Here is a 115,343-nt window from a genome sequence, read left to right as displayed (position 1 = left end):
CGCACCTTTGGCGATGCGCTGTTTCTTTCGCTGGCCGAAACCACCATTGAATACGCCTGCCACGAGCCGGAACGCGCCGTGCGTTTTGTCGAACTCGGCTTTGAAGCCATGTGGCAGGCGCTTGCCGAGGACAATAGCTGATGGACCCCCGCTCGCTGCATGACCACGCGCATCGTATCGCGCTGGAGCTTCCCTTTACCGAGCACTGCTGGCCGTTTGGCCCGGAGTACGATGTGTTTAAAATCGGCGGGCGGATTTTTATGCTGACCGCGACGGTTCGCGGCCGCGCGCTGGTCAACCTGAAGTGCGATCCGCAGAAATCGCTGCTTCATCAGGCGATTTACCGCAGCATTGAGCCCGGCTATCACATGAACAAAAAGCACTGGATCACCGTGGTTCCCGGCGAAGATATTAGCGTAGATCTGCTGGCGGAACTGATCGATGATTCGTGGAACCTGATCGTCGATAAACTCAGCAAAAAAGAGCAGCAGCGGCTGCGCCCGCGGTGATTTTCAGCGCTGCGCGATAAGTGTTATCGCATTTTTGCCCCTTATCTTTTTTCCGTCATCGCTGTACTCTTCCTTCACGAAACGCACCCGCAAGGGGTTGTAAACAGTGAGGAAGAGTATGGATATCGTATCGGTTGCCTTAAAGCGCTACTCCACCAAGGCCTTTGACGCCACTAAAAAGCTAACTGACGAGCAGGCGGAAAACCTGAAAACGCTGCTGCAGTACAGCCCGTCAAGCACCAACTCCCAGCCGTGGCACTTTATCGTTGCCAGCAGCGATGAAGGCAAAGCGCGCGTCGCCAAAGCGGCGAGTGGCACCTACGTGTTTAACGAACGTAAAATTCTTGATGCCTCCCACGTGGTGGTTTTCTGCGCCAAAACCGCAATGGACGACGCCTGGCTTGAGCGCGTGGTCGATCAGGAAGAGGCCGATGGCCGCTTTGCGAACGCCGAAGCCAAAGCCGCGAACCACAAAGGTCGTACCTTCTTTGCCGATATGCACCGCAAAGAGCTGCACGACGACGATCAGTGGATGGCGAAGCAGGTTTATCTCAACGTCGGCAATTTCCTGCTGGGCGTCGCGGCCATGGGTCTGGACGCCGTGCCGATTGAAGGCGTCGACTTCGCGATTCTCGATGCCGAATTCGACCTGAAAGCCCAGGGTTACACCAGCCTGGTGGTGGTGCCGGTCGGCCATCATAGCGTCGAAGACTTCAACGCGACGCTGCCGAAATCACGCCTGCCGCAGGCGACGACCATTACCGAGATTTAATTCTCTGGTTTTTTTTACGTCAGGATAATCCCCGGATTGCAGCCGTCGCCTTATCCGGGCTACAAAATTACACACTGTGGGAACCCGTAGCCCGGGTAAGGCGCGTCAAGCGCCGCCCCGGGGATAGCCCGCAGTATTTTGTAGCCAGCATCCCCCCACCTTAGCTACCGCTCTCGCGTGCCAGATGCGCTTCGCATAGCGGCCAATGACCGCCAGGCGTTGAGCGTACGCTGAATAATGCGCTGCTCTTTTCAGGCTATGTTCATAAGCATTCCCTGTCGTTAATGTTTATCCAGCCACGCCAGCGCCTGCTCGCCTGTTTCATCCATCGGCAAATAGACCAGCAGGCGCGAGCCGTTGCGCGGGGCCGAGTACCAGTACATCTGCTGCAGGCTGAAGCGTCCGAGCTGCGGATGATTAAAGTTTTTCACCTGATTTTCCACCCCGCGCACCTCATAGCGCTGATGCCAAAGCGCCTCGAACTCCGCCGACGCGGCGAAAAAGCGCGCCAGCTTATTTTCCCACAGCGGATCGCCGCGGTGCTCCGCCATCGCCGCGCGGAAATAGGAGACAAACGTCGCCAGCACGTCACGATTCTCGATACGGCTGCGCCAGGTTTCATTGGTCAGGTACAGATAAATGCAGTTGCGATCTTCCTCCGGGATGGTGGCGAAATCGATGCCCATCAGGCGGCAGAAGCTGTCGTTCCAGGCCACAATATCAAAGCCGGGATTCTGAATACTGGCGGGCTGCGGCATCAGGCTATCGAGCATCCGCCGGGTGCCGGGGCTGATACCTTCGCATACCGTCACCTGAGTGGCCTCAGGCGGGGTCAGCCCGGCCAGCACAAACAGATGCCGGGTCTCAAGCGGGCTGCACTGCAGCGCATTCGCCACCCCTACCAGCACCGCCGCTGACGGATTGACCTCCCGCCCCTGCTCCAGCCAGGTGTACCAGGTGACGCCGACGTCCGCCAGCATCGCCACCTCTTCCCGCCGCAGGCCCGGCGTGCGCCGCCGGCCAACGCGGGGCAACCCCAGGCGCTGCGGGTCGAGGCTCTCGCGGCGGGCGCGCAGAAACGCCCCCAGCTGTTTGCGGCCATCATCGGGTGCGGCGATGGTCAATTCACGTTGCGGCATGGTCGTCATAAAACCTCCAGCATGGTAGTACCAATACCAGTATAGACAGGAACTGGTACCCGTTTAATTTATCGGTGATGCTACGGCTATCCGCTGAATGACGCAATGGAGAGATCCGATGAATTCGTCTGCTGTTTCACCCGGCCGCGCCGGTTTATTCCTTCTGTTGACCGGCCAGATGCTGCCGCTGATCGATACCTCGATCGCCAACGTCGCGCTGGACTCCATTACCCAATCGCTTAACGCCAGCGCCACTCAGCTTGAGCTGATCGTCGCGCTGTACGGCGTCGCCTTTGCCGTCTGCCTGGCGATGGGCAGCAAGCTTGGCGATAACTATGGCCGCCGTCGTCTGTTTATGTGGGGCGTGGCGATGTTTGGCGTCGCCTCCCTGCTGTGCGGAATGGCGAACTCCATCAATACGCTGCTGGCGGCGCGCGCGGTGCAAGGGGCCGGTGCGGCGCTGATCGTGCCGCAAATCCTCGCTACCTTGCATGTCACCCTGAAAGGCACCGCCCACGCCCGGGCCATCAGCCTGTACGGCGGCATTGGCGGTATCGCCTTTATTGTCGGTCAGATGGGCGGCGGCTGGCTGGTGTCGGCGGATATCGCCGGTTTAGGCTGGCGCAACGCCTTCTTTATTAACGTGCCGATCTGCCTGCTGGTGCTGGCCTTCAGTCCGCGATACGTCCCGGAGACCCGGCGCGAAGCGCATTCGCGCATCGACTGGCAGGGCACCTTTAGCCTTGCGCTGATCCTCTGCTGCCTGCTGTTCCCGATGGCGTTGGGGCCGGAACTGCACTGGCCGTGGACGCTGCAGCTGATGCTGGCTGCGGTGCTGCCTCTGCTGGTCTGGATGCGGGCCAGCGCGCTGAGCAAACAGCAGCGCGGCGAGCAGCCGCTCTTACCGCCTCGCCTGCTGAAGCTCACCAGCATTCGCTTTGGCATGGCCATCGCCCTGCTCTTTTTCAGCGCCTGGTCCGCGTTCATGTTCTGCATGGCGCTGACCATGCAGGCCGGTCTGGGGATGGCGCCGTGGCAGTCCGGCAACAGCTTTATCGCCCTCGGTGTGGCCTACTTCGTCTCCGCGCTGTACGCGCCGAAACTGATAGCCCGCTACAGCATGGGACGCATTTTGCTGATCGGTCTGGCGGTGCAGATTGTCGGCCTGCTGCTGTTGAGCGCGACCTTTTATCGTCTCGGTGTCCACACCACCACCCTGGCGCTGGTCCCGTCTACGGCGCTTATCGGCTATGGGCAGGCCCTGATCGTCAATAGTTTTTACCGTATTGGGATGCGCGATATCAGCGCCTGCGACGCCGGGGCCGGGAGCGCGATTCTCAGCACTCTGCAACAGGCGACGCTGGGTCTGGGTCCGGCGATTCTCGGGTCGCTATTCTTAGCCCTCGCCCAGCGCAGCGGCGGTGACTATCCACGGGCGCTGATCGATTTCCTCGCGGTGGAAGTGGTGATGATGCTGGTACTGGGCGCCATCGCGCTGTGGCTACGCCATCACCTTAACGTCCGTCCGGCGGTAGCGACCTCATAATCACATTCGCGTAACCTGCTATTTGCATAATAGACATCCAGCGGTCATCATAACCGCTGGATGTAAAGGAGACGTTATGCAGGAATTAATATCGCAAATCGCCGCATTAGGCATCAAAATTACCCCCACCACCTCACTCATTATTATTTTCGGCATTATTTTTCTGACGGCGATTGTCGTTCACCTTATTCTGCACAAAGTGGTGCTGCGCACCTTCGAAAAGCGGGCGCAGGCCAGTAGTCACCTGTGGCTGCAAATTATTACGCAGAACAAACTGTTTCATCGTCTGGCCTTCACCCTGCAGGGGATTATCGTCAACGTGCAGGCGGTGTTGTGGCTGCAAAAAGGCAGCGAGGCTGCGGAAATCCTCACCACCTGCGCCCAGCTGTGGGTGATGATCTACGCGATGCTGTCCTTCTTCTCGCTGCTGGACGTGGTGTTCAATTTATCGCAGAAATTCGCCACCGCTTCTCAGCTGCCGCTTAAAGGCATATTTCAGGGGATTAAGCTGGTCTGCGCGATTATTGTCGGCATTCTGGTGATCTCCTTACTGATTGGCCAGTCGCCGGCGATTCTGATTAGCGGGCTCGGCGCGATGGCCGCGGTACTGATGCTGGTATTCAAAGACCCGATTCTCGGCCTGGTCGCTGGGATCCAGCTCTCCGCCAACGATATGCTCAAACTCGGCGACTGGCTGGAGATGCCGAAATATGGCGCCGACGGCGCGGTTATCGACATTGGGCTGACCACGGTGAAGGTGCGCAACTGGGATAATACCATCACCACGATTCCCACCTGGTCGCTGGTTTCCGACTCGTTTAAAAACTGGAGCGGCATGTCGGCATCCGGCGGTCGCCGGATTAAGCGCAGCCTGAATATCGATACCACCAGCATTCATTTTCTCGATGAACAGGAGCAGCAGCGCTTAATTCAGGCCAGACTGCTGAAGCCGTATATGGATTCTCGTCATCAGGAAATCAGCCTGTGGAACCAGCAGAACGCCGCCGATCAATCGATATTGAATCAGCGCAAGATGACCAATATCGGCACCTTCCGCGCCTATTTGCAGGAATATTTGCGGAATCATCCACGCATCCGCAAAGATATGACGCTAATGGTGCGCCAGCTGGCCCCGGACGCCAGCGGCCTGCCGATTGAGATTTACTGCTTCACCAACACCGTGGTGTGGGCGGAATATGAAAGCATCCAGGCGGATATATTCGATCACGTCTATGCCGTGGTTGACGAATTCGGCCTGCGGATCCATCAGTCCCCCACCGGCAACGATATTCGTTCGCTGGCGGGCGCGTTTACTCAGTAATATCCTCAGGTACTGGCGCGGGAAATGACGCGCCAGTCCATCATCACCCGCTCAACGGCGGCGTCAGGATTATCGATTCTCTTCATTAATAGCGTCACCGCCGTGCGGCCAATCTCGCGCGAAGGCTGTTCCACGGTGGTCAGCTGCGGCGATACCACTTCGGCCAGTTCGGTGCCATCAAAACCGACCACCGCGATATCTTCCGGCACCCGCAGCCCGGCCTGAGCGATAGCCCGCAACGCGCCCGCCGCCAGCGAATCGGAGACGGCAAACACCGCGTCCGGCTGCTCTTCCTGCGCCAGCAGCGTCTCCATCGCCTGTTTACCGGCGGCGGCGCTCAGATCGCTGGCGTAGGTGACCTGTTGATACGCCAGTTCGCGAACGTGCAGTACGCTTTTATAGCCGCGCTCGCGCAGGCGCGAGTAGCGATAGCTGAGATCGTGGTTGATTAAAGCAATGCGTTTACGCCCGGCGTCAACCAGCCGGGAAACGGCGCCCTGCGCCGCGTCGACGTCGTTGATGCCGACGCAGGAGATGCTGCCGTTATCGGCGTATTCCGCGCACTGAACCCAGGGCGCGTCGCCGATCATGGTGGTGAGTTCCGGCAGGCTGGAGAGCGCGTTCATCGTAATGATGCCGTCGACCATTTTGCCGGAGAGCAGCTGCAGACCCGAGGTTGAACGGGCTAAATCCGAACCTGAATTACACAGCAGGATCCGGTAGCCGTTCTTTTCCGCCTCTTCTTCAATGCCCTTGACCACCTCGGCGCAAAAGGGGTTGGCGATATTCGAAACCATCACCAGAATCATATTGCTGCGGGCCGTTCGCAGCTGGCGGGCCAGCAGATTAGGCTGGTAGTTACTCTCTTTGATCGCCTGCAGCACACGTTCGCGATTCTTCGCTTTAACGGTATCGCTGTTATTCAGTACCCGCGATACCGTCGCCACCGAGACGCCCGCCAGGCGAGCGATTTTCTGAATTGACATAGAGGCTGCACTTCCCGCATAGACGTTATATTTCGCAGGCTATCATAAATGAGCCCCGTCCGCGCCGTCAGCAGGTTTTGCAAGAATCGACGGGATTGATTAGCACGCTAAGGTCGCTATCATGATAGCGTCGGCGTTGTTTCGCGAGAGGCGAAACGTACGCTGGCCGTTGAACGTCATCGGCATATAACTGGGGTATCTCTTGAACACAATAAAAAATATTAACATCGCAGCGGCAATGATCACCGACGGTCAAGGACGCTGTCTCTTAGTACGCAAACGAGGGACGGAGTACTTTATGCAACCCGGTGGAAAGCCTGAAATCGGGGAGGTCCCGGAAGCAGCGTTGATCCGCGAGCTCGAAGAGGAGCTCAACTTCCTCGTCTCACCTGAAGAACTGGTCCCGGTAGGCCGCTTCACCGATACCGCGGCAAACGAGCCGGGCCATACGGTCTCAGCGGATATCTTTCAAATAGCAACCAACAGAGCGAGCTTTACACCAACGGCAGAAATAGAAGAAGTTATCTGGTATACGCCGGGCCAGGATCGGCATATTAAGCTTGCTCCTCTTACCGAGAATCACCTGCTTCCTCTGCTGAAAGGGGCGTAAGCGCCCGGGGCGCATCGAAAGTATGGCCTCATTTGCCTGCAAGTCAAAATCCAGGGTGCCGTCGTTCCGGTGGCGTAGCGGCGGCTTGCAGGCAGAGCCAGTTCAGGCTGAAGCGCCCCACTTCCACGAGATCAGTTGCCCGCATCTCCTGTTAAGATTTAGCACATCCTTCTGATTCGCTCCTCTTCAAATGCCGACGCGTTTAGTTCTTAAAACGCCCTCTTTTGTACACCAGATCATATTTGGCCAGACAATCCTATCCCCCATAATCCAAAACATCGCAACTTTCCCTTACGAAAAACATGCCATTACAGAATAAACACCACGAAATAAAACAAAATAAAAACACAAAATTAACAAACAACGATGCGATAGCATTTTTTTTGACCTTTTGTGCTGTTTTTTTTTAACCAATTCTCCCCCATTCAGCGAGAAAATTCCTGGTCATCATGGATAATTCTTAAAGAGCGATCGACATAAAATTCTGCACCTTAAGATTTTTCTTATTCATAATAGTAAGTTAGTCTAGATTCAGGCAATTTTTGACATTAAGAATTTACACATTTCTCATCTATATAACTCTTCAGAAATTAAAGTTGTCACATTTATTAACTAGCCATAATATAGCCACATCATTGAACGATAGGATGATGCAATATAGGGAAATAAATCGACATATGGCTCCTCAGAAATATGAGAAGGTATACTGCATTAGCTGTCAGTATCAATGCGAAATCTATCCACGACCTACGATTAAATCGATTAACTGCATTGAAACTCACTATTGCGTATGGCCCGATAAAAACATCTACTTAAAAAATGGTGTGCATTGTTTTTTAATTAGCAAGCACTACAACTTCTCTAATTCTGGATTTATTTTTGTTGATTTTTCTCGCTACAACATCAGATTATTCACCAATGAAAAATGGATTGAATATCTGATTAAAACAGGGTTGCGGATAGTTTTGATTGCCGACAGATTAGCACAGCCGCTGGCGCTGTACTGGAAACACCGCTGTCAGCAGATAATTTCGATTATCAACACCAGCGATACCCGAGACGAGATTGAAAAGAAAATACAGCTTTCGTTTCTCGGTCAAAGAGATGGACGAGGTTACCGTCAAAAACTCAGCGACCAGGAAGTGTTGGTTCTCGATCTTTTACTTGCCGAGAAGTCGGTTAAAGAGATAGCAAAAGAATTGCAAATGGCAGAAAAGAGAATTTACGCAATCAAGCTCAGCTTGCAGAATAAGATGGGAGGCAGAGGGAAGTTAAACATTATTCTATCTGGATAAAGTCATTATCAGTATTTGTAGCAATAACTCCATAAATGGAACTAACTTAATTATTCTCAGGAAATTTAAAATGAAAAAAATCGTATTAGCGGGTGTTGTGGCTGCGGCTCTTATCTCTTCCAACGCAATGGCTAACGTGACTACTTCCGCCACTGCAAGCTGGGATGCTAGCGCAACGAAAGACACCACCAGCGCGCTGGTTGTCACTCCGCTGAAATCCCTGAACTTCCAGTACGCTGAAGGGATTAAAGCGTTTAACTCCCAGAAAGGCGCTTTTGATATCACTATCCAGGGCCAGTCTGGCGCGACTGACTTCACGCTGACCTCTCAGATCGTCAGCAACACCCTGAGCCGTACCACTGACGCCTCTACTCTGGCCGTTGGTGTGAGCTGGAACGGCAACGCGCTGAACAAAACCACCCCGGTAACGATGATTGATACCGCCAACAACATCTCCGCGGGTCTGGATGCGCTGGCTGTCGCGACCGCCTTCGCAGGCGCCGATCGCGTCAGCACTCAGGGTAACTTCGATTTCACTATCGACTCCGCGACTTCTGACGGCAGCACCGCCGCTGAGTTCAAAGATTTAACCGACGGTTACTGGAGCGGCGACGTTCGCGTTCAGTTCAACGCGGAATGGACTATCTAATCAGGTGTAGCCAACACCTGTCCGGTATGACAAGGAGGCTTCGGCCTCCTTATAAGGATGCGCCATGAAACTGAATCCATTATTACTCTCTCTCTTTTTATTCACCGTGACGCCCTCCTCCCATGCCATTAATGTCGGGGACGTCACCTCTATAATGAGGCCGGATGCCTCGACTCTGGCAAAAGAAATCATTAATACCACCGATACGGCGCGTTACGTTAGCGTCAGCGTGGAGCGTATCTCATCGCCTATGGCCGGCGGCAAGGTTATCCCGATGGCGAGCAGATCGGAATTATTATCAACACCAGCCAGTCTGATATTACCCGGAAATGCTAAAGAGAACTTTCGTTTTTTTTACAAAGGACCTCAGGATAACCAGGAACGTTATTATCGCATATCCTGGACCGATGAGCCGGTGACCGAGTTTGAAGCCAGTAAAAAGAAAAAACAGGGCGAGGCAACGACCTCTGCCATTATTGGTACGATTCTGGTGGTCGCGCCGCGTGAAGAAAGATTTGACTATCGTCGCGATAATGACACGGTAACCAATACCGGTAACGCTTCATTCCGCGTTATCTCCTACGGGCCCTGTCGCGATAAAGCGAAGGATGAGGGGCAAGGCTGCCGTGAACGCTATTATGTCATGCCTGGTGTTAGCGTAAGAATAAAGCATACCGATCTCACCAACAAAAAAACGCGAATTGGAATATGGCACGGTGAGCAATATATAAATGTAAACTGAGTAACATTATGGATAATCTTGGTTATGTCAAAGGGACGTTGTTCGCTGGATTATTAATTACGGTAAACCAGGGATGGGCAGCTAATGCTACAGCGCCAGTTAAAGTCAGTAACTATGTTATTCCTTCGGTATTTGCTAACGCGTTATACCAGGGCATGTCGGTCCCTGTTTTTATTCGTTATGAAGGCGATAATAGTACCCAACGCAGCCAGCAAAAAATCGCTGATGCCATCCTTACCATCAAGGATAATGAGTTTCGCCTGAACCAGATCGCGCTCAGCGATCTGCCGGAACGAACCGAATTATCACCTCAGATAAAATCATTGCTCAACGAGATGCAGGACAAAAGCATCGGCGACGGTCAGCGCGTTTATATCAACAAAGACGCCTCTCTCTCACTCGATACGCGTTCCTTTTATCTTGAGCTGACGGTTAACCGGGCAGCCATGCAGGCCGCTATTTTGCCGCGTACCAATATGCTTGGGGAATCCACTGCCCAGAATCTCTCGAGCGTGCTGAATTACTCGATGGGGAGCTATTACAACAAATATGAGAATACCGATAGCGCCAGCAGCTATCTGACGCTGGACAATACCTGGTCGCTGCGCGAGCACCATCTGAATTTTAACGGTTCCCTGTACGGGATTGGTACCGGCAACCAGCAGGGTAAACTGTATCGCTCGATGTACGAGCGTGACTATCAGGGACGCCGCTTCGCAATGGGGATGGTGGATACCTGGAATCTGCAATCGATCGCCAGCATGAGCGCCCTGAACTCCAGCCGTATTTACGGCATTAGCTATGGCAATAAAAGCAGTTCCCAAACGCAGGACAATACGCTAGCTCTGGTGCCCGTCACGGTGTTCCTGCCGGCCGCCGGCGAAGTGCATGTTTATCGTGACGGCAAACTGCTCAGCATTCAAAACTTCTCGATGGGCAGCTACGAGCTCGATACGTCGCGCCTGCCGTTTGGCATCTACAACGTTGATATACAGGTGGTCGTAAACGGACGCGTGGTCAGCAGCCGGACGGCGAACATCAATAAAACGTTCGCCCGGAAATCGAGCGTGACCGGCGATCTCTCATGGCAAACTTTCGGCGGCAGCCTCGAATACAACAAGATGGACTATCGCCATAAATACAACATCAATTATGGCACACGGAATACGTGGATAGCCGGGATCGCCGCGGCAACCAGCCAACCCTGGCTTTCCGGCGTGAATCTGAAAACCACGCTCTACGGTTTTGACAATAACGGCGTCAATGAAACGGAAGCGAACGTGATTTTCAACAACGCGTTCAGCTTTAACCAGCAGGGGCTGCTCGCTACCGACGGCAGCTGGCAGAGTACCTCCACCTTCAATATGAGTTTACCGGACGGATACGGCAACCTGTGGGGGTCGCGCCAGTACAGTTCCATTGGTAACGCGCTACCGATGCAGCAAAACGACTACGTGACCGTCGGCGCCAACGCTAACCTGCGTAAAATCGCGCCGTTCCTCGGTACGCTGAGCGTCAGCCGCACCAATAACAAATATACCGGGAGCACCTATACCAACGTCGATTACGATCAATCCCTGTTAGCTAATCGCTACGCAACCGTTACGTTACGCGTCGGTATTCAGAACTATCAGTACAACAACCATGAAAATCTGCGCGATAAGTACGTCAATATTGACGTCTCTATCCCCTTCTCCACCTGGCTAAGCACCGGTGTGTCCAGCCAAAACGGAAACATGCTGGCGAACGCCACGCTGCGCAAAAGCTTTGACAACAGCGCCATTACCCAGGTGGGAGCATCGGTTTCGAAGCAGATTAAACAAAATAAAAATGACGATAGCCGTTATCGTTCAGACGATTACGCCGCCAATGGTTACGTCAGCTATAACACCAAATATAACGCTGGCACCGTCTCCGTTAGCCGCTCATCGCAGCACAGTTCAAACTACAGCCTGAGCTCGCAGGGAAGCGTGGCCTGGACGGAAAAAAATGTCTATGTCGGCAAAGGCACACAAACCGCAGGCCTGGTAGTGAATACCAATTTCAGCGGTAAGGGCAGGATGATGGCGCAGATAAACGGCCAGAACTACCCGCTGACCGGCAAAAGCAACTTCATCAGTCTTCCGCCTTACGCGGAATATAAGGTGGAACTGATGAACGACAAAAATTCGGAAGACAGCGTCGACATCGTTAACGGCCGACGTAACAAAGTCGTGCTCTATCCCGGCAACGTCAGCGTGATTAACCCGGAAGTCAAACAGCTGGTCACCGTCTTTGGCCGGGTGAAAGATCGCCGCGGCGGTTACTACGCCAACGCCGATATACACAACCACATTGGTAAAACGCGCACCGACGAACTCGGCGAGTTCGCCATGGACGTCGATAAGCGCTATCCGGTGATTACCCTGGTCGATAAATTCGGCGGCATTTGCGAAGTGGATTTGGATCTGACAGAGGCGAAAGGCGCCGTATGGGTCGGTGAGATCCCTTGTGAGATCCAACAACAAACGGCATCAGTGACGGGAGATGTTAAGAATGTCTATTAAACCCCAGGCCATCATGCTGCTGGCCGGCTGGCTGCTGGCCGCGCCGGCTATGGCACTTACCGCTACCAACGACGGGAGCGGCAGCAACACCTATATGTTTATCGACAACGATGTCGATGATGAATATTTCATCACCACCAGCGCCCTGTCCCCACGCTTCACCGGGGCCAATATCTGGACAAAATATAAAACGAACCAGCGTAGTCTGGGATATATGGGCAACTCGGGCTGGAGTTACAGTAACCGCTATTTTGATCTGTGGATCGACAACTCCCCCATTAACCAACCGTTTCTCGGGCTTCGCTGCATGTCCACGGGAGCAAACTGCCCGGCTTCCGGCATTATCCCTGCCGATGTTCTCGACAAAGACGGTTACTATCACGCGATGTCCGGCAACAGCGTAGCGAACGGTTACTACGGTGCCGGAGTGCTTAGCCAGTCGGCCTATGAGTATTTTCGCGATCGGCCGGTGGGAACCATCGATAGTTTGCAGCTTAATCTTTGCTACATGGACTCCAAAGCCGATTATGACTTTGCTTCCGGCGTTCGCTGTAAAGATCTCCCCAGCGGAGGAAAGTGGGTTTACTACACGATGAATCTCGAAAAGGTCTCGCATCTGGCCTTGAACAGTACCGGAGCGATGGCGGAAGTATGGATTGCCAGCGATGGTACGCCAAGCGTCAACCTCGGCTCTGAATTGTGCCAGATGGGCGTGGTCGGAAGCGCTTCAGGGATCATTTGTAAAATGGTTTCTTACAGCTTTCAGGAGACTAAAACCCTCACCACCTCACTTGATTTCCGGATGGTTATCGACACGGCGATGTTGGGATTCTCTCCTTCTTCGTCTGACGTAAAATACAGCGGTGATGGCGCAAGCTGGACCAATTTTGGTACGGTCAGCACCTATAACAAGGTCTTCAAACCATCAGGCGAGTACGTCTACGTATTCCTGTCCAACGCCTTTTTCCAAAAAGTCCTCAAAGCAGGCGCGGATTTAACCAACAAGGATGCGCTGTTTACCTTCTATTTTGATAACTCCGTTACCCCGCAATCGGGTTATTATCAGTTTACGCCATCAACATTAATTAACATTGTCCCACGGGAATACGGCATCAGCATTATCGCCAGCGACGGGAGCGCTCATCCAAAAGCATCCGGCAAGATCGGTAGCGAAGAGCCCATCACCTTTGAGTATAAAGTCACTACCTCCGCGTCGCGTCAGGCCGACAGTATCACCGCCCAGGTGATTGGCGACGCCATCAACATGTATGGTCTTCCGTACTGCCTGTTTACCTCAGCGGACGAGATGCTAAAAGTACCTGTCCCGGCCTACCTCGAATGGACGTCCGCCGCCGGTAAAGCGGTAAGAGTGCGCAACAGCTGCGGTGAGAATCCTGTCGATATGACCAACGCCGCCTGGGTACAGACGGCCTGGAACGCCAACGTCAACGATGGTTTCTTTTTTACCACCACGCTGAAACTGCTGTTTCCGATGGATGACCCGCATTCACAGTTCACCACCGATGGCCATGACTGGATGGGTACAGTCAGCGCCACCGGGGATGTAAAAGTGACCGCCACGTGGGTCGGCGTGGATCGGGGGCTGTGATGAATAAAATCCTACTCATCGGATTATGTGGGCTGTGTATTCAGCCCGCTTCCGCGGTGTACTTTGACTCAATTATCTATGATATGGATGGCAGTAAAGATTTTATCTCCCGGCCAATCGTCAATGATACTAAAAGCAACAATTTATATACTATATCGGCTTATAAAATCTCCCGGCCGGGCAACGGCGATGAGCGACCAGTGACCGGTCAGGATAAAGATCTGGTCTGGTCGCCGCTGCAGTTCACCGTACAGGCCAATAGTCAGGAATATTTTAAACTCTATTACCGGGGGCCAAAAGATGACGTTGAGCGCTATTATCGGGTGATCTTTAAGGAGACGCCCGTTATGGTTCTCCCCTGGCGTCTGGATCAGAAAAAAATGGATGTTGTCCCTTCGGTATCGATGAGCACGATTCTCATCGTTCGCCCGCGTAAGACCCGATTTGAGTATGAAATTAACGAAGCTACAGGCACTATTAAAAATACCGGCAACACCTATTTTAGAGTCATTCTGCAGAAAGGCTGCAATGGTGACGATGAAAGTTCAACGCAATTTTATATGCTGCCAGGAGAGAGCTGGACAGGTCCCGAAGCGAAAAATAGTAACAGGAAATATATTGTCGCATTAGGACGTTATCATAAATTAGGCAACGGCTGTTTCATGGATTCGCCGGGTTAACCGCTGCTAATCCAGCGCGGGTATGTTATGCCTGAAGCGCAGCTCGTGCAGGCGATTGAGCCCGCCGAACTTCTTGCATAAAGAGTATTGAAAGCGGTAGACGCTGCGGGTATCGCACGCCATGATGCGAGCAATATCCTGGCTGGAATGCCCGTCCGCCCGCAGGCGTAGCGTCTTCATTTCATGCTCCGTCAGCGACGGTGTGCGCCGGCAGCGAAGATTTCGCCCCAGCATGATGCGTTTTATTTTCTTGATTAAGCTACTTAAGCTATCGTTGACTTCCACCACCGACCATAGTAATCCGGAGCGCAGCATCCAAAAATTAGCCATGGGCAGCATGCTTTTATCCGCGAGTAAAATAATCTTCAGCCCGGTCTCCTGCAGTTTTTCGGCCCATCCCTCATGCAGAAAATACAAAATATTGTCGAGGGAGAAGTCCACCACCACCATTCCTTCAGGCAAAAAACAGGTGAGTTCACGAAAAACTAAATCATTGACCGCTCGCTTAAAAAAATAATTTTTATCCGGCCATACTGAAAATTTTCTCTCTCCACAAAGAGAACGTTCAATTTTATCTTCCGCTTCAATAGGGCAGTTTAAACCACACGCCATACATTTAATCTCACGGTTACCTGCCGGCATTACATTTACCTCTTGAGTGGCTAAAAATATTTTCAAAAAGATACAGACGTAATACCAAACATACTATAAACAAAAAAAATTGCTGCTATTACATTTACTATAAATATAGAAAACAAAAGACTAATCTATAATTCAAGCCCTTAGAGAAAATAACGTTAACACATTTCATTAAATATTTTAATAAAATACCCACTGAATTTAACCATGTCATATTATATATAGCAAGATATATCCCCCATATTATAAGTAAGCGTAATATTTATTGTTACTTGATTTATAATCACACGCTGCATAATTTTCTGGTTCCTTTCATCTAGTCCCCTTTTACCGCAGCCGGAAATGCCTCCGCCAGCCAGTCGATAAATACGCGCAGCCGATATTGCCGCTGATAAGGTCCGAGGGGCTGTCAGCAACCACCAGACTACGTTGATGGTGGACTGGCGCAGATCTAAAAATGCTGCCTGAAGACCCTTGGATTCATGGGTCTTCAGGTGCTACCGTACAGACATACTTAACCGTTTTGTTCTGTAGCCGAATGATCGGTGTACCTGTTCTAATAATTATGGATGATGATATCAATGAAACTAAAAATGGCTTTTATCGCGCTTGGCTGTTCGCTTGCCGCCCTTTCCGGCTGTACCTCCTCAAAATCTTCCCCGGAACGCCACGCTTACTATTTTGTCTCACACCGCAGCGATTTCGTCGGTGGTAACTTCGTGAGTAACCGTCAGGAAAACTACCGCTTAAATCTGCCGAACTTTACCGACATCTATGCCCGTGGGCAGCAGGACAGAAAGTCGGGGATGAGCGAAAGCGACGCCCGCCGTACTGCCGACGCCATCAGGCAGCAGGTGGCGCAGGGCACAAAAACCCAGCACGCATTTACCGGCAACGTCAGCGATAAATGGGACAACGAGATGGAAAATAAAGACGCCGTGCTGTTTGGTAATGAACTGTCCGGGACCTATCTCGACGGCTATTTTGGCGTGAAATAATACAGCGGGTGCGCAAAATGCGCACCGCGCCTTCTGCTTATCTTTCCACCTGCACCCAGCGCTGCTGCTGATGGCTTTTCACTATCGCATCAACGATGTACATCACATCCGCCCCCTCATAGAAAGAGGCGAAACGCTGCGACGACGCCGGCGGCATCTCGCCGGCGCGCACCGCCTGATAAAAGCTGAGCATCATATTTTTAAACGCATCGGGCCAGCCTTCGTTATGCCCACCGGGGAAGTGGGCGCTGGCGGCGGCCTCGCCGAGCATCAGGCTCGGATCGTCGCTCAGCAGCTGGTTTGGCCGCTGGCGATGCCCCACCCACAGCCGCTGCGGCATCTCCTGCTCCCATGCCAGCGAACAGTTACTGCCGTTGATCTCCACCGTCAGGCCATTTTTTCTCCCGGCGCTGACCTGCGAAACGGTAAAACAGCCCTTACTGCCGTCATCAAAACGGAACAGTACCGATCCCAAATCTTCGGTATCGACGGGCCGCGCCTCATACGCGCTATCATCGCGATGCTGGCTAAAGGTCGCATCCCCGGCAACGGGCGCTTTACGCGCTGGCCAGACGATAGAGAGATCCGCCATCACCTCGACAATACGACGGCCTGTCATAAACTGCACCGTATCGCACCAGTGGGAGCCAATGTCGGCCACCGCCCGCGAGGCGCCGCCCTGCGCCGAATCGACCCGCCAGTTATAGTCGGTCTCCAGCAGCATCCAGTCCTGCAAATAGCTGCCGTGCGCTGCAAACAGCCTTCCGACGTCGCCGTTGCGCATCATCGCCGCCGCCTGCTGCACCATGGCAAACTGGCGATAAACAAAGCTGACGCCATGAACCACCCCGGCGCTTTCCGCCAGCGCCACCAGCTCACGGGCCTCCTCCGCGGTCATGCAGAGCGGTTTTTCCGAAAAGACGTGCAGCCCGGCGGAGAGGATCTGTCGGTTAATCCGCGCATGCAGATGGTTCGGCGTACAGTTATGCACCACCTGCAATCCGGGATGCGCCAGCAGCGCCTCGACGCTACCGTAGGCGTGCGCCACGTTGAGCTGGCGCGCCTTCTGCTGCGCCACTTCCAGCGAACCATCGCACAGCGCCACCACCTCGATATCGCCCACCCGGCGCAGCGCTTCCAGATGCGCCGGCCCGATAAACCCGGAGCCAATAATGCCGACCTGAATCATTCTCCTCCCTCCTTGCCTGCGGCGAAATCATCAAACGCCCGTCCGGAGACCGGAATGATATGGCGGCGGATAAACTCGCTGCCTTCGCGCGCGCCGACTTCCGCGTCCTTCAGGCAACACTCCCACTCCAGCACCGCCCAGCCGTCAAAATCATACTCGGTGAGCTTGCTGAAAATCGTTTTGAAATCGATCTGCCCGTCGCCCAGCGAACGAAAACGTCCCGCCCGCTGCGGCCAGTTCTGATAGCCGCCATAGACCCCGCTGCGCCCGCTGCGGCGGAATTCAGCGTCTTTGACGTGAAACGCTTTGATCCGCGCGTGGTAGATATCGATAAAGGCCAGGTAATCCATCTGCTGAAGATGAAGGTGGCTGGGATCATAAAGTATGTTGCAGCGCGGATGGTTATCGAGTCGCTGCAGAAAACGCTCAAAGGTCACGCCATCATGCAGATCTTCGCCGGGATGGATTTCGTAACAGAGATCGACGCCCTGTTCGTCGAAAACATCCAACAGCGGCCGCCAGCGCCGGGCCAGCTCATCAAAAGCCTCATCGAGAAGCGGCTGATTATGCGGCGGCCACGGATAAAAATAGGGCCACGCCAGCGCCCCGGAAAAGGTGGCGTGCGCCTTCAGCCCCAGACGCGCAGACGCCACCGCCGCCTGGCGCACTTTCTCGACCGCCCACTGCTGGCGCGCCTGCGGGTTATCGCGCAGCGCGACGGGCGCAAACGCGTCAAAGGCCCTATCATAAGCCGGATGAACGGCCACCAGTTGCCCTTCAAGATGTGTAGAGAGCTCGCCGATCGCCAGGCCATGCTCCGCTAGCTTGCCGCTCACCTCATCGCAGTAGGTCTGGCTGGCGGCGGCACGTTCAACGTCGAAAATCGCCGGATGGTTGCAGGGGATCTGCAATGCCTGATAGCCCAAACTGGCAGCCCACTGCGCCAGGCCCTCCAGGGTATTAAACGGCGCCTGCGTACCGATAAACTGCGCCAGAAAAATGCCCGGCCCCTTGATTGTTTTCATACCACCTCCCAAACATTAACGCGGCTCTTTCTCGTTGTACTGGAAAGAGAAAAGGAAAATCAGGGCGATGACCGCTGCGGCCACCGCCGGGATCCACCAGAAGGCGACCCACGCCTGCGGTACGCTCTGGCCTGCCACCAGATGGTTATACAGCGCGCCGGAAATCTGCGACCCCAGCAGCATGCCGATACCGTAGGTGAACATCACGATCATGCTCTGCGCCTGGCCCTTCACCTTTTCACCGGCCACGCGGTCGGTGTAGATAAAGCCGACAACAAAGAAAAAGTCATAGCAGACGCCATGCAACAGGATGCCGAGATAGAGCAGGAAGCGCCCCTCTTCGCTGACCCCCAGCGCAAAGAAGGCATAGCGCACGAACCACGCCGCCATACCGATCAGCAGCATGTATTTCACCCCGAGGCGGCGGAACAGCAGCGGGATCACCAGCATAAAGAAGATTTCTGACATCTGGCCGAAAGACATCGCGGTGCTGACGTCCGCGATACCGGCATCCGCCAGATAAGACGCGGTGTAGGCGTAGTAGGTCCCCAGCGGAATCGAAATCAGCGTCGCGCAGAGGGAGAAAATCAGGAAGTGGCGCGTTTTCAGCAGCGCGAAGGCGTCGGCGCACAGCAGGTCGCGAAACTGTACCGGGGTGCCTTTCGCCGGGGCCGGCGTATGCGGCAACGTCAGGCTATAAATGGCCAGCGCCACCGAACAGAGCGCCGCAACAGAGAAAATCCCTGTGGTATCGGAAATCCCCGTCACGCCGATAAAGATACCGGCGATGATCCAGCCGATGGTGCCGAAGACGCGCACCACCGGGAAGGTTTTATCGACGTTCGCCAGACTGTGGAAAGCGATGTTATTGGTCAACGCCAGCGTCGGCATATAGCACAGAGTGTAGCCGAACAGCAGGCCAATCAGCAGCGCGCCGTTTTGCGCCACCAGCGCCTGCGGAACAAACCACAGAATCACCGCCCCGGCCAGGTGCATTACCGCCATCACCTTCTGCGAAGCGAAAAAGCGGTCGACCAGCATGCCCAGTACGAATGGCGAAAGAATGGACGCAATCGGCCCGGCGGAGAAAGCATCGCCGATCAGCAGCGACATCTCATAGCGGGTCATCACCAGCCCCAGCGTGACCGACCAGCTTCCCCAAATAAAGAACTGCATAAACATCATTAACGACAGCCGCGGCACCAGAAAACGGTGCGTTGCGCGGGGAGTTTCACGACCTTCGGTTGTTGTGATCATTTCGACCGCCCTCAAAAAAGTAATCGATTACAAATACCCTCAAATGAAAAGTAATCGATTACAAAAAGAAGATCGCGGGCAAAATAAGCTAAGCGCGAAGAAGATCACAATAAAAGGAATGATACCCCGCCGGACGGCGGGGCGATCGCGCGCTACGCCTTCCGGCGCAGGGTTTTAAAGGCCGCAAACAGGAACAGGATCCACACCGGCAGCAGAATCGCCGACAGACGCATCCCGTCGATGGTGCACATCAGCACCAGGATCAGCGCCAGAAAGGCGATACAGACGTAGTTACTGCCGGGCGACAGCAGAGCTTTAAACTTCGGCTCGCGCCCCTTGCGCCGCTGGGCGGCGCGGAATTTCAGGTGCGCCAGGCAGATCATGATCCAGTTCAGCAGCAGCGTCGCTACCACCAGCGCCATCAGCAGGCCGAGGGCTTTCTGCGGCAACAGATAGTTAAGCACCACCACCAGGGAGGTAATAATCCCGGAAAGCAGCAGGGAGTTAACCGGCACGCCGCGCTTGCTGACGCGGGCGAGAAACTTCGGCGCATTGCCCTGCACCGACAGACCAAACAGCATCCGGCTATTCGAGTAAACGCCGCTGTTATAAACCGACAGCGATGCGACCAGAATCACGAAGTTCAGCGCGGAAGCCACCACATTGCTGTCAAGATTATGGAAGATCATCACGAATGGGCTGCTGTCGGATTTGATTTCCACCCACGGATAGAGCGCCAGCAGAACCACCAGCGAACCGATATAAAACAGCAGAATACGGTATACCACCTGGTTAACCGCTTTCGGGATGTTCTTTTCCGGGTTGTGGGCCTCCGCGGCGGTAATGCCAATAAGCTCCAGTCCGCCGAAGGAGAACATAATGACCGCCAGCGACATAATCAGGCCGTGCCAGCCGGTGGCGAAGAAACCGCCGTGTTTCCACAGGTTATCGATTCCCGCTTTGCTGCCGCCGTGGCCGCCGAACAGCATCCACAGACCAAAGCCAATCATGCCGATAATCGCCAGCACCTTTATCAGCGCGAACCAGAACTCCGCCTCGCCGTACAGGCGCACGTTCACCAGGTTTACGGCGTTGATAATGAGGAAGAACGCGGCGGCCCAGATCCACGTCGGCACGTCCGGCAGCCAGTACTGCATATAGATCCCGGCGGCGGTCAGCTCCGCCATCCCCACCAGCACGAACATCACCCAGTAGTTCCAGCCGGAAAGAAAACCGGCGAACGGGCCCCAGTATTTATAGGCAAAGTGGGCAAAGGAGCCTGAAACCGGTTCTTCGACGACCATTTCACCCAGCTGGCGCATGATCAGAAAGGCGACGATCCCGGCGACGGCATAGCCGATCAGTACGGCCGGTCCCGCCATTTGAATCGCTGGCCCGATGCCGAGAAACAGGCCGGTACCGATGGCGCCGCCAAGGGCGATAAGTTGAATATGTCGGTTCTGTAAACCGCGATGAAGCGTCGGGCCGCTTTCCTCTACGGCATCCGACGACGTTGACGCGTCTTTCACGTCGATCCCCTGTGTGTTTATATGAAGGGGCACCTTTTAACACTAAGCCGGGCCGGTCGCAACCCGCAGGAAACGAGCCGCCCTGCCCGCTCCTGCGGTTTTGCCTTAAAATTCGTAGCCGACCGAAACCTTGAACGTGCGCGGTTCGCCGCGGAACAGATAGGTTCCGCTGTCGTCCGCGCCGGACCAGTAGTTCTCATCCGTCACGTTATCGACGCCCGCGCGTACCGTCATCTGATTCTGGTTCTCGTTAAGCGCCAGACGATAGCGCACGCCGAGATCCAGGGTCGTGAAGCTATCAATCTTCTTGCTGTTCGCCTGGTCGGCATACTGCGAACCCGAGTGATTGAGGCGTGCGGTGGCGGTGAGGCCGTCGATAGGTTTGATGTCATACTCTGCGCCAAGCACCGCATAGAAGCCCGGTACGCCGATGGCTGTTTTACCATCATTGACGCCATCCTTGGTTTTTGACAGTTCGGCTTTCAGCCAGGTCGCGCTGGCGTTAAGGCGCAGGCCGTACAGCGGTTCGCCGAATACGTTAAATTCCACGCCGCGATTGCGCTGCTCGCCGTTAAGGCCATAGCGCTTATGGCTATCCAGGAAGGCAGACGGCATTTTAATTTCAAACAGCGCCAGCGAGCCGCCAATGCGGCCAAAATCCGCCTTCATCCCGACTTCGTTTTGTTTCGAGTGAATAATTCCGACGCTTTCCCCATAGTTAGCGGCGGAGGTTGGCGCATTGCTGCCCGGCTGCAGGGCTTCGGTATGGTTAGCGTATAAAGAGAGAACCTGCCAGGGCTTATAGACCACGCCATAGGCCGGCATCCAGCGGCTGTTGTCCCAGGCATCGCTTTGCAGGCCGGTGACTTTATCGTAGTTACGCACCACCACTTTCTGATGACGGGCGCCGACGGTGAATAGCAGCGTATCGTCCAGCACGCCGAGGGTGTCGCTCAGCAGCCAGCCCTGGGAACGGGTACGGCCGCTGGTGAGCGGATCGTCATAGTCGCCGCCGAAGGAAGCGTTCGCCGGGGGCGCAACCGGACGGGTATCGTAGATATTCACCGGCGGATTATCCGCCGCCTTCGACATCCGCCACGCGGTTTTGTCGTTCTGGGTTTTCGCCGAATAGCCGACGTTGACCTTGTGCGACACAAAACCGGTAGCGAATTCGCCGCGTATCCCGGCCATGCCGCTGGCGGTATCCATATAGCGGTTGGTGTCCAGGCGCCCCGCCGTGGCGTTGCCCGCCCGGTCAATCAGCTTCGAGGCGCTATAGAGACCGATTTCATGGGCATGCTGCGCCCCCAGAGCGGCGTAGGCGGTCCATTTATCGACAATGTCGTATTCCATTCTCAGCATACCGAACTCATTTTCGATATCGCTATAAGCCCATTTTTGCGTGTAGTTGTGGGTGTTATCCGGCAGGTGCGGAATAAAATCGACGCCCGAAATGTTGATGCCCATCGGGCTACCGTGGAAGGTTTTTTTCTGATAGCCAAAGTCAAACGAGCTGCGCATCCGTTCGCCGCGATAATCGAGCCCTATGGAGGCCAGCGTGGTTCTGCGCTTATCACTCTCCACCGCCGCCTCGCCTTCGCGGTGCACCAGATTCATCCGCGCGCCGAACTGGTTGTCGTCGCCAAAGCGGCGGCCCAAATCCAGCGTACCGCCGACCTGAGAATCCGAGGTATAGTCGACGCCCACGCGAGCGGTCGGGGTATCTTCCGCGCGCTTAGGCTCCAGGTTGATCATCCCGCCGACGCCGGAGCTGGCCGCACCGTTAAGCAGCGCGTTGGCACCTTTAAAAATTTCGACCCGCTCAAGCATGGCGGTATCCACCACCTGACGCGGCACCACGCCCGCCAGCCCGCTCAGGGTCATATCGTCGCCGTCAAATTTAAGGCCGCGAATGCGGTAGGTCTCGGCGTAGTTACCGTAGCCCTGCACTGGCTGAACCCCGGCATCGTTGCTGACCACATCGGCGATGGTTTTCGCCTGCTGATCCTCGATAAGCTTCGAGGTATAGCCGATGATGCTAAACGGAACGTCCATCGCGTTTTGTTCGCCGAGCATCCCAAGACGGCCGCCGTTGGCTATCTGACCATCGAGATAGGCGGGCACCACCAAATCGCCGCCGGCTTTAAAATCGCTGGCGGATGCGGCCTGAACGACCATCGTTTCTTCGCTTTTCTGGCGTTCGGCGACGTTTTCCGCCGCCGTTGCCGAATGGGAGATAGCGCCAATGGTTAACGCCAGCAGCGTTTTCCGCAGTGGGAAAGCCGGTGCGGCGCGGCCGCTTAAGTTGGCAGAGACGGCCAGCGCCGGGAGAGTGCGTTTCATAAGATCAGTCCTGAACAAAATCAACGATCCGATAGTGACTCCGCCGCCGAAATTCGCGTTTCCGGTCTTGCGCCTGTGAGCCCCATCCAGTGCCTTCGCCGTTTACCTGTGAGCCCGCGACGTACGCAGGTTATCTCCTGATAAAATCGCAAACAAGAAGAAGAATGAGAACTATACTCATTATCTTATCGTAATCAAGCCTGGCTTTTGCCGTCTGGAAAAACGTTTCATTTTCGGTGAAAGGGATTCGCCGCAGTGGTTTGGGCTGAAGGTGAGGAAGCGTGCGCAACAAAACGCGGCGAGACAAAAGACCGGAACCCGACAGGCTCCGGCCTCAATCACTACGCGCTGGCGGTATCCAGATGCGCCAGTTGGTCGGCGCTCAGGGTCAGCGCGGCGGCGCGAGCAAAGCTCTCCACCTGAGCGAGGCTGGTGGCGCTGGCGATGGGCGCCGTCACGCCGTCGCGGCTCATCAGCCAGGCCAGCGCGACTTCGGCAGGTTTAGCGCCGCTTTGCTCCGCCACTTCAACCAGGGTATCGACAATACGCAGCCCGCGCGGATTGAGATATTTGCCAATGCCACCCCCGCGCTGGCTTTGCGCGAGATCGGACTGCTGGCGGTATTTGCCGGTCAGGAAGCCGGACGCCAGGCTGTAGTAGGTCACCACGCCGATATCGCGGCTGATGCACAGGTCGCAGAGCGCGCCCTCAAAAGCCGAGCGATGATAAAGATTGTATTCCGGCTGCAGCACCTGCCAGGCCGGCAGACCGCTTTTGCGCGACACTTCCAGCGCGCTCGAAAGCTGCTGCGCATCGAGGTTCGAGGCGCCCATGGCGCGGATTTTCCCCGCCTGCTGTAGGGCGTGGAAGGCGTCGAGGGTTTCGGCGACCGGCGTTTCCGGGTCCGGCCAGTGGGCGAAATAGAGGTCAATATAATCGGTATTCAGGCGTCGCAGGGAGTCGTCCACCGCCTGCTGGACCCACGCTTTTTTCAACCCTTTATGACCGGGAAGGCCTAAATCGGAACCCACTTTGGTGAAGAGCTTTACCTTATCGCGCATGCCTGGCCGCGCCTGTAGCCAGCGGCCGATAATGGTTTCAGACTCGCCGCCCTGGTTGCCGTCCGCCCAGCGGGAGTAAACATCCGCCGTGTCGATAGCATCGAAGCCGTGGTCTATAAACGCATCAAGAATGGCAAAACTGGTTTTTTCATCGATGGTCCAGCCAAAAACGTTACCGCCAAACACCAGCGGGGCGATGGAAAATCCGGTTTTGCCCAAGGGACGTGTCATCATGCCGTTCACTCCTTATTTACCCGTCATACTTCACGTTGCCTGTGCGTTGACTTCGCGTGTTCACCCCGGTCACATACTCGAGTAAGGTCCCGGGGATTAATGAGAGGCTCCTGCCTCTCACCGAAGGCCAGCCTTCGGCTGGTCAAATTCGTTCCTGACGAATTTGTCACTCTCTTGTCGCCTTCATGCAACGCAAATTATATAGGGTAATGCTTATATTCTGTGTCCTTTCAAGAAATGCCAAGGGTCAGAAATGATAGTAAGAAAAGGAAGCTTGAAGCGGGCTATCCGTGCCCGCTGAATGCATAACAACATTATGTCCCGGAATAGACGTCAAAGCTAAAATATTTCCCGGCGAGCTTTTTATAGGTGCCGTCGGCGAGAATGCGGGCTATCGCGCCGTTAATCTCCTGGCGCAGGGCATCGTCCTCTTTGCGCAGGCCAATCGCCGCGCCGGCGCCGAACAGCTTGTCGTCCTTCAGGTGACCGCCAACGAAGGCAAAATTTTTACCCTGCGGCTGCTGCAGGAAGCTGTAGTCGGCCATCATCCCGGACAACACCGCGCCGTCAATACGCCCGGACTCCAGATCCTGAACCACGCGATCCGCCCCCTGATAAGCGACGATATTGATCCCCGCCGTGCGCCAGTGCTGGTTAACGTAAGTCTCCTGCGCCGAGCCCTGCTCTACGCCGATGGTTTTCCCCTTCAGCTGTTCGACGGTATTTCCGGCCAGGGTGTTTTTACGCGCCACGAGGAACACCGGGCCGTTGTACAGCTTGTCGCTAAAGCCGATCTGCTCTTTACGCTTCTCGGTCATATACATACCGGAGAGGATCGCGTCGAACTTACGCGCCTTCAGCGCCGGGATAATGCCGTCGAAGTTGCTTTCCACCCACACGCACTTCGCCTGCAGCTGGGCGCAAATCGCGTTGCCGAGGTCAATATCAAAACCCGCCAGCTTACCCTGCGGATCTTTCCATTCAAACGGCGCGAAGGTGGGATCGACGCCAAAGCGAATTTCCTTATTTTCTGCGGCCAGAGCTGAAGTTGAGGCCATCAGCGCGACCCACAGCAGAAGAGATTTTTTCATTATTTACGGACTCCAGAGATCAACGGCAGTGTGTTTCAACTAACCGGGCGAACAGCGTCGCGCCGGTGGAAATAATGTCATCATTAAAGTCATAGCCGGGGTTGTGCACCATACAGCCGCCCTTCCCGCCTTTCTCACCATTGCCCAGCAGGAAGTAGCAGCCGGGGCGTTTCTGGAGCATAAAGGCGAAATCTTCGCTGGCGTTCATCGGCGAAATGGATTCCAGTACGCCCTCCTCGCCAAAGACCTCCAGCGCCAGCGCTTTGGCGAACTCGGTCTCCTCGCCGCTGTTGGTCAGCACCGGATAAGAGTCAAAAACCTCAACCTCGCTGCTGGCGCCGTAGCTTTTGGCGGTAAAATCAGCGAGCTCTTTGATGCGCTTAATCAGCAGGTCGCGGATTTCCGGCTTCATCGCCCGCACGCTCAGCTCCATCACCACGTTCTCGGGGATGACGTTGGAGGCGATACCCGCCTGGAAAGTGCCGACGCTGACCACCGCGGTTTCGCCCGGCGGTACGTTACGGGCAACGATACTTTGCAGATTCATCACCAGCGCCGCGCCGGTCACAATGGGGTCGACGGTGCGCTCGGGGTGCGCGCCGTGGCCGCCGTAGCCGGTAATAGTGATTTTTACCGTATCCGCCGAGGCCATAAAATTACCGGCGTAAAAGCCGAGTTTCCCCACCGGCAGGCCCGGCATATTGTGCAGGCCGAAGATGCGCTCGCAGGGGAAGCGCTCAAACAGGCCGTCTTTAATCATTAAATCCGCGCCGCCGATCGCCTCTTCCGCAGGCTGGAATATCAGGTGTACCGTGCCGTTGAACTGGCAAGCCGGCGAGGCGATATATTTCGCCGCCGCCAGCAGAATAGTGGTATGGCCATCGTGGCCGCAGGCGTGCATTTTTCCGGCCACGGTGCTGGCCCAGGGGAGATCGGTCGCTTCGAAAATCGGCAGCGCGTCCATGTCGGCGCGTAGGCCGATAGTACGCGGCGAATCGCCCTTGCTTAACGTTCCTACCACCCCGGTTTTCGCCAGCCCGCGGGTCACCGTATAGCCCCACTCGGTCAGTTTTCCGGCCACCAGCTCGCTGGTATTAAACTCTTCCAGGCTTAATTCCGGATTGGCGTGTAAATAATGACGGATCGCAATCATTTCATCTTCGGTGGCTTTAATTTCAGGAATTACACAGTCGGTCATGCCGGTCTCCGGGAATAGAATCAGATGCAAAGCTTTAATAACTTAACGTGCTAAGGGTTTATTGCAAGCAGGATTTCTTATTCCACGCGGGGTTTTCATCTGATTTATTCATAGCGATTTAAAGGCGAAGCGGACGTCTTTTACTAACGCCTGAACCAGGGTACTTCTTACATTCTCTGCTTTTTATTAACCATGAAGCACAATACACATTTATAAAGCCTAAATAAGCAGATAAAACAGCAAAGAAGAGGCGCATGGATGATATTTTCAACTTTGCAGTTTTTGCGCGGATTTGAAGCGAAAACAAGGGCGAGTGGGCATCGCCCGATAGCGCCAGGCTAGCCGGACTACCATCCCTCAGACGCGGGGGAATCGGTAGCCCGGGGCACCGCCTCCGGGGGAAGCGGTGGCGAGGTTAAGTAAAAAAGTTAGTGGCTCAGCGCGCCGTTGATCAGGATCGACGTAATAATCCCGGTCGCGGCGGCAATCAGCACATAGTTACCGTCAATATAGGACCAGTGCTGCCCGCGTGGCGGTGCCGGTAATCCGCGATCTTTCCAGTCGTTTATCCGGTAATCATTGCCGCGAAAACGTTCCGGGGCCGGCTGACCTTTGCGGAAATCATGGCCGTTCCACGCGAAGTGGTCCCGCTCGTGGCGCGCCTGATGAGGGTTACCCTGCGGCCCCTTGTCACCATGCGCCGGGCCACGGTTATCGCCTTTACCCTGATGGTTGTTGGCCTGCGGCCCCTGTTGACGGTTACCGTCCGGGCCGCCCCGGCCGGCGTCTTGCTGCCAGACCTGCTGCTGACCGTGGTTGTTGCCGCCAGGACCATCCGCCCAGGAGACGGAAGTCAAAGCACAAGATAAAATAATCGCCAGTGAAAGAATTTTTTTCATAATACACCTCCTGATATATTTCCTTTGTACCAGGAAAATGTGGAGGAATAGTGAGTAATAATATAACCAGGACAATTCCTGGCATATCCGCTTAGTCTTTCAAGGCGCATTTTTATTGGTTGCGCTCATTTAACCCAGCCACAGGATTTACTCTGCTCCCGGGTATACTGCAAGCCGGATCGATTTTGATTGGGGATAGCATTATCACCTGTTAAAAATATTATCCCGAGGCTGAACAATACGCGTTAAATAACAAAAAAGGCCGCTTTCGCGGCCTTTTTTAGCAAAGAGTCAGTGATTACTCAGTGACTTTAGTTTTTAGCTCTTCAGCACCCTGCTTGGTTTTATCCCAGCCTTCTTTGCTGACCTCTTTGGTCTTATTCCAGCCTTTTTCGGTGCCTTCTTTAGTCGCGTTCCAGCCCTTCTCAGTCCCTTCTTTGGTCTTGTTCCAGGTTTTCTGCGCGCCTTCGCTGACTTCGCTGCCTACGCTGTCGCTTTTGCCTTCAGCCGCGTGTTTGGCTTTAAGCTGCTGCTCTTCGCCCTGGTGCTGGGCCTCGTGCAGTTTTTCTTTCGCGGTGTTCGCCCCTTCATGGGCCGCCGCGACGGTATCGTCGGTTGCGTGTGTCGTTGTTGCAGCAAAAACAGGAGCTGCTACCAGAATCGCCGATAATGCAATCATTGCTTTTTTCATAATATCCTCTCTCGCTAACGAACTTAATGTTATGAGTCGCATTTAGCATGGCACAAGATTTTGCCGTCTGGCTTTAGGGATTGTTCTTAAAACTGATTTCAGACTTTTCTATCGACTTTTGGTCTGCCGCGTCCCACTTCTGGATGCTCGAATAAATTCCAACAAATTTGTTACATTTTAAGTCATTTGCCGTTGATATACTTGCCGTTTATGTTTACACGAGAATAATTCTCAGAATCATTATATTTATAAATTAGTAAACGGAACGCATATTATGGCAATAAAATCAGTAGGTTCGCTCATCCTTACTGCCCTGATTTCCACTCCTCTCTTAAGCTTTGCCGCGCAATATCCGCTCACCGTCACCGATCTCGACGGCCGCGCGATTACGCTCCAGCATGAGCCACAGCGCATTATCCTGCAGGATGGTCGCGATATTATGGCCATGGCTCTGCTCGACCGCGACAACCCTTTCAGGCGCGTCGTGGCATGGAATAACCTGGCCAGAAAACAGGACATCAATACCTGGAAAATGCTGCAGGAGAAGTGGCCGCAATCCGCTCAGATCCTCGATATGGGCTTTAGCGATAAGGGCAACGTTGACCTTGAGAGCGTCATCTCCCGCCAGCCTGACCTGATGATCGCCCAGCTTCGCGCGAAGCCCGCGCTGGAGGAGAGCGGTGTCATCAGCAAGCTCAGCGCGCTGAATATTCCCGTGCTGTTCGTCGATTATGAAATCAACCCCGGCAAAGACACCGCCCCGAGTATCGATCTGCTGGGGAAAGTCCTTAACCGTGAAGAAAACGCCAAAGCCTATACCGACTATTACCGTCAGCAACTGGACGCCATCCGCCAGAAAACCGCGAACATCACCCCGAAGGCTAACGTTTTTGTCGAGGCGCTGGCGGGTAATAGCGATGCCTGCTGCTTCACGCACGGCCACAACGGCTGGGGCGGTCTGGTCGAAGCCGTCGGCGCGAACAATATCGGTTCGCAGCTGCTGCCGGGCGCTTCCGGATTTGTGTCGCTGGAAAAAGTGATTAGCATGAAGCCGGATGCCTATATTATGACCGGTTCAAAACGCGGGAATAGCCAGGTGCTGCCGCTCGGTTTACAGGCCGATCCCCAGGAGGTCAATCGCCAGGCGGAGCGGCTGCTGTCGCGCACCGGCGTGAGCAACATCCCCACGATCGAAGCAAAACGCGCTTACGGCATTTACCACCACTTCTATAACCATCCGTGGAATATCGTCGGTATGGCGTATCTGGCGAAGGATATCTATCCCCAGACCTTCAGCGGCCTCAACCCTGACGACAGCTGGCACTACATTGTTCGTCATTTCACCACCCTGCCCGATCTGCCGTTTGTTTTTTCCTGGCAACAAGGTGAGTAATGAGCCATGAGTCTCTCTTCTGAATCCGATATCGTCGCGTTTGGCGTCGATAGCCGTGACGTCATGGCAAACTATCGTCACATTGTGCGCCGCCGTGCCATCATGCTGCTGCTGCTGACGCTGTTGATTATTGCCTCGCTGCTGCTCGACTTCGTCATGGGGCCATCGGGTCTGTCGCTGCAGGCGCTTTGGCAAACTCTTACCGACCCGGGCAGCGCCAGCGCCGGAACGCGAGCGATCGTCTGGGATATCCGCATGCCCTATGCGCTGATGGCCGTCGTCGTCGGCCTGGCTCTCGGCCTCGCCGGAGCTGAAATGCAGACCATCCTTAACAATCCGCTGGCGAGCCCGTTTACGCTCGGCGTCTCATCGGCGGCGGCCTTCGGCGCGGCGCTGGCTATCGTGCTGGGGATGGGTATTCCCGGCATTCCCGGCCAGTGGTTTATCTCGGCCAACGCTTTTATCTTCGCCCTGCTGGCGGCGCTGCTGCTGGACGGCATTACGCGCTGGACACAGGTCGCCACCTCTGGCGTCATTCTGTTCGGCATCGCGCTGGTGTTTACCTTCAATGCGCTGGTATCGATGCTGCAGTTTGTCGCCAACGAAGATACCCTCCAGGGGCTGGTGTTCTGGACGATGGGCAGCATTGACCGCGCTTCATGGCAAAAGGTGGGGATCCTGTTTGCGATACTGGCGGTCGTCATGCCGCTATCCATGCGCAGCGCGTGGAAGCTGACCGCGCTGCGCCTCGGCGAAGACCGGGCCGTCAGTTTCGGCATCAACGTGCGCCGCCTGCGCCTGACCACCCTGCTGCGCATCAGCGTTCTGTCGGCGATTTCGGTGGCGTTCGTTGGCCCAATCGGTTTTATCGGCCTGGTAGCGCCGCATATCGCCAGACTGGTTTTCGGCGAAGATCACCGCTTTTACCTGCCGGCCAGCGCGTTAATCGGCGCCCTCGTCCTGTCGCTGGCTTCGGTTGCGGCAAAAAACCTGATCCCCGGCGCTGTAATTCCGGTTGGCATCGTGACCTCGCTGGTGGGGGTGCCTTTTTTCCTGAGCATCATTTTGCGTCATCGGGGGCACGTATGAGCCAGGTTGTATCCGGACTGGCGCTGACCCATTTCAGCGCCGGTTATCCCAGACGCCAGGTGATCCGCGACCTGACGGTACCGAGGCTGCAGCGCGGTAAAATCACCGCGCTGCTCGGCCCCAACGGCAGCGGAAAATCCACCCTGATGCGGGCGATGGCCGGGCTGGGGCCGTCCGCGGGCGAGCTGTCGCTGGACGGTGAGAATCTGCTTGCCCTCCCCTTTGCCCGGCGAGCGGAAAAAGTGGTCTACCTGCCGCAGACGCTGCCCGCCGGCGTGCACTTGCGGGTGCTGGAGTCGATTATTGTCGCTCAACGCGCCGCCGGAGGAGCGCACAGCCCGGAGAATCAGGCGCAGGTAATGTCGCTACTGCGCCAGCTAGGCATTGAACATCTGGCGCTGAGCTACCTCGACCGGCTATCCGGCGGGCAGAAGCAGCTCGTCGGCCTGGCGCAATCGCTTATTCGCCAACCGGCCCTCCTGCTGCTGGATGAGCCCCTTAGCGCGCTGGATTTAAACTATCAATTCCACGTGATGGATCTGGTGCGTGAGGAGACGCGGAGGCGCAACATCATCACGCTGGTGGTGGTTCACGACATCAATATCGCCCTGCGCCATGCGGATCACGTGCTGATGTTAAAAGAGGGGCAACTGCAGGGGGACGGCGCGCCGGCAGAGGTGATTACCCCGCAGGCTCTGGCGGCGGTTTACGGCGTGCGCGGGCGCATCGAGCCCTGTTCTCAGGGTGTGATGCAGGTGATTATCGACGGTCTGGCGGCGGGAGCTTGAGCAGGCTCGGCGTTGAACATCAGCCCTGAGAGCCCTTCTCTGCCTGGGCTTTGCCGGAGGCAGCGCGCTGCGCCTCTCCGGCATACCGCGTTTCGCCGCCATATCACCCGTCGCCACCGGCAGCCCCTCCCGCCTGGCCGAATCATCAATCTTTTGCCAACCAGCTCACGTTTTTATGCCCTGGTTCGCACTTTTCCGCCCGTAACGTTCCCCTGATCCTGTCGCTATGCTTTAATGTGCTAAAACGGTTTAACTAAGTTTAGCTATGGAGATTTTTCAGCATGATTGCAAAAGTTTGGGTTCTGGGAGATGCGGTAGTTGACCTGCTGCCGGAGAGCGAAGGCCGCCTGCGGCGCTGCCCCGGCGGCGCGCCGGCCAACGTGGCGGTAGGTATCGCCCGTCTTGGCGGCATCAGCGGGTTTATCGGGCGCGTTGGTGACGACCCGTTTGGCCGCTTTATGCGCCACACGCTGCAGCAGGAGCTGGTCGACGTCAGCCACATGCGCCTCGACGGCGAGCACCGAACCTCCACCGTCGTGGTCGACCTTGACGATCAGGGCGAACGCACCTTTACCTTTATGGTGCGCCCAAGCGCGGATCTGTTCCTGGCGAAAGAAGACCTGCCGCAGTTTACCGCCAACCAGTGGCTGCACGTCTGCTCTATCGCGCTTAGCGCCGAGCCCAGCCGCAGCACCACCTTCGCGGCTATGGAGAAAATCAAGCTAGCTGGCGGCCGGGTTAGCTTTGACCCCAATATCCGCCCGGACCTCTGGCAGGATCAGGAGCTGCTGCACGCCTGCCTCGATCGCGCCCTGCGCATGGCCAACGTGGTGAAGCTGTCGGAAGAGGAACTGGTATTCATCAGCGGAAGTGATGATTTAGCGCAAGGCATCGCCAGCATCACCGCGCGCTACCAGCCTGAATTGCTGCTGGTCACCCAGGGCAAAGCGGGCGTGCTTGCCGCTTTCCAGCAGCAGTTTACCCATTTCAGCGCCAAGCCCGTGGTCAGCGTGGACACCACCGGCGCGGGCGACGCTTTTGTCGCCGGACTGCTCGCAAGCCTTGCCGCCAAAGGGATGCCGACGGATATCGAAGGGCTGGAACCCACCCTGACGCTGGCGCAAACCTGCGGCGCTCTGGCGACAACGGCGAAAGGCGCGATGACCGCTCTGCCATACCAGCGCGACCTTAATCGCCAGTTTTGATTGTTCAGGCCGTCGTGCGCGGCCCACTTTGTTGCATCCATCACAATTATTAAACCGGTTTAGCAAAATCCATTTCAAAATGTTAAGGCTCATGCTTAACATAGCGCCTAAACCGGTTTAGCAAAAAACAACATTTTCAAATTTTACTTTCGGGATGCAACCAGCATGTATAAAAAAAGCACACTTGCGGTCCTTATCGCTTTGCTAACCGGCGCCGCCTCAGCCCACGCGCAAACGGACCTCAGCAGTATAGAAGCCCGCCTGGTCGCGCTGGAAAAACGCCTGCAGGAGGCGGAAAACAGAGCGCAAACCGCGGAAAACCGCGCCGAGTCAGCGGAGAAAAAAGTCCAGCAGCTGACCACCCAGCAGCAAAAAAATCAGGACACGACGCAGGAAGTGGTTCAACGTACCGCCAAACTTGAGAAAAAAGCCGATGAGAAAAGCGGCTTTGAGTTTCACGGCTACGCCCGCTCCGGCGTGATAATGAATGATTCCGCCGCCAGCACCAAATCCGGCGCCTACATGACGCCAGCGGGGGAAACCGGCGGGGCTATCGGCCGTCTGGGAAACCAGGCCGATACCTATGTTGAAATGAATCTTGAACATAAGCAGACCCTGGATAATGGCGCGACGACCCGCTTCAAAGTGATGGTCGCCGACGGACAAACCAATTATAACGACTGGACGGCGAGCACCAGTGATTTGAACGTTCGCCAGGCTTTCGTCGAACTGGGCAACCTGCCTGCCTTCGAAGGGCCGTTTAAAGGATCCACCCTGTGGGCCGGGAAACGCTTCGATCGCGACAACTTTGATATTCACTGGATTGACTCTGACGTTGTGTTCCTCGCCGGTACCGGGGGCGGTATTTACGACGTCAGGTGGAACGATAGCATTCGCAGTAACTTCTCTCTCTACGGACGCAACTTCGGCGATATTGCTGATTCGAGCAACAGCGTGCAGAACTATATCGTCAGCATGAACAACTTTATCGGTCCGGTGCAGGTGATGGTCAGCGGGATGCGGGCAAAAGACAACGATGAACGTCAGGATACCAACGGTAATCCGGTCAAAGGCGATGCGGCAAATACCGGGACCCATGCGCTGCTCGGGTTGCATAACGACAGTTTTTACGGCCTGCGTGAAGGCACCAGCAAAACCGCCCTGCTCTACGGTCACGGCCTGGGCGCGGAAGTTAAAGGCATCGGCTCTGACGGCGCGTTACGCTCGGGGGCCAACACCTGGCGCTTCGCCAGCTACGGCACCACGCCGCTCAGCAAAAACTGGTTTATCGCCCCGGCTATCCTGGCGCAAAGCAGTAAAGATCGTTATGCCGAGGGCGACAGCTATCAGTGGGCAACGCTCAACATGCGTCTAATCCAGGAGATCAACCAGAACTTCGCTCTCGCTTACGAAGGCAGCTACCAGTATATGGATCTTAAACCTGAAGGTTATAACGATCGCCATGCGGTGAACGGTAGCTTCTACAAGCTCACCTTCGCCCCGACCTTTAAGGTCGGCAGTATCGGTGATTTCTTCAGCCGTCCTGAAATCCGCCTTTATACCTCGTGGATGGACTGGAGCAAAAAACTGAATAATTACGCCAGCGACGACGCGCTGGGCAGCAGTGGTTTTAAATCGGGCGGCGAATGGTCGTTCGGTATGCAGATGGAAACCTGGTTCTGACGGGTAACGTCTGACGACAGGAACATCCGGGGCGGCTACGCGCGCGTTGTCGCCCCGGACAGGATAACGACGCAGAAACTGCGCCCCCGTGAACACGGGACGACAACACGAAAATTTTACGCATTCAGAGGGTACTATGGATTTTGAACAGATTTCCCGCTCGCTGCTTCCGCTTCTGGGAGGCAAGGAAAATATCGCCAGCGCCGCGCACTGCGCCACGCGTCTGCGGCTGGTGCTGGTCGATGATTCGCTGGCCGACCAGCAGGCCATCGGCAAAATTGAAGGGGTTAAGGGCTGTTTCCGTAACGCCGGGCAGATGCAGATTATTTTCGGCACCGGGGTGGTGAACAAAGTCTACGCCGCCTTTATTCAGGCGGCAGGAATTAGCGAATCGAGCAAGTCGGAAGCCGCCGACATCGCGGCGAAAAAGCTTAACCCTTTCCAGCGTATCGCGCGCCTGCTGTCGAACATCTTCGTGCCGATTATCCCGGCAATCGTCGCCTCCGGCCTGCTGATGGGCCTGCTGGGAATGGTCAAAACCTACGGCTGGGTTGACCCGAGCAACGCCCTCTACATCATGCTGGATATGTGCAGCTCGGCGGCGTTTATCATTCTGCCGATCCTGATTGGCTTTACCGCGGCCCGCGAATTCGGCGGTAACCCCTACCTCGGCGCGACGCTCGGCGGCATTCTGACCCACCCGGCGCTAACTAACGCCTGGGGCGTGGCCGCCGGTTTCCATACCATGAACTTCTTCGGCCTCGAGATCGCCATGATCGGCTATCAGGGGACGGTGTTCCCGGTGCTGCTGGCGGTATGGTTTATGAGTATCGTTGAGAAGCAGCTGCGTCGCGCGATCCCCGATGCGCTGGACCTGATCCTGACGCCATTCCTGACGGTGATTATTTCCGGTTTTATCGCCCTACTGATTATCGGCCCGGCCGGTCGCGCGCTCGGCGACGGCATCTCGTTTGTCCTGAGTACCCTGATTAGCCATGCCGGCTGGCTGGCCGGACTGCTGTTTGGCGGTCTCTATTCGGTTATCGTCATTACCGGTATTCACCACAGCTTCCACGCCATCGAAGCCGGCCTGCTGGGCAACCCGTCCATCGGGGTCAACTTCCTGCTGCCGATCTGGTCCATGGCCAACGTCGCCCAGGGCGGCGCCTGCCTGGCGGTATGGTTTAAAACCAAAGACGTCAAAATCAAAGCCATTGCGCTGCCCTCGGCGTTTTCCGCTATGCTGGGCATCACCGAGGCGGCGATTTTTGGTATCAACTTACGTTTCATGAAGCCGTTTATCGCGGCGCTGATCGGCGGCGCGGCGGGCGGCGCGTGGGTCGTGTCCGTGCACGTCTATATGAGCGCAGTCGGCCTGACGGCGATTCCCGGCATGGCCATCGTGCAGGCCAGCTCGCTGCTGAACTACATTATCGGCATGGTCATCGCCTTTGGCGTCGCTTTCGTCGTCTCTCTGCTGCTGAAATACAAAACGGACGCTGAATAATGTCACTTCCATCACGTCTGCCTGCGATTTTGCAGGCCGTTATGCAGGGCCAGCCGCGCGCGCTGGCCGATAGCCACTATCCCCGCTGGCACCATGCGCCAGTCACAGGGCTGATGAACGACCCCAACGGGTTTGTCGAGTTTGCCGGGCGCTATCACCTGTTCTACCAGTGGAACCCGCTCGCCTGCGATCATAAGTTCAAATGCTGGGCGCACTGGAGTTCAGCGGATCTGCTGCACTGGCGGCATGAGCCTATTGCGCTGATGCCGGATGAAGAGTACGACCGCAACGGCTGCTACTCCGGCAGCGCGGTGGATAACAACGGTACGCTCACCCTGTGCTACACCGGCAACGTGAAGTTCAATGATGGCGGCCGAACCGCGTGGCAGTGCCTGGCGACGGAAAACGCCGACGGTACCTTCACTAAGCTCGGTCCGGTCCTGCCGCTGCCGGAGGGCTATACCGGCCACGTCCGCGACCCGAAAGTCTGGCGGCATCAAGACCGCTGGTACATGGTGCTGGGGGCGCAGGATCGGCAAAAGCGCGGTAAGGTGCTGCTGCTCAGCTCCCCGGACCTTCATCAGTGGCGCAGCGAGGGCGAAATCGCCGGCGACGGCATTAACGGCCTGAGCGACGCGGGCTATATGTGGGAGTGTCCGGATCTGTTTCCGCTCGGCGACCAGCATATTCTGATCTGCTGCCCGCAGGGGATAGCTCGTGAAGAAGAGCGTTTCCTCAATACCTATCCGGCGGTATGGATGAGCGGCGATGTCGACTACGAACGCGCTGCGTTCAAACACGGCGAGCTGCACGAGCTGGACGCCGGATTTGAGTTTTATGCCCCGCAAACTACGCACACCCGCGATGGCCGCCGCCTGCTGGTCGGCTGGATGGGCGTCCCGGACGGCGAAGAGATGCTTCAGCCGACGCTCGCTCATGGCTGGATCCATCAGATGACCTGCCTTCGCGAGCTGGAGTTTATCGACGGTCAGCTCTACCAGCGTCCGCTGCGCGAGCTGACCGCCCTGCGCGGGGAAGCGCACGGCTGGTCGGGGAACGCCCTACCGCTGGCGCCGATGGAAATCAATCTGCAAACCGCCGTCGACGACGCGCTAAGCCTTGATTTCGGCGGCGCGTTAACCCTTGAGCGCAACGCCAGCGGTATCCGTCTGGCGCGACGCAGCCTCGCCAGCGACGAGATGCACTATCGCTACTGGCGCGGCGAGGTCCGCACGCTGCGGATTTTCATCGATCGGTCGAGCGTGGAAATTTTCATTAACGACGGCGAAGGCGTAATGAGCAGCCGCTGCTTCCCGGATTATCCGTCGCAGCTGATTTTCTCCGGCAGCGCGCCGGATGCATTCTGCTACTGGCCGCTGCGAACATGCATGATAGAATAAGCGTTTTGCTTTCAGGCTCATGGCGTCGTAATGAAAACCAAACGCGTAACCATTAAAGATATCGCCGAACTGGCGGGCGTTTCCAAAGCGACCGCTAGCTTGGTGCTCAACGGGCGTGGCAAAGAGCTGCGCGTAGCGCAGGAGACGCGCGAGCGCGTGCTGGCGATTGCCCGCGAGCAGCACTATCAGCCGAGCATTCACGCCCGCTCGCTGCGCGATAACCGCAGCCACACCATCGGCCTGGTGGTGCCGGAGATCACCAACTACGGCTTTGCGGTCTTTTCCCATGAGCTGGAGATGCTGTGCCGCGAAGCGGGCGTCCAGCTGCTGATCTCCTGTACCGACGAAAACCCCGGTCAGGAGAGCATGGTGGTCAATAACATGATTGCCCGCCAGGTCGACGGGCTGATCGTCGCCTCCTGTATGCACAGCGATGCCGACTACCTGAAGCTCAGCGAACAGCTGCCGGTGGTGCTGTTTGACCGCTGCCCTAATGAAAGCGCCCTGCCGCTGGTGATGACCGATTCAATTACCCCGACGGCGGAGCTGATTTCCCGCATCGCGCCTCAGCATCGCGATGAGTTCTGGTTTTTAGGCGGGCAGCCGCGTCTGTCGCCCTCCCGAGATCGTCTGGCCGGGTTTACGCAGGGTCTGGACCAGGCGGGTATTGAATTGCGCCCGGAGTGGGTGATCAACGGCAACTACCATCCCAGCTCCGGCTATGAGATGTTCGCCGCCCTCTGTGCGCGTCTGGGTCGGCCGCCAAAGGCGCTGTTTACCGCCGCCTGCGGGCTACTGGAAGGGGTGCTGCGCTATATGAGCCAGCACCATCTGCTGGATTCAGACATCCACCTGGCAAGTTTTGACGATCACTATCTCTACGATTCGCTATCGCTGCGTATTGATACCGTCCAGCAGGACAACCGCCAGCTGGCCTGGCACTGCTACGATTTAATCAGCCAGCTGATTGACGGCAATACGCCCGAGCCGCTACAGCGCTACCTGCCGGCGACGCTGCAGTTTCGGCATCGGTGATTCACGCATCCAGGCCCGCGATCCGCACCAGATGAACGGTGAGCCACAGCAGCTCGTTGCCGCCGAGGGTGATATCGAGCTGGGCTTTGACGTAATCGCGGATCAGCAGCGCGCAGCGGTACGCCTCCGGATACGCCTTAATCACCTGCACCAGCAAAAAACTGTCCCGCGCGCCGTCCAGCTCTCCCTCTTGTAAACGCTGGAGGAAAAACTGCATATGGACCAGAAAACGCGAGTAGTTAATCGAGTCGGTATCTATCTGCTGTTTAAAGTGATACTGCACGAGATTAAAAATATCCTTCAGCATCTTCACCGACTGCATGGTCTGCGCCACGTCGTCGCCCTCGCTCTGGCCGTTTACCAGATGAAAGGCGATATTCCCGGCTTCCTCCTCCGGCAGTTCAATCCCGTACTGCTGGCGAATAATCGTTACCGCCTCGCTGGCGACGCGGAACTGCTGCGGATAAAAACGCCTGACTTCCGGCAGCAGGCGATTTTGAATGGCGATCCCTTTGCGGCTGCGCTCGATGGCAAAGGTCAAGTGGTCGGCGAGGGTAAAGAAAATCTGCTCGCGAACCTTGCTGGCAAGCTGCATATTGGCGCGGGAAATAATCATTGCCGCCATTTCGATCACCTCGTCCGGAATGGCGGAGAGCGCTTCAAGATAGCCGCTGCGGGCGCCGAGCGCCTGGGTCACGAACAGCTTCTCAATCTTCTCCGGGGCGATCTCATCCCCGGGTCTGCTGTTGAAGCCAATGCCTTTCCCCATGACGATAACCTCCCTGCTATCGTCATCCATAGAGAGCACCAGGCTATTGTTGAGCACCTTCTGAACAATCATCTCTGCGACTCGTCGTGGTTGCCGTTTTGCGCGATGACATCCTTATACCACCAGAAGCTGCGTTTGCGGATCCTTTGCAGGCTCTTCAGGTCATCCTCGCCGCGATCGACATAAATAAAACCGTAGCGCTTGGCGTATCCCTGATGGGTGCTGACCACGTCAATCGCCGCCCACGGGCAGTAGCCCATCAGCTCGACGCCGTCGGCTATCGCCAGACGCATTTGCTCGATATGCGCCTGTAAGAAGGCGATGCGATAGTCGTCATTTACCGTCCCGTCATGCTCCAGCTTATCCGGCGCGCCCATGCCGTTTTCGCTAATCAGAATCGGCAGGCCGTAGCGTTCGCACACTTTACGCAGCGTCAGGCGCAGCCCCACCGGATCAACCACCCAGCCGTAGGGGGTTTTGCCAACCCACGGGTTTTCCGCCGGACGATAAACCCCCTCTTCGCCCAGCATAATTTGCTGGTCCCCGGCGCGGGGCGCAACGTCGCCGCCATCTCCCCGGCTGGCGGCAATGGTGGCGGTGGAGTAATAGTTAATGGCGATAAAATCCGGCCGTCCCTGCTGCAAAATCAACGCATCTTCTGGCTGCATTTCCGGCGCAAGACCGCGGTCCAGTAAATACGCCCACGCTAAGGCGTTGTAGCGGCCATGTACCGCCACATCCAAAAAGCTCCAACAGCGCAGCGTCTCCCAGTTATGCGCGGCGATGGCGTCCTCCGGTTTACAGCTTTCGGCGTACATCGACGTAGTGTTTATCGCCGGGCCGATGCGCAGCCCGGGGAATTCGCGGTGGCACAGGGCGAAGATCTGCGCCTGGGCCAGCATCATATGGTGATTCTGCTGGTACAGGGCTTTCTTGTCCGGCAGTTCGCGATCGGCGGGCACGCCAATCGCGCCGGGATGCAGGATCATGGTGTTCTGTTCGTTAATGGTCAGCCAGAGCGCAACTTTATCGGCAAACTCGCTGAACAGCAGCCGGGCATAGCGCACGAACGCCTCCCCGGTTTTGCGGTTCAGCCAGCCGCCTTTTCGCTCCAGCGCCCATGGCAGGTCGAAGTGGTACAGAGTGACGATGGGGGTGATGCCATGGCGCGTTAGGGCGTCGATCAGGCGGTGATAAAAGGCCAGCCCGGCCGGATTCGCCGCGCCGTCGCCGTCAGGTATCACCCGCGACCAGGCCACCGAAAAGCGGTAAGCCTTCAGCCCCATCTGCGCCATCAGCGCGACGTCTTCCTCCACCCGATGATAGTGGTCGCTGGCGATACGGAAGTCCGCCGTTCCCGGCGGATGGCTGAGCATATCGACCACCGAGGGGCCTTTACCCTCTTCATTCCACGCGCCCTCGACCTGATAGGCCGAGGTGGACGCGCCCCACAGAAAACCGTCCGGGAACTGCGCTTTCTTTTGATAAATCATGCCTGCGCCTCCTTAGCGGATTGCACCATCAATTGCTCGCCGTAATCGACCTGTGCGGCGGCGGTCAAGCGCAGCGAGTGCTGCTCGTCACCGTTGACCACAATCACCGGCGTAATCAGGTCATACCCGGCCTGCTCGATGGCGGGAATATCAAAGCGGATCAGCGCCTGTCCGGCTTCCACCTTATCGCCCACCTTCAGCGTAGAGCTAAAGTGCTGGCCGTTAAGATTAACGGTGTCGATACCGATATGGATCAGCAGCTCAAGACCGCTGTCGCTCTGCAGGCCAACGGCGTGGCAGGAGGGCAGGAACATCATCACCGTGCCGCTAAACGGCGCGCGCAGTACCCCTTCCTCGGGACGAATCGCCAACCCCTCGCCCAGCAGACCGCCGGAAAAGACGTCATCGTTCACTTCGCTGAGCGCCGCCACCTTGCCGCGCAGCGGGCTGAATACTTCCGTCTCCCCTTCGCTTTTCGGGCTCACCGCAGGCTGCGGCGCCTCGCTGACCTCTTCTTGATCCTCAGGCGTATCTTTAAAGGCGATAAACCAGGTCAGGGTAAAGGTCACCACGATGGAGATCGCGCAGGTCACCAGCGCATGGACGATGTTCATTGGGTTTTCGCCGATAAACGCCGGCAGCGCCGCGAGGCCTGGCGAGACAAACGCGTAGCGCACCAGCCCGCTCACTCCGGCGTAGACCCCGGCGCAGCCGCCGCCGATCATCGCGGCAATCAGCACGCGGCGGAACTTGAGCAGCACCCCGTACAGCGCCGGTTCGGTGATCCCCAGCAGCGCGGTAAAGCCCGATGAAGAGGCCAGCTGGCGCAGGTTGCTATTTTTGGTTTTCAGCGCCACGCACAGCGTCGCCGCCCCCATCGCCACGTTGGACGCCAGCATCCCCGGTCCGTTAATCATCTCGTAACCGCTTTTACTCAGCTGGCCGGTGGCGATCGGCGTCATCGCCCAGGCGGTACCAGTAATGATCAGGAAGGGCTGCAGGGTGCCCATCAGCATCGGGATCAACCAGCTGGCGTGGCGGTCGATAGCGCCCGCTCCGGCGGCGACCAGATCGTTAAGCAAAATGCCCGCCGGGCCGACCACCACCAGCGCCAGCGGCGCGGTAATCAGCAGGATCAGCATCGGCTTAACGAAAAACTTGATAATCGATGGCGACACTTTTTCGGCAAAGCGCTCCACCCACGACATCAGCCACACGGTCAGAATAATCGGCAGCACCGAACCGGCGTAATCGGACAGCAGGACGTTGATGCCAACAAAATCGACCGCTTTACCGGCCGCCAGCATCTGGCCGATGCCCGGATGCAGCAGCACGCCCGCGAGGGTCATCGCCAGAATGGGGTTGCATTCAAACTTCAGCGACGCCCCGTAGGCCAGCAGCACCGGCAGGAAGAAGAAGGCCGCATCAGCAATAATATTCAGCAGCTGATACGTCGAGCTGGTTTCGCTAATCACCCCCGTGAGCTTGAGAATAGCCAACAGCGCTTTAATCATCCCCGCGCCGGTAATCGCCGGGATCACCGGGGTAAAGGTGGTCGAAATAACGCTGATAATCCGTGCGACGATGCCGGCCGGCTTCGCATTTTTATCGCCGCCTGCCGGGCCTTTTTTCTCCGGCATCGCCTTATTGAGCCGCCGATAAACCTGCTGCACCTCGTTGCCGATCACAATCTGGAACTGGCCGCCCTTCTCCACCACGCTGATTACGCCGGGGAGGGTGCCAATCTGCGCATCGTTTACCTTTGCGCGGTCGTTGAACTCCATGCGCAGCCGGGTCGCGCAATGGGTGAGCATGCGGATATTTTCCGCACCGCCCACCGCGTGGAGGATTTTGTCTGCTGTTTCGTTATAGTTCATAGTGTTCCCTGGTGTTGGGGCAAAAAAAAAGACCAAAACAGAGACGCTCCCCTTGGCGGGAGAGCATTTCTATTTTGGTCTTGCCTGCTTTCGCAGTAGCACGCCATCATAAAAATGGGTTATTTCGGCGGATTATCTAAGCGCCCCTGCGTAATGACAATGGCGACCGAACAAAAATGTGAGCTGGCTTAAGTAAATTCTTAACTAAATATCAACCGAGGGCCTGCTGGCGTAGCCAACTCTGCAATAGTTTACCGTTGGGGGTCATCTCGCTATCCTGACGTACGCAGAGATAATAATCCCGGCCATCATCAATTGCCGCATCGAAGATTTTCACCAGCTCGCCGCTCTTCAGATAGGGAGCGATCAGCGGCTCGCGCATGAGCGCACAGCCCAGCCCGGCCTGTACGCCCGCCAGGGTTAGCAGGCCGTCCTCAAACAGCGGCCCGGTCGAGCGCGGCGGGCGCTTCACTCCCTGCTGCACAAACCACTGATTCCAGGTCGTGCGCTCCTCGTCGTGCAGCAGCGGCATCTGCAACAGCTGTTCCGGGGTATCAATATGCCCATGGAGGCGGAGAAAAGCCTGACTGCATACCGGCACCATTCTGCCGGAGATCAGCTTTTCACTTTGATAGCCCACCCAGTGACCGTTGCCAAAGCGGATCGACATATCGGAAGCGTCGCTAAGATAGTTGCGGTGGTTAGCGTAAACCACGTTGATTTCGGTATGCGGGTTCGCGTGCACGAACGACGGCAGGCGGGGAATAAACCAGCCCATGCCAAACAGCGGGATCAGGCTGATCGTCACCTGCTGGGTTTGCACCTGCTCGACGAGATGCTCGGTGGCCTGACGCAGTACGTTAAACGCCGCGCGGATCGAGCGGTAATACTCCCGCCCCTGCTGGCTGAGAGTCAGCCGTCGCCCCTGCCGTTCGGTGAGCGGGATCTGCAAATAGCCCTCCAGCACCTTGAGCTGATGGCTAACCGCCGAGGGCGATATCGCCAGCTCCTGCGCCGCCAGGGTCACGCTGCCGAGGCGTGCGATCGCCTCGAAGGCGCGCACTGCCCGCAGCGGCGGATCGTTGGCCAACGTACTCTCCGACCAGCTAACCGGCCCCGCTGATTGTTCTGTTTTTTTCATATGTTGATTTTCTTAGCGCATTTCGCTATCCGATGAACTATTAAATTATATTTGAAATCATAAAGATATCTAACAACATATTTATAATAAGAAAGAATATATGCGTATTTTACAATTTAATTCATTTGTTGGATGGTAGCGATTATTTGAGCATCTTGTCGGAACAATCAGTTGGACACACTCATACAACAAATCATCAACGGGGTCATGCTCGGTAGCATCTACGCCCTGATCGCGCTCGGCTATACCATGGTGTACGGCATCTTGCGCATTATTAACTTTGCCCACGGCGACATTCTGATGGTCGGCGCGTTGACCACCCTTTCCGGGATGCACGCCCTGAACGCGCATTTCCCCACTCTGCCGCCGCTGGCGCAGCTCGGGCTGGCGCTGCTGCTGGCCATGACGGTCTGCGCCCTGCTGGCGATGGCGGTCGAACGCTTTGCCTACCGCCGCCTGCGCAACGCCCCGCGCCTGGCGCCGCTGATCTCCGGGATCGGCGTCTCGGTGCTGCTGCAAACCGTAGCGATGATCGTCTGGTCGCGCAATCCGCTGATGTTCCCGCAGATCCTGCCGATGGACCCGATCGCCGTGACCCACGGCAGCGCAGCGCATCCTCCGGCTCTCGTTACCGTCACCGGTATCGTCACCGTCGCGCTGGCCCTCACGGTGATGCTTGGCCTGTGGCTGCTGGTGGAATACACCCGCTTAGGCCGCGGTATGCGCGCGGTAGCGGAAAATCCACGCATCGCTACGCTAATGGGCGTTAACCCTAACGCGATTATCGCCCTCACTTTCGCCATCGGCGGCATATTCGCCGCGCTGGCTGGCGTGATGATGGCCAGCAACTACGGCAGCGCTGGTTTCTCCATGGGCTTTCTACCCGGCATTAAATCCTTTACCGCCGCGGTGCTCGGCGGCATCGGCAATATTCGCGGCGCGATGATCGGCGGCCTGCTGCTGGGCCTTATCGAATCCCTTGGGGCAGGCTATCTCGGCGACCTGACCCACGGCGTCTTCGGCAGCAACTACCAGGATATTTTCGCCTTTATGGTGCTGATCCTGGTGCTGGTCTTCCGCCCGGCCGGTTTGCTCGGCGAACGCGTCGCGCACCGGGCTTAGGAGAAAAATCATGACAACGGCACAACTCGATACGCCTGCCGTCTCCCGCCGCTTCTGGTCCGGGATGACCCTGTTCGTCTGCGCGCTGCTGGTGGCGCCGATGGTCGCCAGCCAGCTCGGCGGTAATTACTGGGTGCGAGTCATCGACTTCGCCCTGCTCTACGTTATGCTGGCGCTGGGGCTAAATATTGTGGTCGGCTATACCGGCCTGCTGGATATGGGCTTTATCGCCTTTTATGCCGTGGGCGCGTATCTGGCGGCACTGCTGGCCTCACCGCATCTGCTGGACGTCTTCCCGATGTTGAATAGTTGGTTTCCGGACGGCCTGCACACCTCCTGGCTGGTGATTATTCCGCTGGCCGCGCTGGTGGCGGCAGGCTGCGGTATCGTGCTGGGCGCGCCGACGCTGAAGCTGCGCGGCGACTATCTGGCCATCGTCACCCTCGGGTTCGGCGAGATTATCCGCATCCTGATGCGCAACCTCGACCGTCCGGTCAACATCACCAACGGCGCAAAAGGCATTTCCGGGGTCGATTCGCTGAATCTGTTCGGCCTCAAGTTTAGCGGCGTTTATCACTGGTTTGGCTTTAAAGTCCCGGCGCTGTGGCTGTGGTACTACCTGCTGATGCTGGTGATTGTGGCAATTATTTTCGTCTGCCTGCGGCTGCAGCATTCGCGCATCGGCCGGGCCTGGCACGCGATCCGCGAGGATGAAGACGTCGCCCGCGCGATGGGCATTAACCTGCGTAACTACAAATTGCTGGCTTTCGCTATCGGCGCCTCATTCGGCGGCGTAGCGGGCGCGCTGTTCGGCGCATTTCAGGGCTTTGTTTCGCCGGAATCCTTTACCCTGCAGGAGTCGATTGCGGTCCTGGCGATGGTAGTGCTGGGCGGCATGGGGCATATCCCCGGCGTGATCCTCGGCGCGGTGCTGCTGACCGCACTGCCGGAGCTGCTGCGCAGCCAGGCGGCGCCGGTACAGCAGGCGCTGTTTGGCGAAGTGCTGATTGACCCGGAAGTATTGCGCCAGCTGTTCTACGGCATGGCGCTGGTGCTGGTCATGCTGCTGCGCCCTCAGGGCATCTGGCCCGCGCGACATCAAGGAGCGAAAGCATGAGCCTGTTAAGCGTACGCCATATGACGAAGCGTTTCGGTGGTCTGACGGCGGTCGACAACGTATCGCTGAGCATTAATCAGGGTGAAATCTACGGCCTGATCGGCCCCAACGGCGCAGGGAAAACCACCTGCTTTAACCTGATTACCGGGCTTTACCCGGCGGACAGCGGCGAGTTCGCTATCGGCGGGGAAGCCTATTTTCCGAACAATATTGAGAAAGTGACCGCCGCGGGCATCGCCCGCACCTTCCAGAACGTGCGGCTGTTTAACAACATGTCGGTACTGGAGAACGTTATGGTGGGCCGCCACGTCCGCACCCGCAACGGCCTGTGGGCCGCGCTCTCCCGTCATAAACGGGCCCGGGCCGAGGAGACGCAAACCCGCGAGCTGGCCTGGCACCTGCTGGACTATACCGGCATCGCGCAGTTCGCCCACTATCGCGCCTGCGACCTCGCCTACGGCCACCAGCGGCGGCTGGAGATTGCCCGCGCGCTGGCCACCGAACCGCGCCTGCTGGCGCTGGATGAACCGGCAGCCGGGATGAACGCCGCCGAGAAGATAGCCCTTGGCGAACTGCTGCTGCGCATTCGCGACGACGGCAAAACGCTGTTGATGATTGAGCATGACGTCAAGCTGGTAATGGGGATCTGCGATCGCCTGATGGTGCTGGATTATGGCAAAACGTTAACCAGCGGCACGCCGGATAGCGTACGCCGCGATCCGGCGGTGATCGCCGCCTGGCTGGGAGGCAGTGCCCATGTCTGATTTATTAACCGTCAACCAGCTTAGCGTTCATTACGGCGGCATCCAGGCGGTGCGCGACGTCTCTTTCAGCGTGAAAGAGGGTGAGCAGGCCACGCTTATCGGCGCCAACGGGGCGGGCAAAAGCTCAACCGTCCGCGCCATTACCGGGCTGGAACCCTTTAGCGGCGACATTCTGTTTAACGGCAAGCCGATACGCAAACGTCGGGCCGAATCCCTGCTGCGTGAAGGGCTGGTGATGGTGCCGGAAGGTCGTGGAATCTTCGCACGCATGACGGTGCTGGAAAACCTGCAAATGGGCGCGTGGCTGCGTCGCGACGGGGCGGCGGTCAAACAGGAGATGCGCGCCATTTTCGAAAACTTTCCGCGTCTTGGCGAACGTCAGCATCAGCTGGCGGGGCTGCTCTCCGGCGGCGAACAGCAGCTGCTGGCGCTTAACCGCGCCCTGCTCAGCCAGCCGCGTCTGCTGATCCTCGACGAACCGTCGATGGGCCTGGCGCCGCTGATGGTCGAGAACATTTTTCGCGTCATCGCCACCCTGCGCCAGCGCGGCGTCGCGCTGCTGCTGATTGAGCAGAACGCACGCCTGGCTCTTGAGGCTACCGACAGCGCCTGGGTGATGGACAGCGGCAACATCGTCGAGCGCGGTCCGTCGCAGACGCTGCTGGCCGATGACCGTATTGCACAGATTTATTTGGGCGAAATGCCCGTTTAACAAACAACCAGCATCAGGGAAAAACAATGAAAACAGTAAAAATCAGTGCGCTCAGCGCCGCTATTCTGCTCAGTGGTTTTGCCTCATCCGCCGCGTGGTCCGCGGCCAGCGAAACCGTCATTATCGGCCTGGCAGGCCCGCTCACCGGCCCTTCCGCGCGTATCGGCAAGGATCTGGAAAACGGCGCGCAGCTGGCGATTGACGATATCAACAAGCAGCATCCGACCATCGGCGGCAAGGCGGTAACCTTCAAGCTTCAGTCGGAAGACGATCAGTCCGACCCACGCACCGCCGTTGCCGTCGCCCAGCGTCTGGTGGACAGCGGCGTCGCGGGCGTCGTCGGTCACTGGAACACCGGCACCAGCATTCCCGCTGCGCGAGTTTATCATGATGCGGGCATCGCCCAGGTCGCGCCGGTCGCCACCGGGCACGCCTACACCAAACAGGGCTTCGACACCAGCTTCCGCGTGATGGGCCACGACGATGACGGCGGACAGTTTGCCGGACAGTACGCGGTACAAACCCTGAAGGCCAAACGCATCGCGGTTATCGATGACCGTACCGCCTTCGGCCAGGGGCTGGCGGATGAATTTATTAAGTCGCTGGAAGCGCAGGGAATCAACATCGTCGACCGCCAGTACGTCGATGACAAAACCGTCGACTTCAGCGCCGTGCTGACCGCGATCCGCAGCAAAAACGCCGACCTGATTTTCTTTGGCGGCGTCGATAGTCAGGCCGCCCCGCTGGCGCGCCGCATCAAACAACTGGGCATGAACGCCACCCTGATGGGCGCAGGCGGCTTCGTTAGCCAGACCTTCCTCCAGCTGGCGCAAAAAGAGGGCGACGGCGTGGTGGCGCTGGAGCCGGGACTGCCGGTTGAGCAGATGCCGGGCGGTAAAGCCTTCGAGCAGGCTTATCAGTCGCGCTATCACACCCATATCGAGCTGCATGCGCCGTTCGCCTATGACGCCACCCGCGTGCTGGTCGCGGCGATGGAAAAAGCCGACTCCGTCGATCCCGCCGACTATCTGCCCGCCCTGCGCGGCATTAATTACGCTGGCGTGACCGGACAAATCGCCTTTGATAAAGAGGGCAACCTGAAATCACCAACCTTTACCGTTTATAAAGTCGTCGACGGCAAATGGCAGCCGCAAACCGTACTCGGCGGCGCAACAACGAAGTAACGCAGTGAGGCAATGTGATGAGTGATAATAACGAGCTGGGCATTCTCGCCCGCCGCAAAATTGAAGCAGAAATAATCAAGCCGATTTACGCCATCCTGGTGCGCGAGATAGGTAAGGCTCGCGCCCAGGCGGTCATCGGCGAAGCCATTGAAAACGCCGCCATTGAGGCGGGAAAAGCGTTTGCCCGCCAGGAGCCTGACGGCGCGGATATTCGCAGCTTTGTCGCGCTGCAGTATCTGTGGGAGAAAGATAACGCCCTGGAGGTCACGGTGCTGGACGCCGACGACCAGCAGTATAACTACAACGTGAACCGCTGCCGCTACGCCGAGATGTACCACGAAATGGGCCTCGGCGAGATTGGCCACCTGCTCTCCTGCGCCCGCGACGATAAATTTATCGTCGGCTATGCGCCGGACGTGGAGCTGACCCGCACCACCACCATCATGCAGGGCGGTAAGTGCTGCGACTTCCGCTATCGCGTGCAAAAGGACAAGTCATGATAACCGTCAACGGCGCACGTCTGTGGTCGACGCTCAACGAGATGGCGCTGCTCGGCGCCACCCCCGCGGGCGGCGTGACCCGGCTGGCGCTCAGCGAAGAGGATCGTCAGGCGCGCGACCTGCTGCGCCAGTGGGCGCGGGAAGCCGGCTTTCCCTGCGAAGTCGACAGCATGGGCAATATGTTTATTCGCCGCGCCGGTAAAAATTCGCAGTTAGCCCCGGTGCTGACCGGTTCCCACGTCGACTCCCAGCCGCTCGGCGGCCGCTATGACGGCATTTACGGCGTCCTCGCCGGTCTGGAGGCGCTGCGCACGCTGAACGATCTCGGCATTGAGACCGAACGCGATATCGTGCTGGTGAACTGGACCAACGAAGAGGGCGCGCGCTTTGCCCCGGCGATGCTGGCATCGGGCGTATGGGCCGGGCAGTTTAGCGAAGATTTCGCCCTCGCCCGTGTAGACCGCGACGGCATCAGCGTTGGCGCGGCGCTGGAAGCTATCGGCTATCGCGGGGAATGTCCGGCCGCCGCCTTCCCGCTCCACGCCTGCTACGAAGTACATATCGAACAGGGGCCGATTCTGGAAGAAGAAGGCGTTAATATCGGCCTCGTTCACGCGGCCATGGGCCAGCGCTGGTTCAATATCACCCTCGAGGGCTTTTCCGCCCACGCCGGCACCACCCCGATGGGCAGCCGCCGCGACGCGCTGACCGCCTTCGCCGAGCTGGCGCTGGCGGTGGAGCAAATCGGTATCGCCCACCATCCCGACGGTCGGGCGACGATTGGCATGGCGCAAGTGATCCCGGGATCGCGTAACGTGGTGCCGGGCCGCGTGATGTGCAGCGTCGAGTTTCGTCATCCGCAAACCCCGGCGCTGGAAGCGATGGAGCAAGCTCTGCATGGCGCTGCTGACGCGCTGGCGGCGCGCGGCGTGACGGCAAACGTCGAGCGTATTTTTGATTACGCGCCCATTGCCTTTGATGCCGGATGCCTGGCGCGCAGCCAGCGGGCGGCGGAAGCGTTGGGCTACAGCGCCCGAACCATCGTTTCCGGCGCCGGGCATGATACCTGCTATATCAGCAAGGTCGCGCCCGCCAGCATGATTTTCATTCCCTGCGAGAAGGGGATTAGCCATAACGAAGCGGAGAACATTCTGCCGGAATGGGCGGAGAAAGGGGCGAACGTGCTGCTCAACAGTTTACGTCTTGCCGCGGATGAGCCCGCTTGCGGCGCGTCGTAAACGCGACATGGCCCACGGCAGTAAAGGCCGTGGGCTATTGCCGATCAATGCTTTTTGCGGTTGCGGCGCATATCGATAGTCACTGCCGCGACGATAATGATGCCTTTGATAATATCCTGCACGTAGGCGTCGACGCCGACAAAGGTAAACCCGCTTTTTATCAGGCCGAGGATCATCGCGCCGATTAAGGTCCCGGTGATGCGCCCTACCCCGCCCATCAGGCTGCTGCCGCCGATAACCGCCGCGGCGATAGCATCCAGCTCGTAGGACATGCCCATGCTCGACTGCCCGCTGCTGACGCGCGCCGCCAGCACCACGCCCGCGAGGCCGGAGAGCGCCCCGGCGATGGCATAGACGATCACCAGGTATTTATTCACGTTGATACCGGAGACCTTGGCCGACGTCATGTTACCGCCGATAGCGTAAACGTATTTACCGTAGCGGGTATGCTTCAGGGCGATATGGAACACCGCGGCGACGACGAAGAAAATAATCACCGGCATCGCCCCCTGGCCGATGGCGGTAAAGCTGTCGGATAAGAAGCTGATGGGGTTGCCCTGAGTGTAATACTGCGCCAGACCGCGCGCCGACACCATCATCCCAAGCGTCGCGATAAACGGCGGGATGCCGGTGCGGGTCACCAGAAAGCCGTTGGTTAAGCCGCACAGCAGGCCGACGCCGATACCGGCGCCAATCGGGATAATCGCCGGCATATTAACCAGCGACGGGAACATCGGCGACAGGCTATCGGAGGTTTGCGCAAGGCTTGCCGCCACCACGGCGGCGAGAGCGATCACCGAGCCGGAGGAGAGGTCAATGCCGGTGGTAATAATGACCTGGGTGACCCCGACGGCGATAATACCGATAATCGCTACCTGTAAAACAATTAATATCAAACGATTGGTGTTTAATAAAAAGGACTGGTCGCGGACGTACCAGCCGGCAATTTCAAAAGTCAGGGCAATCACCAGCATGACGATAAATATCCCGGTATCTTTCGGCAGCCGGTGGCGTAATTGCCCAAAGAAAGAGGGTTTCTCAGTGATCGGGGTCGCCGTTATTTTCATATTGCTCATTCTCTGTGCCTCAATGGGATGCCAACGACAAAATGGTTTCCTGGTCGGCGTCCTCTTTATCGAGGATGCCGGTAATACGCCCTTCATGCATGACCATCACCCGATCGCTCATCCCGAGAATCTCAGGCAATTCTGAAGAGACCATAATCACCGCCACGCCGCGGTTGGCCAGCTCGCTGATCAGATGGTAAATTTCCGCTTTCGCCCCGACGTCGATTCCGCGCGTCGGCTCATCGAGAATCAGTATTTTCGGCTGGGCCAGCAGCCAGCGGGCAATCAGTACCTTCTGCTGATTACCGCCGCTGAGGTTATTAATAATCTGATCCATGGTGGGGGTTTTAATATTCAGGCGGCGGATCTGCTCCATGCAGTCTTCGGCCATTTTGAGGTGCTGAACAAAGCCGGTTTTACCGATATATTCCGGCATTTTAACGATGCTCATATTCTCCAGCACCGACAGCACGAGAAACAGCCCGGACTTTTTCCGGTCTTCCGTCAGCAGCGCCATCCCTTTCTCAATCGCCGTTGAAGGTGAATCAATATTGACCGGCATCCCATCAATCAGCACTTCGCCGCTATCCGCTTTCTCCATGCCGAACAGGCTCTCCATCACTTCGCTGCGCCCGGCCCCCACCAGCCCCGCCACGCCGAGGATCTCGCCGCGGCGTACGCTAAAGTTGATATCGTGAAAGGCCCCCTTGCGCGACAGGTTGCGGACGGTCAGCACCTCTTCGCCAATGGCGTTATTGAACTTGGGAAAGAGCTGGGTGAGCTCCCGGCCGACCATCTGGGTAATCAGCGACTGGCGGGTAAACTCAGTCGTCTGTTTACTCCCGACCCAGGTGCCGTCGCGAAATACGCTGATCTCATCGGTAATCGCAAAAATCTCATCCATTTTATGGCTGATATAAATAATGGCTTTTCCCTGCTGGCGTAAATCGCGAATAATGGTAAACAGATGCGCCACTTCGCTCTCGGTTAACGCCGAGGTCGGCTCATCCATAATCACAATATCCGCGTTCCACGAAACCGCTTTGGCAATTTCCACCATCTGCTGGGAGGCGATACTTAACTCTCCCACCAGCCGGTCGGCGGATAGCCGGATATTCAGTTTATCCAGCAGATCCTGCGTCTGCCGGGCAAGCTGGCGATGATCGACAAAACCGTATTTCATCGGCTCGCGGCCGAGCCAGATATTTTCCGCCACCGTCATATGCGGCACCAGGTTCAGCTCCTGGTGGATCATCGAGATCCCGGAGCGCAGCGCGTCCATGGTATCCTGAAACTGGACCGGCTCCCCTTTAACGCGGATCGCGCCCTTATCGGGACGGTAGATCCCGATAAGGCATTTCATCAGCGTGGATTTTCCGGCGCCGTTTTCGCCCATCAGCGCGTGCACCGTCCCCGGGCGCACGCGTAATGAGACGTTGTCGAGCGCCTTCACGCCGGGGAAAAATTTGCTGATCCCTTCGGCTTCAAGTGCAAAAGCGTTCATACTTCACCTCCGTACCCTGAGCGACTATTTCTGGTTGCGATTGACGAACTCAGCCATGTTATCTTTGGTGATCAGCTGGTAAGGGACATCGATGATCTTTTCCACTTTCTCGCCGTTGGCCAGCTTAATGGCGGCATCCACCGCGCCTTCGCCCTGCCCTTTGGCATCCTGGAAAATCGTGGCGATCATTTTGCCGTTTTTGAGCATTTGCAGGGCATCGGGCGTCCCGTCCACGCCGGCAATCAGGATATGGTTCGGGTTTTTACCCAGCGCCTGCAGCGCGCCGATCGCCATTTCATCGTTGTTGGAGGCGATGGCCTGAATATCTTCGCCGCTGGTCATCCAGTTGCTGACCACGTCAACGGCGTCGTTACGGGTAAATTTAGCGGTCTGCTTCTGCACGATTTTGATATCCGGGTACTTCGCCACCACCTCTTCGACGCCTTTGGTGCGGTCACGGGTCGATTCATTCGCCAGGTCGCCGAGCAGAATGGCGACGTTACCTTTGCCGTTCATCGCTTTGGCTAACGCTTCCATCTGTAAACGCCCCGCCAGCACCGAGTCGGAGCCGACGTAGGCCATTTTGTCGGTCAGCTGCGCCTGCGGGCGGCGGTTAACAAAGATCAGCGGAATGCCCGCTTTGGTCGCCTGGTCCATAATCGGTTTGACCGCGTTGGTATCCACCGGGTTGACGATAATCGCGTCGACGCCCTGACCAATAAAGTTCTGTACCTGCTGTAGCTGCTGGGAGACGTCGCCTTTGGCATCTTCCACCTGCGCCTTAACGCCGTCTTTTTGCATCTCTTTTTGCATTGCGGTGCGCAGAATCGTCAGGAAGTTGTCATCGAATAGCGCCATCGAAACACCGACCGAAATATCTTTCGCCATCACGACCGCTGGCAGCATGCAGGCTATCAAAGAGGCAACAACCGTTTTCTTGATGTTCATAGTTGATCCTTTATTTTCAGGTGCATCGGTTAGGTAAGGTAAAATGAAAAAATAGTTTCATTAATCGTGCGCTAAGCGCCTGCTTTTTCAGCTTTTCGAAAAAACGACCCACGCGCTGGCGCATTTTTCAGGGGTGATCGAAATCACAAAATTCAGTTGTTTTAAAATGGTTTTTTGAAACATCAGTCCATTTGCCGCGTAAGAAAAATTCCAGACCATTTATTTCATTAACAAAGCATATGAAACTTTTATAAGTAAATAACTGAAATGAAAATTTTAAAACCACGTGTTAACAGAACTTTGACACACATCTAACATTGACGCATAAACGCGCAAAAAATGAGAGGCAGGCGACGGTTTGCCACGCGGCGCGGCGATAGCGATAGCGGTTTGAAACGGGGTATCAGATACGGTGTAAAAGGAGATATTGTCACGCGGACCGCGAACGTTCAGTCGACGTTTTCAGCGCTGTAAAGGATAAATTCGACCTTGCCGTCGCTAAAGAGATGCGGCTGGTAGCCGGTTTCCAGGTGACGCAGGGCCAGCTCCACCGCCAGGCGGGCGTGCTGATGGGCGTGTTGATCGATCGTCAACGCCATTCCGCCCTGCGCCAGGTGTTCACGGGTGGTGCGGTAACGTTCATGGGTGATCCAACAGCACTCGCCGTAGCGGCGGTGGCGAGACAGCGCCTGCGCCACCTGCGTGTTGCCCAGACCGGTATTGTAGATGCCCACCACGTCGCGGTTGCGGCGCAGGGCCTCTTCCAGCAGGCGGTCGATCCGCTGCCGGTTGTCCTCCCCCGCCAGCACATCGCCGAGCTGCAGATGCGGAAAGCGCTGGGTTATCACCTCGCGGAATCCCTGAATACGCAAACGATGGGCGCTGAAGTCCTGGCGTCCGCTGAGCATCAGCACTTCTCCAGGCCGATGCGCCATTAATCCCATCATCCTGCCCGCGGTGCGGCCAGCCTGCTGCTGATCGATGCCGACGTGGCAGAGCCTCTGTGCGCCGGGCAGATCGGTAACCAGCGTAATCACCGGCACGTTCGCCTCGCGGCACTGGCGCAAAGCCTCGTAGACCAGCGGATGTTCGTTGCCAAAGACAATCAGCGCATGGCGTTTTTTGCTGCTGCGGATAATGCTTTTCGCCAGCTTTTCCGGCGCGGACTCCGCCACCAGCGTACGGTGCAGCGTCAGTCGGCGATAGCCAAGACTATCCGCCACGTCGGCGAAATCCTGCGTCAGGCGGGTGAAAAAGCGCGAATCGTTACCGCTGAGAAACACTTCTATTTGCCACGGTAGACGACGCTCTTCCGGCAGAATGCGCTTCAGCCCGGCTTCCCGAGCGGCCTGCAGCACCCTGCGCGTGGTTTCCGGCGACACGCCGCCGCGTTCGTTAAGCACCCGGTCAACGGTTGCCACCCCCACGCCAATCCGTTTAGCCAGCGCCTCCAGCGACATGCTTTTCATCGTTTTCCCCATGATGGAAATCCATCAAAACGCCTGTGTCGGTCAGTGTAGCAAACGGATTACTTTGGCAACGCTGAATCCCTCTTTCTGGAGAAAAAAATGACCTGCATTCGTTTTGCCTTGTTGGGCAGCGGTTTTATCGGCCAGGTTCACGCCGCCAGCCTCGCTCGCCATGAGCGAACCGTTCTGTCCATGGTGGCTGACGCCGACCCCGAGCGGGCGAAAGCGCTGGCTTCCCGCTACGGCGCGCGGGCGGTAACCGTCGCCGAGGCCATCAGTAGTGACGCCATTGACGCGGTACTGATCGCCAGCTCGACGCCTTCACACGCGGCGCTGCTGGAGGCCGCCGCCCGCGCCGGGAAAGCGATCTACTGCGAAAAGCCTATCGATCTTTCGCTGGCCCGCGCCCGCGAGGTCGTCGAGAAAGTACTGCCGCTCGGGGTACCGGTGACCGTTGGCTTTAACCGCCGCTTCGACGCCAGCCACCAGCAGCTGCGCCGGGAGATCGAGGCCGGGGTGATTGGCAAAATTGAACTGGTGCAGATGGTGTGTCGGGCATCGGTTATGCCGCCGCTGGAATATCTGCGCAGCTCCGGCGGCCAGATGCGCGACCAGGCGATTCACTTCTTTGACCTGCTGCGCTTTCTTACCGGCGATGAAGTGACAACCGTCGCCGCCATGGGAGATGCGCTGGCGCTGGCGGAAATTGCTGAATTCGACGATGTCGATACTTCCATTCTGATGCTGCGGATGCGCGGCGGCGCGCTGGCGCAGCTGGACAACACCCGGCGCACCGGCCACGGCTACGATGAGCGCATTAGCCTGCTTGGCCCGGATGGCGTGCTGGAGTCCGGCAGTCAGACAACGCGCGGCGTCACGCTGTGGCAGGGAGAGCGCCGCATTCAGCCCGGCCTCTACCCGGACTGGTTCAGCCGCGTCGAGGGGTCGTACTACGCGCATCTGGATGCTTTTGTCCGCTCGCTAGGCGGAGAAGAGGTGGCGGACCTGCCGGGGCTGCTGGACGGCCTGCGGGCGCAGGCCATCGCCGAAGCCGCTGTGCTCTCGCTGCAGCAGGGACAATTTGTCAGCGTCGAACCGCTGGCGTAAAAAAGCCCCGTATGCGGTCGGCATACGGGGCCGCTTCACTTAGCGCTCTTCGTTAAATACCACGCCAATCTGCCGCCGCACTTCATCCATCACGCTCAGGTTTTCCAGTACCCTGGCCAGCGGGCGGATCGGCGAGTCCGTCAGCCCCTGACCGACGCACCAGGCAAAATGCTCGGCCTGATAAAACAGCTGGTCGTAGCGGTTGCGCGGCTCCTCCCAGCGCAGCACCTGCCCGCCCTGACTGGCGGCGAGAGTAAAATTCCCCGGCGCGTAGAACTGCCCGTCGAGGGTAAGGGTCGCATCGCGCCCGGCCACCACCGCGCCGCCCGGCGTGTTGCTGAACAGGGTGGTGTTCAATAATCCCTGGAGGCCCTTTTCCCAGTTAAACAGCATCGAAATCTGCCCGTTGACGCCTCTTTGGGCGGGACGCCCGCGGGCGATAATGTCCTGCGGCACGCCGCCAACCATCACGCAGAATGAGGTCAGATAGCTGCCGAGATCCATCATCGGCCCGCCGGCGAGATCGGCATTAAAAATGCGATGATCCGGAGTAAAGAACTCGCCGTGATCGGCGAGCAGCGTGTGCAGATCGCCCAGTACGCCGTCCTCCAGCAGCTGGCGAATCACGTCATACTTCGGCGCGTAGTCGCACCACATCGCCTCCATCGCCAGCGTCCCCTGCTTCATGGCCTCCGCTTTCAGCGCCGCGCCTTCCCGCCGGTTCAGCGCAAACGGCTTTTCAATCAGCACATGTTTGCCCGCCCGCAGCGCCCGCAACCCGTCGGGAAAGTGGTGGTTATGCGGGGTGGCAATGTATACCGCGTCAATATCCGGGCGCGCCAGCATCTCATCCACCTGAGCGTAAGCCTGCGGGATCCCCCAGCGGGCGGCAAAGCTGTCGGCCTTTTGCTGCGTGCGCGAGGAGACGGCAACCACCCGCTGGTGGCTGAGCTCTTTTAACGATTTCACAAAGCGCTCGGCAATCCAGCCGGGGCCAATAATGGCCCAACGCAGCGAGGGGATCGCCGAGGCGGCGGGATGGCGCGGTTTTGGTAACTGTGACGGGAACATAGCGGCTCCTGATTTTATTTTGCCGGGGAGAGACACTATAAGCAGGCGCAGAGGAGGACGAATAACGAATTTATGATGGAATTCCATCATCGACATAGTGCTTGTCAAACGCGCGGGAGTCGCGGATAGTCCGGGCAGTTCATCACTATCAAGGAGTCAGAGATGTTGAAAAGTTCGTGGCGTAAAAGCGCCCTGATGGCCGCCGTCGTTCCGCTACTGCTGGCGAGCGGTTCATTATGGGCCAGTGCCGATACTCTCCAGCAGAAGCTGGCTGATTTAGAAAAACGTTCCGGCGGTCGGCTGGGCGTGGCGCTGATTAACACGGCAGATGATTCGCAGACCCTCTATCGCGGCGACGAACGTTTTGCCATGTGCAGCACCGGTAAAGTGATGGCCGCCGCCGCGGTGTTAAAACAGAGCGAAAGCCATCCCGATGTGGTGAATAAAAGGCTGGAGATTAAAAAATCGGATTTAGTGGTCTGGAGCCCGATTACCGAAAAACATCTGCAAAGCGGAATGACCCTGGCGGAACTCAGCGCTGCGGCGCTGCAGTATAGCGACAATACCGCGATGAATAAGATTATCGGTTACCTTGGCGGGCCGGAAAAAGTCACCGCATTCGCCCAGAGCATCGGTGACGTTACTTTTCGTCTCGATCGGATGGAGCCGGCGCTGAACAGCGCGATTCCCGGTGATAAGCGCGATACCACCACCCCATTGGCGATGGCCGAAAGTCTGCGTAAGCTGACGCTGGGCAATGCGCTGGGCGAACAGCAGCGCGCCCAGTTAGTGACATGGCTGAAAGGCAATACCACCGGCGGGCAAAGCATTCGTGCAGGCCTGCCCGCAAGCTGGGCGGTCGGGGATAAAACCGGCGGCGGAGATTACGGCACCACCAACGATATCGCGGTGATCTGGCCGGAAAATCATGCTCCGCTGGTGCTAGTGACCTATTTTACCCAACCGCAGCAGGATGCGAAAAGCCGCAAAGAGGTGCTAGCCGCGGCGGCGAAAATCGTGACCGAAGGGCTGTAGCCCGGGAACAGGTTCGTGCTGCAACACTCTGCGCTTTGTTTTCCCGGTAGCGCTGCGCTGTTCGGGCTACGGGTTCATCGCCATCTGCGGACCGGTAGCCCGGACAGATGCGCAGCATCGCCTCCGGAACATTCAGCCACTCTGCGCTCTGCTCCCGGGGGCGGCGCTCAACGCGCCTTGCCCGGGCTACGGGTTCACCACCGTCTGCGATCCGGTAGCCCGGACAGATGCGCAGCATCGCCTCCGGGACAGCCTGAATAGACAGCCGCCAAATATTAGTCGGTAATTTTAAACGTCAGCGCATAGGCGCTGGTTTTCCCTTCATCACGCGCGCCGCCCATCTGATATACCCGCACCGTATATTTCCCGCTGACACCCAGACGCTGCTCAAAAATATCGCCGCTCATCGAACCGTTAAAAATCGCGTGATTATCCGGGGTAATCACATTAAAAAAGGGATGCGGCCACTGGCTGTTCATACCGATATGCATCATCTGGCCGGCTTTCGCCTCCAGCGTATAGTCATTAACATCGTCGCCGGTCACGGTGCTTTTTATTATCGTGCCGTTGCTGCCTTTATCAAAATGAATGGTATTGCTGTTTATATTATCACTTGCCATTGATAATACTGACGTTAATAAGTAACTTGCACAGATCACGCCGCCAACAATTAATTTTATTTTTTTCATTTAATTAACACCTTATGTTTTTTATGCGCGCTGTTATAGCACATAAGGTGCCCGGAGTAAGCTTATTCGCCATATCGCTCGCCGGGATAAACGGGTCGAAATTAAGGCCCCCGGCTTAAATAAATAAGGGGGCCTGGTTTCTGCATGATTTATTTCTGCGGACGCATTGCCGGGAACAGGATCACATCGCGGATGGTGTGGCTGTTAGTAAACAGCATCACCATACGGTCGATACCGATACCCAGGCCGGCAGTCGGCGGCAGGCCGTACTCGAGCGCGGTGACGTAGTCTTCGTCGTAGAACATCGCTTCATCATCCCCCGCCGCTTTGGCGTTGACCTGATCCTGAAAACGCTGGGCCTGGTCTTCCGCGTCGTTCAGCTCGCTAAAACCGTTACCGATTTCCCGTCCGCCGATGAAGAATTCGAAGCGGTCGGTAATTTCCGGGTTCACGTCGTTACGGCGCGCCAGCGGCGAAACTTCCGCCGGATACTCGGTGATAAAAGTCGGCTGGATCAGATGCGCTTCCGCCACTTCGTCGAATATTTCGGTGACGATACGCCCCAGGCCCCAGCTTTTCTCAACGTGAATGCCGATGGATTCCGCCAGCGCTTTTGCCGCATCGAAGTTATCCAGATCCGCCATCTCGGTTTCCGGACGGTATTTCTTGATCGCTTCGCGCATGGTCAGTTTTTCAAACGGCTTACCGAAATCGAACACCTGATCGCCGTACGGCACTTCGGTTTTACCCAGTACGTTCTGCGCCAGCGTGCGGAACAGGGATTCGGTCAGTTCGATCAGATCTTTGTAATCCGCATACGCCATATAGAGTTCCATCATGGTGAACTCTGGGTTATGGCGCACGGAGATACCTTCGTTACGGAAGTTGCGGTTGATTTCGAACACCCGTTCGAAGCCGCCGACCACCAGCCGTTTCAGGTACAACTCCGGCGCGATGCGCAGATACATATCCAGATCGAGCGCGTTGTGATGGGTGATAAACGGACGCGCGGAGGCGCCGCCGGGGATCACCTGCATCATTGGCGTTTCGACTTCCATAAAGCCGCGCGCAACCATGAACTGACGCATGGTCGCCAGGATCTGCGAACGCACCTTGAAGGTGTGGCGCGACTCTTCGTTGGAGATCAGATCCAGATAGCGCTGACGATAGCGCGCTTCCTGATCCTGCAGGCCGTGAAACTTGTCCGGCAGCGGGCGCAACGCTTTGGTCAACAGACGCAGCTCGGTGCAGTGAATGGAGAGTTCACCGGTCTGGGTTTTGAACAGCTTACCGCGGGCGGCGATGATGTCGCCGAGATCCCATTTCTTAAACTGTTCGTTGTAGACGCCTTCCGCCAGATCGTCGCGCGCGACGTACAGCTGAATGCGGCCGCCGACGTCCTGTAAGGTGACAAAGGAGGCTTTGCCCATAATCCGGCGGGTCATCATACGGCCCGCGACGGAGACCTCGACGTTCAGAGAGATGAGCTCGTCGTTTTCCTTACCATCAAATTCCGCATGGAGCTGGTCGGAAGTATGGTCACGGCGAAAGTCGTTCGGGAACGCCACGCCCTGCTCGCGCAGCGCGGCCAGTTTTTCACGACGGGTTTTCAATTCATTATTAAGGTCAATTGCCTCATCGGCACCTTGTGCTTGTTGTTCAGACATGTTGGTTCCTCATAACCCTGCTTGCAAACTTGCTTCGATAATTGAACCAGGTCACTCTCTAGCGCGGCCTGTTCCGGCGTCGACGCCAAAGAACAATCTTAACGAACCTGGTTTCACTTCCGGCTGAATTCACTCAACCATCGTTTCACTAACGATTTTTTGTCTTCGGCTTCCGCGCCCGCCAAAATATCCTCCTCCTGTTCCGTAAAGGGTGCAAGGAGCGGCTTGTCGCTCCGCTGTTGGGCTGCCGATCCCCGGCTCGCGGCGTAAACGCCTTAGCCGGGCTACCAGGCAGCACGATTTTGTCGCCCCGGTAAGCGCAGCGCGACCGGGGAGATATCCCGGTAACCCGCACCTGTCGCCAGACGGGGCTAGACGCCGCCGCCGGGAAGCTCACCGGCGGCAGCGCGACGCCTACCGACGCTGAACGCGGCGGCGAAGGCGACGACGACAATCACCGCCACGCAGCCCAGCGTCCATTCGCCCATCTGGGCAAAGAAGTGCTGATACGCGGCAATCGCCGTATCGCTGATTTGCGACTCGGTGGTCTGCTGCGCCACCACGCCCGCCAGCCAGTTGGCTACCGCACCGGTGGCCAGCATATAAATCCCGGTCAGTACCCCGGTGACGCCGGGCATATTGAGGCGGGTAATCTGCGCCATCGCCACCGGGTCGATAAACAGCTCGGCGAAACCCATTAGCGCCAGGCCAGCCACCATCATGCCCATCGATGCCTGCCCCTGTGCCGCGCCATGGCGCGCGTTAAGCGCCAGCAGCATAAAGCCGCAGCCCATCAGCACCAGGCCAAAGGCGAACTTCAGCCACACGCGCAGCGCCGAGCGGGTCGCGCCTTCCGGCCGCATCAGCCACGCCAGCACGACGCCCGCCGCCATCACCGCCACGGCGTTAACCGACTGGAACAGCGCAGTCGGCACCTCAATATTCACCAGGCGACGATTAACAAAGTGGTCAATGAACAGACTGATTGAACTCCCGCCCTGCTGCGCCAGAACCCAGAACAGAGTCCCGGTCAGCATCAGCAGAACGATTTGCCACAGCGCGCGGCGATGCTCCGGCGATTTGACCATAATGCGCGCCACCATCTGGGCAGCGAAAACGCAGACGATCGCCAGCAGGTAGCCGGACCAGTTATTCTCCAGCAGCAGCGTGAAAAACACCGGCGCAACGCAGAGCATCACCACCAGCCAGCCCCAGGTCGGCAGCACAAATTTCACCGCCTGCAGCGCCTGTTTATCGACGCCGCGCGCGTGGCGGAAGTAGCGACTGCCGCTGAGGAAAATCATCAGGCCGACAAACATACCGATTCCCGCCAGCGCAAAGCCGATATGCCAGCCGTACCACTGCGCCGCCAGCCCGCAGGCGATAGGCGCGGCGATGGAGCCGACGTTCCCGGCGGCGTACAGCAGCGAAAAACCGCCGTCGCGGCGAGGGTCGTCAACGGCGTAGAGTTCGCCCAGCAGGCAGCTGATGTTGGATTTGAACAGGCCGTAGCCGCAGATAATGATCGCCAGCGCGAGGTACAGGCTCCAGGTGGAATCGGATTCGACGCCCAGCACTACGTGGCCAAGCGTCATTAATAGCGCGCCGGCAATCACCGCCGTGCGGTTGCCGAGCAGGCGGTCGGCAAGCCAGCCGCCGAGAATAGGAGTGACGTACACCAGGGAGGCGTAGGCGCTGAACAGGCTGATGGCGTGGCTGTCATCAAAGCCGAGTTGATGGGTGAGATAGAGGATGAGTAAGGCACGCATGCCGTAAAAGCTGAAATATTCCCAGATTTGGATCGCAACGATGTAATAAATCGCGCGCGGCTGTGAGGGTGTTTTCATGTGTTCTCCTTGCAGCGTGAAAAAGGGAAGTGGCAAGCCACTTCCCTGTTGTGCATCGATTATTTGTTGTTTTCTTCTCTCAGCACTTTAACGGTGTAACGACCATCCGCCTGACGATAGGCGCCGTGGATATCGGTTTCGAAGCCCGGATAGTGGGCGCCGATTTCGCACAACATCTGCAGGAATTCCAGCACCGGACGGCTCTCTTCGGTGATCATTTCACCCGGCATCACCAGCGGCACTCCCGGAGGATACGGCAGGATCATGTTGGCGTTGACGCGGCCCACCATCTCTTCGAGATACACCTCTTCGGTCTGACCGTGCAGCTCTTTCTGGAACGCGGCGTACGGCGTGATCATCATGGTTGGCAGCACTTCAAACGCGCGGAACATCAGGTCCGGCAGGTTGTGGTGCTCAATCAGTTTGTGAATATTCTGCGCCAGTTCCTGAACGCGCATGTTTTCGTAGAATTCAGGATCTTCACGGTACAGCGACGGCAGCATGTTTTTCACCCGCAGGTTCAGGTCGAACGCGCGTTTGAAATCGGTCAGCGCGCGCAGCAGGCTCAGCGCTTTGGTTTTGTCGATACCGATGCTGAACAAGAACAGCAGGTTGTACGGACCGGTTTTTTCGACCACGATGCCGTGCTCATCGAGATATTTCGCCACGATGCTTGCCGGAATACCGAAATCATCCATGGTGCCGTCTTTCTTCATCCCCGGGGTCAGCAGCGTGACTTTAATCGGGTCGAGATACATGTGTTCGTTATCGATGTTTTTGAAGCCGTGCCACGCGCTGTCGGAGCGCAGCGGCCAGCATTCCGCGCCATCGATATGTTCCGGCTGCCAGACGTCGAAGAACCAGCCGTCGGATTCGCCTTTCAGGCGTTTAATCTCTTTACGGAACTTAATTGAACGTTCGATAGAGCCGTCAATCAGGCGCTTACCGGCGTTGCCTTTCATCATCGCCGCCGCGGTTTCCGTCGAGGCTACTACGCCGTAGTGCGGAGAAGTGGTGGTGTGCATCATGTAGGCTTCGTTAAAGGTTTCTTCGTTTACGTCGCCTTTCACATGAATCATCGATGCCTGAGAAAACGCCGCCAGCAGTTTGTGCGTGGACTGCGTTTCGTAAATCACTTTCCCTTCGACGCGGCCGCCGCTCATCCCGCATTTGCCTTCATAAATCGGCGAGAAGTTGGTGTAAGGCACCCACGCGGAGTCAAAGTGGATGGATTTAACATCCAGGGTTTTCTTGATGTAGTCCGTGTTGTACAGCAGACCATCATAGGTGGAGTTGGTGATCACCGCGTGCACCGGCCAGGTCGCGTTCGGCGTCTCTTTTACGCGTTTGGCGATCGTCGCGTGCTGGAATTCGCTCTGCGGGATACCGCCGAGGATGCCGTAGGCATTACGGGTCGGACGGAAGTAGATTGGCGTAATGTCGCTCATCATCATCAGATGGGTCAGCGATTTATGGCAGTTACGGTCAATCAGCACGGTGCTACCGGCCGGGGCGGAATACATGCCGACGATTTTGTTGGCGGTGGAGGTGCCGTTGGTCACCATATAGCTGCGTTCCGCGTTGAAGACGCGGGCGATGTACTCTTCCGCTTCTTTGTGCGGGCCGCTGTGATCCAGCAGGGAACCGAGTTCAGAAACCGAAATCGAGATATCGGATTTCATGGTATTGGAACCAAAGAAATCGTAGAAGATGCTGCCGACCGGGCTTTTCTGGAACGCGGTACCGCCCATATGGCCTGGGGTACAGAAGGTATATTTGCCTTCACGCACGTATTTAAACAGCGCTTTGGTCAGCGGCGGCAGAATGGTGTCGATATACTCATCGGTATTCTGTTTGATTTTGTTAGCAATATCTTCCGCCGCACCCAGCGCATATTCGAAGAAGCGAACCTGCATGCGCAGATCGTTGAGGCTCACATCCAGGGTTGAGTAAGTATTCGCAAAGGCGTACAGCGGCATATATTCGTTCATTTTGCTGATGTCTTCGCACAGTTCGAGATTGTATTTATCCCAGTCGAAGATCACGCCGCACAGACGCGCATTGTTTTCGATCAGTTTTAATAAGTCGTCACGGTCGTTCGGGTAGACAATACGGAAGTCCAGGCGTTCGAGGGCGCGATGCAGCTCACGGATGGGCTCTTCTTTGAAGTAAACACCCATGTGATTCATGATTGCGATAACGTTCATAGTCAAATCTCCAGATAAAGAAAGCCCCTCCCGCCACGTCGTGACAGGTGATGGAAGGAGCCTCAGGAATAGGGTTACGGATTAATGCGCGCTGGCGGTGCTGCTATCAGCGGAGCCGTCGTTACTCTGACGCTGGTGCATTTTGCGGCCGTAGAACATCAGGATGATCAGGCTGACGATAAAGGTGCCGGCCAGTTCGAAGGAGCTTGCCCCCATCAGGGCGATAAAGCAGAACCCGCAGCCGAGGATGGAGCAAATCAGGCTGACGAAGTTGCGCACGTTAATGCCTTCGAAGCGAATCAGGTCAACGCAGGAGTAGAAGTAAGGCAGCATGGTCAGCAGAACCGCGATACCGGTCAGCTCGCCGAACAGGTCGGAGGCTTTCCCGCCGGTGGAGTTCATCAGGGTGATCAGCACCATCAGGACGGTCATTTTCACTGCGGCCAGCAGCAGGCCTTTTTTCGGGTTGCCGTTTTTATCCAGTTCACCGTAGATTTTCGGGAAGTTGCCGTCGTTAGCGGCGCGCACGCCGGCCTGGCCGACCAGCATCATCCACGAACCGAGAGAAGTCAGGCAGGCAAAGGCGGTGAAGGCGGAAACCATCGGCGCAGCCCAGCCGCCAAGGATAGTCGATGCGCTGATAGCAAACGGCGCGCCGGACGCGGCCATCTCAGACGCAGGGTACATACCGGCGATGACCTGGGTCGCGGCGATATACACGATACCTGCCAGCGCGGTCCCCAGCATGGTGGCCAGCGGTACGGTACGTTTCGGGTTTTTCACCATCCCGGTACTGACGGCGGCAGATTCTACCCCGACAAAGGCCCACAGGCAGAGAAGGATACTTTTCACCACCGCATGGCTATCCGTCGTGGCTGAGGTGTTCCAGTTTGCCTGATAGGTGGCAACGTCAAACCAGTGCCAGCCGACCACTGCGGTCATTACGACCGGAATAAGCACCAGCACCAGACCAATAGTCGTCAGGCGGCTTACCCAGGTGCCGCCGAGCATATTCACGAAGGTGAATATCCACACGATGGCAATACAGGCAATACCTGCCGGTACCGGGTTATTTAAAATAGGGAAGAATGTTGATAAATAAGAGACGGCGGTAATGCCGATTGCCAGATTACCGATCCAGTTAGCGTGATAATAAAGCACACCGGTCTGAAAACCGAACGCCGGGGATATTTCGCCGGCGTAGGCAATAGGGCCACCCTGCTGCGGGTTTTTGGTCGCCAGACGGGCATATACATAAGCCAGAGACATCGCGCCAATAATAGATATCACCCAACCCCAAATGGCGATAGAACCGATACTCGCCAGGTTCGCAGGTAATAATGCAATACCGCTCCCCATCATATTACCGGCTACCACGCCGGTACAGGCAAATAGCCCGATCTTCTTGGCAGAACTCATGTTTGCTTTTCTCCTAAGTTTATTTGGGAGGTACAGATCATGATGATGAACCTTTTATTGACCCGACCAACTGCCAATTAGATTACGGATTAGTACGAGATAAGTCCTAAAGATAAAGTGAAATAACTGCAAACATCAGACAAATGATATTTTGACCTTTTTTGCGCAACATATCAGGATGACATGTTGAGATCAGGAAAAGATAAATATCAATAAATTACATGGACTTATAAACACATCTTCGTGTTGAAAATGTGTTACAAACAGGCAGGGAAAGGATATAAAATATAACAACAGAGACGCTCATGAGAAACATAAATTTAACCTCACCACGGCCAAAACCATGGCCATGATGAGGGTTTACTTATTCTGAAGCGAGGAAGTTATCGAGATACGGAACCACGCGGGTTACGGAGGTCTGGAATACCGCGTTTTCAATCCAGTAAAATGTATTCTCTCCCGGACGTAAATTAAATGCTGTCAGATAGGCATCGGCAGCTTCCCGGCTCTGCCCTTTCATTTCGTAGACTTTACCCAGCAGCACATAGTTCATCCACGACATTTCCAGGTCAATACCGGTATTAATCGCGCTGTAGGCTTCATCGACTTTCCCTTTGCCCAGCATATCTACCGTTTTAATCTGATAAAATATTGCCATGTCTTTAATCCCCGGCATATTACCCACCCGGGTTATTTCGCTGTAAAGATCGGCAAGCTGTTTATCATCCAGCGGCTGCTGAGAATGGCGTAATACGTCCACCAGCGCCTTTTCCGCCCAGGCATAGGTAAAGTCCGGCGATTGTTTATTCACGTCGGCAAGCAGGCTACTGGCTTTTCCGAGTGAATCAACGTCTCCGTTCATTAATAGCTGATGCGCCTGATAGAAATGGGTAAGCACGATACTTTGCGACGGCTGATACTGCTTTAACATCTCCTGCATCCGCGCCGGCCACGGCTGCTTCAGCGCCTCTGACAGGCTGCTCAGCAGGTCGTTCTGAATCGACAGCTGGTTGTCGCTGGTGACAAAGTAGCGCTTATCCATCATGGTCGAACCGTCGGCGTTATCCACCACCTTCACCGACATAAAGCACTGCTGCGCGCGATAGTGCCGCTGGTTGACGAACTCAATGGTCAGGGTTTTACCGGAGCTGCTCGGCTCATTGATGTTGTAGTTGGTTTTATCGTGCACCATAAAGGTGGAGAAGGTGTTCAGCGAGGTGGTAATCAGGCTTCCCAGACCGATGGCATAGGAGTGCTGCGATGACCAGTTGTTGCAGGTACTGCCGCTGAGCAGGTGAATATCAACATCGCGCGGGTTGAGCAGCAGCTGCGTTTTCGTGACCGGCGGGCGCGACTCGAGGGTCGATAACGCCACCAGCGCCACGCAGCTCGCGAGGGCCAGCAGAAACAGCCCCCAGACGATAAACGTACTCAGCCGCTTGCGTTTTTCCGGCTTCACCACCGCTGCTCCGACCGGCGCGGGCGTATCGGGCTGCGGGGAGGGCAACGGCGCGGCAAAACCGGCCGTTGGCGTTTCTGCGGGGATAACCGGCGTCAGCTCCTCCCCCTCTTCCGTACACCAGATCGCCGGCACCGTCAGCTTATAGCCGCGCTTGGGTACGGTAGCGATATATTCAAGGCTGCCGTCGTCGCCATCTTTCAGCGACTTACGTAGCTCGGAGACGCTTTGCGTGACGACGTGACTGGTGACAACGTTGCGGGTCCAGACATTATCGATGAGCTCATCCCGGCTGAGTACTTCCCCAGGATGACGGGCAAAGAAAACCAAAAGATCGATTAAGCGCGGTTCGAGAGTTAGCTGACGCCCCTTGCGGCTAATTTGGTTAACAGAGGGAGTAACCAGCCATTCTCCAACGCGAACAACAGGTTGTTGCATAAAAAAGAGCCCCAGGACGAAACGGGAAAGGCGCGATGATATCACATTTACCCTACCTATTAATGATAGGGGTCATGACCATGAACGCAATATATTCATCTTCGTTTTCGATGACTGGCAAACTTTCATTTGCTAAAGGCGTTTTTTTGCCTCACGGCAATGTTTCTTAAGGGTGCGAAAGCTTACCTTTTTTCGCGCGATTTTCCTGGATTGTGTGACCTGAGTAAGGCTTAGGCGCGACAATCGTCGCCCATCCGCGGGGATATGCTATTTTTAGGTCGCCCGACAGAGATCGGACCGCCGAACAGATGGCCGAAAACAGTGCCTCACCCGCAGCGTAAGGAATGTCGACGATGACCTGGAAATTAGTTAAGCAAATTGTGCACGATGACGCGTTAAGAAAGAGCTTCATTGATCTGGCGATTAAAACCTTCGATCTCTCCTTTAAAGAGTGGTACCGCAAAGGCTACTGGACCGACGCCTATATTCCCTACGCCCTGGTGAGCAACAATAAAGTGATTGCTAACGCCTCTGCCAATATTATCGACCTGATCTGGCAGGACGAACCCCGCCGCTATATCCAAATCGGCACCGTAATGACCGACATCGATCATCGCAATCGGGGCCTCGCCGGGCAGCTTGTGAATGAGATTCTGGCGGACTGGCAGGATAAAGCAGACGCCTTCTTCCTGTTTGCTAACCCGACAACCGTTGATTTTTACCCGAAATTCGGCTTCGAGCGCACCGATGAACATCAGTATATTATGCCGGTAGTACCGACAGCGGGCGACTTCCGCAAGCTCGATATGGATCGGCCGGAAGACGTTGCGCTATTGCAGCGCTATTATCAAAAATCGAATCCGTTTTCACAGCTGCGGGTACAGGATAACTTCGGTTTATTGATGTTCTACTGCTCCGCCTTTATGAAGCACTTCGTCTATTATTCCGAGAAAAACCAGGCGATCGCGATTGCTATGCAAAACGGTCCGGCGCTGATCTGTTTCGATATTTTCTGCGACAGCGGCCGCTCCCTGTCGGCCATTATCAACCAGCTCGCCGATGACAATACGTACCAGGCTATCCTCGGCTTTACCCCCAAAGAGAATCGGAGCGGCGAGTATGAGAAAATCGAAGGCGAAGATATTCTGTTTATCTACGGACAAAAAGAAAATATCTTCAAAGAGAATAAGCTGATGTTCCCGCTTTTATCCCACGCCTGAGGCTGCGCTTAACGCGTCCACGGCCCGCGCCCGGGCCTTATTGCGTCAACAGCCACTGTTCGAACGCCCGTAGCGCCGATTCGTTGACGCCGTTTTCCAGCGGCTTCACCAGGCAAAAGCGCTTGCTCAGACTGCGAGCCTGCGGCCAGGGCGCAGCCAGTAGCCCGTTTTCGATCGCGTTTTCGACGTATACGTGGGGCACCAGCGCAACGCCCTGCCCGGCCAGCGCGGCGGCTATCGCCATCTCATGCAGATCGTAGCGCACCCCCTGAGCCGGATTATCCAGCGCGATCCCGCACTCTTCAGCATAGCGCTGCCAGGCGTCGGGATTCTGCCGTCGATGAATTCGCGGCAGCGCGTTCAGTTGGCTGATGAGATCTTCCCCCGTGAGTAGCCCGGCGTGGCATACCGGTACCAGCCTCTCTTCAAACAGAAACTGCATACGCATTCCGGCCCATGCGGGATGCTCGAAATGAACCGCCGCGTCAAAACCGCTGCCGCTGAGGATAAACGGGTCGGTTCTGACCGCGATATTCAGCGTGATATCCGGATGTTGGCGCTGAAAATCCCCCAGCCGGGGAATGAGCCAACGGCTGGCGAAGGTCGGCGGCGCGGCGATTTCCAGGCTTCTGCTGCCGTCCGCGGCCCCCATCAGATACTGAGTGTCCCGTTCAAGGCGCTCCAGCGTTTCGCGCACATGGTACGCATAGCGCGCGCCGTTAGGATTCAGCCGTACCCGGCTCCCCGTCCGCTCAAACAGCCTGCAGTTCAACAGCGATTCCAGACGGGCGATTTGCCGACTGATCGCCCCTTCGGTAAGCGACAGCTCTTCCGCCGCGCGGGCAAAGTTACCGTGCCTGGCGGCGGCCTCAAAGGCCTGCAAAGAGGCGCTGCTGGGGAGTTTTTTTCGCACGATGGCCACCTCTGCTGGATTTTTCATTAATGACAAAATGTCATTGAGTGATGAAATAATATCGTTTTATAGGGCTTATTACCCAACGTAGCATGATCAAATGTCAATATCACACGCCATCATGCAGAGGTCAGCCCATGTTATATATTGTTGAGTGCAGCTACGCCGACCCGGAAAGCGAAGCCGGCTGGAACAGGTTTTACAGCCAGCACAAGCTGCCGGCGCTGGTTTCCGTCAGCGGGTTCCGCGCTTCGCAGCGCTTCCGGGCGCTCTCCTCCGGCTGCCCGGCCTATCTTGCCATTCATACTATCCAGGATGCTGACACCCTCGCCAGTGAAGAGTATCGCCATAAAGGCGGCGGCAACTTTGCACGCTGGCAGGCGCATATTCGCGACTGGCGGCGAAACCTGTATCGGTACAGCGGGGTGTTCCCTGCCGTCGCTGAGGGTGATGTTCTACTGCTGAGCCCGGAGCCGCTGGACTTCGTTGAGTCGGAACTGGGATATCAGCCGACAAAACTTCCGGCCGCCGGGCTGGATAACAACCCGCCGCAGCGCGTGGCGTACGTTCTGCCGCGCCGGGAAGCCATGCTGCTTGCGGGGCGGGACAAAGCCTGGCTTTATGAACCCATGGCCGGTCAGCTACAAAGCCCGGCTGAAGAACAGCCTGCAGCATGCTAAGAGGTTTTTATGCGCAATCCATCTTTTATCTCCCGCCAGATTGGCGATTTTCAGGTGACTGCCCTTAGCGACGGCAGCATGGCCGCCGACCTGGCGCTGCTGTCCGGCATCGATAGCGATGATGCCGCACAAATCCAGCGCGATGCGGGCGTCATCGAACCCGGCAATATCGACATTAATGGCTATCTTATCCGCGGCCGGGGAAGAACGATTCTGGTCGACGCGGGGACGGGAGGCGGCGTGCTGGAAACCAGTCTGCGTGCGGCGGGGAGTGCGCCAGACGACGTTGATACCGTCCTGCTGACCCATGCTCATCCGGATCATATTGGCGGCCTGCTGGATGCCAACGGCGCGCCGCGCTATCCCAATGCCCGTCTTTATCTGCACCCTCTGGAAGCCGAATACTGGCAGGACGATGCCATGCTAAACCGGACCAATGCGCGGGGTCAGCGAAACTTCGCTCTCGCCCGCCGCACCCTGGACGCGTGGTCCCGGCGCCTCGGGTTTCTGGAGGATCGTGAAGTCGTCACGGGTATCCATCCGGTCTGGTTACCCGGACATACGCCGGGCCATAGCGGGTTTCGCATTGACGCCGCCGGACAAAGCCTGCTGATTTGGGGCGATATCGTCCACTTTCCGCATATTCAGGCCGCACAACCCGCCGCCGCTATCGCTTTTGATTGCGATCCCGTACAGGCCAGAGCGACGCGGGAAGCGATTCTCGCCCAGGCCGCCAGCGAAAATCTGCTGATTGCCGGTATGCATCTTGGCGGGTCAGGGTTTGCCCATATCGTACCGACTTCGCGCGGTTATCGTATCGATGATTCTGCGCAGTAAAAGGAAAGCCGGGCGGTGAAGTCCGCCTTTGCTTATCCGATTAAGATTTTTTTCGCCTGCTGAAAGATTGAACTGACTCGCGTTTATTTTCCCATATAAATATAAAATGTCGTTTTATTTTAAATGAATTTAAATTTTATTTTTCCATAAAATATGACATTAAGGAAAATCTATGCGCAATAGCTTCAGACCTGCACGCGGCATGCTGGGGTTGGCAATCGCACTAGCCGGGCTCGCAGGCGGTTGTAATGACAGCGGCGGAACCGTCGATAACCAGCACGAGGCGCCCGCCTCCGCGCCACAAAATGTCATGGTTCCGATACTGTCAGCCGATGAAAACAGCCTGGTGCTGGTCTGGGAAAAACCGGAGTCCGAGACCGAGCAGGTAGTGGACTACGCCGTCTATCGTCAAGGCGAGCGGCTGGGCATGGCGCGTGAAAATCAAAACCATTTCTCACCAGCAAAGCCCTATATTGATAACTTCTATCAGCGGATCGCCAGCGACGGCTGGCAGCAGAAAATCGATCTGCGCAGCTTTACGGCCACCAACCTGCAGCCGGATACGGAGTATGCCTTTACGGTCCGCGCAGTCTACGCCGATGGCAAAGAGTCCCCGGATAGCGCAGTGATTAAGGCGCGCACCAGCAAAACGCCGCACATCATCGAAGCCAGCACATTCGGCGCGAAGGGTGACGGCACAACGCTGAATACCCAAGCGCTGCAGCAGGCCATCGATAGCTGTACCGTCACGCACTATCCTCAGGGCTGCAAAGTACTGATTTCCGGCGGCGAATTCAAAACCGGCGCGCTCTTCCTGCATAGCGATATGACCCTGGAGATTGCCGCTGGCGCCACCCTGCTGGGTTCGGACGATCCGGCCCACTATCCGCTTGATAAAGGCTATTACCTCTATCCCTATAGCGATCATCCGCAGCCCCGCCGCCCGCCGTCATTAATTAACGTGCTGGAAGCGGACGACAAGGGCGAGTCTCCGGCCGGAACGTTTCGTAATATTCGCATCGTTGGTCAAGGCACGATTGACGGCAACGGCTGGACCCGCGGCGTCAAAAACGGCGGCGATGCGACAATTAGCGACGAATTGGGCAACGCGCTGCCGCAGTACCGGGCCAGCAATGCCAAAAAAGTCGGCGCGGACGGTATTCTGGCAAAGCACCAGACCGAAGCGGGTATTGCGGAAGGGATTGAAAGCAATAGCGCCTATAAAAACCGCCGCTCCAGCCTGATGACCCTGCGCGGCGTGCAAAATCTCTACCTTGCCGGACTGACGATCCGTAACCCCGCTTTTCACGGGGTAATGGCGCTGGAATCAGAAAATATTACCCTGAACGGGCTTGTGCATCAGACCTTTGACGGCAATAACGCCGACGGCGTCGAGTTCGGCAATAGTAAAAACGCGCTGGTCTTCAATAACTTCTTCGATACTGGAGATGATTGCGTTAATTTTGCCGCCGGGTTTGGTAAAGGCGCGGAAACTTTTCATCAGCAGCCGCAAAGCGGGGCGTGGATTTTTAATAACTATTTCCGTAAAGGCCACGGCGCCGTGGTGACGGGTAGCCATACCGGCGCGTGGATCGAAAACGTTCGCGCCGAGGATAACGTCATGTATATGACCGACGTTGGTCTGCGTATGAAGAGCCGCCCCTACTACGGCGGCGGCGTGCGGGATGTGCTGTTCCGTCATAACGCGATGAAAGATATCGCCAAAGAGCCGTTTGTTTTTACTATCAAATACAGCGCCGACGTGAACGATACAACCCCTGCCGACGAACCCGCGCAGTTCCGCGACGTTCAGGTGCAGGACGTGACCGTCGATGGTACCTCGGCTAAGCACAGTATTCTGATTGATGGCATGACGGTAGCCGAAATGGCGGAGTCGTTTGGTATTACCTACCCTCGCGACGCCTATCATCAGAATCTACGTTTCTCCAACGTCAGCTTCCGTAACACCAAAGCGACCAGTATTTCCTTCCTGCACGACAGCCAGTTCGATGAGGTAACCTTCGCCAATACGCCGCAGGCCTGGGAATTTTTCGCCGTCAATGATGTGATGCTCGCCGACAGCCTTCATCAGCAGAGCATTACCCGTGAAGAGAATGACAAGGTTATTCTTGAGGGTGCAACGAAGTAATGGCGTTCCCGGCGGCGGGGTTTATCACAGGCTTAAAATCGGCTGATATCGATTAAGATTAAAGCCCTCTTTAAGCCTTACTTTAGTTGATTATTTCGTCGCCATAAAAGCCGGCGCAGAGAGCGTCGGCGCGCTGCGCCACCAGATAAGCAGCGCCGCCAGAGCGATAACGCTCAGCACGCTGAACGCCGTCGCGAAGGAGTAATAACCGGCAATCATTCCCGTCAATGCCGGACTCATCGCCGCGCCGGCACCCTGCATCAGCATTACCACGCTTTGGCCAGCATTGACGTGCCCGCTGCCGCGCAGCAGCGCCACAATAAAGCTCGGCACCACTACGCCCAGTACCCCTGCGGCGCAGCCGTCCAGTATTTGCACCGGCACCATCATCCACGGTGCCGCCGTGCTTGCCGCCAGCGCAGCCCTGATTGGCATGATCAGCAGAGCCAGCATAATCAGTCGCCAGTACCCATATTTATCGATTCGACCTACGGTCCAGATGGCCACCGGGATCATCACCAACTGGGAAATAATCACCGTCGCCGCGGCATACAGGCCGGGATTGATCGCGCCTGGCGCCGCAGCGATCCGCATACTGAGCATGGGCAGCAACGCGGCATTCGCTAAATGAAAAAGCAGCAGCGTCAACCCAGTAATTAAAAGCGCCCTGTTTTTGGTCAGCACCGAGAAGTCTGGTATCTGGGGGGAGTCCGTCGTTTCAAGCCCGCGCGCCCGAGCGTTGTCGATATCATCACGACGAATTGCCGTCAGGGCAAAGAGCGTGAGCACCATGGTCGAGGCCATCAGGATGAAAATACCGCCAATACCCCAGCGCCAGGCGATCCCGCCGGCAATCAATGCGGTCGTAAAATTACCCGCATGGTTGAAAGCCTCATTTTTACCCATCTGGGTACTAAAGCCATCTTGCCCCGTCAGCCCCAGAGTGATCCCGGTAATAAGCGGGCCAATAAATGCCGCACATATGCCGCTGACGATTTGCGAGATGGCGACGACGCTGCTGCCCTGGCTGAACCAGAGCAGCAGCGTCGTCCCGGTAATCATGATGCACAGTATCGCGAGCATAAGACGCTTGTTCCGCGAAGCATCGGTGATGAACCCAGCTGGAAGCGTCGCCAGCAATCCGGCAACGCCGCCCGCGGTCATCAACAGACCGATGTCATCCGGTCGCCAGTGATGTTGCGTCAGGAAAATCCCCAGAAAAGGCCCGAGCCCATCGCGAACGTCGGCAATAAAAAAGCTGGTCAGGCATAGCGCCTGCAATGAACGAAGAGACATACTTTTCACCCTAATACATCCTTAACCCACTTGATCCGGTCGCCTGTAAAAACAAAATCTTCCCCGCAAAGGGCATCACTCAGGGCTATCGATTTTCTCTCCGTTAAGGAATTGGTTAAAACGCCCCGATAAAGGGGCACCGTTCCTTCAACACCATTGTTTATAAATTTAAAAGCGATCTTTATCAATCTCTGAGGATTATTTTATTTGATTATTTTGCTACTGTTAAAACTGACGGTGTTGCTTATGTTATTTTAGGGCTCATTGATGACGCAATATCATTTCCTTTGCTTCAGGCGTACAGCACGTCTTCAGACATGCCAGGATAGTACTATTTAATATATGACATACATTATAGGCGCTCCCCTCCGACATAAATATTAGATCGGAGAGCTAAATTTCAAGCGCCAATGCCTTTCTTCACCTTAAGCATATAGTCAGCCAGCGCAACCGACTCTGAAGATTGGCTGTTGATTAACCCCTGCAGCGTTCCTCGCTGATCGGCCTGAGAACGATGCTGCCCAAGCTTTTCTTTGGCCTGAAACTCCTCAATTTCAATTTTGAATCCAATAATACCTTTCAATTTCCCTTCAATAAACGTCCTGGGCATAATTTCTTTCTGCGCCTGAAGCGTCGGTTCAAATTTATGGACCAACGCTTCCATCACAATGCGTAATTCATCGACAGATAAAAGGCTTACGTTGCCATAGCAGTGAACGGAAGTATAGTTCCACGTGGGAACCGCGGGAGCGGTTTGATACCAGGTAGGGGAAACATAACTATGGGGCCCTTGAAATATGGCGAGCACCCTCTGCCCGTCAAATTCTTTCCAGAGTGGATTCGCACGCGCCATATGGGAAAGAAGAATTCCCTGCGATGAAGAGCTACGATCGAGGATAAAAGGAAGATGACTGGCATTGAGGGAAGGCGAAACGACTAATCCAAAGCTATAAGCGTCAATAAAATCAAAAATATGTTTTTTATCTGATAGCTTCATTGCATCAGGTGTGTACATTTTTTACCTCATCATGTTGACCCGCCAGGTAGTTTCTTTGAAAAAAGATAACTGCCTCTTTTTATTAAGCAATGATTTAGTGTATCAAAGCGTTAGCGCCAGAGAGCGTCATCCACTTCGTTTCCCCTTATTGCACTGGTTAGTAATATTTTTTGTTGTTTTTATCGCTCTGGTTAGAATTGTATAATGTCATTATGTGTTTTTAATGGCATTAATTACCAACTCCTTTTTAACCAATTGAATATAATGATCTTACATAGATATACACATTCTGTGTTCGTATTATCTACATATTGATCTCTTGCCAGACTATTGTGTTTTTTTGATGTACCGGGAAAGCATCGAAATGGTACACCGTTATGCCCAGCTGGCGCCTCACCATTTAACGGAACGCGCAAGGCAAATTGACTCGGTCTTTGCAGAAGATGTCCCAAATGTATCACATGAGAAAACATCAGCGAGAGGAGGAAGTTGATAACTTTTTGAGTTTAAATGGTACGCCCTACAGGGTTCGAACCTGTGACCTACGGCTTAGAAGGCCGTTGCTCTATCCAGCTGAGCTAAGGGCGCATTGAGAAGCGAGCTTCGTGATGTGCAATCGCCGGAATTATACGGTCCACGCCTGATGAGTCAATGTATTTTGCCGCGAAACTGCGCTTCCCTGCGCAGGCTGGCGGCTTATGCTGCGAAAGCAGTACAAAGTTTATCCAACCTTATGTTTCTGCACGTTAACTTTTCTTCGGCTCCCGGGCTCTTTTTGGTTCCGCTCGCGGCGCGGTCAGGCCCGTTTTTCAGCCGCCGCCGCGTCAAAGCAAGATAAAATCTTAAACGAAGACTGACAGCGAGGCTGGCTTCTGACAAAATATCGTCATCCCCCTTTCGTAAAGATACAGATGGAATCCTCTCTCTGATGGCAGCAAAAATTATTGACGGTAAAACGATTGCGCAGCAGGTACGCTCTGAGGTTGCGGAAAAAGTGAAGGCGCGCGTTGCGGCCGGATTTCGTGCCCCAGGGTTGGCCGTCGTACTGGTCGGCAGCAACCCGGCATCGCAGATTTATGTCGGCAGCAAGCGCAAAGCGTGTGAAGAGGTAGGCTTCGTCTCCCGCTCGTACGATCTCCCGGAAACCACCAGCGAAGCGGAGCTGCTGGAACTTATCGACACGCTGAATGCCGATAAGGCTATTGACGGCATCCTGGTTCAGCTGCCGCTGCCCGCCGGCATTGATAATGTCAAAGTCCTCGAGCGCATTTCTCCGGACAAAGACGTTGACGGCTTTCACCCCTATAACGTGGGTCGTCTGTGCCAGCGCGCGCCGCGCCTGCGCCCGTGTACCCCGCGTGGGATTGTCACGCTGCTTGAGCGTTACAATATCGATACCTACGGCCTGAACGCGGTGGTTATTGGCGCCTCCAATATCGTCGGACGCCCGATGAGCATGGAGCTGCTGCTGGCTGGCTGCACCACCACCGTCACTCACCGTTTTACCAAAAACCTGCGTCATCACGTCGAAAATGCCGACCTGCTGATCGTGGCTGTCGGTAAACCGGGCTTTATTCCGGGCGAATGGATTAAAGAAGGCGCGATCGTGATCGATGTCGGGATTAACCGCCTGGAAAACGGCAAAGTGGTTGGCGATGTGGTTTATGAAGATGCCGCCGCGCGCGCGTCGTACATCACTCCGGTTCCCGGCGGCGTCGGCCCGATGACCGTAGCCACCCTTATTCAGAACACGCTGCAGGCGTGCGAAGAGTATCACGATATTCAGGAGGCCTGAGATGACGAATTTTTCTTTAGGCAAACACCCGCACGTTGAGCTTTGCGACCTGCTGAAACTGGAAGGCTGGAGCGAAAGCGGTGCGCAGGCGAAAATCGCCATTGCCGACGGTCTGGTCAAAGTCGACGGCGTGGTCGAAACCCGTAAGCGCTGCAAAATCGTCGCTGGCCAAACGGTCAGCTTTGAAGGTCAGAGCGTTACCGTTACCGAGTAAAAAGTCAAGGCGCCGCAACTGGCGCCTTGACTTTATCCCCATCCAGGACATTAAACACGACGGTCAGCGTCGGGTGTACTGGCCTGGGTATGGGCAAAAAAATGCCGGGGACACCCCCGGCAAAAAGAGAGAATGAGACTACTTCCGGCGCCAGGTGGTACCCTGCGGGCCATCTTCCAGCACAATGCCCATCTCGTTCAGACGGTCACGCGCGGCATCCGCCGCCGCCCAGTCTTTCGCTTTACGCGCGTCCAGACGCTGCTGGATCAAAGACTCGATTTCCGCCACTTCCCCGTCGTCCGCCTGCGCGCCGCTCTGCAGGAACGCATCTGGCTCCTGTTCGAGCAGACCCAGCACCGAAGAGAGCTTACGCATATGCGCCGCCATCGCGTTGGCCGCGGCGGTATCTTCGGTCTTCAGACGGTTAACCTCACGGGCCATATCGAACAGCACCGAATAAGCTTCCGGGGTGTTGAAATCGTCATCCATCGCTTCGATAAAGCGCGCTTCAAACGCCTCGCCGCCGGACGGCTCTGCGGTTTTATCGGTTCCGCGCAGCGCCGTATACAGACGCTCCAGCGCGGAACGGGCCTGCTTTAAGTTCTCTTCGCTGTAGTTCAGCTGGCTGCGATAGTGGCCGGACATCAGGAAGTAGCGAATGGTCTCCGCGTCGTAGAACTTGAGCACGTCGCGCACGGTGAAGAAGTTGCCCAGCGATTTTGACATTTTCTCACGGTCAACCATTACCATCCCGGAGTGCATCCAGTAATTCACGTACTCGCCGTCGTGGGCGCAGGTGGACTGAGCGATTTCGTTTTCATGGTGCGGGAACATCAGATCCGACCCGCCGCCGTGAATATCAAAATGGTTGCCCAGCTGCTTGCAGTTCATCGCGGAGCACTCAATGTGCCAGCCCGGACGGCCCGCGCCCCACGGCGACGGCCAGCTCGGCTCGCCCTCTTTCGACATCTTCCACAGCACAAAGTCCATCGGGTTATGCTTGACGTCGACAACATCAACGCGCGCGCCGGCCTGCAGCTGGTCGAGATCCTGACGCGACAGCTGACCGTAGTTCGGATCGGTCGGTACATCGAACATCACATCGCCGTTATCGGCGACATACGCGTGGCCTTTGGCGATCAGCTGCTCGGTGATCTCAATGATTTCCGCAATATGGTGGGTAGCACGCGGCTCCATATCCGGGCGCAGGATATTCAGCGCGTCAAAATCTTTGTGCATCTCGGCAATCATGCGATCCACCAGCGCCACAAAGCTTTCGCCATTTTCATTAGCACGCTTAATGATTTTGTCGTCGATATCGGTGATATTGCGCACGTACTTTAGCTTATAGCCCAGGAAACGCAGGTAGCGCGCAACCACATCGAATGAGACGAAGGTACGGCCATGGCCGATGTGACAGAGGTCGTAAACGGTAATACCACACACGTACATGCCAACTTCCCCGGCATGGATAGGTTTAAATTCTTCTTTTTGGCGCGTCAGTGTATTAAAAATTTTTAACATCGAAGATTCCGTGTAGACGTGTGTGGATGTAAGTCGCGTATTCTAACCTTAATTCAACCCCGAAGCAGCACACATTGCAAGGTGATCCAGCCCCGCGGTTATGCTATAACAGCCCCCTATATCTCACCCGACTCCGGGTGCAGGCACCACAATCATCGGAACAGGATGCAAAAATGGTTACTTTCCACACCAATCATGGCGATATCGTAATCAAGACGTTTGACGACAAAGCGCCGGAAACAGTTAAAAACTTCCTGGACTACTGTCGTGAAGGTTTTTACGACAACACTATTTTCCACCGTGTTATCAATGGCTTCATGATTCAGGGCGGCGGTTTTGAGCCGGGTATGAATCAGAAAACCACCAAATCCCCTATTCAGAACGAAGCGAACAACGGTCTGAAAAACACCCGCGGTACGCTGGCGATGGCCCGTACCCAGGCGCCTCACTCCGCCACCGCGCAGTTCTTCATCAACGTCGCCGATAACGACTTCCTGAACTTCTCCGGCGAAAGCCTGCAGGGTTGGGGCTACTGCGTATTCGCAGAAGTCGTTGAAGGTATGGACGTGGTCGACAAAATCAAAGCGGTATCCACCGGCCGCAGCGGCATGCACCAGGATGTGCCGAAAGAAGATGTGGTGATCAAAAGCGTTACCGTCAGCGAATAATTCGTGGCGACGCTTTTTATTGCAGATTTGCATCTGCAAACGGAAGAACCGGCGATTACCGCCGGTTTTCTGCGTTTTTTACACGGGGAAGCCCGCCAGGCTGACGCCCTGTATATCCTCGGCGACTTGTTTGAAGCCTGGATCGGCGATGACGATCCGAACCCGCTGCATCGGCAAATTGCCGCTGCGCTTAAAGCGTTAGCTGAGTCCGGCGTCCCCTGCTACTTCCTCCACGGCAACCGCGATTTTCTCGTCGGTCAGCGCTTTGCCCGCGAAAGCGCCATGACCCTGCTGCCGGAAGAAAAGCTTCTCGACCTCTACGGACGCAAAGTGCTGATTATGCACGGCGATACCCTCTGCACCGACGACGCGGGCTATCTGGCGTTTCGCGCGAAAGTCCACAACCCGTGGATCCAGCGCCTGTTTCTGGCCCTGCCGCTGTTTATCCGCCGCCGTATCGCCGCCAGAATGCGCGCCGACAGCAAAGCGGCCAACAGCAGCAAGTCGATGGCGATTATGGATGTCAATCCGCAGGCGGTAGTTGACGTCATGGAGAAACATCACGTCCAGTGGCTGATTCACGGGCATACGCACCGCCCTGCCGTCCATTCCCTGGAAGCCAACGGCAAAACTGCGTATCGGGTGGTGCTCGGCGCCTGGCATCACGAAGGCTCTATGGTCAAAGTGACCCCAGAAGATGTTGAGCTGATTCATTTTCCTTTCTAGCCCCCGGCAGGCACTATCTCATGCCGCCCTGGGACTGGTGCTGGTTTTTACTTTTTTGCCTGCGCCACCGCCGCTCATAACCGACGAGTTTCATCCAGTGACGACGAGACATAAGACGGCTAGCCATGCGCACGCAACCGTTTTCCTTGCCGGAAGTTCATGCTATTCTCTGTGGCCTCTAAAGCAGTGTGCAACACACCCACAGGAGTTTTAAGACGCATGTCTTCCCGCAATAATTCGGCGCGTATCGCCATCGTGATGGGGTCCAAAAGCGACTGGGCTACCATGCAGTTTACCGCAGAAATCCTTGATGCCCTGAACGTTCCGTACCATGTCGAAGTGGTCTCCGCCCACCGCACGCCCGATAAACTGTTCAGCTTCGCCGAAGGCGCGGAAGAAAACGGTTTTCAGGTGATTATTGCCGGTGCTGGCGGCGCGGCGCATCTGCCGGGCATGATTGCGGCGAAAACGCTGGTGCCGGTGTTAGGCGTACCGGTGCAGAGCGCGGCGCTGAGCGGCGTTGACAGTCTCTACTCCATCGTCCAGATGCCGCGCGGCATCCCGGTTGGCACGCTGGCGATAGGTAAAGCCGGCGCCGCTAACGCCGCCCTTCTGGCGGCGCAGATCCTTGCCCAGCATGATGTCGAACTGCACCAGCGCCTCAGCGCCTGGCGCCAGGCGCAGACCGATGACGTGCTGGATAACCCGGACCCGCGGGGTGCGGCATGAAACAGGTTTGCGTTCTCGGTAACGGCCAGCTAGGCCGTATGCTGCGTCAGGCCGGCGAGCCGTTGGGTATTGCGGTCTGGCCGGTTGGTCTGGAAGCCGACCCGGAAGCGGTGCCGGTACAGCAAAGCGTGATCACCGCAGAGATTGAACGCTGGCCGGAAACCGCGTTGACCCGCGAGCTGGCGCGTCATTCCGCCTTTGTTAACCGCGACGTCTTCCCGATTATCGCCGACCGTCTGACGCAAAAGCAGCTGTTCGATAAGCTGGCGCTCGCTACCGCGCCGTGGCAGCTTCTGGCGGATAAAGGCGAGTGGCCGGCGGTATTCGCCCGTCTTGGGGAGCTGGCTATCGTTAAGCGCCGCGTCGGCGGCTACGATGGCCGCGGCCAGTGGCGTTTGCGGGAAAATGAAACCGCGCAGCTGCCGGAGGATAACTACGGCGAGTGTATCGTTGAGCAGGGCATTAATTTCTCCGGCGAGGTATCGCTGGTTGGCGCCCGCGCACGGGACGGCAGCACGGTCTTCTATCCGCTGACCCGCAACCTGCATCAGGACGGTATTTTACGCGCCAGCGTCGCTTTCCCGCAGGCCAACGCCCGCCAGCAGGCACAGGCGGAACAGATGCTGACGGCGATCATGAATGAGCTGGGCTACGTTGGCGTGATGGCGATGGAGTGTTTCGTCACTGCCGATGGCCTGCTGATTAACGAACTGGCGCCGCGCGTGCACAACAGCGGCCACTGGACGCAGAACGGCGCGTCGATTAGCCAGTTCGAACTGCATCTGCGGGCGATCACCGATCTCCCCCTGCCGCCGCCGGTGGTGAACAGCCCGTCGGTCATGATCAACCTGATCGGTACCGATCTGAACTATGACTGGCTGAAGCTGCCGCTGGTGCATCTACACTGGTACGACAAAGAGGTGCGTCCGGGTCGTAAAGTCGGCCACCTGAACCTGACCGACAGCGATACCGACCGCCTGAGCGCGACGCTGGAAGCGCTGAAGCCGCTGCTGCCGCCGGAATACGCCAGCGGCATCGTCTGGGCGCAGGCGCAGCTGGCGTAATCCTCTCTCCTTTATCCCGGCTTGCGGCGCGCTGCGCCTTAGCCGGGCTACCAGACCAACATTCATTCGCCCCGTAGCCATTCAACCAAATCCGCAAACCGCACGACTCCCTGGCGCCGCCACCGTGGAAAGAGCGCAGGAAATTTCAGCGTCTGCACGTCGCTTGATTTCGCCTGTGCATCAGGGCTTGATGCAGGTTCCCGCCAGCCCGGCGAGAGTATCATCGATGCGCGACAGCGCGCCAATCCACGCCCGCTTGCCCCGACGGCGCACGTAGCCGCTTACCGCCGCGATTTTCGGTCCCATCGCGCCGTCGTCGCGGGCAAAAGGCGCCAGCTCTTCCGGCGTCGCTTCGCGGATCGGTCGCTGCATGGGAGTGCCCCAATGTTCATATACCGCATCCGCGTCAGTCAGGATCACCAGGCCATCGGCATCAATCTGCTCCGCCAACAGCGCGGCGGCGAGGTCTTTATCGATGACCGCCTCTGCGCCCTGCCCGTTCTCAAGCACCGGAATTCCGCCGCCGCCGCAGCATATCACCACGTGCCCCTCGCCCAGCAGGCGCTCAATCGACTCGCTCTCCTCAATCCTCACCGGCGTCGGCGAAGGCACCACCCGACGCAGATATTTACCGTCGCGCTTCATCCTCCAGCCGTATTCGTCTTCCAGCTGTTTTTGCAGCTCCGGATCGTAAACCGGACCGATAAACTTCTCCGGCGTCGAAAAGGCCGGATCGTTTGACGCTACCGCAATGCGGGTCATCACCGTCGACACCGGCGGCATGGGTGATTCCTGCGCCAGGCGCTGGGCCAGCATATAGCCAATCATGCCCTGGCTCTCCGCGACCAGCACGTCCAGCGGATAGGGCTCAACGTCGCCGTAGGCCAGATTCTGCAGCGCCAGCAACCCCACCTGCGGCCCGTTGCCGTGCACAATGGCCAGCCGGTAGTTTTTCGCCAGACGCGCCAGCGCGGGAACCGCACTATCGATATTGCGGTACTGATTTTCTACGGTCAGCGCTTCCCCGCGCTGTAATAAAGCGTTGCCGCCAAGGGCAACAACCAGCGTTTTCATAAAAAGTCCTTAGATAAGATGTTGCGCCAGCCAGAATCCCAGAAGCGTGTCGGCGCCGGAGGTATGCCCCATCGCCAGCAGAGCTTCGACGGCGGGTTCAATTCGTCGTCCACGTTGCAGAGCGTGTACAAAATGCATCAGCGGCGAGGCGAAACGTCCCATGCTGGCGTAGCGTAAATAGTTGACGCTCACCTGGGTGGTGGCCGCGTGCAGATCGCCGGAGGCGCGGAAAAAAGCTCTTCCGCCGCAGGGTAACATTCGCCCCGCGCGCCATGCCGCCAGCATCATGCCGATCAGCATGTCGTCCAGGCTCGGCGTCAGGCCTGGTCCCTTGCCCAACCACAGGCGCCAGTCGACGGCGTTGCCGGCCAGCGCGGAGGCAAAACAGTGGCGCAGCTGCCGCAGCTCAGGCTGCTGCGGCAGATCGATAGCCTGCGACAGCGGCCCAAACAGCCCGGTCTCCTCCGGACGATTTACTAGCGCTGTCGGCAGGTCGGCGCCGTTAGGCTGACGGCGGAGCCACAGGGAGCAGCGCCTGCGCGGCGGCATCAGCAAAAGATCGCCGACCTGAATACCGTCATTCCGCGCTATCGGCGACGCTCCCGCCCGCAGCGCCGCGTGCAGCCGGATAAAATCACCATGGCGAACAACCCATCCGCCAGGGCTCACCCCCTGCCCCCGATGATGCAGCGTCAGCAGCGCGCCGCCTTCAACATAGAGGTTAATCGTGCGCCGCCAGAGGCCGCCGGTTCGCCACGGTTGGCGATGATCCGGCGCATCAACGCTGCCTATCAGCGGACGAATCCTCTCCATCGCGCTACCTCAGCTCACGCCCAGCTCGTCCGCCAGCGCTTCCAGCGCCTGCTCGAAACAGGCCAGCGGCGCTCTGACGGTCCCGGCGCCAATCTGGCCGATCCCCGCTTCTTTATGGGCGATCCCGGTGTTAATGAGCGGAGTAATACCGGTTTCAACCACCCGGCGAATATCCAGCCCAAGGCAGGCGCCCTGGAAATCCCAGCCCGGAATCTGCAGCTGCATATTGCGCTCGAGGAAGATTTCCGCCATCTCCTCCGAAACGGATTTCGCCGCCTCCATTCCGCCAGCGCCGACAAAGCGGGTCACCCCCGGCGCCGCGATCATCGCCGCGCCGCCGATGCCGAAGGTTTCGGTGATGGCGCTGTCGCCCATATCCGGGTTGGCCTGTTCCTGAGAGAAACCGCTAAAGAACAGCCCCTGCGGCGTATTCACCGGCGCGGTAAACCAGCGATCGCCCAGCCCGCTGACGCGAATACCGAACATATCGCCGTTGCGGGTCATCGCGGTGACGATACTGCCTGCGCGAATTTGCGCCCCGGCATCCATCGCGGATTTACAGTAGGCCATCGCCAGGTTGAGGAAAAACTGATCGGTAATGGCGAGGAAATCCATGACTTCAGCAATCTGCTGTTTGTCGATATTAAGCCGTGCCAGATGCGGCGCCAGCGTACGCATTAGCAGCGCGGAGGTGGCGATATTGCGCTGGTGGAACTCATCGCCCATGGTGATGCCCTGAGCCATCATCGCGGTCAGGTCAATACCGCGCTCCATCTGTTTCAGCGCCGCGCTAAGGATCGGCATCAGCACATCGCGCATCCAGCGCAGGCGCTGCTGCACGTCTTCGCCGTAGGCGCCGAAACGCATCACCTTGCCAATGCCTTCGTTCAGGTTGCAATACGCGCGGTTGCCTTCGGCGATGTTCTCCACCACCAGCATCGGCATATTCGGCGACGTAATCCCCCCCATCGGCCCCACGGCGTTCACGTGGTGGCAGGGAATAAAAGAGATTTCGCCGCATTCGAGCATAGCGTGGGCCGTCTTTTCATCCTGCGCCCAGCCTTCAAATAAGCATGCGCCAACGCAGGCTCCTTTCATCGGGCCGGTCATCTCCTGCCAGCGCATCGGCGGCCCGGCATGGAGCAGCGTTCTGTTCTTGTTTAGCGCTTCAATCAGAGAACCCGCCGGCTGCACATCCAGCCAGTGCGGGCGTGCATTACGAATTCGTTCTATTACTGCGTCATTGGCCTGCGCCACTGATGTAAACATAGAGACCTCTTATTGCAAACGTTCTAATAAACGAGCCAGTTTCTTATTTCCCCCGGCGATCGGCGCCCACTGGTAGTGAACAACCGACGTTCCGGCGGACTGTAAATCGAGCGCAAAGCTGCGCAGGCCGGCGTTAATCACCGCCACGCCGTCCAGCAGGCTGGCGCGCGGGGTCGGCGCGGCTTTGCGCTGCGGGCTAATCAGTGCGACGGCAAGCAAAGTGGCTTCCGGGAGACTATCGACCACCACGATCCCCGCATCTTCAAGCTCGGCAATCTGACGGGAACGGCCCTGCGGATCGCTTTCGGTCCCGGTCACCGTGGCGATAACGTGCAGCGGATATCTGTCGTCCCTGACCGCCCTGGCCCGCAGGCATGCTTCAACCAGCGAGGCGGCCGGATCGGCGGTGGCGCCATAGCCAATCACCACGTCCAGCAGCAGTACTCCTACCTGAGTTTGCTCGCCGAGTTCGGCAATCAGCTGGTTGCGCAGAGAGGGATCGATCATCGGATGCGGGCGGCCAACGGTGTAAAAATCATCGCCGAGATCGACGACCCGGTGGCCCTGCGCGTTGAGCATCAGGCCCTGCGGATGATGCGCATCGGGGGCGATGCGCAGCCGTTCAGCCAGCAGTCCGGCGGATTCCGCCGCCAGCGTGCCGCCGGTATATAAACCGCGAATCTGCATGCCCGTTGCCGCAGGCAGGGATTGCTGGTGTCGCACGACCCGCGCCAGCAGGCAGGCCAGACGCCCGGCCTCGTCAAGCGTGCGGGCAAACCAGACGTTTTCATCGCGCAGCGTGTCTGGCACATAGCCGAGGAATAGCGCGACTACCGGTTTACCGCTGCGCTTCATGCCGCCAATCACCTTCAGGCGTACCGCCTCGGCGGGAGGCTTAGAAACAAAAGCCAGCACCTGGCTCTGCTCATCATGGGTCAGCATTTCCAGGGCCGTTTGCGCGCTGAGGCCGCCCACTTCGGCGCTCAGGTCTCGACCGCCAAGACCAATCGCATGGCTGATCCCTTCGCCGCCGAGCACAATCTGCGAGACCAGTTCCTGAATACCGGTACCGGACGCGCCAATTACGCCGATATTGCCGTCCGGCGTGACGTTGGCGAAAGCCAGCGGGGTGCCGGCGATCGAAGCGGTGCCGCAGTCCGGCCCCATCACCAGCAGCCCTTTGTCGCGGGCGCGGGTTTTCAGGGCGATTTCATCTTCCAGCGTGACGTTGTCGGAGAAGATCATCACGTTTTTCTCGCTGCTGAGCGCCTGATGGGCAAGCTCCGCGGCGTACTCCCCGGCAACGGATATTAAGGCCATATTGGCCTGCGGCAGCTTCTGCGTTGCGCTTTGCCAGCGGCGAACCACGCTCAGGCTCTGGCTTTGCCCGCTCCCCTGCGCCAGGGCGGCCAGAGCTTCATCAAGACGGGCGATAATCATTTCCGTCACCGACGCATCCGCACAATCGGCGCGAATCGCCACGCAAATATCATTCGGCGTCGCCGCGGCAAAATCGTCGTGCCAAAAGCCGGTGGTTTCCAGCAGCGATTTATTTGCCGGTGTCCCCATCATCACCGAAACATCGTCGACATTTTCCGACTCGCTCAGCTTGCGCGAAATAATCATTAAGCTGACTGAATCCTGAAAACAGCCCTTTTTAATAAAGGCATGGATCATAATAACTCCCCAATAATTGCACCCATTGCAATTGAATGAGCATGGATAATCTGCAATCAGGCTAACGAGATAACGTGGCCGTCGGCGTGACCAAAATCACATCAAATTTATTACACAACGTTTTTAAATAAAGCCCAGTACATTAGCAGGGGGTTTTTAACGAATAGATTGACGGGGTTATTTCTGATAAATCTATAGTGATTATTAAATAAAATCTAACACTATATATTTACCAATACAGATCACAATTTAAGTTTATTTCCCCCGTATTTTATTGGTCAGTCAGGCTCTACACCGTCGTTAAAAGGAAGACAGATGAAAGTCAGTCGGGAAACACTTCATCAGCTTATTGCCAATAAGCTGAACACAGCAGGGCTTACTCGTCATCACGCGGATATTATTGCCGATGTGCTGGTTTATGCCGATGCAAGAGGCATTCATTCGCACGGCGCGGTACGCGTTGAATATTATGCGGAACGTATTTCAAAAGGCGGAACTAACCGTCAACCCAACTTTACCTTTGAAAAAACCGGCCCCTGCAGCGGTATTTTGCATGCCGATAACGCCGCTGGTCAGATCGCCGCCAAAATGGGCATGGAGCACGCGATAGCATTAGCCGAGGAAAACGGCGTGGCCGTGGTCGGCATTCGGCGCATGGGCCACAGCGGCGCCATCTCTTATTTCACCCGGCAGGCCGCCCGCGCCGGGTTTATCGGGCTTTCGCTATGTCAGTCAGACCCGATGGTCGTACCGTTTGGCGGGGCGGAAATCTATTACGGCACCAATCCGCTGGCCTTCGCCGCGCCCGGCGTGGGGGATGATATCATCACCTTCGACATGGCAACCACGGTGCAGGCCTGGGGAAAAATTCTCGACGCCCGCTCGCGCCATGAAACCATTCCCGATAGCTGGGCGGTGGATAAAAACGGCGCGCCGACCAGCGATCCTTTTGCCGTTCACGCCCTGCTTCCGGCAGCCGGCCCGAAAGGCTACGGCCTGATGATGATGATCGACGTCCTCTCCGGCATTTTGCTCAACCTGCCCTTCGGCCGCCAGGTCAGTTCGATGTACGAAAACCTGAGCCAGGGACGCGAACTGGGCCAGCTGCATATCGTCATCAACCCGGCATTTTTCTCCTCCAGCGCGCTATTCCGCCAGCATATTAGCGACACCATGCGTGAATTAAACGCCATTACGCCAGCGCCCGGATTTAATCAGGTTTATTACCCGGGGCAGAACCTGGATATCAATGAGAAAAACAGCGCCGTCAACGGTATCGAGATCGTGGATGAGATTTATGACTATCTGCTTTCTGACGCTTTATATCACCGCTCTTATGAAACCCATTCCCCGTTTGCTCAATAAATTAAAATACAGGAGTTGCGTATGGCTCATTATTTTCGACAGGCAATTGAAGAAACATTGCCCTGGCTTTCCTCTTTCGGCGCCGACCCGACCGGAGGCCTGACCCGTCTGCTCTATTCGCCGGAATGGCTGCAGGCGCAGCAGGCGTTCAAACAAAAGATGAGCGAGAGCGGCCTGGAAACCCGCTTTGATGAAGTCGGCAACCTGTATGGCCGACTGCCCGGCACGCGCTTTCCCGATGAGGTTATCCTCAGCGGTTCGCATATTGATAGCGTCGTCAACGGCGGCAATCTTGACGGTCAGTTCGGCGCGCTGGCGGCCTGGTTGGCGGTACGCTGGCTAAAAGAGACCTACGGCGCGCCGCTGCGTACCGTCGAGGTTCTGGCGCTAGCGGAAGAAGAAGGTAGCCGCTTTCCTTACGTCTTCTGGGGCAGCAAAAATATCGTCGGTATCGCTAACCCGGCAGACGTGCGCGAGATTAAGGACGCCAAAGGCGTGGCGTTTGTTGAAGCCATGAAGCAGTGCGGATTCACTCTGCCCGCCGCCCCGCTGGCACCGCGCCGGGATATTAAAGCCTTCGTCGAACTGCATATCGAGCAGGGCCGGGTTCTGGAAACCAACAAGCAGTCCATCGGCGTGGTCAACGCCATCGTCGGACAGCGACGCTACACCATCACCCTCAACGGCGAGTCTAACCATGCCGGCACGACGCCAATGGGCTACCGCCGCGACACCGTTCAGGCTTTCAGCCGCATTTGCTGCGAATCTATTGCCAAAGCAAAGGCCCACGGCGACCCGCTGGTACTCACCTTCGGTAAAGTCGACCCGCAGCCGAATACCGTTAACGTGGTGCCGGGTAAAACGGTTTTCACCATGGACTGCCGCCACACCGATGCCCTTGAGTTAACGGCATTTACGGAAGTGATTGAAGCCGATATGCGGCGGATCTGCCAGGAAATGGAGATTGGCATTGAGGTCGACCTGTGGATGGATGAGGCCCCGGTTCCGATGGATAAAAAGCTGGTCGCCCAGCTCACCGCGCTTTGTGAGAAAGAGAAGGTCAATTTCCGCGTGATGCACAGCGGCGCGGGCCACGACGCGCAAATTTTCGCCCCCTGCTTCCCGACCTGCATGATATTTATGCCGAGCATCAATGGTATCAGCCATAACCCGGCGGAAAGTACGCATATCGAGGATCTGGCGGAAGGCGTGAAAACGCTCGCCTTAATGCTGTATCAACTGGCCTGGACTGAATAAGGAAAAGAGAATGGGTTATTTAAATAATGTGGTTGGCTATCGCGATGATTTACTGGCCAGCCGTTCCATCGTGCGCCACGGCAATTATGCGCTGCTGACGCCGGACGGTCTGGTCAAAAACATCATTCCGGGTTTTGCTCATTGCGATGTGACCATTCTGTCGACGCCGAAATTAGGCGCCAGCTTTGTCGATTATCTGGTCACGCTGCATGAAAACGGCGGCAATCAAAGCGGCTTCGGCGGCGAAGGGATTGAGACCTTTTTGTATGTGATTGAAGGTGAAATCACCGCCGGGGCGCAAGGCAAAAGCTTCCCACTAACCAAAGGCGGCTATATTTACTGCCCGCCGGGCGAGCGGGTCACCTTCATCAATAACTACTCAGGCGACAGCCAGCTGTTTCTCTACAAGCGCCGCTATATTGCGGTTGAGAATCACGCCCCTTATCTGGTTACCGGCAACGTCAGCCAGTTGGAGCGGATTCAGTATGAAGGAATGGAAGACGTTATCCTGATCGATTTCCTGCCAAAAGAGCTGGGCTTCGATATGAACATGCATACTCTCTCCTTCGAGCCAGGGGCCAGCCACGGTTATATCGAAACCCACGTGCAGGAGCACGGCGCCTATATTCTTTCCGGCCAGGGGGTATATAACCTCGACAACAACTGGGTGCCGGTGAAGCAAGGCGACTATATCTTTATGGGCGCTTATTCACTGCAGGCGGGATACGGCGTTGGGCGCGAAGCGTTCAGCTATATCTACTCGAAAGATTGCAACCGCGACGTCGAGATCTGATTGTCACTGATTAAATTCACCTTTTTTGTTTAGCTATGTTGGATTTTGCCACGGTGAGAACCGTGGCATTTTTTATTCAGCCAGGCATGTTCTGCCCAAGCTTGATGGCGCAGGCAATATTGCGCGCGCAGGCGTAGAGGTTGTGCTCGCCGCGCTCCAGCACCTCGGCCAACGGCGCCAGCGCGGGAAGAATGCTAAAGACCGCGTCAATACCGTGCTGATGCACCGCTTCAACGCCGTCACCCAGCACGCCGGCGATACCGATAACCGGAATGCCGTGCTTTTTGGCAATCCGCGCCACGCCAACCGGCGCTTTGCCACCAACGGTTTGTGAATCCATTCGTCCTTCGCCGGTGATCACCAGGTCCGCATCGCGCAACGCCGCCTCCAGATGAACCGCTTCCAGCACAATATCGATGCCCGATTTCAGCGTAGCGTTAAGGAAAACCCGGGCCGCCGCGCCCATTCCTCCGGCCGCGCCGCCGCCGACCATCGCCGCGACATCCTGACCGGTAGCCGCCAGCAGTACCTGAGCGTAGTTTTGTAACCCGCGCTCCAGAACGGCAACCATTTCTAAACAGGCCCCTTTTTGCGGACCAAAAACCGCCGCCGCGCCGCGTTCGCCGAGCAGCGGATTATCAACGTCACAGGCCACCTCAATCCGGCAATCATGAAGGCGCGGCTCGAGGCCGCTTAGGTCTATTTTTGCTAACCGTTGTAACGCCCCGCCGCCGAGGCCGACGCTCTCGTCGTGCTCATCCAGAAAGCGCACCCCCAGCGCCTGGGCCATGCCCATGCCGCCATCCACCGTGGCGCTGCCGCCGATACCGAGAATAATATGGCGAACGCCAGCGTCCAGCGCGTGGCGAATCAGCTCGCCGGTACCGTAGCTGGTGGCCCGCAGAGGATTACGTTCCCCGGCGGGAACCAACATCAGCCCGCTGGCCGCCGCCATCTCAATAAATGCGGTTTGCCCATCGCCGCTCAGGCCATAAAACGCCCCGACAAAATTGCCCATCGGCCCCATCACCGGCAGCATCACCATTTTGCCCTCGGTGGCCTCAACCATTGCCTCAACCGTCCCCTCGCCGCCGTCGGCGATCGGCAGGCAGACGCAATCCGCCTGCGGGAAAATTGAGACAAAGCCCGCCTTTATCGCCTGGGCGCAGCGGCTGGCGCTGACGCTCTCTTTGAAAGAGTCCGGTGCAATAATAATTTTCATTGTTCATCCTTTTTGCTGTCATGACTTAATACGATCCCAGGGAATGAGATTTTCCATCACTACCGCCAGCAGCACGCCGATTAATAAGCCGTTGCCTAACAGCGGTCGGATTATCAGAGGTAGCGTCTGGAGATAAACTGGCGGCAGCCCCATTAAAAAAATGCCGATAAAGAGCGGCAGAGCCAGCCGGTAGATATTTCGCGCGGTGAAGGTAATTTGTTTACTGAACGATAAGCTGGAATATAACAATGGGAGATATGAGACCAGCATGACCGCGCTGCTGATCGGCAGAGGCAGCGTGGTAAAAAAGTGGGTCAGCGGCGTAAACAGCCCAACCAGCAGGCAGCACAGGCAGCCGATAATAAACGGCTGGCGCGAGGTTTCTCCGGTTTGGGTTAATAAGCCTATCGATGAAACAAAGGGCGAAAACGGCACCACGCTGAGCGGAACCGTTATTAGAGTCATTAATCCGGAGATAATAAAGCTGCGCCGGTAACGGCTATTGCTGGCGCCCTGCTCGGGATAAAAAACGTCGCTACCGCGAATAGCGCCGTAGGTATTGGTAATATTGACCAGCCCGGCCAGCAGCGCCGTCAAAATAATACCTGGACGTAATGCCCCCCCGTAGCCAAGCGGAAACCACTGCCAGTGAATCGGGCCGGAAGCGGCCGTGGCGGGCGGCGTGCGAAACAGCAGGTACCAGCCTCCCCATCCCGCCAGGGTTCCTGTCAGCAGAGCGTAGCGGGCGATGCCGTCCGGGAGAAAAATAATCATCCCCAGCACCAGCATCATTACCGCCAGCGCCAGGCTAAACGGCGCCAGTTGAATGCCCACGCTGGCCTGGGCCGAACTAAAGGGCAGCCCGAGCATGCCTTTAAAAAATATAGTCGTCAGCTGCGCGCCGAGCAGCAGCATAAAAAAGACCATGACCGTCGGGCTAAAGAGCTTCGCCAGGCGATGGCCGATGCCGCTCACGCCGATGATGATGGTGAATATCGCCGACAGAAATATACCGACCGCCAGGCTGGCCGCAATGCTGTCAAACGGGGTGCCGCGCGCGGCTTCGCCGACGGTGACGGTCAGAATAGTGCTCCACCATAGTCCCGTTGGGCCTTCCATAATCGCGCGACGGTGGCCCAGCAGCGCCTGCGCCAGGCACGCCAGCCCGGTGGTGATAAAACCGTATTGGGTAAGCGTAATCAGCGCACTGGCGGGGAGCTGAAAAGCAGACTGTAATGTTGGCGGTACCACGACGGTGTTGCAGAAGATAAAGAAGAACCATTGAAATCCCGCTAGGGTGTTTCGTTGATTTAGCGGCAATACCACCATGATAAAATCCTGACAAAGCGCCTGACGTTGAACAGACGCTAAACATTGAACGAAGTAGGTTATGCCCCGGGCGCGGCTTGCGCCTTACCCGGGCTACAAAACCCGCGCGACGTCAGGTTCGTAGCCCGGATAAGAGGTTTACGCCGCAGTCCGGGAATGCAACGGTTCCCCGTTACTGCTGATGCTTAAGGATAAATTTCCCCTTCGGCGCCTGCGGGAAGCCCTGCTCAATGTCATAAATCACCTCGCCGCGCAGGATGGTTTTAGTGATACGTGCGCCAATCTTACGGCCAACGTAAGGACTGACTTTATGCCGGTATTCGAGGTCCTCCGCCTGCAGGACGTAGCTGCTGTTTGGCTGAATAAACACCAGGTCGGCGTCTTTGCCCGGGGCAATGCGCCCCTTCTGCTTCAGGCCGAAAATATCGGCGGCGTTGGTCGCCATCAGACGAGCAAACTGCGGCAGAGGCATACCGCGCTTTTGCACCGCTTCATCAAACATCACGTCCATGCAGCTCTGCAGACCGGCAATCCCGCCCCAGGCCTGCATGATATTGCCCGCCTTCATTTCCGGCGGGCACGGAGAGTGGTCGGACACCAGGCAGTCTATTTCGCCGTTGAACAGCTTCTCCCACATTCCCTTCTGGTTCTTCGCGTCGCGGATCGGCGGAGAGCACTTCGCCAGGGTGCCAATCGCTTCGAACTGCTCGGTATCCAGCACAAAGTAGTGCGGACAGGATTCGCAGGTGACGTCCTGTCCCTCCTGACGCGCACGGGTCACTTCGGCGACCCCTTCCGGGCTGCTGATGTGGCATACGTGCAGGCGACAACCGGCGACTTTCGCCAGATAGAGGACGCGGCGGATCGCCTCGACTTCGGTGAACACCGGACGCGACGCGACATAATCATGCGCCGTCACGCGGCCTTCTCTTTTTGCTTCTTCGCCGAGCTCATCGCAGATCAGCGCATTTTCACAATGCACCAACACGGTCTGCTTCATTTCGGCCAGCTTTTGCGCCCCTTTGAAAAACTGCCAGTCGTTGACGTCGCGGAAGTCGTTGTCGATCCCGCGATCGCCGCAGGTGGCGACAAAGCATTTGAAGCCCACCACGCCCACATCATCCAACTCGTGCAGTCGGTCCAGGTTATAGGAGACCAGCCCGCCAAGCTGCGCGGCATCGATGGTCAGTTTGCCCTTCGCTGCGTCGAATTTCAGCTCAATGGTCTCTCGATCGACGGTAGCCGGCAGCTGGTTCAGCGGCATTTCGATCATCGTAGTGATGCCGCCTTTTGCCGCCGCGCGGGTACCCGTTTCGTATCCTTCCCAGTGGGTACGACCCGGCTCAGAGATGTGCGTATGCGCATCGACCATCCCCGGCGAAACGATCAGGCCCGCGGCATCCATGATCTGTTTCGCTTCGCCCAGGTTTTCACCGATAGCGGCAATTTTGCCGTCAGCAACCGCGATATCCACCACCCGCGATTCGTTTTCCAGAATAACGGTGCCGTTTTTAATGATTAAATCAAAAGACATATAAAACTCCTTGTAGGTATACACGCCATATTTCTGCTTGTAGCCACGTGGGCTGTACCAGCAATGGCTTTGGCTATTGATGCTTCATCCCTGAAATAAAGCTTCCTCTTGATAAGAAAATCAGCTCACAACGTCCGGGTGCGAAATATTATTCGGCAGCGCCCGTTTTTTTAGTAACGCGTATGCGGCAAAAGCGACGATAACGCCAACAAACCACGACACGCGGGAAAACGGTTCAAGCAGCGGAATAAATTTTCCGCCGAGCGATAAAATCACCGCCACGATGGTGACCAGGAATGCGGTAACGTTAAATCCATTATCGAAATATTTATAATCCCCAGCTGCGGTATACAGCTCATCAAGATTAATCCGTCCACGCATAACGACAAAATAATGCGCCATCATTACGCCAATAACCGGGCCCAGCATGCCGCCGATAATATCGAGAAAAAGATAAATACTGTCCTGATTCTCCATTAATTTCCATGGGCAGATCAGCAGACTAATGATGCTGGCGATCAGTACACCGTTTTTATAGGTTAATTTAGTCGGCGCAATTGCCGCGATTTGATAGCCTGCCGGAATAATATTACCGGTGGCGTTGGTGGAGATCGTGGTCATTAATATCACCAGCACCGCAAAGAAAGAAGCAAACAGGCTGTCCCATTTCTGCACAATATCCAGCACGTTCCAGGTGTCCATACCATAATGGATACTGGCGCCGGCGATAATGCACACTCCGGCCACCGCGAACAAAATATAAGCTACGACCAGACCAAGCGTTTGACCCAGGGCCTGCTCGCGAAACGAACGCGCGTTCTGGGTAAAATCCGAGGCGCTGACCGCCGGCGCCGCCCAGACGGCAACGACCGCATTGATGACCACCAGGAACAAGAAGCCGGTATGCTCCGCTTTTGCCACTCCGGTTGGCAAATAGTCGAGAATAGGGCTAATCCCGACCAGCGAAATAGCCCAGATAGCCATGCCGCCGAAGACAATGTAGATGCAGGGGTTGAGGATGGCGGTAAATTTATTGAGTACTTTTCCGCCGCCGAAACCAATGCCGACGTTAATCAGCCAGAAGACCAGAAAGGCGATCAGCCCAGGCAGCGACAGCCCCAGCAGCTTAAAATCACCGCCAAGGGTCAGAAACGCAGGCCACAGTTTGCCTAATAAGATCAGGAATGCCAGCGAGCCGGCATAGCATTGCAAACCAAACCACATAATCGCCGCAATACCGCCTCTGAGCAGGCCGGGTAATAACGCCCCGCGCACCCCATAGGAGGCTCTTAAAATCATAGCGAAGGGTACGCCGTATTTACTTCCGGCAGCGCCATTAAACACCATAACCGCGGCAATAATAAAAGCACTCAATATTATTGCCATCATTATGCTAAACGTTGATAGTCCGAGAATAAAAAAACCACCAACCATCACATAATTAGGTACGTTGTGTACGGATCCCATCCATAAGGTAAAATAGTTAAATGTCTTCCAGTTACGCTGCGATTCTAATTTTGGTAATAGATCGTCGCTATAACCTCTGGATTTGTACAGGTCTTGAGCTTGTTCCATAATTCCCTCTTAATACGCATCGGATTACGTTTGTAGGTTTAGCTATGTGGAACAACAAATTAATAATTTTTATTTTTTATTATACTGGGATTGTCTTTGACTGTATTTTGTTCTTACGCAAGGTAATCAATGCAAACAGTATCGTTCCGGTAATAACTAGCCCGGCAGACATCACAAAACTAATTTCTTTTGACCCGGTCAGATCAGAAATAAAACCGGTGAGCGTCGGGGCAACAACCGCTGAACTCATACCAAAGAAATTAAACAGGCTAAAGGCACGACCTAATGTTTTTGCGGACGCCTGCTCGGAAACGAACGAGATAAGAATCGGGTCAACGGCCATTTTACCGAGCAGTCCATACAGCACCAGGCTGATCATCAGCATGGTAGTATTCGGCGACAGAACGGTAAACATCAGCATTGCCGCGGCAACAATCTCCAGCCCGAGAATCACTTTGACTTTACTGTCGCGGAATTTATCCGAAAGATGGCTGAAGAACAGCGCGCCCGGCACCCCGACCACTGCCACCAGTGCGGAAGCAAAACCAATGGCGCCGCCGTCAAAGCCGCGTTCGGTCTGCAGATAAGAAGGCAGCCAGGTGACGATCAGGTAGTAGCCGTAGCAGGTGCAGAAATAGAGAAAGTAGACGCTGCACAGCAGCGGCGAAAACAGCGGCGCCGATTTTTCTTCTGCCGACGGGAATGATGCCGAGGCGTTATTTTTATTTTCCGCTACGGCGGGCTCTTTCCGCTTGCGACGAATCACCAGGGTAAACACGCAGAGCATCACCACCAGGATCGCTGCGACAATAAACAACACGTTTTGCCAGGCCATATGCATGCTTTTGACCAGAATGCTTGAGCCAATCAGGCCAATCCCCATCCCGATGGCCGAGCCGCTGTTGATAATGGCGTTAGCCAGCGCCCGACGCTCCTGCGGCACGTTGGCCGAGGAGAGCGAATAGGCGGAGCTGAAGAAGGAAGCGCAGCCGGCACCGGCCAGCAGCGAGCCGATATAAATCAGCGTCAGATTTCCCGCATTAGCAATACTCAGCGTGCCAATAATGAACAGCGAGAAACCACACATCAGCATAATTTTCTGCCCCAGTTTATCAACCAGAATACCGCAGGGGATCTGCATTCCGCAGTAGGCAAGAAAATAGAAACTGGCTATCGCGCCAATTTCAGCGTTACTGACGTTGCCTAAGGACGCCTGAATTTCCGGATAAATAGGCGTTAATACGGTACGATAAATCCATATTGCCACCCAGCCCAGACTCATTACCACGACTATTTTCTTCCAATAGTCGATACCTGTTTTATTGATAGTATCCATAAATTCACCCGTGAGGTTTAAAAAATGCTGCCGGAATCGGCAGCATTTTCTCATTACGATATTTTATGATTCGCCATTAATTCAAGCGCCTGAACTAAAGACGAGTGATCTAATTCGCCACCGCCGTTGGCGGCGCAGGTATTAAATAGCTCCTGACAGGTTGCCGTATTCGGTAAATTAAGCGCCAGCGCTTTCGCGCTCTGCAATGCCAGATTAAGATCCTTCTGGTGCAGGGAAATTTTAAAACCGGGATTAAACGTCCGGTTCAACATTCTTTCGCCATGTACCTCCAGAATACGCGAGGAGGCGAAGCCGCCCATCAGCGCCTGACGCACGCGAGCGGGATCGGCGCCGGCTTTAGACGCGAAAACCAGCGCTTCGGAGACCGCTTCAATATTCAGCGCGACGATAATCTGATTGGCGACTTTACAGGTCTGCCCGTCGCCATTACCGCCGACGAGGGTGATGTTTTTACCCAAAATATCAAACAGCGGCTTCACGCGAGCAAACACGTTTTCGTCGCCGCCGACCATAATAGAGAGCGTACCTTCACGCGCGCCAATTTCGCCGCCGGATACTGGCGCATCCAGATAATCTGCGCCCAAATCCCGCACCTGCTGCGCAAAACGCTTGGTTTCAATCGGCGAAATAGAGCTCATATCGACGATGGTTTTGCCCTTCAGCGCCGCGCTGGCGCAGCCGTGTTCGCCAAACAGAACGTCGGCGACCTGTGGGGTATCAGGAACCATGATAAAAATAATCTCCGACTGCTCCGCGACCTGCTCTGCGGTAGCCAGATGCTGCGCGCCCTGCTTGAGCAGTTCTTCAGCAACCGGACCGATGGTGGTCACATGCAGCGCGTGGCCCGCTTTGGCAAGTCGGAGCGCCATCGGAGTGCCCATAATACCTAAACCAATAAATCCCAGTTTCATACCTTTCCTCTCAAAATTTCTGTTTCGATTTATACCCTGAACATCGGCTGCGTAAAGCATGACGGGTATATTTGAGCAATAGTTATCCCTTCCTGGAAATGGAATAATAAATACTGCCCAAAGATAAATTAAAAATTAACGGTAGCGATTAAACCATGTCAGGCCCGCTTCAGTGGTCGTCAGCGGTTTATATTCGCAGCCGACCCAACCGTCATAATTTGATTTATCGATAAATTTAAAAAGATAATCGTAATTAATTTCTCCAGTTCCCGGCTCACCGCGTTCCGGGTTATCGGCAATCTGTAAATGACCAATTCGGTTGGCATAAGTTTGCATCGTATGGGTTAATTCACCCTCCATGCGCTGCATATGATAAATATCGTACTGGATTTTCAGATTATCGCTGCCGACCTCATCAATGAGCGCCAGCGCCTGATGCGTGGTATTCAGATAAAACCCCGGCATATCGAAGTAATTAATCGGCTCAATCAGCAGCAGGATCCCCTCCTGGGCCAGCGCGGCGGCGGCAAAACGTAAATTAGCCACCAGCGTGGAGCGGATATGATCTTCGCGATAGCCCACCGGAGTTTTACCGACCAGACAGTTGATTTTGCTATTGCCCAGCGCTTTAGCGTAGCGGATCGCGGCGTCAACGCCTTCGCGAAACTCCGCTTCGCGACCGGGAATACAGGCTATGCCGCGCTCCCCTGCCGCCCAGTCGCCAGCGGGTAGATTATGCAAGGTATGCTCCAGCCGGTTATCACTCAGCTTTTGTTTTAATACCTCCGGCGCATAATCATACGGAAACATAAATTCAACGGCGCGAAAACCGCAGGCCGCTGCTTTCTCAAAACGATCCAGAAAATCATATTCCACAAATAACATCGAAAGGTTGGCAGAGAAGCGCAACATAGTTTCACCTCATTTATTCATATTTCATAAAGCAGGTTTCGGTTGGCGCATCGATGGCGCTATCGGCTACATCTTCGAATTCCGTTACGTTATCCAGTTCGCTGCCCATCGAAATATTGGTCACACGCTCAAGGATCACCTCCACGACCACCGGCACGCGATACTGTTTCATCCACGCTTTTGCCTGCGCAAAGGCGGGCGCAATCTCCTCCGGTTTAAAGACGCGAATGGCTTTGCAGCCGAGACCTTCTGCGACTTTGACGTGATCGACGCCGTAGCCGTTCACTTCGCTGGAGTTGATATTTTCGAACGCCAGCTGGACGCAGTAATCCATATCGAACGCGCGCTGCGACTGACGAATCAGGCCCAGATAAGCGTTGTTTACCAGCACGTGGACGTAAGGAATATTGAACTGCGCGCCCACCGCCAGCTCTTCAATCAGGAACTGGAAGTCGAAGTCGCCGGAGATCGCGACCACGTTGCGCTCCGGGTCGGCGGCGCAAACGCCCAGCGCGGCAGGAAGCGTCCAGCCCAGCGGCCCCGCCTGACCGCAGTTGATCCAGTGGCGATCTTTAAACACGTGCAGCATCTGCGCGGCGGCGATTTGCGACAGGCCGATGGTGGTGACGTAGCACACGTCGCGGCCAAAGGCTTTGTTCATCTCTTCATAAACGCGCTGCGGTTTGACCGGCACGTTATCGAAGTGGGTTTTACGCAGCAGCGTACGCTTGCGCTCCTGACACTCGGCAACCCAGCGCTCGCGGCGCGGCAGGCGGCCCTCTTTTTGCATCTGCTGCGCAATATCCACCAGCTGAGTCAGCGCCGCTTTCGCATCGGACACGATGCCTAAATCCGGGCACAGTACGCGGCCAATCTGCGTCGGTTCGATATCGATATGGATGATTTTACGACCTGCGGTGTACTTCTCGACCGAACCGGTATGACGGTTGGCAAAGCGGTTGCCGATACCAAATACCAGGTCGGAGGCCAGCAGCGTGGCGTTGCCGTAGCGATGCGCGGTTTGTAAGCCGACCATTCCGGCCATCAGCTCGTGGTCATCCGGGATACAGCCCCAGCCCATCAGCGTCGGGATCACCGGTACATGGGTAATTTCGGCAAATTGCTGCAACAGCGCTGCGGCATCGGCATTAATCACCCCGCCGCCGGCGACAATCACCGGACGCTCCGCCATCAGCAGCATCGCCAGCGCGCGTTCGATCTGCGGACGCGTCGCCACGGGTTTATACGCCGGGAGCGGCGCATACAGCTCAGGGTCAAATTCGATTTCCGCGACCTGGACATCATAAGGCAGGTCGATCAGCACCGGCCCCGGTCTACCGGAGCGCATCAGGTGGAATGCCTGCTGCAGCACGCCCGGCACCAGCGCCGCTTCGCGGACGGTCACCGCCATCTTAGTGACGGGTTTAGCGATGGACTCAATATCGACCGCCTGGAAATCTTCTTTATGCAGACGCGCGCGCGGCGCCTGGCCAGTGATGCACAAAATAGGAATGGAGTCGGCGGAGGCGGAGTACAGCGCGGTGATCATATCCGTTCCCGCCGGGCCCGATGTTCCCAGGCATACGCCGATATTGCCTGCCGTGGCGCGGGTATAGCCTTCCGCCATATGAGACGCGCCTTCCACGTGTCGGGCCAGAATATGACGGATCCCGCCGTGCTTGCGCATCGCCGAATAGAACGGGTTAATCGCCGCGCCGGGCACGCCAAATGCGGTTGTAATCCCTTCTTTTTCCAGTACATACATTGCCGCGTCGACGGCTCTCATTTTTGCCATTTTTTACTACCTCGCTATATTGGAAAAATTTTCCAAATTTTAATAAAACCAAAAAAGTCCCGCTCCGCAGAGCGGGTCGGTTCGGCTATCAATCAGCCTGGGGTTTGAGTCCCAGCGCGGTGCTGATATTCCTTGCCGTCTCCCTTACCAGCTCTCCCTGGCTGATAAAACGGTCCGGGGTTAAGCGGGACGCCGGCCCGGAAATCGAAATCGCCGCCACCACGGACCCCACATCATCGTAAACCGCCGAAGCAATACAGTTTAATCCTGTCACGTGCTCCTCCTGGTCAATGCTGTAGCCGCAGGCTCGCGCCTCATCCAGATTCCGCTGCAGGACCGGCAAATCGACGATCGTCGCCGGCGTAAACCGCTGCAGTCCGGTCTTCACAATGACATCCACCAGCTCTTCCGACGACAGCGGATACAGCAGCGCTTTTCCGGCGCCTGAAGCATGCAGCGGTAGTCGGCTACCGAGCGGCGCGCACATCCTTACCATCGACTTGCACTCCTGCTGGCCAATCAGCACCGCTTCGTTGCCGTTGCGAATCGCCACATTGACGGTCTCGCCCGACATCAGCATCAGCCGGCGCATAAAGGGTCCGCCGACGGATAAAACATCCCGGTTGTGGATGTACGCCGAACCGATATTGAATGCGCCAAGTCCGATGTGCCACCAGCCTAACTGCGCATCCTGATACACAAAATCCGCGCCTTCCAGCACCTTAAGCAGACGAAAGGTGGTCGATAACGGTAAGTCCAGATTAAGGGAAATATCGCTGACCGACGAGCTGCCGCCGCTCTTTTCAAGGTATTGCAGTATCGCGATCCCTCTCTCCAGCGCCTGGGCGCCTTTTTGCGCGGAAGGCTCCTGCTGGCCCGGCCTTCCCCGCCTTCTCACTTCTGTCATACCTCGATTATCTCCGGCTCAAAACCTGAGCATAAATAGTGTGTAAGCGCCCACATGTTATGCAAGATAATCGATAGCGTCACGTGCAACCTCACGCAAAGCTCAACTCCACGGTCGGGATCTCCGCCACATCGCAGTTATCTTTTCCGCCGCGATCGACGGTTAAAAAATCGGTTTCGCTCTGCCAGGCAAACAGCGGATGATGCCAGACGTTACGGTGGTAATTGACCCCCTGACGGCCATTGGAGATAAACGCGCGCAGCGTAGTCATGTCCGGTTGATCGCCTCCTGCCGCGACCACCACGACAAAGGCTTCGCCGTTCATCGGCACAAACGCCTGGGTGCCCAGCGGATGACGCTCCAGCTCGGTGACGACAATCGGCAGCGCCGCCGGCTGGGCGCGGTTAATACTGATTAGCGTGCGCTCCTGCTGCAGGGTTTCCACCATGGCCAGATCGTGGAAACGCTGCACTTTGCCCTCATTGATATGGAAAAAATCATGTCCTTCCGTTTCGATAACGTCCCCATAGGGGCGGAAGGCTTCGCGCGTCAGCGGCAATACTTCAAGCTTCATTGCATATTCCTTAGTCATTAAAAACCGTTCCCCTCCTCATACCTTGAGGGTGAAAGATGTACCGGTCAATTCATGGCCATCTCAAAGTGGTATCAACTATAAGTTGGAATAATTTTCCAAAACCTGATTTAAGCCACATAATTGAAATGGCTATTATGAAAAAATACTTAAAAATCATGGGGGAATTATTAAATTACGAGGAATATAGCGATGCTAGACCCCGAAACACTACGTACCTTTGTCAGCGTCGCGGAGACCGGCAGCTTCTCCAGAGCAGCGGAAAAACTCTATAAAACCACCGCCACCATTAGTTATCGCATCAAACTGCTGGAAGATAACACCGGCGTGGCGCTCTTTTCCCGCACCACGCGCAGCGTACTGCTGACCCCGGCCGGGATGCACCTGCTGGCGCAGGCCAGAGAGTGGCTTGGCTGGATTGACAGTATGCCCGGCGAGCTACAGCAGATAAACGACGGCGTGGAGCGCCAGGTCAATATTGTGGTGAATAACCTGATGTATGACCCGCAGGCCATCGCCCGGCTGCTGGCCTGGCTCAGCCAACGTTACCCCTTTACGCAGTTTCACTTTTCGCGACAAATTTATATGGGCGTCTGGGATACGCTTCTGCATGATGACTTTTCGCTGGCGATTGGCGTTACCGGCACCGAATCGTTAGGCGAAAATATTGCGGTCACCCCGCTGGGCGAAGTGTCCTGGCTCTTCGTGATGTCACCACATCACCCGCTCGGCCAGCAAAGCGATCCGCTATCGGAGGCCCAGCTACGTCGCTACCCTGCGGTCAATATTGAGGACAGCGCCCGGAGATTGACCAAGCGCGTCGCCTGGCGTCTGCCGGGGCAAAAAGAGATTGTGGTTCCCGATATCGAAACTAAAATCGCGGCGCATATCGCTGGCGTCGGCATCGGCTTTTTACCCGAGCCGCTGTGCCAGCCGCTTATCGCTCGCGGTGAGCTGATTGCCCGGCAGATCCCGGCGATGCGCCCCCCCTCTCCTCTGAGCCTCGCCTGGCGCAAAGATCATCATGGTAAAGCGGTGCAGGATATCGCCTCGCTGTTCGGCCATTCGGCCCCGGAAATCCAGGGATTTCTGACGCTATTCAGCGATACACCGTGAAAAATCAATTCAGCCTGTCGCTCACCGCGTACAATAGGAGGATTATCGCGTCGAACGACGCGTCTGGATGGCTTAACGGTTTAAATGATGGAATTAGTCCCACAGAATATTCGGCAGATTCTCGCCAGCGATACGCCGCTGATTGACGTACGCGCCCCGGTCGAGTTCAGGCAAAGCGCCATGCCCGCGGCGGTCAACCTACCGTTGATGAACGACGACGAGCGCGCCGCCGTTGGCACCTGCTACAAGCGTCAGGGTCCGGAAGCCGCCCTTGCGCTGGGCCATCAGTTGGTGAATGGTGAGATTCGCGCCCGCCGCCTCGCCGCCTGGAAAGAGGCCTGCGCGCGTTACCCCGAAGGCTACCTGTGCTGCGCCCGCGGTGGCCAGCGTTCGCATATTGTGCAGCAGTGGCTGAAGGACGCTGGCGTGGATTACCCGCTGATTGCCGGCGGCTATAAAGCGCTGCGCCAGGCAGCTATTCAGCTTACCGAAGAGCTGGTGCAGCGTCCTATCGTGCTGATTGGCGGCTGTACCGGTAACGGTAAAACCCAGCTGGTCTGCACCCAGCCCGACGGCATCGATCTCGAGGGCCTCGCCCATCATCGCGGGTCTTCATTTGGCCGTACCCTGCAGGAGCAGTATCAGCAGGCAACCTTTGAAAATCATCTTGCCGTGGCGATGCTCAAAAAGTCAGAGCAGCAGACGCGCTGGGTGCTGGAAGATGAGGGGCATATGATCGGCGCCAATCACCTGCCGGAATGTATGCGTCTTCGCATGGCCCAGTCGCCGCTGGCGGTGGTGGAAGACCCGTTCGCCATCCGTCTTGAACGGCTGCGCGAAGAGTATTTTACCCGGATGCATCGCGATTTCATGGCGGCCTACGGCGAAGAGCAAGGCTGGCAGGCATATAGCGAATATCTGCACCATGGCCTGTTCGCTATCCGCCGCCGCCTCGGGTTACAGCGTTTTGCCCAGCTCACCGCCAGGCTTGATGAAGCTCTGCTGGAGCAGCAGCGCAGCGCCAGCACCGAAGCGCATTTCAGCTGGCTGGTTCCCCTGCTGAACGAGTATTACGACCCAATGTACCGCTACCAACTCGGCAAAAAAGCGGAGAAGATTATTTTTCGCGGCAGCTGGCAGGACGTCGCCGACTGGCTGGCGTAATAGTCACATCCTTCCTTGTCCCGGCTTGCGGCGTAAATGCCTTAGCCGGGCTACAGGTCCGCAGACGGCGGTGAACCTCTAGCCCCGGTAAGCGCAGCGCCACCGGGGAAGTGTCTGCGCTTAGAAGTCGTAGCGCAGACGCACCAGATTCATATCGCCCAGGTTATCGGTGCTCGACGTGAAGACGTGTTCATAATCGACGCGGAAACCATAATCCAGCTGGAAGCTCACGCCGACGCCGTTATCAATCCGCTGATAGTTGCGGCCGTTCACGTACTGCAGGCGGTCGCCCATAAAGTACGGCTGAATAGATTTCACCGCATACTGACCAATCGGGAATTTATAACCGGCAAAATACTCAATACCCCAGGCATCGCCGGCGAAGTAGTTATGAACATCGGTTTTTTTGGTGGTCAGGAAGTTCTGATACCAGCCGCCGCCGAAGGAGAAGGTCCAGTTATCCGGCGTCCAGCTTAGCGCAGTACCGACGATATTCTGGTCATATGATTTGCTGTCCGAACTGGAGGGGTTACGCATATCGGCGCGGGTATAGTTCCACGCGGCGCCCCAGGTCAGATCCTTCATAATGTGGTAATCGGCGCCGATGGAGCCGCCGCCTTTACGCTTGTAGCGCAGGCCGTTGCCCGGCAGATATTCGCTGTCTTCGAATAAGTAAGAAGCGTAGAGATCGACATCGCCAACGGTTTTCTTGTATTTCAGCATATTGCGTGAGCGATAGGAGCCATCGTAGTCGCCGTTAATGCCGTTACCCGGCGCCTGGCCTATCATGTCGTAATCCCAGATATCGGTTTTTACCCCCACCACGTCGTAATAAACGCTGTTCTGCTGACCGTAAGTTAATGTCCCCCAGGTATCGCTTTTCAGGCCGGTATAGAGCATGCGGCGGCTGGTGTTATTCGCGCCTTCGGCGTAGTGGTTATCCCAGTCGAAGAGCGCCGGAATATTGACACCCAGCTCGTAGTAGCTGATCCAGCTAATATCATCGAACAGATAGTAGTCGGCGGCGAAGCGGAAACGGGTGCCGCCGTCAAAACCGTTACGTTTATAAGAGCCTTTGTCTCCGTCGCCGGACATCATGTTGAACTGGGGACGGATGCTCCCGCCGACGGTAAAATTAAGCCGGCTTAACGGATCGCCCGCCTGCGGATCTTGTTTTAAAAGCGTTATTTCCGCCTGGGATGCAAAAGAGGTTAACGCCAGGGCTGCGCCGATCGTTATCGCCAGCGCTTTTATTTTATGAGCCATACTGTTTCCTTGATTAATAAGCAACCTTATATTTTCCAGTTGAATATTAACTGCGATTGAGTATGGCGTGTTGTTGAGTTTTTAATGTTTCGTGCGGTTAAAAATCAGTGACTTACCATTTCGTGCCCTTAAAAAAACTGTGGTTATCTTTTCATCGCCATGGCATTAAAATGGTCTATTACCGCGCAAACATCATCCATGGAGGAACTATGTCGAAAAAACTACTGCAGCTGCACTTTGCCTTTAATGGCCCCTTCGGCAGCGAGATGTCCCGCCAGCTCGTGGAGCTGGCCGAGTCTATCAATCAGGAACCGGGGTTTATCTGGAAGGTCTGGACGGAAAGCGAAAAGAATCAGGAGGCGGGCGGGATCTATCTTTTTGCGAATGAAGAAACCGCGCTCGCTTATCTCAGCAAGCATACCGCACGCCTGAAATCTCTCGGCGTGGATGACGTTATCTGCAAAATCTTCGACGTCAACGAGCCGCTCACCGTCTTGAACCACGGTCATCTGTAATAGCCACTCGCATCCGTACCGAGTCCCCCGGGTTGCGGCTGACGCCTTACCCGGGCTACTTTCCCGCAGACAGCCGTGAAACGGTAGCCCGGCTAAGCGCAGCGCGAGCCGGGTGAAAACCCCGGGTCGCGGCTAACGCCTTACCCGGGCAACATAACTCATGCTATCCCTGACTAAACTGGCGGAACAGCGCCTTCCCTTTCAGCAGACGCAGCCCCAGCCAGCCGCCGCACAGCGAGAGCAGTATCGCCCCGCAGAGCGGCAGCATCACCCATAGCCGCCAGTCCGGAGACCACGGGAAGTCAAAGATTTTGCTTTGCAGCAGCGCCAGCGCCACCTCAGCGCCAATCGCCGCCACCACGCCGGACACCACGCCCAACAGGGCGAACTCCGCCCACAGCGTGGTGCGCAGCAGCGCCTTTCCGGCTCCCAGCGTGCGCCAGACCACCAGCTCCTGATAACGCTGGCGCATTCCGACCTGCACCTGCGCCAGCAACAGCAAAACGCCGCAGGCGGTGACCAAAATCACCATCACCTCAAGAGCGCGACTTACCTGAGTCAGCACCTGGCCAATCTGCTGCAAAATCGCGCCAATATCCAGCAGGCTGACGGTGGGGAATTCGCGGTTGAGCTGCGTTAGCATCCCGTTGCCGTTATCCCAGCGGAAACTGGTGAGCCAGCTTTGCGGCTGCCCGTCGAGCGCCCCCTGCGGAAAGATAAAGAAGAAGTTTGGCCGCAGGCTCTCCCAGTCAACTTTGCGCACGCTGGTCACCTTCGCGCTAAACTCCTGAGTATCCCCGGTAAAGGTCACGCTATCGCCGAGCTTGACGCCCAGCCGCTGCGCCAGCCCCTCTTCAATCGAGACCTCGCCCGCTTTCGGCGGCCAGCTTCCGGCCACCAGCGGATTATGATCCGGCCGCTCGCGGCTCCAGGTGAGGTTAAGCTCGCGGTTCAGGGCTTCATCTTTATTGCCTTCCGTCGCCTGACCGTTGATTTGCGTCAGGCGGGCGCGCACGATGGGATAGAACTCAGTGGCGCGGGTCTGATGTTCGGCAAGGAAGGTTTTCACCGGCACCACCTGCTCCGGCGCGATATTGATCAGAAAGTAGTTAGGACTTTCCGGCGGCAGCTGCTGCTGCCAGCGATCGAGCAGATCGCCGCGCAGCACCAGCAGCAGGGCCAGCAGCATAAACGACAACGAAAAGGCCGCCAGCTGGCTCAGGGTAGACCACGGCTGGCGCAGCAGACGATTCACGGCCAGACGCAGCGGCAGCGCTTTTAACGTCAAACGCTTCAGCAGCCACAGAACGCCCCATCCCGCCAGGCCGCACACCAGCGCCAGCACCACGGCGCCCGCCAGCACCGCCCATAGCAGAGGGCTGCCGCCCATCAGCAGCGCCAGCAGCGCCACCACGACCAAGCACACCACGGGAACATAGAGCTTGAGCGGCCAGACGTTAGCGACGACATCCTGGCGCAGTACCCGCAGCGGCAGCGTCGCCAGCAGCAGTCGATAGGGTCGCAGCCCGACCAGCAGGGAAATCACCACCATCGCGCCGATCGCCCACAGCCACGGCCAGCCGCTCGCCGCTGGCAGCGCCGCCGGGAGCACCGGCTTAAGCATCACCAGCAGAATATTTTCCAGCCCGACGCCCATCGCCCCGCCGGCAACCACCGCCATCGCCAGCAACATCAGCCACTGGCCGACAATCAGCTTGCGCAGCTGCGCCCGCCCGGCGCCGAGGGTTTTAAGGATCGCCACCAGATCGTAACGACTGCGGCAGTAATGGCTCATCGCCACCGCCACCGCGGCGACCGCCAACAGCAGCGTTAACAACGCCGACAGCAGCAAAAACTGCTGCGAGCGCTCCAGCGATTTACCCAGCGCGCTGTCGTCCTGCTCCAGGCCGATCCAGCGGTGTTCAGGCCCCAGCTTCGGCAACAGCCACTTTTCGTAGTCCGCCAGCTGCTGCGGGGTACCGGCGAACTTATAGCGCCAGGAAACGCGGCTGCCTGGCTGTACCGCGCCGGTTTTCGCCACGTCGGCGGTGTTCATCATTAGCCGCGGCGCCATCTGGAAGGGGTTAAATCCGGCATCCGGCTCCTGTATCACCTCCCCGGCAATGCGCAGCGTGGCGTCGCCCACGTCGATGGTGTCGCCGGTTTTCAGATTCAGCAGCGCCATTAATCGCGGCGCCAACAGCACGGTGCCGGCGTGCGGCTTCAGCCCCGGCGGCTGGGTCTGCAGCTGACCATACAACGGATAACTATCGTCAACCGCTTTGACGTCCGCCAGTTGCGGCGTATCGCCGGAAAAGGTCATGGTGGCGAAGCCCAGCTGTTCGCCGACGGTTAAGCCAAGACGGCGCGCTTCGTCAATCCATGCGCCAGGGACTTCGCGCGAGCTACGCAGCGTACGGTCGCCGGCCATAAATTCCCGGCTCTGCTGGCTGAGTCCTTTCTCCATGCGGTCGCTTATCGAGCCCAGCGCCAGCACGCAGGCCACCGCCAGGCTTAGCGCCAGCCAGACGATCAGCAGCGACGGCGAGCGCCATTCGCGCCAGAACCAGCGGGCGATCATGCTTCCTCCCGCAGCTGGCCATCTACCAGCCGCAGCCGCCGGTCGCAGCGCGCCGCCAGCAGCGGGTCGTGGGTCACCAGAATCAGCGTAGTGCCGTGCTCGCGGTTCAGCGAGAACAGCAGGTCGGCGATTTTATCCCCGGTGTGGCGGTCGAGGTTGCCGGTGGGTTCATCGGCGAACAGCAGCTCCGGGCGGCCGTTAAACGCGCGCGCCAGCGCCACCCGCTGCTGCTCGCCGCCGGAGAGCTGTACCGGCAGGTGATGCAGGCGTTTGCCCAGCCCCAACTGATCCAGCAGTGCCCGGGCGCTGCCGCGGCTCTGGCTGTCGCTTTCACCGCGCAACAGCGCCGGAAGCTCGACGTTTTCCAGCGCATTGAGGGTGGGTATCAGCATAAAGGATTGAAACACAAAGCCGACGTGCTTTGCGCGCAGCTTCGCCCGCGCCTCTTCGTCCATCTGATGCAGCGGCTTGCCGAGCAGCGAGACTTCTCCACTGCTGCCGTCGTCCAGACCGGCGAGGATCGCCAGCAGCGTCGACTTACCGGAACCCGACTCGCCAATCAGGGCGATGGTTTGCCCTTGTTTGACAACCAGCTCAACTCCGGTAAGGATGGAAAGCTGATGCTCACCCTGACCGACGGATTTCTTAAGATGATGAACTTCAAGTATGTTTTCCGCTGGCATTTGCCTTTCCTGTTTCTGGTCCTGTTTACCTGCCGCGCGATGGCGGCCGACACGCTGTTGGTTCTCGGCGACAGTCTGAGCGCCGGTTATCGCATGGCGGGCAATACCGCCTGGCCTGCGCTGCTTAACGATAAGTGGCAGACCAAAACGCCGGTAGTTAACGCCAGCATCAGCGGCGATACCTCGCAGCAGGGGCTGGCAAGGCTGCCGGCCCTGCTTAAGCAGCATCAGCCGCGCTGGGTGCTGGTGGAGCTCGGCGGTAACGACGGACTGCGCGGTTTCCCCCCGCAGCAGACGGAACAGACGCTGCGCACTATTATTGAGCATATCAAAGCGGCGAACGCCCAGCCGCTGCTGATGCAAATTCGCCTGCCCGCCAACTATGGCCGCCGTTATAATGAAGCCTTTAGCGCAATCTACCCGGCACTGGCCAAAGAGTTTGATATTCCTCTGCTGCCCTTTTTTATGGAAGAGGTTTATCTGAAACCGCAGTGGATGCAGGACGATGGAATTCATCCTAATCGCGACGCCCAGCCGTTTATCGCCGACTGGATGGCGACGCGTTTGGCTCCCTTAGTTAATCATGACTCCTGATAACAGCGAGTCATTCGCAGGTAAAGTTATGCAAAAATCGGTTTTAGTTACAGGATGTTCCAGCGGAATTGGTCTTGAAAGCGCCCTTGATTTAAAGCGCCAGGGCTTTAACGTGCTGGCCGCCTGCCGCAAAGCGGAAGATGTCGCGCGGATGCAGGAGCTGGGGCTAACCGGTGTTATGTTGGATCTTGACGATCCGCAGAGCGTTGAGCGCGCCGCCGCCGAGGTGATTGCCCTGACCGACAACCGCCTGTACGGCCTGTTTAACAACGCGGGCTACGGCGTCTACGGCCCGTTGCCGACCATCAGCCGCCAGCAGATGGAGCAGCAGTTTTCCGCTAACTTTTTCGGCGCCCATCAGCTAACGATGCTGCTGCTTCCAGCCATGGAGCCGCACGGCGAGGGGCGTATCGTGATGACCTCATCGGTGATGGGAATCATCTCCAGCCCCGGCCGCGGCGCCTATGCGGCGAGTAAATACGCGCTGGAGGCCTGGTCCGATGCGCTGCGCATGGAGCTGCGTCACAGCGGGATCAAGGTCAGCCTGATTGAACCGGGCCCCATCCGCACCCGTTTCACCAACAACGTCAATCAGACCCAGGCCGACAAGCCGGTGGAAAATCCCGGTATCGCCGCCCGCTTTACTCTCGGGCCGGAAGCGGTGGTGGAAAAAGTGCGCCATGCTTTTGTCAGCGATAAACCGAAACTGCGCTATCCGGTAACCCTGGTGACGCACGCGGTCGCCCTGCTTAAGCGGCTGCTGCCGACCCGCGCGATGGACAAAATTATCCAGGGCTGAGTTGAAGCACCTGCCGCCGTCCCCATATATCTATACAAATATCGATTAAAGAGACTTGCTCATGTCCGCACAGAATATCGTCAATATTACCGAAGCTAACCTACACCAGACGCTGCAGCAGTCCGCTGCGACGCCGGTACTGTTCTATTTCTGGTCCGCGCGCAGCCAACATTGCGAGCAGCTAACGCCTGTGCTGGAGAGCCTGGCCGCCCAGTACAACGGCCTGTTTACCCTCGCTAAAGTCGACTGCGACGCCGAACAGATGCTGGCTTCACAGTTTGGCCTGCGCGCTATCCCTACGGTTTACCTGTTCCAGAACGGTCAGCCGGTCGACGGATTCGAAGGCCCGCAGCCAGAAGAAGCGGTTCGCGCGCTGCTGGATAAGTTCCTGCCGCGCGAAGAGGAGCTCAAGGCGCAGCAGGCGCTGGCGCTGATGGAGGAAGAGAACTACGCCGAAGCCCTGCCGCTGCTGAAAGATGCCTGGCAGCTGTCGAACCAGGAGAGCCAGATTGGCCTGCTGCTGGCGGAAACGCTGATTGCCCTGCACCGTTCCGATGAGGCGGAAACCGTACTGAAAACCGTGCCGCTGCAGGATCAGGATACCCGCTATCAGGGGCTGGTGGCGCAAATCGAGCTGCTGAAAAAAGCCGCCGACACGCCGGAAATTCAGCAGCTGCAGCAGCAGGTTGAGCTGAACCCGCAAGACGCGGCGCTGGCCTCCCAGCTGGCATTACAGCTGCATCAGGTAGGGCGTAACGAAGAGGCGCTGGCGCTGCTATTCAGCCATCTACAAAAAGATTTAGGCGCCGGAAACGGCGAAGTGCGCAAAATGCTCCAGGAGATCCTCTCCGCGCTGGGCACCGGCGACGCGCTGGCCGCGAAGTACCGCCGCCAGCTCTACTCTTTGCTTTATTAATCGTAAAGCCCCCGGCTCGCGCTGCGCTAAGCCGGGCTACAGACTGGATGATCTTGTCGCCCGGGTAAGGCGTTTACGCCGCAACCCGGGGAACGCTTACGCGCGTTTTTTCAGCTGCGTCACCACCAGCTGATGGCGGGCGTTAAAGAACTTCAGGTAGGTCAGATACCCGGCGATAATCGTTGACAGGCTGGCGGTAGAGAGCAGCATAAACGTCACCATAATCTGGTACTTAATCGCTTTTACTGGATCAATCCCGGCGAAAATCAGCCCCGACATCATCCCCGGCAGGCTCACCAGCCCTACCGTTTTCGCTGAATCCACCGTCGGGATCAGCGCGGCGCGAATGCTATCGCGGATCAGCCTCGCGGAAGCCATCTTCGGCGTTGCGCCCAGGCTCAGCTTCTCCTGAATCTGCTGCTGCTCGCTGCTAAACCGCTGCCCCATATTGTTGTAGCACAGCCCGACCGCCACCATCGCGTTGCCTGCCACCATCCCGGCGATCGGAATGACCTGCATCGGCACAAACGCAATCGACCCGGAAAAAACCAGCACCGCCAGAGTTAACCCGGCGCCGGTGGTTATCGCGATAAACGAAGAAACAAAGGCTTTGTCGATATATTTGCTGCGCTTTTTCGCATTCCACGCCGCGTTAAAGCAGATAAACAGCACCATCAGCAGCGTCAGCACGGCGTGATTAACGTTAAAGATATATTTCAGCACGTAGCCGACGATAATCAGCTGTACAATCGCCCGACAAATGCTCCAGATAATATCTTTTTCCAGCGCCAGCTTTTCCCGGTAGCTAACCACAATCGCCACCAGCACCAGAACCATCGAGAGCGCCAACGACTCGTTGGTAATATTATGCCCGTTCATTTTTTTGCTCCTCCTGCGCTTTGCCGCCGGCAGGCTGGAGCGTAATCACTTCATCCGCATGGGCAATTTCATTGCTATCGTGAGTCACCCACAGAACGGCGATATTTTTTTCGCTCGCATAGCGGTGAATAATCTCATTCACATTTTTTTTATTGCTCTCGTCCAGCGCGCTGGTTATTTCATCAAGCAGCAGCACCTGCGGTAAAAACTGCAGATTGCGAATCAACGAAACGCGCTGCTTTTCCCCGCCTGACAGCTCGTTAATGGATTTTTCCAGCGTATTTTTCGCCAGACCGAAGCGGGCAAGATCGGCAACCAGCGCCTTAGGATCCGGCTGTTTTTGACGGATCTGCCACGGGAAGACCAGGTTGTCATACACCGAATCACCGAACAGCGCCGGGGTTTGCGCGCAGTAGGAAACCTGCTGGCGATAGGTTTCCGGCGTTAAGTCATTAATATCTTTACCGGCGAAGAAAATGCTTCCCGCGGTGGGGCTTTGCAGCGAAGCGATTATTTTTAATAACGTGCTTTTTCCACAGCCGGAAGGTCCGGTAATCAGCTTAAATTCCCCTGCTCTGAGCTGAAAACTAATCTCATTAAGGATGGTCACCCCATCGGCCTTAAAGCCCACGTTCTCCAGGCGCAAAATAGCGTTACTTTCGGTCATTATTATTCCCAGTTTTTCGACAACGCCTCTAGTTTACTCCACTTTTCTTTCACCCGGATGCGCGGAAAGATATACTCTGGTTAAACGCGCGCCACTCTCCCGGCGCATCAACAGGCAACAAGACAGGAGGTTTTTGATGCTGATTTTTATCCCCATTCTTATTTTCGTCGCGCTGGTTATCGTCGGAGCGGCGGTAAAAATCGTTCCTCAGGGCTACCAGTGGACGGTAGAGCGCTTTGGCCGCTATACGCAAACGCTGCAGCCGGGTATGAGCCTGGTGGTGCCCTTTATGGATCGTATCGGGCGCAAAATTAATATGATGGAGCAGGTGCTCGATATCCCCTCGCAGGAAGTCATCTCCCGCGATAATGCCAACGTCACCATTGATGCGGTGTGTTTTATTCAGGTCATCGACGCGCCGAAGGCCGCTTACGAAGTCAGCAACCTCGAGCTGGCGATCATCAACC

Annotated in this window: 101 protein-coding genes, 1 tRNA gene and 1 pseudogene (2 of these 103 running past the window's edge); 51 read left to right on the top strand and 52 right to left on the bottom strand. The window is 56.5% G+C overall.

What is annotated here, in order from left to right:
- From KCG39_RS25740 to nfsB, 3 genes are all read left to right on the top strand, one after another.
- Positions 1–141: the 3' portion of a TetR/AcrR family transcriptional regulator gene (locus KCG39_RS25740; protein WP_004130217.1), read on the top strand. It extends 441 nt beyond the left edge of the window; the window shows 141 of its 582 coding nt (coding positions 442–582); its start codon lies off the left edge, out of view; its stop codon occupies positions 139–141.
- The gene (locus tag KCG39_RS25735; RefSeq protein WP_049113529.1) at positions 141–509 is read left to right on the top strand and encodes an MmcQ/YjbR family DNA-binding protein; all 369 of its coding nucleotides are present in this window, start codon (positions 141–143) and stop codon (positions 507–509) included. Before KCG39_RS25740 ends, KCG39_RS25735 begins: the two co-directional genes overlap by 1 nt.
- A gap of 118 nt (positions 510–627) precedes the next feature.
- Positions 628–1,281 carry an oxygen-insensitive NAD(P)H nitroreductase gene (nfsB, locus tag KCG39_RS25730; RefSeq protein WP_087828701.1) on the top strand — a complete coding sequence of 218 codons (654 nt, stop codon included), beginning with the start codon at positions 628–630 and terminating at the stop codon, positions 1,279–1,281.
- Positions 1,282–1,562: 281 nt separating this feature from the next.
- Here the strand turns inward: nfsB and KCG39_RS25725 are convergent, their stop codons facing one another.
- The gene (locus KCG39_RS25725) at positions 1,563–2,429 is read right to left on the bottom strand and encodes a helix-turn-helix transcriptional regulator (RefSeq protein WP_087828702.1); all 867 of its coding nucleotides are present in this window, start codon (positions 2,427–2,429) and stop codon (positions 1,563–1,565) included.
- Between the two features lie 109 nt (positions 2,430–2,538).
- Between KCG39_RS25725 and KCG39_RS25720 the strand changes: the two genes are divergently transcribed.
- Entirely contained in the window at positions 2,539–3,966 is a 1,428-nt protein-coding gene (locus KCG39_RS25720; RefSeq protein ID WP_004130201.1) for an MFS transporter, read from the top strand.
- A 76-nt stretch (positions 3,967–4,042) separates the two neighbouring features.
- Entirely contained in the window at positions 4,043–5,287 is a 1,245-nt protein-coding gene (locus KCG39_RS25715; RefSeq protein WP_049114716.1) for a mechanosensitive ion channel family protein, read from the top strand.
- Between the two features lie 5 nt (positions 5,288–5,292).
- On the opposite strand, the gene KCG39_RS25710 is transcribed toward KCG39_RS25715, so the two are convergent.
- Positions 5,293–6,273 carry a LacI family DNA-binding transcriptional regulator gene (locus KCG39_RS25710; RefSeq protein ID WP_004130197.1) on the bottom strand — a complete coding sequence of 327 codons (981 nt, stop codon included), beginning with the start codon at positions 6,271–6,273 and terminating at the stop codon, positions 5,293–5,295.
- A gap of 211 nt (positions 6,274–6,484) precedes the next feature.
- Between KCG39_RS25710 and KCG39_RS25705 the strand changes: the two genes are divergently transcribed.
- From KCG39_RS25705 to KCG39_RS25675, 7 genes are all read left to right on the top strand, one after another.
- Complete coding sequence (locus tag KCG39_RS25705; RefSeq protein WP_032742261.1) at positions 6,485–6,883, top strand: NUDIX hydrolase; 399 nt, start codon at positions 6,485–6,487, stop codon at positions 6,881–6,883.
- 677 nt (positions 6,884–7,560) lie between these two features.
- The gene (locus tag KCG39_RS25700) at positions 7,561–8,178 is read left to right on the top strand and encodes a LuxR C-terminal-related transcriptional regulator (RefSeq protein WP_004130192.1); all 618 of its coding nucleotides are present in this window, start codon (positions 7,561–7,563) and stop codon (positions 8,176–8,178) included.
- Positions 8,179–8,248: 70 nt separating this feature from the next.
- Positions 8,249–8,827: a common pilus major fimbrillin subunit EcpA gene (gene ecpA, locus KCG39_RS25695; protein WP_004130190.1), complete on the top strand. Its 579-nt coding sequence runs from the start codon at positions 8,249–8,251 to the stop codon at positions 8,825–8,827.
- Positions 8,828–8,891: 64 nt separating this feature from the next.
- The gene (locus KCG39_RS25690; RefSeq protein ID WP_087828704.1) at positions 8,892–9,569 is read left to right on the top strand and encodes an EcpB family pilus assembly chaperone; all 678 of its coding nucleotides are present in this window, start codon (positions 8,892–8,894) and stop codon (positions 9,567–9,569) included.
- 8 nt (positions 9,570–9,577) lie between these two features.
- Positions 9,578–12,115, top strand: a complete 2,538-nt coding sequence (locus KCG39_RS25685) for a TcfC E-set like domain-containing protein (protein WP_087828705.1) — start codon at positions 9,578–9,580, stop codon at positions 12,113–12,115.
- Positions 12,105–13,724 carry a fimbrial protein gene (locus KCG39_RS25680; protein WP_112165741.1) on the top strand — a complete coding sequence of 540 codons (1,620 nt, stop codon included), beginning with the start codon at positions 12,105–12,107 and terminating at the stop codon, positions 13,722–13,724. Before KCG39_RS25685 ends, KCG39_RS25680 begins: the two co-directional genes overlap by 11 nt.
- Positions 13,721–14,404: a fimbrial biogenesis chaperone gene (locus KCG39_RS25675; RefSeq protein WP_162626041.1), complete on the top strand. Its 684-nt coding sequence runs from the start codon at positions 13,721–13,723 to the stop codon at positions 14,402–14,404. Before KCG39_RS25680 ends, KCG39_RS25675 begins: the two co-directional genes overlap by 4 nt.
- A gap of 6 nt (positions 14,405–14,410) precedes the next feature.
- Here the strand turns inward: KCG39_RS25675 and KCG39_RS25670 are convergent, their stop codons facing one another.
- A complete protein-coding gene (locus tag KCG39_RS25670; RefSeq protein ID WP_004130180.1) occupies positions 14,411–15,046 on the bottom strand; it encodes a helix-turn-helix transcriptional regulator in 636 nt (211 codons plus the stop codon).
- 578 nt (positions 15,047–15,624) lie between these two features.
- Between KCG39_RS25670 and KCG39_RS25665 the strand changes: the two genes are divergently transcribed.
- Positions 15,625–16,041, top strand: a complete 417-nt coding sequence (locus KCG39_RS25665; protein ID WP_004130178.1) for an Exc2 family lipoprotein — start codon at positions 15,625–15,627, stop codon at positions 16,039–16,041.
- Positions 16,042–16,078: 37 nt separating this feature from the next.
- Here KCG39_RS25665 and KCG39_RS25660 read toward each other — a convergent pair whose 3' ends face one another.
- From KCG39_RS25660 to KCG39_RS25615, 10 genes are all read right to left on the bottom strand, one after another.
- Positions 16,079–17,230, bottom strand: a complete 1,152-nt coding sequence (locus tag KCG39_RS25660) for a Gfo/Idh/MocA family protein (protein WP_004130176.1) — start codon at positions 17,228–17,230, stop codon at positions 16,079–16,081.
- Positions 17,227–18,255, bottom strand: coding sequence for a sugar phosphate isomerase/epimerase family protein (locus KCG39_RS25655; RefSeq protein ID WP_004130174.1), 1,029 nt, complete (start codon positions 18,253–18,255; stop codon positions 17,227–17,229). The genes KCG39_RS25660 and KCG39_RS25655 overlap by 4 nt, the downstream gene beginning before the upstream one ends.
- 15 nt (positions 18,256–18,270) lie before the next feature.
- Positions 18,271–19,512 carry an MFS transporter gene (locus tag KCG39_RS25650; RefSeq protein WP_004130172.1) on the bottom strand — a complete coding sequence of 414 codons (1,242 nt, stop codon included), beginning with the start codon at positions 19,510–19,512 and terminating at the stop codon, positions 18,271–18,273.
- Positions 19,513–19,664: 152 nt separating this feature from the next.
- Positions 19,665–21,041, bottom strand: a complete 1,377-nt coding sequence (gene pheP, locus KCG39_RS25645) for a phenylalanine transporter (RefSeq protein WP_211811497.1) — start codon at positions 21,039–21,041, stop codon at positions 19,665–19,667.
- Positions 21,042–21,146: 105 nt separating this feature from the next.
- Positions 21,147–23,384 carry a TonB-dependent receptor gene (locus tag KCG39_RS25640; protein ID WP_142467834.1) on the bottom strand — a complete coding sequence of 746 codons (2,238 nt, stop codon included), beginning with the start codon at positions 23,382–23,384 and terminating at the stop codon, positions 21,147–21,149.
- Between the two features lie 341 nt (positions 23,385–23,725).
- Positions 23,726–24,679, bottom strand: coding sequence for an aldo/keto reductase (locus KCG39_RS25635; RefSeq protein WP_142467835.1), 954 nt, complete (start codon positions 24,677–24,679; stop codon positions 23,726–23,728).
- Between the two features lie 314 nt (positions 24,680–24,993).
- Positions 24,994–25,770 (bottom strand): ABC transporter substrate-binding protein, encoded by a 777-nt coding sequence (locus tag KCG39_RS25630; protein WP_142444864.1) that lies wholly within the window; start codon positions 25,768–25,770, stop codon positions 24,994–24,996.
- 19 nt (positions 25,771–25,789) lie between these two features.
- Positions 25,790–26,968 carry a M20 aminoacylase family protein gene (locus tag KCG39_RS25625; protein WP_004130162.1) on the bottom strand — a complete coding sequence of 393 codons (1,179 nt, stop codon included), beginning with the start codon at positions 26,966–26,968 and terminating at the stop codon, positions 25,790–25,792.
- Positions 26,969–27,396: 428 nt separating this feature from the next.
- A complete protein-coding gene (locus tag KCG39_RS25620) occupies positions 27,397–27,867 on the bottom strand; it encodes an RcnB family protein (protein WP_211811496.1) in 471 nt (156 codons plus the stop codon).
- Positions 27,868–28,165: 298 nt separating this feature from the next.
- A complete protein-coding gene (locus KCG39_RS25615) occupies positions 28,166–28,558 on the bottom strand; it encodes a hypothetical protein (protein ID WP_004130158.1) in 393 nt (130 codons plus the stop codon).
- Positions 28,559–28,832: 274 nt separating this feature from the next.
- Between KCG39_RS25615 and KCG39_RS25610 the strand changes: the two genes are divergently transcribed.
- The 8 genes from KCG39_RS25610 to KCG39_RS25575 all read left to right on the top strand — a co-directional run bounded on the left by KCG39_RS25610 (position 28,833) and on the right by KCG39_RS25575 (position 38,658).
- Entirely contained in the window at positions 28,833–29,951 is a 1,119-nt protein-coding gene (locus KCG39_RS25610) for an ABC transporter substrate-binding protein (RefSeq protein ID WP_004130155.1), read from the top strand.
- A 6-nt stretch (positions 29,952–29,957) separates the two neighbouring features.
- On the top strand, positions 29,958–31,040 hold the full coding sequence (locus KCG39_RS25605) for a FecCD family ABC transporter permease (RefSeq protein ID WP_049115000.1): 1,083 nt from the start codon (positions 29,958–29,960) through the stop codon (positions 31,038–31,040).
- Entirely contained in the window at positions 31,037–31,828 is a 792-nt protein-coding gene (locus tag KCG39_RS25600; protein ID WP_004130152.1) for an ABC transporter ATP-binding protein, read from the top strand. Before KCG39_RS25605 ends, KCG39_RS25600 begins: the two co-directional genes overlap by 4 nt.
- A 281-nt stretch (positions 31,829–32,109) precedes the next feature.
- Positions 32,110–33,033: an aminoimidazole riboside kinase gene (locus KCG39_RS25595; RefSeq protein WP_142467837.1), complete on the top strand. Its 924-nt coding sequence runs from the start codon at positions 32,110–32,112 to the stop codon at positions 33,031–33,033.
- A 165-nt stretch (positions 33,034–33,198) separates the two neighbouring features.
- Positions 33,199–34,716, top strand: a complete 1,518-nt coding sequence (locus KCG39_RS25590) for a carbohydrate porin (RefSeq protein ID WP_004130150.1) — start codon at positions 33,199–33,201, stop codon at positions 34,714–34,716.
- 136 nt (positions 34,717–34,852) lie between these two features.
- A complete protein-coding gene (locus KCG39_RS25585) occupies positions 34,853–36,223 on the top strand; it encodes a sucrose-specific PTS transporter subunit IIBC (protein WP_004130149.1) in 1,371 nt (456 codons plus the stop codon).
- On the top strand, positions 36,223–37,623 hold the full coding sequence (locus tag KCG39_RS25580) for a sucrose-6-phosphate hydrolase (protein ID WP_004130148.1): 1,401 nt from the start codon (positions 36,223–36,225) through the stop codon (positions 37,621–37,623). The genes KCG39_RS25585 and KCG39_RS25580 overlap by 1 nt, the downstream gene beginning before the upstream one ends.
- Before the next feature lie 30 nt (positions 37,624–37,653).
- A complete protein-coding gene (locus KCG39_RS25575) occupies positions 37,654–38,658 on the top strand; it encodes a LacI family DNA-binding transcriptional regulator (protein WP_049112201.1) in 1,005 nt (334 codons plus the stop codon).
- A 1-nt stretch (position 38,659) separates the two neighbouring features.
- Here the strand turns inward: KCG39_RS25575 and licT are convergent, their stop codons facing one another.
- From licT to KCG39_RS25555, 4 genes are all read right to left on the bottom strand, one after another.
- Positions 38,660–39,499: a BglG family transcription antiterminator LicT gene (gene licT, locus KCG39_RS25570; RefSeq protein WP_004130146.1), complete on the bottom strand. Its 840-nt coding sequence runs from the start codon at positions 39,497–39,499 to the stop codon at positions 38,660–38,662.
- Complete coding sequence (locus tag KCG39_RS25565) at positions 39,496–40,920, bottom strand: glycoside hydrolase family 1 protein (protein WP_004130145.1); 1,425 nt, start codon at positions 40,918–40,920, stop codon at positions 39,496–39,498. Before KCG39_RS25565 ends, licT begins: the two co-directional genes overlap by 4 nt.
- Positions 40,917–42,797 (bottom strand): beta-glucoside-specific PTS transporter subunit IIABC, encoded by a 1,881-nt coding sequence (locus KCG39_RS25560; RefSeq protein WP_142467839.1) that lies wholly within the window; start codon positions 42,795–42,797, stop codon positions 40,917–40,919. The genes KCG39_RS25565 and KCG39_RS25560 overlap by 4 nt, the downstream gene beginning before the upstream one ends.
- Positions 42,798–43,008: 211 nt before the next feature.
- A complete protein-coding gene (locus KCG39_RS25555) occupies positions 43,009–43,938 on the bottom strand; it encodes a LysR substrate-binding domain-containing protein (RefSeq protein ID WP_032742070.1) in 930 nt (309 codons plus the stop codon).
- A 207-nt stretch (positions 43,939–44,145) separates the two neighbouring features.
- Between KCG39_RS25555 and KCG39_RS25550 the strand changes: the two genes are divergently transcribed.
- From KCG39_RS25550 to KCG39_RS25520, 7 genes are read left to right on the top strand one after another with little or no spacing between them, the layout of a single operon-like run.
- Positions 44,146–45,060, top strand: coding sequence for a branched-chain amino acid ABC transporter permease (locus tag KCG39_RS25550; RefSeq protein WP_228299443.1), 915 nt, complete (start codon positions 44,146–44,148; stop codon positions 45,058–45,060).
- A gap of 10 nt (positions 45,061–45,070) precedes the next feature.
- Positions 45,071–46,177 (top strand): branched-chain amino acid ABC transporter permease, encoded by a 1,107-nt coding sequence (locus tag KCG39_RS25545; protein ID WP_004130141.1) that lies wholly within the window; start codon positions 45,071–45,073, stop codon positions 46,175–46,177.
- Positions 46,174–46,941, top strand: a complete 768-nt coding sequence (locus KCG39_RS25540) for an ABC transporter ATP-binding protein (protein WP_142467841.1) — start codon at positions 46,174–46,176, stop codon at positions 46,939–46,941. Before KCG39_RS25545 ends, KCG39_RS25540 begins: the two co-directional genes overlap by 4 nt.
- Positions 46,934–47,653, top strand: coding sequence for an ABC transporter ATP-binding protein (locus KCG39_RS25535; protein WP_123828373.1), 720 nt, complete (start codon positions 46,934–46,936; stop codon positions 47,651–47,653). Before KCG39_RS25540 ends, KCG39_RS25535 begins: the two co-directional genes overlap by 8 nt.
- Before the next feature lie 26 nt (positions 47,654–47,679).
- On the top strand, positions 47,680–48,837 hold the full coding sequence (locus KCG39_RS25530) for a branched-chain amino acid ABC transporter substrate-binding protein (protein WP_004130137.1): 1,158 nt from the start codon (positions 47,680–47,682) through the stop codon (positions 48,835–48,837).
- Positions 48,838–48,854: 17 nt separating this feature from the next.
- The gene (locus KCG39_RS25525; RefSeq protein WP_004130135.1) at positions 48,855–49,337 is read left to right on the top strand and encodes an L-2-amino-thiazoline-4-carboxylic acid hydrolase; all 483 of its coding nucleotides are present in this window, start codon (positions 48,855–48,857) and stop codon (positions 49,335–49,337) included.
- A complete protein-coding gene (locus tag KCG39_RS25520) occupies positions 49,334–50,575 on the top strand; it encodes a Zn-dependent hydrolase (protein ID WP_049113822.1) in 1,242 nt (413 codons plus the stop codon). The genes KCG39_RS25525 and KCG39_RS25520 overlap by 4 nt, the downstream gene beginning before the upstream one ends.
- 44 nt (positions 50,576–50,619) lie before the next feature.
- Here the strand turns inward: KCG39_RS25520 and KCG39_RS25515 are convergent, their stop codons facing one another.
- The 4 genes from KCG39_RS25515 to KCG39_RS25500 all read right to left on the bottom strand — a co-directional run bounded on the left by KCG39_RS25515 (position 50,620) and on the right by KCG39_RS25500 (position 55,563).
- Positions 50,620–51,642 carry an ABC transporter permease gene (locus tag KCG39_RS25515; protein WP_170873311.1) on the bottom strand — a complete coding sequence of 341 codons (1,023 nt, stop codon included), beginning with the start codon at positions 51,640–51,642 and terminating at the stop codon, positions 50,620–50,622.
- Between the two features lie 19 nt (positions 51,643–51,661).
- Positions 51,662–53,146: a sugar ABC transporter ATP-binding protein gene (locus KCG39_RS25510; RefSeq protein ID WP_004130130.1), complete on the bottom strand. Its 1,485-nt coding sequence runs from the start codon at positions 53,144–53,146 to the stop codon at positions 51,662–51,664.
- A 24-nt stretch (positions 53,147–53,170) separates the two neighbouring features.
- Positions 53,171–54,094, bottom strand: coding sequence for a sugar ABC transporter substrate-binding protein (locus KCG39_RS25505; RefSeq protein ID WP_004848507.1), 924 nt, complete (start codon positions 54,092–54,094; stop codon positions 53,171–53,173).
- A 449-nt stretch (positions 54,095–54,543) separates the two neighbouring features.
- Complete coding sequence (locus KCG39_RS25500) at positions 54,544–55,563, bottom strand: LacI family DNA-binding transcriptional regulator (RefSeq protein WP_049113823.1); 1,020 nt, start codon at positions 55,561–55,563, stop codon at positions 54,544–54,546.
- A gap of 99 nt (positions 55,564–55,662) precedes the next feature.
- Here KCG39_RS25500 and KCG39_RS25495 point away from each other — a divergent pair, with 99 nt between their 5' ends.
- Entirely contained in the window at positions 55,663–56,670 is a 1,008-nt protein-coding gene (locus tag KCG39_RS25495; RefSeq protein ID WP_004130126.1) for a Gfo/Idh/MocA family oxidoreductase, read from the top strand.
- Positions 56,671–56,709: 39 nt separating this feature from the next.
- Here the strand turns inward: KCG39_RS25495 and KCG39_RS25490 are convergent, their stop codons facing one another.
- Complete coding sequence (locus KCG39_RS25490) at positions 56,710–57,741, bottom strand: Gfo/Idh/MocA family protein (protein WP_004130124.1); 1,032 nt, start codon at positions 57,739–57,741, stop codon at positions 56,710–56,712.
- Between the two features lie 162 nt (positions 57,742–57,903).
- On the opposite strand from KCG39_RS25490, the gene KCG39_RS25485 reads away from it, so the two are divergent.
- Positions 57,904–58,776, top strand: coding sequence for an extended-spectrum class A beta-lactamase OXY-4-3 (locus KCG39_RS25485; RefSeq protein WP_142467842.1), 873 nt, complete (start codon positions 57,904–57,906; stop codon positions 58,774–58,776).
- Between the two features lie 275 nt (positions 58,777–59,051).
- Here KCG39_RS25485 and KCG39_RS25480 read toward each other — a convergent pair whose 3' ends face one another.
- The 6 genes from KCG39_RS25480 to cadC form a co-directional block, all read right to left on the bottom strand.
- Positions 59,052–59,465, bottom strand: a complete 414-nt coding sequence (locus tag KCG39_RS25480) for a hypothetical protein (protein WP_004130120.1) — start codon at positions 59,463–59,465, stop codon at positions 59,052–59,054.
- Between the two features lie 149 nt (positions 59,466–59,614).
- Positions 59,615–61,132 carry a lysine--tRNA ligase gene (gene lysS, locus KCG39_RS25475; protein ID WP_123828379.1) on the bottom strand — a complete coding sequence of 506 codons (1,518 nt, stop codon included), beginning with the start codon at positions 61,130–61,132 and terminating at the stop codon, positions 59,615–59,617.
- 371 nt (positions 61,133–61,503) lie between these two features.
- Complete coding sequence (dtpD, locus tag KCG39_RS25470) at positions 61,504–62,979, bottom strand: dipeptide permease DtpD (protein ID WP_004130114.1); 1,476 nt, start codon at positions 62,977–62,979, stop codon at positions 61,504–61,506.
- A gap of 59 nt (positions 62,980–63,038) precedes the next feature.
- Positions 63,039–65,186, bottom strand: a complete 2,148-nt coding sequence (gene cadA, locus KCG39_RS25465; protein ID WP_004130111.1) for a lysine decarboxylase CadA — start codon at positions 65,184–65,186, stop codon at positions 63,039–63,041.
- Positions 65,187–65,267: 81 nt separating this feature from the next.
- Positions 65,268–66,605 carry a cadaverine/lysine antiporter gene (gene cadB / locus KCG39_RS25460; protein WP_004130108.1) on the bottom strand — a complete coding sequence of 446 codons (1,338 nt, stop codon included), beginning with the start codon at positions 66,603–66,605 and terminating at the stop codon, positions 65,268–65,270.
- A 364-nt stretch (positions 66,606–66,969) separates the two neighbouring features.
- Positions 66,970–68,502, bottom strand: coding sequence for a lysine decarboxylation/transport transcriptional activator CadC (cadC, locus tag KCG39_RS25455; protein WP_142444856.1), 1,533 nt, complete (start codon positions 68,500–68,502; stop codon positions 66,970–66,972).
- 353 nt (positions 68,503–68,855) lie between these two features.
- On the opposite strand from cadC, the gene KCG39_RS25450 reads away from it, so the two are divergent.
- Complete coding sequence (locus tag KCG39_RS25450; RefSeq protein WP_004130103.1) at positions 68,856–69,722, top strand: GNAT family N-acetyltransferase; 867 nt, start codon at positions 68,856–68,858, stop codon at positions 69,720–69,722.
- 37 nt (positions 69,723–69,759) lie between these two features.
- On the opposite strand, the gene KCG39_RS25445 is transcribed toward KCG39_RS25450, so the two are convergent.
- The gene (locus KCG39_RS25445; protein ID WP_142446237.1) at positions 69,760–70,635 is read right to left on the bottom strand and encodes a LysR substrate-binding domain-containing protein; all 876 of its coding nucleotides are present in this window, start codon (positions 70,633–70,635) and stop codon (positions 69,760–69,762) included.
- A 137-nt stretch (positions 70,636–70,772) separates the two neighbouring features.
- On the opposite strand from KCG39_RS25445, the gene KCG39_RS25440 reads away from it, so the two are divergent.
- The 3 genes from KCG39_RS25440 to KCG39_RS25430 all read left to right on the top strand — a co-directional run bounded on the left by KCG39_RS25440 (position 70,773) and on the right by KCG39_RS25430 (position 74,301).
- Entirely contained in the window at positions 70,773–71,315 is a 543-nt protein-coding gene (locus tag KCG39_RS25440) for a hypothetical protein (RefSeq protein WP_004130097.1), read from the top strand.
- Between the two features lie 9 nt (positions 71,316–71,324).
- On the top strand, positions 71,325–72,152 hold the full coding sequence (locus KCG39_RS25435; protein ID WP_004130094.1) for an MBL fold metallo-hydrolase: 828 nt from the start codon (positions 71,325–71,327) through the stop codon (positions 72,150–72,152).
- A 172-nt stretch (positions 72,153–72,324) separates the two neighbouring features.
- A complete protein-coding gene (locus KCG39_RS25430) occupies positions 72,325–74,301 on the top strand; it encodes a glycosyl hydrolase family 28 protein (RefSeq protein WP_142467843.1) in 1,977 nt (658 codons plus the stop codon).
- Positions 74,302–74,391: 90 nt separating this feature from the next.
- Here KCG39_RS25430 and KCG39_RS25425 read toward each other — a convergent pair whose 3' ends face one another.
- Positions 74,392–75,597: an MFS transporter gene (locus KCG39_RS25425; protein ID WP_139529606.1), complete on the bottom strand. Its 1,206-nt coding sequence runs from the start codon at positions 75,595–75,597 to the stop codon at positions 74,392–74,394.
- A 400-nt stretch (positions 75,598–75,997) separates the two neighbouring features.
- Positions 75,998–76,612: an FMN-binding negative transcriptional regulator gene (locus KCG39_RS25420; protein WP_142467844.1), complete on the bottom strand. Its 615-nt coding sequence runs from the start codon at positions 76,610–76,612 to the stop codon at positions 75,998–76,000.
- A gap of 334 nt (positions 76,613–76,946) precedes the next feature.
- Between KCG39_RS25420 and KCG39_RS27835 the strand changes: the two are divergent.
- Positions 76,947–77,087: pseudogene (locus KCG39_RS27835) on the top strand (integrase); the annotation flags it as partial.
- An 18-nt stretch (positions 77,088–77,105) separates the two neighbouring features.
- On the opposite strand, the gene KCG39_RS25415 reads toward KCG39_RS27835, so the two are convergent.
- Positions 77,106–77,182, bottom strand: a tRNA-Arg gene (locus KCG39_RS25415).
- Positions 77,183–77,522: 340 nt separating this feature from the next.
- On the opposite strand from KCG39_RS25415, the gene folD reads away from it, so the two are divergent.
- Entirely contained in the window at positions 77,523–78,389 is an 867-nt protein-coding gene (folD, locus tag KCG39_RS25410; RefSeq protein WP_004130086.1) for a bifunctional methylenetetrahydrofolate dehydrogenase/methenyltetrahydrofolate cyclohydrolase FolD, read from the top strand.
- A gap of 1 nt (position 78,390) precedes the next feature.
- Positions 78,391–78,603, top strand: a complete 213-nt coding sequence (gene ybcJ / locus KCG39_RS25405; protein WP_004130084.1) for a ribosome-associated protein YbcJ — start codon at positions 78,391–78,393, stop codon at positions 78,601–78,603.
- Positions 78,604–78,741: 138 nt separating this feature from the next.
- Here ybcJ and cysS read toward each other — a convergent pair whose 3' ends face one another.
- Positions 78,742–80,127, bottom strand: a complete 1,386-nt coding sequence (cysS, locus tag KCG39_RS25400) for a cysteine--tRNA ligase (RefSeq protein WP_004130082.1) — start codon at positions 80,125–80,127, stop codon at positions 78,742–78,744.
- Positions 80,128–80,300: 173 nt separating this feature from the next.
- Between cysS and ppiB the strand changes: the two genes are divergently transcribed.
- The 4 genes from ppiB (at position 80,301) to purK (ending at position 83,314) form a co-directional block, all read left to right on the top strand.
- Entirely contained in the window at positions 80,301–80,795 is a 495-nt protein-coding gene (ppiB, locus tag KCG39_RS25395; RefSeq protein ID WP_004130079.1) for a peptidylprolyl isomerase B, read from the top strand.
- A gap of 3 nt (positions 80,796–80,798) precedes the next feature.
- A complete protein-coding gene (lpxH, locus tag KCG39_RS25390; protein WP_004130069.1) occupies positions 80,799–81,521 on the top strand; it encodes a UDP-2,3-diacylglucosamine diphosphatase in 723 nt (240 codons plus the stop codon).
- A gap of 219 nt (positions 81,522–81,740) precedes the next feature.
- Positions 81,741–82,250: a 5-(carboxyamino)imidazole ribonucleotide mutase gene (gene purE / locus KCG39_RS25385; protein ID WP_142467845.1), complete on the top strand. Its 510-nt coding sequence runs from the start codon at positions 81,741–81,743 to the stop codon at positions 82,248–82,250.
- On the top strand, positions 82,247–83,314 hold the full coding sequence (gene purK, locus KCG39_RS25380; protein WP_004130057.1) for a 5-(carboxyamino)imidazole ribonucleotide synthase: 1,068 nt from the start codon (positions 82,247–82,249) through the stop codon (positions 83,312–83,314). Before purE ends, purK begins: the two co-directional genes overlap by 4 nt.
- A gap of 180 nt (positions 83,315–83,494) precedes the next feature.
- Here the strand turns inward: purK and KCG39_RS25375 are convergent, their stop codons facing one another.
- From KCG39_RS25375 to KCG39_RS25360, 4 genes are read right to left on the bottom strand one after another with little or no spacing between them, the layout of a single operon-like run.
- Positions 83,495–84,388: a carbamate kinase gene (locus tag KCG39_RS25375; protein WP_049112239.1), complete on the bottom strand. Its 894-nt coding sequence runs from the start codon at positions 84,386–84,388 to the stop codon at positions 83,495–83,497.
- A gap of 9 nt (positions 84,389–84,397) precedes the next feature.
- Entirely contained in the window at positions 84,398–85,201 is an 804-nt protein-coding gene (locus tag KCG39_RS25370; RefSeq protein WP_004130053.1) for an oxamate carbamoyltransferase subunit AllH family protein, read from the bottom strand.
- Between the two features lie 9 nt (positions 85,202–85,210).
- Positions 85,211–86,470 carry a YlbE family protein gene (locus tag KCG39_RS25365; RefSeq protein WP_004130052.1) on the bottom strand — a complete coding sequence of 420 codons (1,260 nt, stop codon included), beginning with the start codon at positions 86,468–86,470 and terminating at the stop codon, positions 85,211–85,213.
- 9 nt (positions 86,471–86,479) lie between these two features.
- Complete coding sequence (locus KCG39_RS25360) at positions 86,480–88,147, bottom strand: acyl-CoA synthetase FdrA (protein ID WP_142467846.1); 1,668 nt, start codon at positions 88,145–88,147, stop codon at positions 86,480–86,482.
- A gap of 315 nt (positions 88,148–88,462) precedes the next feature.
- Between KCG39_RS25360 and allD the strand changes: the two genes are divergently transcribed.
- From allD to allE, 3 genes are read left to right on the top strand one after another with little or no spacing between them, the layout of a single operon-like run.
- A complete protein-coding gene (gene allD, locus KCG39_RS25355; RefSeq protein WP_142467847.1) occupies positions 88,463–89,512 on the top strand; it encodes an ureidoglycolate dehydrogenase in 1,050 nt (349 codons plus the stop codon).
- Between the two features lie 21 nt (positions 89,513–89,533).
- Positions 89,534–90,769, top strand: a complete 1,236-nt coding sequence (gene allC, locus KCG39_RS25350) for an allantoate deiminase (protein WP_049112235.1) — start codon at positions 89,534–89,536, stop codon at positions 90,767–90,769.
- Positions 90,770–90,779: 10 nt separating this feature from the next.
- Entirely contained in the window at positions 90,780–91,562 is a 783-nt protein-coding gene (allE, locus tag KCG39_RS25345) for a (S)-ureidoglycine aminohydrolase (RefSeq protein WP_142467848.1), read from the top strand.
- Between the two features lie 76 nt (positions 91,563–91,638).
- Here the strand turns inward: allE and glxK are convergent, their stop codons facing one another.
- The 10 genes from glxK to allA form a co-directional block, all read right to left on the bottom strand.
- Complete coding sequence (gene glxK, locus KCG39_RS25340; RefSeq protein WP_112165779.1) at positions 91,639–92,784, bottom strand: glycerate 3-kinase; 1,146 nt, start codon at positions 92,782–92,784, stop codon at positions 91,639–91,641.
- A gap of 18 nt (positions 92,785–92,802) precedes the next feature.
- Positions 92,803–94,113: a uracil/xanthine transporter gene (locus tag KCG39_RS25335; RefSeq protein ID WP_087828746.1), complete on the bottom strand. Its 1,311-nt coding sequence runs from the start codon at positions 94,111–94,113 to the stop codon at positions 92,803–92,805.
- 172 nt (positions 94,114–94,285) lie between these two features.
- Positions 94,286–95,647: an allantoinase AllB gene (allB, locus tag KCG39_RS25330; protein WP_004130035.1), complete on the bottom strand. Its 1,362-nt coding sequence runs from the start codon at positions 95,645–95,647 to the stop codon at positions 94,286–94,288.
- Between the two features lie 120 nt (positions 95,648–95,767).
- On the bottom strand, positions 95,768–97,222 hold the full coding sequence (locus tag KCG39_RS25325) for an allantoin transporter (RefSeq protein WP_004130033.1): 1,455 nt from the start codon (positions 97,220–97,222) through the stop codon (positions 95,768–95,770).
- Positions 97,223–97,301: 79 nt separating this feature from the next.
- Positions 97,302–98,558 (bottom strand): MFS transporter, encoded by a 1,257-nt coding sequence (locus KCG39_RS25320; protein ID WP_032742065.1) that lies wholly within the window; start codon positions 98,556–98,558, stop codon positions 97,302–97,304.
- A gap of 53 nt (positions 98,559–98,611) precedes the next feature.
- Entirely contained in the window at positions 98,612–99,490 is an 879-nt protein-coding gene (glxR, locus tag KCG39_RS25315) for a 2-hydroxy-3-oxopropionate reductase (RefSeq protein ID WP_004130026.1), read from the bottom strand.
- Positions 99,491–99,625: 135 nt separating this feature from the next.
- Positions 99,626–100,402: a hydroxypyruvate isomerase gene (gene hyi / locus KCG39_RS25310; RefSeq protein ID WP_004130022.1), complete on the bottom strand. Its 777-nt coding sequence runs from the start codon at positions 100,400–100,402 to the stop codon at positions 99,626–99,628.
- 13 nt (positions 100,403–100,415) lie between these two features.
- Positions 100,416–102,197 (bottom strand): glyoxylate carboligase, encoded by a 1,782-nt coding sequence (gene gcl / locus KCG39_RS25305; RefSeq protein WP_004130019.1) that lies wholly within the window; start codon positions 102,195–102,197, stop codon positions 100,416–100,418.
- Positions 102,198–102,285: 88 nt separating this feature from the next.
- Entirely contained in the window at positions 102,286–103,104 is an 819-nt protein-coding gene (allR, locus tag KCG39_RS25300; RefSeq protein ID WP_004130016.1) for an HTH-type transcriptional repressor AllR, read from the bottom strand.
- A 91-nt stretch (positions 103,105–103,195) separates the two neighbouring features.
- Complete coding sequence (gene allA / locus KCG39_RS25295; protein WP_004130014.1) at positions 103,196–103,678, bottom strand: ureidoglycolate lyase; 483 nt, start codon at positions 103,676–103,678, stop codon at positions 103,196–103,198.
- 210 nt (positions 103,679–103,888) lie between these two features.
- Between allA and allS the strand changes: the two genes are divergently transcribed.
- Both allS and mnmH read left to right on the top strand, forming a co-directional pair.
- Positions 103,889–104,812: an HTH-type transcriptional activator AllS gene (allS, locus tag KCG39_RS25290; RefSeq protein ID WP_004130011.1), complete on the top strand. Its 924-nt coding sequence runs from the start codon at positions 103,889–103,891 to the stop codon at positions 104,810–104,812.
- An 87-nt stretch (positions 104,813–104,899) separates the two neighbouring features.
- On the top strand, positions 104,900–105,976 hold the full coding sequence (mnmH, locus tag KCG39_RS25285; RefSeq protein WP_032742258.1) for a tRNA 2-selenouridine(34) synthase MnmH: 1,077 nt from the start codon (positions 104,900–104,902) through the stop codon (positions 105,974–105,976).
- Between the two features lie 120 nt (positions 105,977–106,096).
- Here mnmH and KCG39_RS25280 read toward each other — a convergent pair whose 3' ends face one another.
- A complete protein-coding gene (locus tag KCG39_RS25280) occupies positions 106,097–107,242 on the bottom strand; it encodes a porin (RefSeq protein WP_004130005.1) in 1,146 nt (381 codons plus the stop codon).
- Positions 107,243–107,451: 209 nt separating this feature from the next.
- On the opposite strand from KCG39_RS25280, the gene KCG39_RS25275 reads away from it, so the two are divergent.
- The gene (locus KCG39_RS25275; RefSeq protein ID WP_004130003.1) at positions 107,452–107,757 is read left to right on the top strand and encodes a monooxygenase; all 306 of its coding nucleotides are present in this window, start codon (positions 107,452–107,454) and stop codon (positions 107,755–107,757) included.
- Positions 107,758–107,920: 163 nt separating this feature from the next.
- On the opposite strand, the gene ybbP is transcribed toward KCG39_RS25275, so the two are convergent.
- Together ybbP and ybbA are read right to left on the bottom strand one after the other, a co-directional pair.
- Positions 107,921–110,338, bottom strand: a complete 2,418-nt coding sequence (ybbP, locus tag KCG39_RS25270) for a putative ABC transporter permease subunit YbbP (protein WP_142467850.1) — start codon at positions 110,336–110,338, stop codon at positions 107,921–107,923.
- The gene (gene ybbA / locus KCG39_RS25265; RefSeq protein WP_112165924.1) at positions 110,335–111,021 is read right to left on the bottom strand and encodes a putative ABC transporter ATP-binding protein YbbA; all 687 of its coding nucleotides are present in this window, start codon (positions 111,019–111,021) and stop codon (positions 110,335–110,337) included. The genes ybbP and ybbA overlap by 4 nt, the downstream gene beginning before the upstream one ends.
- On the opposite strand from ybbA, the gene tesA reads away from it, so the two are divergent.
- The 3 genes from tesA to KCG39_RS25250 all read left to right on the top strand — a co-directional run bounded on the left by tesA (position 110,992) and on the right by KCG39_RS25250 (position 113,330).
- A complete protein-coding gene (tesA, locus tag KCG39_RS25260; RefSeq protein WP_014228230.1) occupies positions 110,992–111,615 on the top strand; it encodes a multifunctional acyl-CoA thioesterase I/protease I/lysophospholipase L1 in 624 nt (207 codons plus the stop codon). The two genes, ybbA and tesA, sit on opposite strands and share 30 nt — an antisense overlap.
- Positions 111,605–112,414: an SDR family oxidoreductase gene (locus KCG39_RS25255; RefSeq protein ID WP_162626042.1), complete on the top strand. Its 810-nt coding sequence runs from the start codon at positions 111,605–111,607 to the stop codon at positions 112,412–112,414. The genes tesA and KCG39_RS25255 overlap by 11 nt, the downstream gene beginning before the upstream one ends.
- Positions 112,415–112,475: 61 nt before the next feature.
- Positions 112,476–113,330 (top strand): thioredoxin family protein, encoded by an 855-nt coding sequence (locus KCG39_RS25250; RefSeq protein WP_004129990.1) that lies wholly within the window; start codon positions 112,476–112,478, stop codon positions 113,328–113,330.
- A gap of 96 nt (positions 113,331–113,426) precedes the next feature.
- On the opposite strand, the gene fetB is transcribed toward KCG39_RS25250, so the two are convergent.
- Both fetB and fetA read right to left on the bottom strand, forming a co-directional pair.
- The gene (gene fetB, locus KCG39_RS25245) at positions 113,427–114,209 is read right to left on the bottom strand and encodes an iron efflux ABC transporter permease subunit FetB (RefSeq protein WP_004129987.1); all 783 of its coding nucleotides are present in this window, start codon (positions 114,207–114,209) and stop codon (positions 113,427–113,429) included.
- Positions 114,196–114,876 (bottom strand): iron efflux ABC transporter ATP-binding subunit FetA, encoded by a 681-nt coding sequence (gene fetA / locus KCG39_RS25240; protein WP_004129984.1) that lies wholly within the window; start codon positions 114,874–114,876, stop codon positions 114,196–114,198. Before fetA ends, fetB begins: the two co-directional genes overlap by 14 nt.
- Before the next feature lie 136 nt (positions 114,877–115,012).
- Between fetA and KCG39_RS25235 the strand changes: the two genes are divergently transcribed.
- On the top strand, positions 115,013–115,343 hold the 5' portion of the coding sequence (locus tag KCG39_RS25235) for an SPFH domain-containing protein (protein WP_004129981.1). It continues 587 nt past the right edge of the window; 331 of the gene's 918 nt are visible here — the first part of the coding sequence; the start codon lies at positions 115,013–115,015; its stop codon lies off the right edge, out of view.

It is taken from the genome of Klebsiella pasteurii (assembly GCF_018139045.1).
GTDB classification, from domain to species: Bacteria; Pseudomonadota; Gammaproteobacteria; order Enterobacterales; family Enterobacteriaceae; genus Klebsiella; species Klebsiella grimontii.
The sequence above is the reverse complement of the archived record's forward strand: the minus strand, read 5'-3'. Positions and strand labels throughout refer to the sequence as shown.

Coding starts and splice junctions, on each gene's coding strand:
- KCG39_RS25735 (WP_049113529.1), top strand. CDS start 141: ATGGACCCCCGCTCGCTGCATGACCACGCGCATCGTATCGCGCTGGAG.
- nfsB (WP_087828701.1), top strand. CDS start 628: ATGGATATCGTATCGGTTGCCTTAAAGCGCTACTCCACCAAGGCCTTT.
- KCG39_RS25725 (WP_087828702.1), bottom strand. CDS start 2,429: ATGACGACCATGCCGCAACGTGAATTGACCATCGCCGCACCCGATGAT.
- KCG39_RS25720 (WP_004130201.1), top strand. CDS start 2,539: ATGAATTCGTCTGCTGTTTCACCCGGCCGCGCCGGTTTATTCCTTCTG.
- KCG39_RS25715 (WP_049114716.1), top strand. CDS start 4,043: ATGCAGGAATTAATATCGCAAATCGCCGCATTAGGCATCAAAATTACC.
- KCG39_RS25710 (WP_004130197.1), bottom strand. CDS start 6,273: ATGTCAATTCAGAAAATCGCTCGCCTGGCGGGCGTCTCGGTGGCGACG.
- KCG39_RS25700 (WP_004130192.1), top strand. CDS start 7,561: ATGGCTCCTCAGAAATATGAGAAGGTATACTGCATTAGCTGTCAGTAT.
- ecpA (WP_004130190.1), top strand. CDS start 8,249: ATGAAAAAAATCGTATTAGCGGGTGTTGTGGCTGCGGCTCTTATCTCT.
- KCG39_RS25690 (WP_087828704.1), top strand. CDS start 8,892: ATGAAACTGAATCCATTATTACTCTCTCTCTTTTTATTCACCGTGACG.
- KCG39_RS25685 (WP_087828705.1), top strand. CDS start 9,578: ATGGATAATCTTGGTTATGTCAAAGGGACGTTGTTCGCTGGATTATTA.
- KCG39_RS25680 (WP_112165741.1), top strand. CDS start 12,105: ATGTCTATTAAACCCCAGGCCATCATGCTGCTGGCCGGCTGGCTGCTG.
- KCG39_RS25670 (WP_004130180.1), bottom strand. CDS start 15,046: ATGCCGGCAGGTAACCGTGAGATTAAATGTATGGCGTGTGGTTTAAAC.
- KCG39_RS25665 (WP_004130178.1), top strand. CDS start 15,625: ATGAAACTAAAAATGGCTTTTATCGCGCTTGGCTGTTCGCTTGCCGCC.
- KCG39_RS25660 (WP_004130176.1), bottom strand. CDS start 17,230: ATGATTCAGGTCGGCATTATTGGCTCCGGGTTTATCGGGCCGGCGCAT.
- KCG39_RS25655 (WP_004130174.1), bottom strand. CDS start 18,255: ATGAAAACAATCAAGGGGCCGGGCATTTTTCTGGCGCAGTTTATCGGT.
- KCG39_RS25650 (WP_004130172.1), bottom strand. CDS start 19,512: ATGATCACAACAACCGAAGGTCGTGAAACTCCCCGCGCAACGCACCGT.
- KCG39_RS25640 (WP_142467834.1), bottom strand. CDS start 23,384: ATGAAACGCACTCTCCCGGCGCTGGCCGTCTCTGCCAACTTAAGCGGC.
- KCG39_RS25635 (WP_142467835.1), bottom strand. CDS start 24,679: ATGATGACACGTCCCTTGGGCAAAACCGGATTTTCCATCGCCCCGCTG.
- KCG39_RS25630 (WP_142444864.1), bottom strand. CDS start 25,770: ATGAAAAAATCTCTTCTGCTGTGGGTCGCGCTGATGGCCTCAACTTCA.
- KCG39_RS25625 (WP_004130162.1), bottom strand. CDS start 26,968: ATGACCGACTGTGTAATTCCTGAAATTAAAGCCACCGAAGATGAAATG.
- KCG39_RS25620 (WP_211811496.1), bottom strand. CDS start 27,867: ATGAAAAAAATTCTTTCACTGGCGATTATTTTATCTTGTGCTTTGACT.
- KCG39_RS25615 (WP_004130158.1), bottom strand. CDS start 28,558: ATGAAAAAAGCAATGATTGCATTATCGGCGATTCTGGTAGCAGCTCCT.
- KCG39_RS25610 (WP_004130155.1), top strand. CDS start 28,833: ATGGCAATAAAATCAGTAGGTTCGCTCATCCTTACTGCCCTGATTTCC.
- KCG39_RS25605 (WP_049115000.1), top strand. CDS start 29,958: ATGAGTCTCTCTTCTGAATCCGATATCGTCGCGTTTGGCGTCGATAGC.
- KCG39_RS25600 (WP_004130152.1), top strand. CDS start 31,037: ATGAGCCAGGTTGTATCCGGACTGGCGCTGACCCATTTCAGCGCCGGT.
- KCG39_RS25595 (WP_142467837.1), top strand. CDS start 32,110: ATGATTGCAAAAGTTTGGGTTCTGGGAGATGCGGTAGTTGACCTGCTG.
- KCG39_RS25590 (WP_004130150.1), top strand. CDS start 33,199: ATGTATAAAAAAAGCACACTTGCGGTCCTTATCGCTTTGCTAACCGGC.
- KCG39_RS25585 (WP_004130149.1), top strand. CDS start 34,853: ATGGATTTTGAACAGATTTCCCGCTCGCTGCTTCCGCTTCTGGGAGGC.
- KCG39_RS25580 (WP_004130148.1), top strand. CDS start 36,223: ATGTCACTTCCATCACGTCTGCCTGCGATTTTGCAGGCCGTTATGCAG.
- KCG39_RS25575 (WP_049112201.1), top strand. CDS start 37,654: ATGAAAACCAAACGCGTAACCATTAAAGATATCGCCGAACTGGCGGGC.
- licT (WP_004130146.1), bottom strand. CDS start 39,499: ATGATTGTTCAGAAGGTGCTCAACAATAGCCTGGTGCTCTCTATGGAT.
- KCG39_RS25565 (WP_004130145.1), bottom strand. CDS start 40,920: ATGATTTATCAAAAGAAAGCGCAGTTCCCGGACGGTTTTCTGTGGGGC.
- KCG39_RS25560 (WP_142467839.1), bottom strand. CDS start 42,797: ATGAACTATAACGAAACAGCAGACAAAATCCTCCACGCGGTGGGCGGT.
- KCG39_RS25555 (WP_032742070.1), bottom strand. CDS start 43,938: ATGAAAAAAACAGAACAATCAGCGGGGCCGGTTAGCTGGTCGGAGAGT.
- KCG39_RS25550 (WP_228299443.1), top strand. CDS start 44,146: ATGCTCGGTAGCATCTACGCCCTGATCGCGCTCGGCTATACCATGGTG.
- KCG39_RS25545 (WP_004130141.1), top strand. CDS start 45,071: ATGACAACGGCACAACTCGATACGCCTGCCGTCTCCCGCCGCTTCTGG.
- KCG39_RS25540 (WP_142467841.1), top strand. CDS start 46,174: ATGAGCCTGTTAAGCGTACGCCATATGACGAAGCGTTTCGGTGGTCTG.
- KCG39_RS25535 (WP_123828373.1), top strand. CDS start 46,934: ATGTCTGATTTATTAACCGTCAACCAGCTTAGCGTTCATTACGGCGGC.
- KCG39_RS25530 (WP_004130137.1), top strand. CDS start 47,680: ATGAAAACAGTAAAAATCAGTGCGCTCAGCGCCGCTATTCTGCTCAGT.
- KCG39_RS25525 (WP_004130135.1), top strand. CDS start 48,855: ATGAGTGATAATAACGAGCTGGGCATTCTCGCCCGCCGCAAAATTGAA.
- KCG39_RS25520 (WP_049113822.1), top strand. CDS start 49,334: ATGATAACCGTCAACGGCGCACGTCTGTGGTCGACGCTCAACGAGATG.
- KCG39_RS25515 (WP_170873311.1), bottom strand. CDS start 51,642: ATGAAAATAACGGCGACCCCGATCACTGAGAAACCCTCTTTCTTTGGG.
- KCG39_RS25510 (WP_004130130.1), bottom strand. CDS start 53,146: ATGAACGCTTTTGCACTTGAAGCCGAAGGGATCAGCAAATTTTTCCCC.
- KCG39_RS25505 (WP_004848507.1), bottom strand. CDS start 54,094: ATGAACATCAAGAAAACGGTTGTTGCCTCTTTGATAGCCTGCATGCTG.
- KCG39_RS25500 (WP_049113823.1), bottom strand. CDS start 55,563: ATGAAAAGCATGTCGCTGGAGGCGCTGGCTAAACGGATTGGCGTGGGG.
- KCG39_RS25495 (WP_004130126.1), top strand. CDS start 55,663: ATGACCTGCATTCGTTTTGCCTTGTTGGGCAGCGGTTTTATCGGCCAG.
- KCG39_RS25490 (WP_004130124.1), bottom strand. CDS start 57,741: ATGTTCCCGTCACAGTTACCAAAACCGCGCCATCCCGCCGCCTCGGCG.
- KCG39_RS25485 (WP_142467842.1), top strand. CDS start 57,904: ATGTTGAAAAGTTCGTGGCGTAAAAGCGCCCTGATGGCCGCCGTCGTT.
- KCG39_RS25480 (WP_004130120.1), bottom strand. CDS start 59,465: ATGAAAAAAATAAAATTAATTGTTGGCGGCGTGATCTGTGCAAGTTAC.
- lysS (WP_123828379.1), bottom strand. CDS start 61,132: ATGTCTGAACAACAAGCACAAGGTGCCGATGAGGCAATTGACCTTAAT.
- dtpD (WP_004130114.1), bottom strand. CDS start 62,979: ATGAAAACACCCTCACAGCCGCGCGCGATTTATTACATCGTTGCGATC.
- cadA (WP_004130111.1), bottom strand. CDS start 65,186: ATGAACGTTATCGCAATCATGAATCACATGGGTGTTTACTTCAAAGAA.
- cadB (WP_004130108.1), bottom strand. CDS start 66,605: ATGAGTTCTGCCAAGAAGATCGGGCTATTTGCCTGTACCGGCGTGGTA.
- cadC (WP_142444856.1), bottom strand. CDS start 68,502: ATGCAACAACCTGTTGTTCGCGTTGGAGAATGGCTGGTTACTCCCTCT.
- KCG39_RS25450 (WP_004130103.1), top strand. CDS start 68,856: ATGACCTGGAAATTAGTTAAGCAAATTGTGCACGATGACGCGTTAAGA.
- KCG39_RS25440 (WP_004130097.1), top strand. CDS start 70,773: ATGTTATATATTGTTGAGTGCAGCTACGCCGACCCGGAAAGCGAAGCC.
- KCG39_RS25435 (WP_004130094.1), top strand. CDS start 71,325: ATGCGCAATCCATCTTTTATCTCCCGCCAGATTGGCGATTTTCAGGTG.
- KCG39_RS25430 (WP_142467843.1), top strand. CDS start 72,325: ATGCGCAATAGCTTCAGACCTGCACGCGGCATGCTGGGGTTGGCAATC.
- KCG39_RS25425 (WP_139529606.1), bottom strand. CDS start 75,597: ATGTCTCTTCGTTCATTGCAGGCGCTATGCCTGACCAGCTTTTTTATT.
- KCG39_RS25420 (WP_142467844.1), bottom strand. CDS start 76,612: ATGTACACACCTGATGCAATGAAGCTATCAGATAAAAAACATATTTTT.
- folD (WP_004130086.1), top strand. CDS start 77,523: ATGGCAGCAAAAATTATTGACGGTAAAACGATTGCGCAGCAGGTACGC.
- ybcJ (WP_004130084.1), top strand. CDS start 78,391: ATGACGAATTTTTCTTTAGGCAAACACCCGCACGTTGAGCTTTGCGAC.
- cysS (WP_004130082.1), bottom strand. CDS start 80,127: ATGTTAAAAATTTTTAATACACTGACGCGCCAAAAAGAAGAATTTAAA.
- ppiB (WP_004130079.1), top strand. CDS start 80,301: ATGGTTACTTTCCACACCAATCATGGCGATATCGTAATCAAGACGTTT.
- purE (WP_142467845.1), top strand. CDS start 81,741: ATGTCTTCCCGCAATAATTCGGCGCGTATCGCCATCGTGATGGGGTCC.
- purK (WP_004130057.1), top strand. CDS start 82,247: ATGAAACAGGTTTGCGTTCTCGGTAACGGCCAGCTAGGCCGTATGCTG.
- KCG39_RS25375 (WP_049112239.1), bottom strand. CDS start 84,388: ATGAAAACGCTGGTTGTTGCCCTTGGCGGCAACGCTTTATTACAGCGC.
- KCG39_RS25370 (WP_004130053.1), bottom strand. CDS start 85,201: ATGGAGAGGATTCGTCCGCTGATAGGCAGCGTTGATGCGCCGGATCAT.
- KCG39_RS25365 (WP_004130052.1), bottom strand. CDS start 86,470: ATGTTTACATCAGTGGCGCAGGCCAATGACGCAGTAATAGAACGAATT.
- KCG39_RS25360 (WP_142467846.1), bottom strand. CDS start 88,147: ATGATCCATGCCTTTATTAAAAAGGGCTGTTTTCAGGATTCAGTCAGC.
- allD (WP_142467847.1), top strand. CDS start 88,463: ATGAAAGTCAGTCGGGAAACACTTCATCAGCTTATTGCCAATAAGCTG.
- allC (WP_049112235.1), top strand. CDS start 89,534: ATGGCTCATTATTTTCGACAGGCAATTGAAGAAACATTGCCCTGGCTT.
- allE (WP_142467848.1), top strand. CDS start 90,780: ATGGGTTATTTAAATAATGTGGTTGGCTATCGCGATGATTTACTGGCC.
- glxK (WP_112165779.1), bottom strand. CDS start 92,784: ATGAAAATTATTATTGCACCGGACTCTTTCAAAGAGAGCGTCAGCGCC.
- KCG39_RS25335 (WP_087828746.1), bottom strand. CDS start 94,113: ATGGTGGTATTGCCGCTAAATCAACGAAACACCCTAGCGGGATTTCAA.
- allB (WP_004130035.1), bottom strand. CDS start 95,647: ATGTCTTTTGATTTAATCATTAAAAACGGCACCGTTATTCTGGAAAAC.
- KCG39_RS25325 (WP_004130033.1), bottom strand. CDS start 97,222: ATGGAACAAGCTCAAGACCTGTACAAATCCAGAGGTTATAGCGACGAT.
- KCG39_RS25320 (WP_032742065.1), bottom strand. CDS start 98,558: ATGGATACTATCAATAAAACAGGTATCGACTATTGGAAGAAAATAGTC.
- glxR (WP_004130026.1), bottom strand. CDS start 99,490: ATGAAACTGGGATTTATTGGTTTAGGTATTATGGGCACTCCGATGGCG.
- hyi (WP_004130022.1), bottom strand. CDS start 100,402: ATGTTGCGCTTCTCTGCCAACCTTTCGATGTTATTTGTGGAATATGAT.
- gcl (WP_004130019.1), bottom strand. CDS start 102,197: ATGGCAAAAATGAGAGCCGTCGACGCGGCAATGTATGTACTGGAAAAA.
- allR (WP_004130016.1), bottom strand. CDS start 103,104: ATGACAGAAGTGAGAAGGCGGGGAAGGCCGGGCCAGCAGGAGCCTTCC.
- allA (WP_004130014.1), bottom strand. CDS start 103,678: ATGAAGCTTGAAGTATTGCCGCTGACGCGCGAAGCCTTCCGCCCCTAT.
- allS (WP_004130011.1), top strand. CDS start 103,889: ATGCTAGACCCCGAAACACTACGTACCTTTGTCAGCGTCGCGGAGACC.
- mnmH (WP_032742258.1), top strand. CDS start 104,900: ATGGAATTAGTCCCACAGAATATTCGGCAGATTCTCGCCAGCGATACG.
- KCG39_RS25280 (WP_004130005.1), bottom strand. CDS start 107,242: ATGGCTCATAAAATAAAAGCGCTGGCGATAACGATCGGCGCAGCCCTG.
- KCG39_RS25275 (WP_004130003.1), top strand. CDS start 107,452: ATGTCGAAAAAACTACTGCAGCTGCACTTTGCCTTTAATGGCCCCTTC.
- ybbP (WP_142467850.1), bottom strand. CDS start 110,338: ATGATCGCCCGCTGGTTCTGGCGCGAATGGCGCTCGCCGTCGCTGCTG.
- tesA (WP_014228230.1), top strand. CDS start 110,992: ATGAACTTCAAGTATGTTTTCCGCTGGCATTTGCCTTTCCTGTTTCTG.
- ybbA (WP_112165924.1), bottom strand. CDS start 111,021: ATGCCAGCGGAAAACATACTTGAAGTTCATCATCTTAAGAAATCCGTC.
- KCG39_RS25255 (WP_162626042.1), top strand. CDS start 111,605: ATGACTCCTGATAACAGCGAGTCATTCGCAGGTAAAGTTATGCAAAAA.
- KCG39_RS25250 (WP_004129990.1), top strand. CDS start 112,476: ATGTCCGCACAGAATATCGTCAATATTACCGAAGCTAACCTACACCAG.
- fetB (WP_004129987.1), bottom strand. CDS start 114,209: ATGAACGGGCATAATATTACCAACGAGTCGTTGGCGCTCTCGATGGTT.
- fetA (WP_004129984.1), bottom strand. CDS start 114,876: ATGACCGAAAGTAACGCTATTTTGCGCCTGGAGAACGTGGGCTTTAAG.